Origin of the sequence: Sulfitobacter sp. SBS6 (genome assembly GCF_048285585.1) — a bacterium.
Classification (GTDB): Bacteria; Pseudomonadota; Alphaproteobacteria; order Rhodobacterales; family Rhodobacteraceae; genus Sulfitobacter; species Sulfitobacter pontiacus.
In genome coordinates this window covers 1-112,914 of the sequence record NZ_JBLWBA010000002.1, presented here as the reverse complement: position 1 = coordinate 112,914, position 112,914 = coordinate 1, and the positions used below count along the sequence as shown (strand labels likewise).

108 protein-coding genes and 4 pseudogenes (1 of these 112 only partly in view) are annotated in these 112,914 nt (G+C 58.8%); 66 read left to right on the top strand and 46 right to left on the bottom strand.

Translation table 11 applies throughout. From position 1 onward, the window contains the following. Positions 1–506, top strand: partial view of a LysR substrate-binding domain-containing protein gene (locus ACNQ62_RS00650; protein ID WP_418093939.1) — the 3' portion only. The gene continues 370 nt to the left of window position 1, outside the view; only the last 506 of its 876 coding nucleotides appear in the window; its start codon lies off the left edge, out of view; it ends in the stop codon at positions 504–506. Positions 507–515: 9 nt separating this feature from the next. On the opposite strand, the gene ACNQ62_RS00645 is transcribed toward ACNQ62_RS00650, so the two are convergent. After that, on the bottom strand, positions 516–1,784 hold the full coding sequence (locus tag ACNQ62_RS00645; RefSeq protein WP_340245275.1) for a histidine kinase dimerization/phospho-acceptor domain-containing protein: 1,269 nt from the start codon (positions 1,782–1,784) through the stop codon (positions 516–518). A gap of 197 nt (positions 1,785–1,981) precedes the next feature. Here ACNQ62_RS00645 and nthA point away from each other — a divergent pair, with 197 nt between their 5' ends. From nthA to ACNQ62_RS00630, 3 genes are read left to right on the top strand one after another with little or no spacing between them, the layout of a single operon-like run. Further along, positions 1,982–2,608: a nitrile hydratase subunit alpha gene (gene nthA, locus ACNQ62_RS00640; protein ID WP_132998046.1), complete on the top strand. Its 627-nt coding sequence runs from the start codon at positions 1,982–1,984 to the stop codon at positions 2,606–2,608. Continuing rightward, positions 2,605–3,267: a nitrile hydratase subunit beta gene (gene nthB / locus ACNQ62_RS00635; RefSeq protein ID WP_418093938.1), complete on the top strand. Its 663-nt coding sequence runs from the start codon at positions 2,605–2,607 to the stop codon at positions 3,265–3,267. The genes nthA and nthB overlap by 4 nt, the downstream gene beginning before the upstream one ends. Continuing rightward, complete coding sequence (locus tag ACNQ62_RS00630; RefSeq protein WP_114865443.1) at positions 3,264–3,590, top strand: nitrile hydratase accessory protein; 327 nt, start codon at positions 3,264–3,266, stop codon at positions 3,588–3,590. Before nthB ends, ACNQ62_RS00630 begins: the two co-directional genes overlap by 4 nt. Before the next feature lie 40 nt (positions 3,591–3,630). On the opposite strand, the gene ACNQ62_RS00625 is transcribed toward ACNQ62_RS00630, so the two are convergent. The 3 genes from ACNQ62_RS00625 to ACNQ62_RS00615 all read right to left on the bottom strand — a co-directional run bounded on the left by ACNQ62_RS00625 (position 3,631) and on the right by ACNQ62_RS00615 (position 6,720). After that, positions 3,631–4,941: a TRAP transporter large permease gene (locus ACNQ62_RS00625; protein ID WP_005848709.1), complete on the bottom strand. Its 1,311-nt coding sequence runs from the start codon at positions 4,939–4,941 to the stop codon at positions 3,631–3,633. After that, positions 4,938–5,486, bottom strand: coding sequence for a TRAP transporter small permease (locus ACNQ62_RS00620; RefSeq protein WP_009824216.1), 549 nt, complete (start codon positions 5,484–5,486; stop codon positions 4,938–4,940). The genes ACNQ62_RS00625 and ACNQ62_RS00620 overlap by 4 nt, the downstream gene beginning before the upstream one ends. An 82-nt stretch (positions 5,487–5,568) precedes the next feature. After that, positions 5,569–6,720: a C4-dicarboxylate TRAP transporter substrate-binding protein gene (locus ACNQ62_RS00615; RefSeq protein WP_005848706.1), complete on the bottom strand. Its 1,152-nt coding sequence runs from the start codon at positions 6,718–6,720 to the stop codon at positions 5,569–5,571. A gap of 334 nt (positions 6,721–7,054) precedes the next feature. On the opposite strand from ACNQ62_RS00615, the gene ACNQ62_RS00610 reads away from it, so the two are divergent. Next, positions 7,055–7,711 (top strand): TetR/AcrR family transcriptional regulator, encoded by a 657-nt coding sequence (locus ACNQ62_RS00610; RefSeq protein WP_418093937.1) that lies wholly within the window; start codon positions 7,055–7,057, stop codon positions 7,709–7,711. Between the two features lie 9 nt (positions 7,712–7,720). On the opposite strand, the gene ACNQ62_RS00605 is transcribed toward ACNQ62_RS00610, so the two are convergent. Together ACNQ62_RS00605 and ACNQ62_RS00600 are read right to left on the bottom strand one after the other, a co-directional pair. Further along, on the bottom strand, positions 7,721–10,780 hold the full coding sequence (locus tag ACNQ62_RS00605) for an efflux RND transporter permease subunit (protein ID WP_340248828.1): 3,060 nt from the start codon (positions 10,778–10,780) through the stop codon (positions 7,721–7,723). A gap of 3 nt (positions 10,781–10,783) precedes the next feature. Beyond that, positions 10,784–11,860: an efflux RND transporter periplasmic adaptor subunit gene (locus ACNQ62_RS00600; protein ID WP_168593273.1), complete on the bottom strand. Its 1,077-nt coding sequence runs from the start codon at positions 11,858–11,860 to the stop codon at positions 10,784–10,786. Positions 11,861–11,973: 113 nt separating this feature from the next. Between ACNQ62_RS00600 and ACNQ62_RS00595 the strand changes: the two genes are divergently transcribed. Beyond that, a complete protein-coding gene (locus tag ACNQ62_RS00595; RefSeq protein ID WP_064215700.1) occupies positions 11,974–12,591 on the top strand; it encodes a TetR/AcrR family transcriptional regulator in 618 nt (205 codons plus the stop codon). Here the strand turns inward: ACNQ62_RS00595 and ACNQ62_RS00590 are convergent. Then, the gene (locus ACNQ62_RS00590) at positions 12,558–13,286 is read right to left on the bottom strand and encodes an acyl-homoserine-lactone synthase (protein WP_180829759.1); all 729 of its coding nucleotides are present in this window, start codon (positions 13,284–13,286) and stop codon (positions 12,558–12,560) included. The genes ACNQ62_RS00595 and ACNQ62_RS00590 overlap by 34 nt on opposite strands. 175 nt (positions 13,287–13,461) lie before the next feature. On the opposite strand from ACNQ62_RS00590, the gene ACNQ62_RS00585 reads away from it, so the two are divergent. Next, entirely contained in the window at positions 13,462–14,853 is a 1,392-nt protein-coding gene (locus ACNQ62_RS00585; RefSeq protein ID WP_418093936.1) for a sensor histidine kinase, read from the top strand. Here the strand turns inward: ACNQ62_RS00585 and ACNQ62_RS00580 are convergent. From ACNQ62_RS00580 to ACNQ62_RS00540, 9 genes are all read right to left on the bottom strand, one after another. After that, positions 14,835–16,220: a cytochrome P450 gene (locus ACNQ62_RS00580; RefSeq protein WP_074637087.1), complete on the bottom strand. Its 1,386-nt coding sequence runs from the start codon at positions 16,218–16,220 to the stop codon at positions 14,835–14,837. The genes ACNQ62_RS00585 and ACNQ62_RS00580 overlap by 19 nt on opposite strands. A 102-nt stretch (positions 16,221–16,322) precedes the next feature. Continuing rightward, a complete protein-coding gene (locus tag ACNQ62_RS00575; RefSeq protein ID WP_037941421.1) occupies positions 16,323–16,721 on the bottom strand; it encodes a type II toxin-antitoxin system death-on-curing family toxin in 399 nt (132 codons plus the stop codon). Beyond that, positions 16,718–16,954 (bottom strand): type II toxin-antitoxin system Phd/YefM family antitoxin, encoded by a 237-nt coding sequence (locus ACNQ62_RS00570; protein ID WP_005848692.1) that lies wholly within the window; start codon positions 16,952–16,954, stop codon positions 16,718–16,720. Before ACNQ62_RS00570 ends, ACNQ62_RS00575 begins: the two co-directional genes overlap by 4 nt. An 86-nt stretch (positions 16,955–17,040) precedes the next feature. Next, positions 17,041–18,309 (bottom strand): tetratricopeptide repeat protein, encoded by a 1,269-nt coding sequence (locus tag ACNQ62_RS00565; RefSeq protein WP_289089987.1) that lies wholly within the window; start codon positions 18,307–18,309, stop codon positions 17,041–17,043. Positions 18,310–18,516: 207 nt separating this feature from the next. Further along, entirely contained in the window at positions 18,517–19,494 is a 978-nt protein-coding gene (locus ACNQ62_RS00560) for a bile acid:sodium symporter family protein (protein WP_418093935.1), read from the bottom strand. Positions 19,495–19,592: 98 nt separating this feature from the next. Continuing rightward, on the bottom strand, positions 19,593–21,182 hold the full coding sequence (locus ACNQ62_RS00555; protein ID WP_184584031.1) for a gamma-glutamyltransferase family protein: 1,590 nt from the start codon (positions 21,180–21,182) through the stop codon (positions 19,593–19,595). Next, positions 21,166–22,683, bottom strand: a complete 1,518-nt coding sequence (locus ACNQ62_RS00550; RefSeq protein WP_418093934.1) for a tripartite tricarboxylate transporter permease — start codon at positions 22,681–22,683, stop codon at positions 21,166–21,168. The genes ACNQ62_RS00555 and ACNQ62_RS00550 overlap by 17 nt, the downstream gene beginning before the upstream one ends. Further along, positions 22,684–23,154, bottom strand: a complete 471-nt coding sequence (locus ACNQ62_RS00545) for a tripartite tricarboxylate transporter TctB family protein (protein WP_240790874.1) — start codon at positions 23,152–23,154, stop codon at positions 22,684–22,686. It lies immediately after the preceding gene. A 35-nt stretch (positions 23,155–23,189) separates the two neighbouring features. Continuing rightward, the gene (locus ACNQ62_RS00540) at positions 23,190–24,140 is read right to left on the bottom strand and encodes a Bug family tripartite tricarboxylate transporter substrate binding protein (protein ID WP_418093933.1); all 951 of its coding nucleotides are present in this window, start codon (positions 24,138–24,140) and stop codon (positions 23,190–23,192) included. A 133-nt stretch (positions 24,141–24,273) separates the two neighbouring features. Between ACNQ62_RS00540 and ACNQ62_RS00535 the strand changes: the two genes are divergently transcribed. Beyond that, a complete protein-coding gene (locus ACNQ62_RS00535) occupies positions 24,274–25,158 on the top strand; it encodes a LysR family transcriptional regulator (RefSeq protein ID WP_132998061.1) in 885 nt (294 codons plus the stop codon). On the opposite strand, the gene ACNQ62_RS00530 is transcribed toward ACNQ62_RS00535, so the two are convergent. Then, on the bottom strand, positions 25,155–26,567 hold the full coding sequence (locus ACNQ62_RS00530) for an MATE family efflux transporter (RefSeq protein WP_418093932.1): 1,413 nt from the start codon (positions 26,565–26,567) through the stop codon (positions 25,155–25,157). The genes ACNQ62_RS00535 and ACNQ62_RS00530 overlap by 4 nt on opposite strands. A 159-nt stretch (positions 26,568–26,726) precedes the next feature. Between ACNQ62_RS00530 and ACNQ62_RS00525 the strand changes: the two genes are divergently transcribed. The 7 genes from ACNQ62_RS00525 (at position 26,727) to ACNQ62_RS00495 (ending at position 32,127) form a co-directional block, all read left to right on the top strand. Beyond that, entirely contained in the window at positions 26,727–27,185 is a 459-nt protein-coding gene (locus ACNQ62_RS00525) for a winged helix-turn-helix transcriptional regulator (protein WP_037941432.1), read from the top strand. A gap of 73 nt (positions 27,186–27,258) precedes the next feature. Then, the gene (locus tag ACNQ62_RS00520) at positions 27,259–27,684 is read left to right on the top strand and encodes a hypothetical protein (protein ID WP_418093931.1); all 426 of its coding nucleotides are present in this window, start codon (positions 27,259–27,261) and stop codon (positions 27,682–27,684) included. Positions 27,685–27,767: 83 nt separating this feature from the next. After that, complete coding sequence (locus ACNQ62_RS00515) at positions 27,768–28,010, top strand: hypothetical protein (protein WP_009824197.1); 243 nt, start codon at positions 27,768–27,770, stop codon at positions 28,008–28,010. Next, entirely contained in the window at positions 28,010–29,473 is a 1,464-nt protein-coding gene (locus ACNQ62_RS00510) for a TolC family protein (protein WP_005848667.1), read from the top strand. Before ACNQ62_RS00515 ends, ACNQ62_RS00510 begins: the two co-directional genes overlap by 1 nt. 11 nt (positions 29,474–29,484) lie before the next feature. Next, on the top strand, positions 29,485–30,843 hold the full coding sequence (locus tag ACNQ62_RS00505; RefSeq protein ID WP_107277643.1) for a multicopper oxidase family protein: 1,359 nt from the start codon (positions 29,485–29,487) through the stop codon (positions 30,841–30,843). A gap of 48 nt (positions 30,844–30,891) precedes the next feature. Beyond that, on the top strand, positions 30,892–31,632 hold the full coding sequence (locus ACNQ62_RS00500; RefSeq protein ID WP_260006033.1) for a copper-binding protein: 741 nt from the start codon (positions 30,892–30,894) through the stop codon (positions 31,630–31,632). A gap of 54 nt (positions 31,633–31,686) precedes the next feature. Beyond that, positions 31,687–32,127 carry a c-type cytochrome gene (locus ACNQ62_RS00495; RefSeq protein ID WP_037966964.1) on the top strand — a complete coding sequence of 147 codons (441 nt, stop codon included), beginning with the start codon at positions 31,687–31,689 and terminating at the stop codon, positions 32,125–32,127. Between the two features lie 51 nt (positions 32,128–32,178). On the opposite strand, the gene ACNQ62_RS00490 is transcribed toward ACNQ62_RS00495, so the two are convergent. Next, positions 32,179–34,206 carry a TonB-dependent receptor domain-containing protein gene (locus tag ACNQ62_RS00490; RefSeq protein WP_418093930.1) on the bottom strand — a complete coding sequence of 676 codons (2,028 nt, stop codon included), beginning with the start codon at positions 34,204–34,206 and terminating at the stop codon, positions 32,179–32,181. 216 nt (positions 34,207–34,422) lie between these two features. Here ACNQ62_RS00490 and ACNQ62_RS00485 point away from each other — a divergent pair, with 216 nt between their 5' ends. The 12 genes from ACNQ62_RS00485 (at position 34,423) to ACNQ62_RS00430 (ending at position 46,381) form a co-directional block, all read left to right on the top strand. Further along, positions 34,423–35,478 carry a hemin-degrading factor gene (locus tag ACNQ62_RS00485; RefSeq protein WP_418093929.1) on the top strand — a complete coding sequence of 352 codons (1,056 nt, stop codon included), beginning with the start codon at positions 34,423–34,425 and terminating at the stop codon, positions 35,476–35,478. Next, positions 35,475–36,335: a heme/hemin ABC transporter substrate-binding protein gene (locus tag ACNQ62_RS00480; protein WP_418093928.1), complete on the top strand. Its 861-nt coding sequence runs from the start codon at positions 35,475–35,477 to the stop codon at positions 36,333–36,335. Before ACNQ62_RS00485 ends, ACNQ62_RS00480 begins: the two co-directional genes overlap by 4 nt. Before the next feature lie 4 nt (positions 36,336–36,339). After that, on the top strand, positions 36,340–37,404 hold the full coding sequence (locus ACNQ62_RS00475) for a FecCD family ABC transporter permease (protein ID WP_418093927.1): 1,065 nt from the start codon (positions 36,340–36,342) through the stop codon (positions 37,402–37,404). Continuing rightward, entirely contained in the window at positions 37,404–38,192 is a 789-nt protein-coding gene (locus ACNQ62_RS00470; RefSeq protein WP_418093926.1) for a heme ABC transporter ATP-binding protein, read from the top strand. Before ACNQ62_RS00475 ends, ACNQ62_RS00470 begins: the two co-directional genes overlap by 1 nt. Positions 38,193–38,372: 180 nt before the next feature. Beyond that, on the top strand, positions 38,373–39,368 hold the full coding sequence (locus ACNQ62_RS00465) for a nitrate reductase (RefSeq protein WP_418093925.1): 996 nt from the start codon (positions 38,373–38,375) through the stop codon (positions 39,366–39,368). A gap of 77 nt (positions 39,369–39,445) precedes the next feature. Then, complete coding sequence (locus ACNQ62_RS00460) at positions 39,446–40,546, top strand: HWE histidine kinase domain-containing protein (protein ID WP_340245308.1); 1,101 nt, start codon at positions 39,446–39,448, stop codon at positions 40,544–40,546. Then, a complete protein-coding gene (locus ACNQ62_RS00455; RefSeq protein WP_005848648.1) occupies positions 40,543–40,917 on the top strand; it encodes a response regulator in 375 nt (124 codons plus the stop codon). Before ACNQ62_RS00460 ends, ACNQ62_RS00455 begins: the two co-directional genes overlap by 4 nt. 112 nt (positions 40,918–41,029) lie before the next feature. Next, complete coding sequence (locus ACNQ62_RS00450; RefSeq protein WP_418093924.1) at positions 41,030–42,265, top strand: putative DNA modification/repair radical SAM protein; 1,236 nt, start codon at positions 41,030–41,032, stop codon at positions 42,263–42,265. Further along, entirely contained in the window at positions 42,265–43,686 is a 1,422-nt protein-coding gene (locus ACNQ62_RS00445) for a UdgX family uracil-DNA binding protein (RefSeq protein WP_418093923.1), read from the top strand. Before ACNQ62_RS00450 ends, ACNQ62_RS00445 begins: the two co-directional genes overlap by 1 nt. Before the next feature lie 78 nt (positions 43,687–43,764). Then, positions 43,765–44,181 carry a CopG family transcriptional regulator gene (locus ACNQ62_RS00440; RefSeq protein ID WP_009824184.1) on the top strand — a complete coding sequence of 139 codons (417 nt, stop codon included), beginning with the start codon at positions 43,765–43,767 and terminating at the stop codon, positions 44,179–44,181. A 30-nt stretch (positions 44,182–44,211) separates the two neighbouring features. Then, the gene (locus tag ACNQ62_RS00435; protein WP_418093922.1) at positions 44,212–45,285 is read left to right on the top strand and encodes an alpha/beta hydrolase family esterase; all 1,074 of its coding nucleotides are present in this window, start codon (positions 44,212–44,214) and stop codon (positions 45,283–45,285) included. A gap of 1 nt (position 45,286) precedes the next feature. Continuing rightward, on the top strand, positions 45,287–46,381 hold the full coding sequence (locus ACNQ62_RS00430) for a C45 family autoproteolytic acyltransferase/hydolase (protein ID WP_418093921.1): 1,095 nt from the start codon (positions 45,287–45,289) through the stop codon (positions 46,379–46,381). Between the two features lie 85 nt (positions 46,382–46,466). On the opposite strand, the gene ACNQ62_RS00425 is transcribed toward ACNQ62_RS00430, so the two are convergent. Beyond that, positions 46,467–46,940, bottom strand: coding sequence for an Lrp/AsnC family transcriptional regulator (locus tag ACNQ62_RS00425; RefSeq protein WP_064215672.1), 474 nt, complete (start codon positions 46,938–46,940; stop codon positions 46,467–46,469). 101 nt (positions 46,941–47,041) lie between these two features. Here ACNQ62_RS00425 and ACNQ62_RS00420 point away from each other — a divergent pair, with 101 nt between their 5' ends. Continuing rightward, a complete protein-coding gene (locus ACNQ62_RS00420) occupies positions 47,042–48,493 on the top strand; it encodes an aminotransferase class V-fold PLP-dependent enzyme (RefSeq protein WP_418093920.1) in 1,452 nt (483 codons plus the stop codon). A 371-nt stretch (positions 48,494–48,864) separates the two neighbouring features. Here ACNQ62_RS00420 and ACNQ62_RS00415 read toward each other — a convergent pair whose 3' ends face one another. From ACNQ62_RS00415 to ACNQ62_RS00405, 3 genes are all read right to left on the bottom strand, one after another. Then, entirely contained in the window at positions 48,865–49,251 is a 387-nt protein-coding gene (locus ACNQ62_RS00415; RefSeq protein ID WP_418093919.1) for a YybH family protein, read from the bottom strand. A 46-nt stretch (positions 49,252–49,297) separates the two neighbouring features. Next, positions 49,298–49,711: a hypothetical protein gene (locus ACNQ62_RS00410; protein ID WP_418093918.1), complete on the bottom strand. Its 414-nt coding sequence runs from the start codon at positions 49,709–49,711 to the stop codon at positions 49,298–49,300. Between the two features lie 66 nt (positions 49,712–49,777). Beyond that, a complete protein-coding gene (locus tag ACNQ62_RS00405; RefSeq protein WP_184584285.1) occupies positions 49,778–50,164 on the bottom strand; it encodes a DUF4440 domain-containing protein in 387 nt (128 codons plus the stop codon). A gap of 145 nt (positions 50,165–50,309) precedes the next feature. On the opposite strand from ACNQ62_RS00405, the gene ACNQ62_RS00400 reads away from it, so the two are divergent. Further along, positions 50,310–51,197, top strand: coding sequence for a LysR family transcriptional regulator (locus ACNQ62_RS00400; RefSeq protein WP_418093917.1), 888 nt, complete (start codon positions 50,310–50,312; stop codon positions 51,195–51,197). A gap of 6 nt (positions 51,198–51,203) precedes the next feature. Here ACNQ62_RS00400 and ACNQ62_RS00395 read toward each other — a convergent pair whose 3' ends face one another. Then, the gene (locus tag ACNQ62_RS00395) at positions 51,204–52,109 is read right to left on the bottom strand and encodes a LysR family transcriptional regulator (RefSeq protein WP_418093916.1); all 906 of its coding nucleotides are present in this window, start codon (positions 52,107–52,109) and stop codon (positions 51,204–51,206) included. 108 nt (positions 52,110–52,217) lie between these two features. Between ACNQ62_RS00395 and ACNQ62_RS00390 the strand changes: the two genes are divergently transcribed. Both ACNQ62_RS00390 and ACNQ62_RS00385 read left to right on the top strand, forming a co-directional pair. Continuing rightward, the gene (locus ACNQ62_RS00390; protein ID WP_418093915.1) at positions 52,218–52,841 is read left to right on the top strand and encodes a glutathione S-transferase family protein; all 624 of its coding nucleotides are present in this window, start codon (positions 52,218–52,220) and stop codon (positions 52,839–52,841) included. 169 nt (positions 52,842–53,010) lie between these two features. Then, complete coding sequence (locus ACNQ62_RS00385) at positions 53,011–54,981, top strand: pyridoxamine 5'-phosphate oxidase family protein (RefSeq protein ID WP_418093914.1); 1,971 nt, start codon at positions 53,011–53,013, stop codon at positions 54,979–54,981. A 227-nt stretch (positions 54,982–55,208) separates the two neighbouring features. Here ACNQ62_RS00385 and ACNQ62_RS00380 read toward each other — a convergent pair whose 3' ends face one another. From ACNQ62_RS00380 to ACNQ62_RS00350, 7 genes are all read right to left on the bottom strand, one after another. Beyond that, positions 55,209–56,063: a hypothetical protein gene (locus tag ACNQ62_RS00380; protein WP_418093913.1), complete on the bottom strand. Its 855-nt coding sequence runs from the start codon at positions 56,061–56,063 to the stop codon at positions 55,209–55,211. Further along, positions 56,060–57,265, bottom strand: coding sequence for an amidase family protein (locus tag ACNQ62_RS00375; protein WP_418093912.1), 1,206 nt, complete (start codon positions 57,263–57,265; stop codon positions 56,060–56,062). The genes ACNQ62_RS00380 and ACNQ62_RS00375 overlap by 4 nt, the downstream gene beginning before the upstream one ends. A gap of 11 nt (positions 57,266–57,276) precedes the next feature. Beyond that, positions 57,277–58,575 (bottom strand): TRAP transporter large permease, encoded by a 1,299-nt coding sequence (locus ACNQ62_RS00370; protein ID WP_418093911.1) that lies wholly within the window; start codon positions 58,573–58,575, stop codon positions 57,277–57,279. Positions 58,576–58,577: 2 nt separating this feature from the next. Next, positions 58,578–59,048 (bottom strand): TRAP transporter small permease, encoded by a 471-nt coding sequence (locus tag ACNQ62_RS00365; RefSeq protein WP_005848390.1) that lies wholly within the window; start codon positions 59,046–59,048, stop codon positions 58,578–58,580. Between the two features lie 134 nt (positions 59,049–59,182). Continuing rightward, positions 59,183–60,142: a TRAP transporter substrate-binding protein gene (locus tag ACNQ62_RS00360; RefSeq protein ID WP_184584277.1), complete on the bottom strand. Its 960-nt coding sequence runs from the start codon at positions 60,140–60,142 to the stop codon at positions 59,183–59,185. 69 nt (positions 60,143–60,211) lie between these two features. Further along, a complete protein-coding gene (locus ACNQ62_RS00355; RefSeq protein WP_168593101.1) occupies positions 60,212–60,880 on the bottom strand; it encodes a DUF4286 family protein in 669 nt (222 codons plus the stop codon). A gap of 185 nt (positions 60,881–61,065) precedes the next feature. Continuing rightward, positions 61,066–61,944, bottom strand: coding sequence for a LysR family transcriptional regulator (locus ACNQ62_RS00350; RefSeq protein WP_064215976.1), 879 nt, complete (start codon positions 61,942–61,944; stop codon positions 61,066–61,068). A 270-nt stretch (positions 61,945–62,214) separates the two neighbouring features. Here ACNQ62_RS00350 and ACNQ62_RS00345 point away from each other — a divergent pair, with 270 nt between their 5' ends. Next, on the top strand, positions 62,215–62,790 hold the full coding sequence (locus ACNQ62_RS00345; protein WP_138058742.1) for a DUF6985 domain-containing protein: 576 nt from the start codon (positions 62,215–62,217) through the stop codon (positions 62,788–62,790). Positions 62,791–63,358: 568 nt separating this feature from the next. After that, on the top strand, positions 63,359–63,715 hold the full coding sequence (locus tag ACNQ62_RS00340; protein ID WP_418093910.1) for a hypothetical protein: 357 nt from the start codon (positions 63,359–63,361) through the stop codon (positions 63,713–63,715). On the opposite strand, the gene ACNQ62_RS00335 is transcribed toward ACNQ62_RS00340, so the two are convergent. After that, positions 63,653–64,993, bottom strand: coding sequence for a transposase (locus tag ACNQ62_RS00335; RefSeq protein WP_418093909.1), 1,341 nt, complete (start codon positions 64,991–64,993; stop codon positions 63,653–63,655). The two genes, ACNQ62_RS00340 and ACNQ62_RS00335, sit on opposite strands and share 63 nt — an antisense overlap. Positions 64,994–65,196: 203 nt before the next feature. Continuing rightward, a complete protein-coding gene (locus ACNQ62_RS00330; RefSeq protein WP_288959921.1) occupies positions 65,197–65,784 on the bottom strand; it encodes a TetR/AcrR family transcriptional regulator in 588 nt (195 codons plus the stop codon). A gap of 135 nt (positions 65,785–65,919) precedes the next feature. Between ACNQ62_RS00330 and ACNQ62_RS00325 the strand changes: the two genes are divergently transcribed. The 4 genes from ACNQ62_RS00325 to ACNQ62_RS00310 are packed head-to-tail and all read left to right on the top strand — an operon-like array spanning position 65,920 to position 69,227. Beyond that, positions 65,920–66,423, top strand: coding sequence for a YkgB family protein (locus ACNQ62_RS00325; protein WP_037953736.1), 504 nt, complete (start codon positions 65,920–65,922; stop codon positions 66,421–66,423). Positions 66,424–66,483: 60 nt separating this feature from the next. Further along, positions 66,484–66,756 (top strand): glutaredoxin 3, encoded by a 273-nt coding sequence (gene grxC, locus ACNQ62_RS00320; protein WP_288959922.1) that lies wholly within the window; start codon positions 66,484–66,486, stop codon positions 66,754–66,756. A 23-nt stretch (positions 66,757–66,779) separates the two neighbouring features. Further along, positions 66,780–68,237 (top strand): dihydrolipoyl dehydrogenase, encoded by a 1,458-nt coding sequence (locus ACNQ62_RS00315; RefSeq protein ID WP_418093908.1) that lies wholly within the window; start codon positions 66,780–66,782, stop codon positions 68,235–68,237. A 21-nt stretch (positions 68,238–68,258) separates the two neighbouring features. Beyond that, on the top strand, positions 68,259–69,227 hold the full coding sequence (locus ACNQ62_RS00310; RefSeq protein ID WP_418093907.1) for a YeeE/YedE thiosulfate transporter family protein: 969 nt from the start codon (positions 68,259–68,261) through the stop codon (positions 69,225–69,227). 180 nt (positions 69,228–69,407) lie between these two features. Here the strand turns inward: ACNQ62_RS00310 and ACNQ62_RS00305 are convergent, their stop codons facing one another. Together ACNQ62_RS00305 and ACNQ62_RS00300 are read right to left on the bottom strand one after the other, a co-directional pair. Continuing rightward, a complete protein-coding gene (locus tag ACNQ62_RS00305) occupies positions 69,408–69,716 on the bottom strand; it encodes a hypothetical protein (protein WP_418093906.1) in 309 nt (102 codons plus the stop codon). 332 nt (positions 69,717–70,048) lie between these two features. Then, entirely contained in the window at positions 70,049–70,942 is an 894-nt protein-coding gene (locus ACNQ62_RS00300; protein ID WP_418093905.1) for a LysR family transcriptional regulator, read from the bottom strand. A gap of 117 nt (positions 70,943–71,059) precedes the next feature. Here ACNQ62_RS00300 and ACNQ62_RS00295 point away from each other — a divergent pair, with 117 nt between their 5' ends. From ACNQ62_RS00295 to ACNQ62_RS00240, 12 genes and pseudogenes are all read left to right on the top strand, one after another. Next, complete coding sequence (locus ACNQ62_RS00295; RefSeq protein WP_418093904.1) at positions 71,060–71,854, top strand: ABC transporter ATP-binding protein; 795 nt, start codon at positions 71,060–71,062, stop codon at positions 71,852–71,854. A gap of 55 nt (positions 71,855–71,909) precedes the next feature. After that, on the top strand, positions 71,910–72,680 hold the full coding sequence (locus ACNQ62_RS00290; protein ID WP_037942129.1) for a transporter substrate-binding domain-containing protein: 771 nt from the start codon (positions 71,910–71,912) through the stop codon (positions 72,678–72,680). A 75-nt stretch (positions 72,681–72,755) separates the two neighbouring features. Further along, the gene (locus tag ACNQ62_RS00285; RefSeq protein ID WP_418093903.1) at positions 72,756–73,445 is read left to right on the top strand and encodes an ABC transporter permease; all 690 of its coding nucleotides are present in this window, start codon (positions 72,756–72,758) and stop codon (positions 73,443–73,445) included. A gap of 4 nt (positions 73,446–73,449) precedes the next feature. Further along, complete coding sequence (locus tag ACNQ62_RS00280; RefSeq protein ID WP_288959927.1) at positions 73,450–74,235, top strand: ABC transporter permease; 786 nt, start codon at positions 73,450–73,452, stop codon at positions 74,233–74,235. A 61-nt stretch (positions 74,236–74,296) separates the two neighbouring features. Further along, on the top strand, positions 74,297–74,932 hold the full coding sequence (locus tag ACNQ62_RS00275; RefSeq protein ID WP_037942125.1) for a cysteine hydrolase family protein: 636 nt from the start codon (positions 74,297–74,299) through the stop codon (positions 74,930–74,932). Next, on the top strand, positions 74,922–75,830 hold the full coding sequence (locus tag ACNQ62_RS00270) for a DMT family transporter (RefSeq protein WP_418093902.1): 909 nt from the start codon (positions 74,922–74,924) through the stop codon (positions 75,828–75,830). The genes ACNQ62_RS00275 and ACNQ62_RS00270 overlap by 11 nt, the downstream gene beginning before the upstream one ends. Next, on the top strand, positions 75,811–76,860 hold the full coding sequence (locus ACNQ62_RS00265; protein WP_418093901.1) for an ornithine cyclodeaminase: 1,050 nt from the start codon (positions 75,811–75,813) through the stop codon (positions 76,858–76,860). The genes ACNQ62_RS00270 and ACNQ62_RS00265 overlap by 20 nt, the downstream gene beginning before the upstream one ends. A gap of 24 nt (positions 76,861–76,884) precedes the next feature. Further along, positions 76,885–77,205 (top strand): quaternary ammonium compound efflux SMR transporter SugE, encoded by a 321-nt coding sequence (gene sugE / locus ACNQ62_RS00260; RefSeq protein ID WP_418093900.1) that lies wholly within the window; start codon positions 76,885–76,887, stop codon positions 77,203–77,205. 20 nt (positions 77,206–77,225) lie between these two features. Further along, the gene (locus tag ACNQ62_RS00255; RefSeq protein ID WP_418093899.1) at positions 77,226–77,579 is read left to right on the top strand and encodes a RidA family protein; all 354 of its coding nucleotides are present in this window, start codon (positions 77,226–77,228) and stop codon (positions 77,577–77,579) included. A 146-nt stretch (positions 77,580–77,725) separates the two neighbouring features. Beyond that, positions 77,726–78,514, top strand: a complete 789-nt coding sequence (locus tag ACNQ62_RS00250) for an ornithine cyclodeaminase family protein (RefSeq protein WP_418093898.1) — start codon at positions 77,726–77,728, stop codon at positions 78,512–78,514. A 165-nt stretch (positions 78,515–78,679) separates the two neighbouring features. After that, positions 78,680–79,567, top strand: a complete 888-nt coding sequence (locus ACNQ62_RS00245; RefSeq protein ID WP_418093897.1) for a DMT family transporter — start codon at positions 78,680–78,682, stop codon at positions 79,565–79,567. A gap of 177 nt (positions 79,568–79,744) precedes the next feature. Then, positions 79,745–80,368 (top strand): annotated as a pseudogene (locus ACNQ62_RS00240) (IS3 family transposase); the annotation flags it as partial. Positions 80,369–80,428: 60 nt separating this feature from the next. Here the strand turns inward: ACNQ62_RS00240 and ctlX are convergent. Next, positions 80,429–81,367: a citrulline utilization hydrolase CtlX gene (gene ctlX / locus ACNQ62_RS00235; RefSeq protein WP_418093896.1), complete on the bottom strand. Its 939-nt coding sequence runs from the start codon at positions 81,365–81,367 to the stop codon at positions 80,429–80,431. Between the two features lie 128 nt (positions 81,368–81,495). Between ctlX and ACNQ62_RS00230 the strand changes: the two genes are divergently transcribed. Beyond that, a complete protein-coding gene (locus ACNQ62_RS00230) occupies positions 81,496–81,921 on the top strand; it encodes an Lrp/AsnC family transcriptional regulator (protein ID WP_418093895.1) in 426 nt (141 codons plus the stop codon). Between the two features lie 108 nt (positions 81,922–82,029). On the opposite strand, the pseudogene ACNQ62_RS00225 reads toward ACNQ62_RS00230, so the two are convergent. The 4 genes and pseudogenes from ACNQ62_RS00225 to ACNQ62_RS00210 all read right to left on the bottom strand — a co-directional run bounded on the left by ACNQ62_RS00225 (position 82,030) and on the right by ACNQ62_RS00210 (position 84,941). Further along, positions 82,030–83,217 (bottom strand): annotated as a pseudogene (locus tag ACNQ62_RS00225) (IS3 family transposase). Positions 83,218–83,420: 203 nt separating this feature from the next. Beyond that, entirely contained in the window at positions 83,421–83,828 is a 408-nt protein-coding gene (locus ACNQ62_RS00220; protein WP_418093894.1) for a hypothetical protein, read from the bottom strand. Between the two features lie 52 nt (positions 83,829–83,880). Beyond that, on the bottom strand, positions 83,881–84,348 hold the full coding sequence (locus ACNQ62_RS00215) for a YybH family protein (RefSeq protein WP_064215955.1): 468 nt from the start codon (positions 84,346–84,348) through the stop codon (positions 83,881–83,883). A 56-nt stretch (positions 84,349–84,404) separates the two neighbouring features. Continuing rightward, positions 84,405–84,941, bottom strand: a complete 537-nt coding sequence (locus ACNQ62_RS00210) for a redoxin family protein (protein WP_418093893.1) — start codon at positions 84,939–84,941, stop codon at positions 84,405–84,407. A 69-nt stretch (positions 84,942–85,010) separates the two neighbouring features. Between ACNQ62_RS00210 and ACNQ62_RS00205 the strand changes: the two genes are divergently transcribed. Beyond that, entirely contained in the window at positions 85,011–85,628 is a 618-nt protein-coding gene (locus ACNQ62_RS00205) for a TetR/AcrR family transcriptional regulator (RefSeq protein ID WP_418093892.1), read from the top strand. A gap of 296 nt (positions 85,629–85,924) precedes the next feature. Here the strand turns inward: ACNQ62_RS00205 and ACNQ62_RS00200 are convergent. From ACNQ62_RS00200 to ACNQ62_RS00180, 5 genes and pseudogenes are all read right to left on the bottom strand, one after another. Then, positions 85,925–86,617: pseudogene (locus ACNQ62_RS00200) on the bottom strand (IS6 family transposase). A 106-nt stretch (positions 86,618–86,723) separates the two neighbouring features. Next, the gene (locus tag ACNQ62_RS00195; RefSeq protein ID WP_418093891.1) at positions 86,724–88,211 is read right to left on the bottom strand and encodes an aldehyde dehydrogenase; all 1,488 of its coding nucleotides are present in this window, start codon (positions 88,209–88,211) and stop codon (positions 86,724–86,726) included. Between the two features lie 6 nt (positions 88,212–88,217). Further along, a complete protein-coding gene (locus ACNQ62_RS00190; RefSeq protein ID WP_064215951.1) occupies positions 88,218–89,738 on the bottom strand; it encodes a tripartite tricarboxylate transporter permease in 1,521 nt (506 codons plus the stop codon). A 9-nt stretch (positions 89,739–89,747) separates the two neighbouring features. Then, entirely contained in the window at positions 89,748–90,287 is a 540-nt protein-coding gene (locus ACNQ62_RS00185) for a tripartite tricarboxylate transporter TctB family protein (protein WP_064215950.1), read from the bottom strand. Between the two features lie 81 nt (positions 90,288–90,368). Then, positions 90,369–91,304 carry a tripartite tricarboxylate transporter substrate binding protein gene (locus tag ACNQ62_RS00180; protein ID WP_289085149.1) on the bottom strand — a complete coding sequence of 312 codons (936 nt, stop codon included), beginning with the start codon at positions 91,302–91,304 and terminating at the stop codon, positions 90,369–90,371. Positions 91,305–91,629: 325 nt separating this feature from the next. Between ACNQ62_RS00180 and ACNQ62_RS00175 the strand changes: the two genes are divergently transcribed. The 5 genes from ACNQ62_RS00175 to ACNQ62_RS00155 are packed head-to-tail and all read left to right on the top strand — an operon-like array spanning position 91,630 to position 99,470. Beyond that, positions 91,630–92,316 carry an HAD-IA family hydrolase gene (locus ACNQ62_RS00175; RefSeq protein ID WP_418093890.1) on the top strand — a complete coding sequence of 229 codons (687 nt, stop codon included), beginning with the start codon at positions 91,630–91,632 and terminating at the stop codon, positions 92,314–92,316. Next, complete coding sequence (locus tag ACNQ62_RS00170) at positions 92,313–93,665, top strand: aminotransferase class III-fold pyridoxal phosphate-dependent enzyme (protein WP_418093889.1); 1,353 nt, start codon at positions 92,313–92,315, stop codon at positions 93,663–93,665. The genes ACNQ62_RS00175 and ACNQ62_RS00170 overlap by 4 nt, the downstream gene beginning before the upstream one ends. Positions 93,666–93,678: 13 nt before the next feature. Beyond that, a complete protein-coding gene (locus ACNQ62_RS00165; protein WP_418093888.1) occupies positions 93,679–96,144 on the top strand; it encodes an FAD-dependent oxidoreductase in 2,466 nt (821 codons plus the stop codon). 24 nt (positions 96,145–96,168) lie between these two features. After that, positions 96,169–97,410 carry a Tm-1-like ATP-binding domain-containing protein gene (locus ACNQ62_RS00160; protein ID WP_289085146.1) on the top strand — a complete coding sequence of 414 codons (1,242 nt, stop codon included), beginning with the start codon at positions 96,169–96,171 and terminating at the stop codon, positions 97,408–97,410. Positions 97,411–97,412: 2 nt separating this feature from the next. Continuing rightward, positions 97,413–99,470 (top strand): FAD-dependent oxidoreductase, encoded by a 2,058-nt coding sequence (locus ACNQ62_RS00155; protein WP_418093887.1) that lies wholly within the window; start codon positions 97,413–97,415, stop codon positions 99,468–99,470. A gap of 166 nt (positions 99,471–99,636) precedes the next feature. Here the strand turns inward: ACNQ62_RS00155 and ACNQ62_RS00150 are convergent, their stop codons facing one another. Next, on the bottom strand, positions 99,637–100,116 hold the full coding sequence (locus ACNQ62_RS00150; RefSeq protein WP_289085144.1) for a MarR family winged helix-turn-helix transcriptional regulator: 480 nt from the start codon (positions 100,114–100,116) through the stop codon (positions 99,637–99,639). Between the two features lie 362 nt (positions 100,117–100,478). On the opposite strand from ACNQ62_RS00150, the gene ACNQ62_RS00145 reads away from it, so the two are divergent. From ACNQ62_RS00145 to ACNQ62_RS00110, 8 genes and pseudogenes are all read left to right on the top strand, one after another. After that, the gene (locus tag ACNQ62_RS00145; protein WP_064215942.1) at positions 100,479–101,429 is read left to right on the top strand and encodes an MBL fold metallo-hydrolase; all 951 of its coding nucleotides are present in this window, start codon (positions 100,479–100,481) and stop codon (positions 101,427–101,429) included. 89 nt (positions 101,430–101,518) lie between these two features. Further along, a complete protein-coding gene (locus ACNQ62_RS00140) occupies positions 101,519–103,138 on the top strand; it encodes an FAD-dependent oxidoreductase (RefSeq protein ID WP_418093886.1) in 1,620 nt (539 codons plus the stop codon). Between the two features lie 13 nt (positions 103,139–103,151). Continuing rightward, positions 103,152–103,343: a DUF2783 domain-containing protein gene (locus tag ACNQ62_RS00135; protein WP_064215940.1), complete on the top strand. Its 192-nt coding sequence runs from the start codon at positions 103,152–103,154 to the stop codon at positions 103,341–103,343. 73 nt (positions 103,344–103,416) lie between these two features. Beyond that, positions 103,417–104,766, top strand: a complete 1,350-nt coding sequence (gene hmgA, locus ACNQ62_RS00130) for a homogentisate 1,2-dioxygenase (RefSeq protein ID WP_418093885.1) — start codon at positions 103,417–103,419, stop codon at positions 104,764–104,766. Continuing rightward, positions 104,763–105,392 (top strand): maleylacetoacetate isomerase, encoded by a 630-nt coding sequence (maiA, locus tag ACNQ62_RS00125; RefSeq protein ID WP_418093884.1) that lies wholly within the window; start codon positions 104,763–104,765, stop codon positions 105,390–105,392. Before hmgA ends, maiA begins: the two co-directional genes overlap by 4 nt. A 14-nt stretch (positions 105,393–105,406) precedes the next feature. Next, positions 105,407–106,660, top strand: a complete 1,254-nt coding sequence (gene fahA / locus ACNQ62_RS00120; RefSeq protein ID WP_418093883.1) for a fumarylacetoacetase — start codon at positions 105,407–105,409, stop codon at positions 106,658–106,660. A 158-nt stretch (positions 106,661–106,818) separates the two neighbouring features. Continuing rightward, positions 106,819–107,369, top strand: a pseudogene (locus tag ACNQ62_RS00115) (IS6 family transposase). Positions 107,370–107,514: 145 nt separating this feature from the next. Next, entirely contained in the window at positions 107,515–108,258 is a 744-nt protein-coding gene (locus ACNQ62_RS00110; RefSeq protein ID WP_064215936.1) for an IclR family transcriptional regulator, read from the top strand. Between the two features lie 7 nt (positions 108,259–108,265). Here ACNQ62_RS00110 and ACNQ62_RS00105 read toward each other — a convergent pair whose 3' ends face one another. Continuing rightward, positions 108,266–109,906, bottom strand: a complete 1,641-nt coding sequence (locus tag ACNQ62_RS00105) for a sulfatase-like hydrolase/transferase (RefSeq protein ID WP_418093882.1) — start codon at positions 109,904–109,906, stop codon at positions 108,266–108,268. A gap of 128 nt (positions 109,907–110,034) precedes the next feature. Between ACNQ62_RS00105 and ACNQ62_RS00100 the strand changes: the two genes are divergently transcribed. Then, a complete protein-coding gene (locus ACNQ62_RS00100; RefSeq protein ID WP_418093881.1) occupies positions 110,035–112,059 on the top strand; it encodes an FAD-dependent oxidoreductase in 2,025 nt (674 codons plus the stop codon). A gap of 251 nt (positions 112,060–112,310) precedes the next feature. Next, complete coding sequence (locus ACNQ62_RS00095; protein ID WP_418093880.1) at positions 112,311–112,913, top strand: IS30 family transposase; 603 nt, start codon at positions 112,311–112,313, stop codon at positions 112,911–112,913. The last annotated feature ends 1 nt before the right edge of the window (position 112,914 follow it).

Sequence of the window (112,914 nt, the reverse complement as noted above, 5' to 3'; positions counted from 1 at the left end):
TGCGGATCGGTAACAGCGACGACGCCGCTCGCGCGGTCGAAGCATTGCAAGCTGACATCGGCATTATCGAGGGGGACTGCCAGCTCACCACACTCCGCGCTAAGGCGGTGGCGGGGGATACGCTGCGGCTGGTGTTTCCAAGCGGTGCCGAGGGGGGCGATCTTTCGCCCGAACGCTTGCGGCACACTCCTTGGATCCTGCGTGAAGCAGGCTCAGGCACGCGCGACAGTTTTCTGCAGTGGCTCGGGCGGCAGGGTTTGGGGCTGGAGGAACTGGAAAGCACGCTAGAGCTTCCGTCAAACGAGGCGGTGTGCAGCGCGGTCGAAGCGGGCATCGGTGCCGCGCTGCTGTCCGATCTGGTGGTCCGCCGGTCGATCGAGGCGGGGCGGATGGTCGACGTGCCCATCGACACCCCGCAACGGCGGTTTCACATCCTGACCCATGCCGAACGCCAGCCAAGCGCGCTTGAGGCCCGGTTCATCCACCACGCCGAGACAAGCTTTTAGGCTCCGCTGCTAGATAAGCTTCTGTCGCGCATCAGGGACAGTGGCAGGTGCCATTTTGGCAGCCTGAATCATCGCGGTCTTGCACCGCCACGCGGGCAGGCGGATGACGGCGCGGCTGTGATCCGCTTCTGCGTGGACCTCAAAATCGCCGCCGTGCATCTCGACCAGCTTGCGGGTCAGGGGCAGCCCCAGACCCAGGCCGCCCTTGGTCGCACGGTGGTCCAGCGACCCGCCCACGACAAAGGGTTTGTAAAGTTCGGCCAGTTCGACATGTTCGTCGAAGCTGCCGTTGTCCCGCACCGAAATCTCGATATTCCCGTCCATGTCCTGAAACGTCTCTAGCGTGATGTCGGTCCCGCCGTGCATCACCGCATTCAATACCAAGGCTGTGACGGCAAGCTCGATCTGTTCGGCGTCCACATGCAGCGTATCCAGCATCACAGTATCACGAAGCGTGACCGTTTTGGCCGCCACATCCGTGGTGGGGAACTGCAACCCTGCAACCGCGCTCAGGATCGCGGCAAGGTCGCAGTTTTGTTCGTTCAACCGCAGCTCGCCGGTGCTGGCGTTACTATAGGACAGGATCGTTTCAATCAGTTTCGTCAGGTGATCCACCGACCGACGGGCCGAATGGATCAGCGTGGGGTTAGTACCGGTGCTTGCTGTCGCCTCTAACAGCTTGAGACTGCCGAAAAGCACGGTCAGCGGCGTGCGCAACTCGTGCCCGACCAAGGTCAGGAAGGTTGATTGCGCGGTTTTATCCTGCTGCACTTCGGGGGCTTCGGGTTGGCTCCGCTCTAGTGCGGCAACGACGATACGACCCAGATCGGTGAGCAGGGCAATCTGCTTTTCCGAAGGGTATTCATGGGGCTTCAGGTCCAGCGCACACAGGCTTCCAAAGCGGTGACCGGAGGACAGGATGAGCGGCACACCCGCGTAATAGCGCGCCTCCGGCCCGCCCTTGGCGACCATCGGGTGCCGTTCAAAGCGGGCGTCCTTGCTGAGGTCGGGCACGATCATCGGCGCGTCGGACATAATGGTGTGCGCACAAAAACCGGTGTCCTTGGGCATCGGGTCCAGATGCATGCCTACAACGGATTTATACCACTGGCTGTCCTCTTCGACCACGCTGATATGCGCAATCGGGCAGTCGAGCAGGGTGCGCGCCGCCTCGCATATCGTGTCAAACAGCGCTTCGTTTTGTGCGGTCAGTCCCGGAATGTCAAAAACGGCGCGCAGGCGGGCTTCTTCGTTAAAGGGGATCGGATAGGTTCTCATGCGGGGCTCCTTGGCTTTGGGTCAACTTGGTTAACAAATTGGGCATTCCTGCGGTCGCTTCGTGTCAGGACGGGGGGATAAGTAAGGTATGTTGACGTCACGGAAGTCGCGGCAGGCCGCCCACACATATGGTGGTTTTCAATCGCGACGTTCCCTCCTATCGTTGCATCAACACGCAGGGCGAAGGGGGCGGAACGATGACATCCCACGGGCATGATCACGACGGCGATCATTCACATCTGACAGAAACCGAGGCGCGGGTGAGGGCGCTGGAAAGCCTGTTGAGCGCCAAGGGCTATATCGACAGCGCGGCGGTGGACCGTATCATCCAGACCTACGAGACCAAGATCGGCCCGCGCAACGGCGCGCATGTGGTGGCGAAATCATGGGTAGAGCCGGAATTCGAGGCATGGCTGCGACGCGATTCCTCTGCGGCGATCCATTCGCTTGGGTATCATTCCCGTCAGGGCGAGCATATCGAAGCGGTGTTCAACTCGGACGAGGTGCACCATCTGGTCGTCTGCACGCTGTGCTCTTGCTACCCGTGGTCGGTGCTGGGACTGCCGCCGACGTGGTATAAATCGCCTCCCTTCCGGTCGCGGGCGGTGATTGATCCGCGTGGGGTACTGGCGGAGTTCGGCGTGACCCTTGACCCGGCAACGCGGGTCGAGGTGCATGATTCAACCGCCGAGATCCGCTATCTTGTGATCCCGCAGCGCCCTGCGGGAACCGAAGGCTATGCGATGGAACAGTTGGCCGATCTGGTGACCCGCAATGCGATGATCGGGACAGGGCTGGCGCGCGCGCCGCAGGTGGCATCATGAACGGCGGCGCGGACCTTGGCGGGATGATGGGCTTTGGCCCCGTGGTGCAAGAAGAGGACGAACCGCTGTTTCACGCCCCCTGGGAGGCCCGCGCACTTGGGATCGTGGTGGCGCTTGGGGCCTGCGGGCAGTGGAATATCGATGCTGCGCGATCCGCGCGCGAAGATATGCATCCGGGCGATTATACCCGCACGCCCTATTACGCGATCTGGCTGAAAGCGGCCAAGCGGTTGATGGTGGAAAAGGGGATGCTCACCGAGGCAGAGATCGCGCAATCGGTGCCGCTGACACCCGCCGCGCCGATCAAACGCAAGCTTGCTGCCGAAGATGTCGACGCCATGTTGGCGGCCGGTGGTCCGGCGGATCGGCCCGCGACAGGGACCCCGGCCTTTGCCGTCGGGGATCAGATCAGAACGATCAACAACCATCCCACCACCCACACCCGCATGGCACGCTATGCCCGCGACAAGATCGGGACGATCACCAAGGTGCATGGGTTTCACGTCTTTCCCGATAGCAATGCGCAAGGGCAGGGCGAGGATCCGCAATGGCTGTATCAGGTGGCCTTTTCGGCGCGCACGCTTTGGGGCGATCAGGGGCGCGCGGATGACAGCGTGACCCTTGATCTGTGGGAACCCTATCTGAGGGCCGTATCATGACCCTGCCCGATCTTTCGCTTTTGCCCGATATTACGCTGTCGGATGATGAACCGGTGTTTGACGCGCCGTGGCAGGCGCAGGCCTTTGCGATGGCGGTGTCCCTGCATCAATCGGGGGCCTTCACATGGGCCGAATGGGCACAAGCGCTGACCGCAGAGGTGCATTCAGGGACAGAGCGTGACTACTACCAGCACTGGCTGACCGCGCTGGAAAAGATCGTGGCGCAGAAGCAGCTGACAACGGCGGGCGAGCTGGCGGCGTGCAAAGACGCATGGCACGAAGCCGCGGCACGGACGCCTCACGGGCAGGCTATCACTCTGTGATGGGCTCCGGCGCGGAAATCTCCGCGCCGGAGGCGATGTCTTAGCGGCCGACCCAATCGGGCAGGAACATCACAATATCGGGCACGGCGATCAACGCCGCCACGATCAGCAGATCAACGATGACGAACCAGAACACACCCTTGAAGATCGTGGACAGCGACGCGGTATTGCCGACCACGCCTTTGATCACAAAGACGTTCATCCCCATGGGCGGCGTGATCATCCCGATCTCGAGCAGCTTGACCAGCACCACGCCGAACCACAGCAGGCTATAGCCCGTCTCTTCGACGATGGGCAGAACGATGGGTAGGGTCAGCAGCATCGCACCGACGGGCTCCAGCATCATGCCAAGCGCGAGATAGACGCAAACGATGCCGATCATGATCAACAGCGGCGCGGCACCAAAGCCCAGGATCGCATCGGACAGCGCGTCCCCGATCCCCGACAGCGCCAGAAAGCGTGTCAGCAGGCTGGCCCCCACGGCGATGATCAGCAAAGCGGCGGTGGTGGTCAGTGTTTCGGTGATCGCCATGCGCAATGCCTTGAACGTCAGCGTGCGGTACAGCAGGGCGACAATGGTCGACAGCATGGCCCCGATGGCACCCGCTTCGGTCGGGGTGAACGCCCCGCCAAACAGACCCGCAAACACACCGATCACGATCAGCAGCACCGGCCATGTCTGACCCAATGCCTTGATCTTTTCCGCGCGCGTCGCGCTGATCTGGACCGGAGGGGCAAGATCAGGGTTCATCTTCACCCGCACGAGGATCAGCACGATATAGGCGACCAGCGTGATCACCCCGACCACCAGACCACCCAGGAAGAGCGCGCTGACCGACTGCCGCGAGATGATGCCGTAGAGGATCATCAGGATCGATGGCGGGATCAGGGCACCAATGGTCCCCGCCGCGGCAACGGTGCCCGTCGCCAGTTCGGGGCTGTACCGGTGACGCACCATTTCAGGCACCGCGATTTTACCCATCGCCGCAGAGCAGGCGACCGACGATCCGGTCACAGCGGCAAAACCCGCGCAGCCAAAGACAGACGCAATCGCCAGGCCGCCCGGCAGGCTCGACAGCCAGATTTGCGCGGCATTGAACAGCCCCTGCGTCAGCCTTGTATGATAACAGATGAACCCCATGAACAGGAAGGCGGGGATAGAGCTCAGCACCCATGAATTGGCAAAGCTATAGGGCACGATCCCGAGGCTCCCCCAGGCGATGTTCCAGTTGAACATGGACCAAAGCCCGCCAAAGGACACGGCGATCAGCGAGATGCCAATCGGGATACGCATCAGGATCATCGCCAGCAGGATCGCGATAAAGATGCCTGCGATTTGTAACTCGGTCATTGTGCATCTCCGCCGGCTAGATAGGGGTCTTCAACCTGCAAGGCGTTCAACCCGTGGGGGCGGCCGGTAAGGTGACAGATGAATTTCCACGCGGCGACGATCGACATCAGGCCAAAGCCTAAGGGCAGCGCCAGATAGGTGGGCCATGTGGTCACCTTCCCGCCTGCCTCGATCGAATAGGAGCCGCCGATAAATTTCGCCAAAGCCTCGTCTCCGGTGCGGATCGCGACGGTGGCGGTCACGATGCAGGTCAGCAGCAAGGCCAGCCCCGCGAGAAAGCTTTGTACTTTGGTGGGAAACCTTTCGACCAGCAGTTCAACCGCGATGTGGCTGTCGTTTTGCTCCACCGCGGCGAGAGGCAGAAAGGCGATCGCGACCATATAAAAGGCCGAGACGTAAAGAATAGTAGAGTTCAGCGGCGTATCGAACGCAAAGCGCATGACCACGTCGATGGTGACATGGGCAACCAGCATCAGAACAATGATACCAGCCAGCGAAGCGGTCAACGTGATCACCGCAGAGATCACTGACGCGATAAGTTTCATCGGAGTATCCGTTTGCAAAAGGGGCCGTCGGGGGGCCACGCACATCGGCGCGGCACCCCGTTGTGATCAGCGGATGGGCGGCTTACTGCGCGTAAGTCGCTGGGTCCACTTTGGAAATCACCTGATCCCAGATCACTTGGTTCAACGCGTCAGCGCTGTCCACGTCGACCACCAGATCGTTCCACTTTGCCAACAGGGGCTCGAAATCGGCGGCGATTTCATCGGCCCGCGCAACGTCATAAGTGTCTTTGAATAGGGCCGAAACGGTCTTGAGGTCCTGACGGCTGAATTCCTTGACCGCTGCCAGCAGCTCTGCGTCGGGCTCGTGGATGTTGATCCCGGCCCCGCGCGCATGTTCGATCGCCGCGGCATCGTCAGTGTAGAAGTTCCATGTGGTATGCGCCGTCATCTGGCTGCCACCCCACAGCAGGGCTTCGCGCGATGCGTCGTCCATGCCCTTCCAGCGGTCCGCATTCACGTTCGCCGAGGAAACGCCCGCAAAGACACCGCCCGGTACGGCCAGCGTGATGTCGGTGACGACCTCGTGCAGGTTATAGTTTGTCAGTTCGGGCGCGGACAGCATGGCGCAATCGATGATGCCTTGATCCAGCGCTTCATAGGCTTCGGAAACGGGCAGACGTACGCCTTGGGCGCCGAAAGCTTCGGCGAAACGCACGAAACCGGCACCACCGGCACGCAGACGCAGACCGTTCAGATCTTCGACGGAGGTGACTTTGACGTCCTTGCACAGCAGGTTGTACAGCGGGGTCACGCCGCCGCCGGTATAGACCTGATTTTGTGCGCTATATTCTTCCAGACACTCGGGGCACTTGGTGAAGGTGTATTCGACCATCGCGCCGGTGAAGGCCAGCGGCTCTTTACCTGTGGGTTTTTCAACAAGGTTCACCAGCAGGTTCATCTCGTGCAGGAAGAGGTTGGTGGAATATTCCGCAGGATAGTAGGGCGGCAGCACAAAGCCGACATCCGCCAGACCGTCGCGCACACCGGGCGAGGTTTCAGGCAGGCTCAGCAGCGACATCGCGAAACCGGTTACGTCGACTTCACCATCAGAGCGTTCGGCCACGGCTTCGGCGTAGGCGTCAACGGCCAGACCGATGGCAGAGTTATTCGGATAGCCATAGGCAAAGTTCAGACGCTCTTTCGCGCTGGCCTGACCGGCGATGGCAACAGCAGCGACCAATGCGGTGACTGCGACGGATGATTTATAAGTCATGTATGTCCTCCCAAACATATATTTCGGGTCACGCAACCGTGCAAAACGCGTGGTTGCTCCCTTGATTTTCGGTACTCGGTACAGCGTCCATTCCCACGGTCTGATGTGTTGAGCCTGTGATTTCCCGGCCCAACATTCCGAGTAGTATGTTACTCTCGTAACAGGGCGCGCAGGTGTCAATAGCTGTCGGTGATGTAAGTGCGCTAACGGATAATTACGGGGGGTCCGGTGACGCAACGGCTTGTCACAACCGTTTTTTTCGGCTCAGTATTCACGCCACACGGGCAAAACCCCCCGTTCTTTACTGCGCACCCGCTGTCAAAGGCTGAACCGAATGGACGAACACATCGATGACGACACGCTGACGGACGCCACCGAGGGGGCCGCGCCCAAGCACGACAGCCGCCGCGAGATCATCGAAGCGGCGGCGCAGTGCTTTATGCTCAAGGGTCTCGACAAGGCGACGATGGACGATATCGCCGATGTTCTGGGCGCGACCAAAGGGCGGGTGTACCACCATTTCCGGTCCAAGAACGCGATCTATTTCGCGGTGTACCGACAGGCGATGCAATATTGTTTTGACGCAGTTACCCCGCTGATATCATTGGATACTTCCAACATCAGCAAGCTCGAATTGATGGCCCATGCCCATGCGCGGGTGATGATGGATACGCTGCCCTATCAGCGCAGTATCCGCTTGGGCGTAGAGGTCTATTTGCGCGGCTCCACCACCGAAGCTGAGCGCGCTGTGCTGCGCGAGCTGATTACCCTGCGCAACGACTATGAAAATCTCTACCGCGAGGTGCTGCGCGCGGGTGTGGCGCAGGGGGAGTTGGACGTGCCGAACATCGAAATCGCCAGCCGTGCGTTGATGGGGGCATTGAACGGGCTGGTTGACTGGTACCGTATCCGTCCCGATCAATCCGAGGCGGAGCGTGACGCGCTGGCCCGTGCTTTGGCGCATGCCGTGGTGCATGGCACCACGGCATAATCCGTTTTCCTAGGCCGGTTTGGCCGCCGCATCCGCGCGGCGCTCTTTCGCGAGATAGGTGTGATATAGCGCCGGCACGCCGATCAGCGTCAGAACAGAGGCAAAGCCCAAACCGCCCATAATCGTCACCGCCATCGCGGCAAAGAACGAATCGGCCAGCAGCGGCACCATCCCGAGGATCGTCGTGACCGCCGCCAGAACCACAGGGCGCAAACGGCTGACACTGGCGGTGACAATGGCGTCATGCTGGTTCAGGCCGTTTTCTTTCTGCACGTCGATCTCTTCGACCAGAACAATGGCGTTCTTGATCAACATCCCCGATAGCGACAGCAGCCCCAGCAGCGCGGTAAAGCTGAACGCCAACCCCGAGAACAACAGCCCCAGTGCCGCCCCGTTGATCGCCATGGGCACGATGGTCCAGATCACCGCGGTCTGGCGCAGTTTGCCGAACAGCAGAATGGTGATCAGCAACATGGTCCCGAAGCTCAGCGGCATCTGCTTGCCAAGCGAGGCCTGCGCGTCGCCCGCGTTCTCGAACTCTCCGCCCCATTCAAGGGTATAGCCGACCGGCAGCTCGATCTCTTCGATCAGCGGGCGGATCTGCGGGAAGACGGTGGGCGGGGTGACGCCTTCGATGACGTTGGCCTGTACCGTGATCGTCTGCACGCGGTTGCGCCGTTCGATCACCGCGTTTTCGGCGGTGACCTTGAACCCGTCGATCACCTGGCTCAGCGGCAGGTAGTCCCCAAGCGCGGCGGAATAGACGATCTGGTCGGGCAGCTGCCCGTTGCTCGCGGATTCCGCACGTGGCACCCGCACGATGATATCGATCAGCCGGTCCCGTTCGCGGTAGGTGCCCGCGGTGATCCCATTGGTCGACAGGGCAATCGCATCCGCCACATCGCTGCGCCCGATGCCCACGGCCTGCGCACGGTCCTCGGCATAGACAGGGCGGGTCACAAGCACTTTCTCGCGCCAATCGACATGTTCGGTATGCAGCAGCGGGGTTGCGTCACGCAGGATATCCTCTGCCTGATCGGCCAGATCGCGCAGCACTTCGGGGTCAGGCCCTGAAAAACGCGCCTCGATATCCGACCCGCCACCGGGGCCGAAAATGATCCGCTTGGTCTGCACCTCTGCCCAAGGCAGCGCGTTGATCGCGAACTGGTCAAGCTCGGCGCGTAGGGCGGGGATCGCGTCAGCCGAGGTGGCGCGCACCACCAGCTGCCCGATCGAAGGGTCGCTGTCTCCGGGCGTGTAGGTCAGAACATAGCGCGTCAGACCGGCACCGATGGTCGTCGTCACAGTGTCCACGTCGTCGCGCGCGAGCAGCCAATCCTCAATCACCGCAAGATCGCGGGAGGTCGACTGGATAGAGCTACCTTGCTCCGCCTTATATTCAAAGTAGAACAACGGCGTGTTGGACGCAGGGAAGAACTGCTGTTTGACCTGACCAAAGATCATCACACAGGCCACCGTGGTGCCGATCAGGCCGGCAAACACCAGCCAGCGGAACCGCAGCACCAGCCGGACAAGATTGCCATAGCTGCGGAAAATCGGGCCGTTATACCCGCTGTCGTCATCTGCCAGCCCGCCGATCTTCAGCATATAATGCCCCAGCAAAGGCGTCACAGTCACCGCAACGATCCACGACATCAAAAGCGAAATCCCGATCACCGCAAAAAGCGAGAACATGAATTCGCCCGTGGCGTCAGGCGACAGGCCGATCCCGGCAAAAGCCATGATCCCGATGACCGTGGCACCCAGCAGGGGGATCTGCGTATTCTGCGCCGCTGTATCCGCAGCGGCGACCGAGGGCCGCCCCTTGCGCATTTCCTGCTGCATACCCTCGGCGATGACGATGGCGTTATCCACCAGCATCCCCATCGCGATGATCAAGGCCCCAAGGCTGATCCGTTCAACTTTGACGCCGAACAGATACATGAAGAAGAACGTGGCCAGCACGGTCAGCAAAAGCGATACGCCCACAACAACCGAGGCGCGGACCCCCATGAACAGCGCGAGCACCCCGATCACCACGCCCACGGACATGGCAAGAGACAAAAGGAAGCTGTTGTTGGCTTCGTCCACGACGCGGTGTTGTTCGTAGATCGGCGTGATCTCGACCCCGACGGGAAGGAAAGTTTGCAAGGTCTCAAGCTGCGCTTCGACGCGTTTGCCGACCTCGACGATATTTTCCGATTCCAGTCCCGAAACGCCAAGGGTGAAGACCTCTTGCCCGTCTTGACGCAAAAGATGGTCGGGGGCGTCCACACGGCCCCGCGACACGGTTGCCACGTCCAGCAGGTTCAGCACCTCGCCCTGAAAGCCGAAGGTCAACGCGCTGATTTCATTGACACTATCATCGCCCGAAGGACCGTCGATCCGCAGGTTGGTATCGCCAGTTTCGACAAAGCCGGTGGGGTTGATCGCTGTGGATTCACTGATCGCGCCGATGATCACGCTGGGATCGATGCCAAGCTGTGACATCTTTTGCGACGCTGGTTCGACAAAAATCGCCTCTTCCGGCAGCCCGTCGATATCGACATTAGCAACACCGTCGACCGTCAGCAGGTCACGCCGGATAAAGGTCGCGATCTCCCAGATCTCGGAATCCGAAAAGCCGGGGGCGGAGACGGCATATAGGATACCGAAAACATCGCCGAAGTCGTCGTTCACCTGTGACGGATAGGCCCCCGAGGGCAGTGAGCTTGCCGCGTCAGACACACGATCCCGCAGATCATCCCAGACCTGTGGCAGCTCGGTCCCGTCGTATTCATCCTGCATCTCGACTTCGATGACCGACAGACCGTGGGTGTTGCGCGAGGTGACGGTCTTGACCTCGTCCATCTGCTGGATTTCAGCCTCTAGCACCTCAGAGATTTCGGTCGCCACCTCTGCCGCGCTGGCACCGGGGTAGGCGGTGGCGACGATGGCGGATTTCAAGGTAAAGCTCGGGTCTTCCAGCTTGCCGACCGACAGGTAGCCAAACACACCCCCAAACAGGGCAAAGAGGATGAAAATCCACGTATAAAGCGGATTTTCAATGGAGAAACGTGCGATTTTCATAGTTTACTCGATGCTCAACCCGTTGAAGGGGCGCACGGTGTCGCCCTCGCGCAGCAGCTGTGTGCCAGCGCCGACAACCAGGGTGCCCGGCTCAAGCCCCGTGGCGATGATATCTGTGCCGGTATTCGAGGACACGTCGACGTTGACCCAGCTGACCTGACCCTGTTCGCCGGTCTCGTCAGGGGTATAGACCATGACCCGCGCCTGATCGTCCGCCATGACCACGGCAGAAGGGGGCAGGGTCGTTGCAGTGTCGTCACCAGCCGCGATCCGCGCGGTGACGCTCATCGATGCGCCGGGGATCAGTTTGGGCGTGACCCGATCAGAGGGGAGCGCCAGCGTCACGCGGTAGCTTTGCCCGATGCTTTGCGTTTCGGCGTTGAATTCGCGCAATTCAAGCGGCACACCACCGGCAAATAGCGGGGACGTGCCGGTAAATTCGACGTCAGCCGCATTTGAATACATCTGGAACATCTGTTCGGGAACGTCGATCTCGACGCGTACTTCCGACATGTCATGCAGTCGCACAATGGCCTGACCCGGAGAGACATTGGCATAATTCGGTGTCAGACGCGAGGCGACCAAGGCGCGAAACGGGGCGATCAGCGTCGCGTGGTCCAGCGCCTCGCGGGCCTCGCTCAACGCGATCCGCGCCAGATCGCGGGCGGTTTCCGTATCCTGCGCCTGTGCCGTGGACACCGCGTTGCTTTTGGCCAGCGTTTGCGAACGTTCGAAATCCCGTTCGGCTTGGGTCAACTGCACCTCGGCACGTTGTACCGCGCGTTCAAACGGCACCGGGTCCAGCGCCGCGATCTGCACGCCTTCTTGCAGGAACTGCCCTTCTTGGGCGTCGAACATCACCATGCGGCCGCCGACCTCGAACGACAGGTCCACTGTTTCCAGCGCTGCGATCTTGCCGAAAAAGACCCGCTGCACCTGCGACGCGGCGCCGCCCGCCTCTATCAATTTGACCGACCTGATCGGCGCGGGCGTGCCCGAGGGGGTCAGGTCATCTGCGTCCTGTGCAACAAGAGGCGTCGCAAGGGTGGCGCATAAAAGAACGGAAATCAGCTGCTTCATATCAAAGGCCTTTCGAGTACTGGGCGGTACTTACGCGCAGTGACGTACAGTTCAACCCCCCTTGGTACCGTTCAGCACTTTTATTTCACCCATACACGTCCTAGTTCTGCAATATGAATGAAAACGCATCAAAATCGCGAATACTGTCGACAGCGCGCGCCCTGTTCTTCGTCAAAGGCTTTGAAAAAGTCACGACGGACCTTTTGGCGCGCGAGGCTTCTGTGTCCAAGGCGACGATCTATCGCCATTTCGACAATATGTCGGAGATCCTGCAAAATGTGCTCGAGGCCGAGGCAGAGGTTTTTCGCGCCGAGGTGCTGGGAGATATCTCGGACCATCCCGATTTGCGCACCGCGCTGATGTCGTTCGGGCGGAAATTCCTGAGCTTTCTAGGGGAGCAGGACTCGGTCGAATTTACCTGTCTGATCCACGAGGTCGCCCGCGATTACCCGCAGATCGGGCGCACCTTCTATACCGCCGCCTTCGAGGCGGTGTGCGCCGCCGTTTGCGGTCTGCTGGTGCAAGGACAGGAAAGCGGCGACCTGCGCGACGATTTCGACCCGCGTGATGTCGCCGAAGACCTTATTTCATTGCTCAAGGGCTTTGGCATGGTCCGTGCGCAACTGGGGCTCACGACGCGCCCCTACAAGGATATCGACCAGCATGTCGCCCGTGCGGTCGATACCATTCTGGTCGCTTACCGCGCGTCAGACGGGGTCGGGTCGGCGTAATTCGCCACATGCATGATCGCGGCCTGCGTATTGTCGCCGCTGATGTTCAGCTTGGGGCCCAAGGGCAGCGCGCTCATCCCCAGACGGTTCATCCAGCGTTGGAACACGGCGGGTACGATCCCGATCACATGGGTCGCCCCTTGTTCGGTCGCGGCACGCGCCATGCCCCGGATCAGCTTGGTCTGGATCGCCAGCCGCCGGTGCGCGGGCTCGTTTCTTGACAAAAACAGCCGCGTGGCTTCCCACACATGGGGCATCACTGGCGCGTCTTCGTAAAGTACATATTCAGGGATATCCGGCAACATCCCGCGCTGCGCGTCTTTCAGCATATAGGTATAACAGCCGCATTGCGCCGTGGTGGGCAGCAACCGCACGCCCGCCAGCACCCGGCCGTATTCGTGGATCACGACAGACCGGCTTTGGGGGGTGTCGTACTGGTCAAACTCCATCCCTTCGGTATGGGGCAGATCCCATTCCTTTTGGTCGATAAAAACTGATTTGCGTGCTTTCAGAAAATCTGAATAGAGTTGGCCATACCGATACTGGTTGCCGATATGCACCACTGTCTCTTCCAGTCGTGTCGCGTATGAAGGGACATCACTTTCAACGGGTCGTGTCTGAAGAGCGGCCTGAACCGAAGGCTCCAACTGGATCGTCTCTGCACGCTGGTGCGATTTTGCGTTCTGGATACCCATTGTTCTCTGCCTAAAGCTCCGCTCAAGTAACGAAAAAGTTAACAAAATGCATACAGCCACGGTTCTGCCATGATCGCAACAAATTTTCCACCAATAGTTGAGGTGTATCGTAGTGAAATATCAGCAGATTCGTTTGGCGCTCAATTCCGCGCCAGGCTGACGGAGGAAGCGCAACATGGAAGCAATTGACAATGTTAATTTGCCTCAGGCCCGCCCGGTTCTAAGCCGGCTGCGGGATTATGCGCTTGTGGGCAGCCGGGCGTTTGGCCAGCGGGCGATCATCTATACCGCAGCTATTGCTTTGGCAGGCTATTACTATGAACTGAGGGTCGCGCTGTTTTTCTTTTTCGCGATCGCCTTATGCGAAATCTATGACATCGTCGTGCTGCGCTACATCCTGCGCAACACCCGGTCCAAGACCCTCAAGATCCGCAAATCGCTGTTCCATATCTACATGACCACGGCGCTCAGTGCGACGACGATTGCGATGTTCTGCATCTCGATCGCGATCCAGCAGGGCGTTGGAAACAGCCACTTTCTGCCGCTTTTCCTGTTGATTTCCGCCTCTATCTTCGCGGCGATGAACAACCACCAGTTTCTGTATGTGCTGGGGTTTCGGCTGGCGATCTACATCGGGGCGATCCTCTATATCCCGATCCGTGATGTCGTCGTGGCGCGCCCCTCGCTGGACTCTGAAATCTGGCTGAACCTCTTCACCGCGCTGTTTGTGCTGGGCTTCGTGTTCGAACTCGCCCGGACCTTCATCAAAGGGTATTCCGCGCTGATGAAGAACCGCCTCGCGCTGCAGATTGAAAACAAGAACGCCCTCGCCGCAAGCGAGGCCAAGACCCGTTTCCTGTCCACCGTCAGCCACGAATTGCGCACACCGCTCACGTCGATCCGCGGTGCGCTTGACCTGATCAACGCAGGGTCAGCGGGAGAGGTGCCGGACAAAATGTCGCGGCTGCTCGATATCGCGACGCGCAACTCGAACCGTCTGGGGGATCTCGTCGGGGATTTGCTGCTTTTGCAATCAGCGGATGTGGGGAAGTTCTCGCTTGATCTGGGCAACGTGGATCTGGCCGAGGTCGTGAACACGGCCGCCCATTCGTTCCAGCCCTATGCCAGCCGCTTTGGCGTCGCGGTAGAGATCAACGTTGCCGCAGACCAGCCCATCGTGCGCGGCGACAAGAAACGGCTCGATCAGGTGATCGTGAACCTGCTTTCCAATGCCGCCAAATTCTCGGAGGCGGGGGGCACCATCCGTGTGGGCCTCAAACGCGAGGACGAGAACCTCGTGATTTCGGTCGCGGATCAGGGCATCGGGATTCCCGAAGGCAGCGAAAGCGTCATCTTCGAGGAATTTGGCCAGATCGATTCAAGCGATCAGCGCAAGTTCCAGGGCACGGGTCTTGGCTTGTCGATCTCGAAACGTATCGTCGATGCCCACGGCGGCAGCATCGCCTATGAAAGCAAGCTCGGCGTGGGCACCACCTTCTGTGTTGTGCTCAAGGCAGCGGATGCGGCCAAGGCGGTTAAGCCCGAAAGCTATTCCACCGCTGCCTGATCTACCGGCACGGCCCGCAACATCAGCGGGCCATCGGGCCGCATGGTAAAGGTCAGGTTCGGGGGCGCGACAGGGTGGTCCGTGAGTTCAAAAGACGCCCGCCGCAGCGCCGAGGCAAGCAGCACCATAATCTCTGTCTCGGCATATTGCGCCCCGATGCAGATGCGCGGCCCGTCCCCAAAAGGAATATACTGTCCGCGCGGGTACTTACGGTCCAGAAACCGGTCGTGCTGGTACAGCGCGGCGTTGTCCCACAGCAGCTCGTTTCGGTGCAGCGCATAGACCGGGAACATGATCACGTCGCCCTTCTTGAACGTCACATCCTTGATCGTCACCTCATCCGTCGCATCACGGGCGAACAAGGCACCTGCGGGGTACATCCGCAGGGTTTCGCGCACATGCGCGTGCAGCTTGGGCATCTTGGGCAGATCGTGAAAGCCGATGGGCCCGTCACCGCAGGCCTCCATCACCTCGGCGCGCAGATCGGTCTGTACCTCGGGGTGCATCGCAAGAAGATACAGCCCCCAAGCGATTGTATTGGCCGATGTCTCATAGCCCGCCGCGACAAAGGTCAGCAGGTTATCGACCGTCGTTTCGACATCTTCCTTATCCGTCTCAAGCGCCTCGATCAGCAGGTCAAGAAAATCGACCGCCTCTGCATGGCGCTGTGCGCGGCGGTTGGCGATCACGTCATGGGTCAACTGCCGCAGATCACGGATCGCTTTCTTGCTGCGCAGCCATTTCAGACGGGGCACCCACTTCGGCAGACCCATCAGATCGAACAGGGACATATAGCTGATATAGTCGGTGAAACGTCGCATCCCCTGACGGACATCCTGCTTGGACACGGCCTCGTTCCCCGAGAACATCACCCGCGAGATATTGGTGAGCGTCGCCTCTTGCGCTGCATCCGATACATCGACCTCGCCCGCCGTGCGCGCAAAGAAATCCGCCAGCTCGTCGCCGGTCTGGGCAAAGTGTCGGGTCAGCACGGGCAGGTTGCGCGCGGCAAAAAGCGGGGCATAGCGATGCCGTTGCGCGCGCCATTTCTCGCCTTCCGACAGGATCATGCCGTTGCCGACAACGGGGCCGATGACGTTATGTGTAAACTCCGCCTTGGGAAAGCGACGCCCGACACCGGCCAGCAGTTCGGTCACCATATCAGGGTCACAGACATAATGGATCTTGGCCGGCCCTTTCAGATAGCTTTGCGTGCGCGTCGCATCGGGGATCACCGAAAAAATGTTCTTCCCCGCTTTTTTGGCAAAGTCGATCAACCCGACATCGGCCTTGGCCAGATCCGCCTCGACAGGGATCGGGTGCGCCGGTGTCGCCCCATCGGGCGCAGGCATATTCTGTGTATTCATTGTCGTCTCCTTGCCGGCCCACGGGTGGCGTTTATCACACCGGTGTTTCTAGCAGGGAAACAATGATTAATTCTATCTAAAGTTACGCGCCAACGCGAAACGTCAGGTCGCAGAGGTCTTGATGCTGTGGTTGCGTAAATGTGCGGCAGCGTCGGCACGGGTCATTTTGCCTTGGGCCAGTTCCACCATCATATCGGCGTGTTCCTGATCCACAGCGGCTTGCAGCTCGTATCCGTTCTGGTCCAGAAAATCGCTGGCGACAAAGAAGGCCGTGCGCTTGTTTCCGTCGACAAAAGCGTGGTTGCGGGCGATGGCTTCGGCATAGCAGGCGGCCAGTTCAAAAAGCGACGTTTCGCCAAAGGCATATAGGTTCATCGGGCGGGCCAGCGCGGATTCCAGTAAGTCACCATCGCGCAACCCGCGCGCGCCGCCCGCCAGCTCCAGAACGCAATCATGCATGTATTCAACAAGTTCGCGGGTAACCCAGCGGGGCTCCGTCATCGTTTGGCGAGTTCCAGGATGGTGCTGCGATGCCGTTCAAGCCCGCGCGCCACGCGGTCTTTATCCTGCGCGGTCACCCCTTCGGTCAGGGCGGTCAGGCGACGGTATTCATCTGCTGACAACAGCACCAGACGGTCACGTTGATGGCTGGTGATGATGACAGGCTCGCTCATCGCCGCATCGCTGAATGCGCCGATGTTGTTCTTGAATTCGGTGGCGGTGACACGTGTCATGGGGCTCTCCTGTAGCGTCACCGCACAATATAGGCAAAATGGACATTTTGTCCATATGGGCCGTGGTCACAGCTTTGGCTGGACCGTTAAGGCAAGACCAGCTCTTCCCCGTTCTGCCAGCTTTGCGCCAGCGCCTTTGCCTCACCTTTTTGCTGGGGTGCCAACTGCTGGCCCATTTGCATCAGCCGTTCTTCGGGCGCGTCCAGCTCGCCGTCGCGGTCATAGGCCATCGCGGTATCCTGCAACGCCCATGCGGTCACGGGATCCGGTGTGACGCTGATCCCTTCGGCATAGAAATGCGCGAGCTTGGCAAGGGATCGGGGCTCTCCGCGTTCGGCGGCGGCACGGTACCAGCGCGCGGCCTCTGCCGGATCGGCGGGGCGGCCCTGACCGTTTTCATACAGCAATCCTACGTTCAGATAGGCAACGGGTTCGCCATATTCCGCAGCTTGCTGATACCAGACCATCGCCTCGTCAAAGTCCTGCTGCACACCGCGTCCTAGCGCATAGTGCTTACCCATGTTGACCTGCGCAGCGGGGACGCCATTGCGCGCTGCCTCATAGTACCAGCCGACGGCTTTCTCGTCATCTTGCGAGGTGCCAAGCCCCTCGGCATAGAGGTTGCCCAGATTGATCTGCGCGGGGGCATAGCCCTGTTCTGCCGCGAGCCGATACCATTCAAGGGCTTGGCCGTGGTCCTGCTTTACCCCGACGCCGTGGTTGGCCATCCACCCCAGCGAATATTGCGCATCAGCCAGACCCTGTTCCGCCGAGGCTCGCAAAAGCTGCTGTGCTTCTTCGGGGGCTGCCTCGCCGCCGCGACCTTCCAGCAACAGGATACCCAAGCGGTACTGGCCCATGGCATTGCCTTGCTCTGCCGCTTTGCGATACCAGGCGCGGGCCTCTGCATCGCTTTGCGCTGTGCCTTCGCCCAGTTCATGCATGTTGCCCAGACTGAACTGCGCCTTGTCAAACCCTTGGGCCGCAGCGCGGGTGAAATAGTCGAACGCGGTTTTCGCATCGGGGTCGACGCCTTGCCCAAAGCGGTAGGACACGCCCAGAGAGTTCAACCCGCAGGGGTTGTTCTGCTCGGCAGACTTCTTGGCCCATGCGACGGAATCATCAAAGCTTTGCGGCACACCATCACCGCCGCGGTAGTATAGGCGGCCAACCTGACATTGCGCCTCGGCGTCGCCCTGTTCGGCCAGCGGCAGCAGCAGCTCCAGCGCGTGGGTATAATCGCCTTGCTCGAACGCGGCCATGCCGTCCTGCACGGTCTGGGCCTGCGCGGCCACGGGCATCACCGCGGCCAGTACGGTACGGCCAAACCAGCTTCGTTTTGTTTTATCTGCCATCGATAGGGTCCTTCTTGTCGGGTGGGCAGCCTGCTGCCTTTTCGCGCTCTCGTAACGCGTTTCCCCTATCGATGCACGCCGCCACCCCGCCAAATCTCGGCGGAAAATTGCGTGTTTCTGCTGTGGCTTAGGCCGGGGTGCCCTGACCGGCAAAGACCCGCGCGCGGCCGCGGGGGTGATCGGCAAAAAGGATACCCATGGGTAACTTTAGGCAGGTGCCGCAGCGGCCCGACGCGACGCGCGCTGCGAGACGAAGGCGCAGACCAGAAGCTGCGAGATATGGTAGATCATCAGCGGCAAAACAATGGCCCCGACCAGATCGGGCGCAAAAAGCGCCGTGGCAATGGGCAACCCGCTGGCAAGGCTTTTGGTGGACCCGCAGTAGAACAGCACCGCGCGATCCGCGTCGGGCATCCCCGTCGCCTTGCCAAGGGCGATCATCGACCACATGCCCACGGCCAGAAACAGCCAGACCACGGCGAAAAGCAGCATCAGCGTGGTGACGGGAATAGCGGACCAAAGGCCCGAGACTGTCCCCGCGCTGAAGGCAGAGTAGATGATCAGCATGATCGACCCGCGGTCCACGATCATGGTCAGCAGCTTGTGGCGTTGCACAAACCCGCCCACCAGCGGACGCATCACCTGCCCGACGATGAAAGGCAGCAAGATCTGCACGCCGATTTTGCCGATGGCATCCAGACTGACGCCGCCGTCGCCCTGATGCAGCAGCAAGGTCACCAGCACCGGCGTCAGAATGACCCCGATGAGGTTAGAAACGGACGCCGCGCAGATCGCCGCAGGCACATTGCCGCCCGCAATCGAGGTGAAGGCGATAGAGGATTGCACGGTCGAGGGCAGTACCGACAAAAACAGCAGCCCCATGGTCACCGTCGCCCCGAGGATCGGGCTGCACAGCGTCGCCAGCAGCAGGCCAATCAGCGGAAACAGCACATAGGTCGCGCCAAAGGTCATCCCTTGCAGGCGCCAATTTGTGATGCCAGCCTTGACCGCACTTGGATCCAGCTTGGCCCCATAAAGAAAGAACAGCAACGAGACGGCCCAGAAGGTCACCCCGCGCAGGCCTTCGGCGGCGATACCTGTGGCAGGCAGCACAATGCCCGCGATCACGGTGGCCAGCAGCAAGATCATATAGGCGTCGATGCCGATGCGTTTGATATAGTTCATGGGAATGCCTGCGTTGTCGAAAGATCGATATAGGGGCGCTGCCGGCCCGTAAAGGGCGAGCGGGGGCGTGACCCTCCGTTCGCCCATGTGGCGCGGGATCAGAAGCCTGCGGCTTGCCCGTCTTTGCGCGGATCAGAGCCCGCGGCGTAACCGCCTGCCGCATTGCGTTGCACCAGTTGCGCGCCGCCGAAGCCAAAGGCGTTGTCCGGCGCCTCGATCTGGATCGCATGTCCAAGCGCCTTGAGCCCGTCGAGCAGATCGGCAGGCATCGACGGTTCGCAGGCGACGGCTAGCCCCTCGATCGCGCGCCAGCGGGGGGCATCGGCGGCGGTCTGGGGGTCTTGGTCCCACAGCTGCGTGCGCAGCAAGAGCTGCATGTGGCCCTGTGCCTGAATAGGACCGCCCATCATGCCAAAGGCCATCAGCGGCGCGCCGTTCTTCATGGCGAAGCCCGGAATGATCGTGTGAAAGGGGCGTTTGCCCGGTGCGACCTGGTTGGGGTGGCCGTCCTGCGTCGTGAAGCCAAAGCCGCGGTTCTGCATGGACACACCCGTGCCCGGCACCACCACGCCAGAGCCGAAGCCCGCGTAGTTCGACTGGATAAAGCTGACCATCATGCCCGAGGCATCACCGACGTTCAGCAGCACGGTGCCGCCCTGTTTCGGGGCCCCCGCGCCAAAGTCCTGCGCCTTGTTGGCATCAATCAAGGCGGCACGGGATTTAAGGTAATCGGGGTCAAGCAGGGCTGCTTCGTCCACGTCAGTCATGTGATCGCGATCGGCGACATAGGCGTGCAGATCGGCATAGGCGAGCTTGATCGCCTCGATCTGCAAATGTACGGCGGCCAGATCGTCTGGGCCGTGGTCGCGAATGTCGGTGTGCTGCAACATGCCAAGCGCCATCAGCGCGGCGATGCCCTGACCGTTTGGCGGGATCTCGTGCAATTCCACGTCGTCAAAGCTTTGGCTGATGGTGCCGCACCAGTCGTTGTGATGCGCAGCCAGATCGTCGGCTGTCATCGCGCCGCCATTGGCCTTGGCGAAGGCCGCGATCTCTTGCGCGATCTCGCCCTCGTAGAAAGCGCGGCCCTTGGTCTCGGCAATAGCGCGCAGGGTGCGCGCGGCACCGGGGTTGCGGAAGCGTTCGCCGGGTTTGGGCGCGCGCCCCTCGGGCATGAAAGTCTCGGCAAAGCCGGGCTGGTCCTTGAGCACCGCGGCCCCTTTGGCCCATGCCGTGCCCACGACCGGCGACACGATAAAGCCGTCTTCGGCATAGCGGATCGCGGGCGCCAGCACGGTCGACAGGCCGAGGCTGCCGAATTTTTCAGACAGTTCGACCCAGGCGCTGACGGCACCGGGGACGGTCACGGCGTCCCAGCCATGTTCGGGGATGCCGTCCTTGAAATATTCGGGCGTCCAGGCGGCGGGCGCACGGCCCGAGGCGTTCAGCCCGTGCAGCTGCTTGCCGTCCCACAGGATGCAGAAGGCGTCAGAGCCAAGGCCGCAGCCCGTGGGCTCGACGATTGTTAGCACAGCCGCCGTGGCAATGGCCGCATCCACAGCGTTGCCGCCTTGTTGCAGGATGGACAGACCGGCTTGGGTCGCCAGCGGTTGCGAGGTGGCGACGACATTCTCGGCCAGGATGGGCGAGCGGCGCGAAGGGTAGACGGGATCATGACGTAGGCGCATGGGATGGCCTTTCTGTAGATGTATGGTTTTTGAGGTGACTGCGGATGGCCCAGACAATGGACACGAAGGCCGCAATCAGGAAAATCAGGCTGATGGGGCGGGTGAAGAACAGCGTCGGGTCTTCGTCCGTCATCAGTGCGCGCCGCAGGTTGGTTTCGGCAATCGGGCCCAGAATGACCCCCAGCACCAAAGGTGCCAGCGCATAGCCAAGGGCGCGCAACGTGTACCCGGTGATGCCGATGAAGATCAGCAGGTAAAGGTCGGTCACGCGGTTGTTCAGCGCAAAGGTGCCCACGACGCAGCAGGTCATCACCACCGGCACGATCAGCCATTTGGGCACTTCGGTCACCCGCAGGAACAGCCGCATGGAGCAGATCGACACGATCAGCATCATGAAGGACGCGACCACCATTGCGATGAACATGCCATAGACAAGGTCACCGTGATCCATGATCAGCCGTGGCCCGACCGAGATGCCATGCACCATCAGCGACGCCATGAGGATCGCATCAACAGCTGATCCGGGGATGCCCAGACCGATAAGCGGGATCAGCCCGCCGCCCGCGGTGGCGGAGTTGCCCGCCTCGGAGGCGACGATGCCGTCGGGTTCACCGGTGCCGAATTTGTCACTGTTCTTGGACCCGCGTTTGGCCTGGTCATAGGCGACGAGGTTGGCGATGGACCCGCCCGCACCGGGCAGGGCGCCGATCAGCACCCCCACGATGGACGACCGCAGCAGGTTGACGGGTCGCATCAACACTTCTTTCATCACGGTCCATGTCTGGAAATCGATGGCCCCTGTGACCAGCGCATTGCCCGACCGCACGCTGTCGGCATTCTCTACCTCTGACACAAGCTGGGAAATGGCGAAGATCCCGATCAGCACGACCAGAAACGGCAAGCCGGCCTGCAGCATCTCGATGCCGAAATCAAAGCGCGGACGGCCCATGATCGGGTCCGTCCCCACGGTAGAGATTGCAAGCCCGATCAACCCGGCCAGAATACCGCGCATGGCGGAGGTGCCGACAAGGCTGGCGACGATTGTCAGGGCAAAGACAATGAGCGAGAAATACTCCCACGGGCCAAGGCGCACGGCGAAAAGCGCGAGCGGCGGTGCGGCGAAAATCAGCACGATGGTCGAGATCACGGTGCCAAAGAAGGACGCCCAGACCCCGATGGACAGCGCGCGCCCCGGTTCGCCGTTGCGCGCCATGGGGAAGGCGTCAAAGGTCGTGGCGACCGACGATGGCGTGCCGGGAATGCCCAGCAACGCCGCCGAGATCAGCCCGCCAGTATAGCCGCCCACATAGACCGAGAGCATCACGGCGATACCCTGCAAAGGCTCCATCGTGAAGGTCAGCGGCAGGGTCAGCACGATCGCCATCGTGACGGTGAAACCGGGGATCGCCGCCGCAACGATGCCCGCGACGGACCCGGCCAACATATAGGCGAGCGTCGCCAGCGTAAAAATCTGCGCGGCCCCTGTCATGAAATCAGTCATTCAAAGCACTCCGCGCGGTAGGAAAACGGTGAACACTTCGGCAAAAAGCCAGTTCAGCCCGAAGGAGAAAACCACCGCCACCACAGCGGCGAGGGCAATAGACTTGGGCGTGCGTGGCATCAGGATCACCTGAAGCACGAACAGGAAGATCAGGCTGGCGATGGAAAACCCCAGCACCGGAATGACCAGCAGATAGGCTGTGAGCGCGCCAAGGCAGACAAACACCAGATAGCAGCGTTTGGCCCATGCTACGGCCTGTGCGGCGAAATCACCGTAAGCATGGCGGGGGATCTGGCGCAGCGCGTCGATGATCGCGATGGCTGATACGATCGCCATCGCGCCAAAGATGATTTTGGGGAACGCCCCGGCACCAAGCTTTTCAAAACGCGAGGTCGCAATGCCGCTGGCCGAGATGAACAATGCGATCGAGGCCAGCAGGAGGAAGACATAGCTCAGGAGGCGGGCAACCAAGCCCGCCTCCTGTGCCTTCATGGGGTCATGCCCGTTCATGGGGCCAGAACCGACGACAGCGATTTCACTGTCTCGTCCAGTTTGCTCAGATAGGCGCGGTAGTCTTCCTGACCGCGGAACCCGACATCGGCACCCGCGTTGTTGGTCTGCTCGATATAGGTGGGGTCTTGGGCCATCTCTTGCAGCGCCGCTTCAAGCGTGTCGCGGACCTCTTGCGGGGCTCCTTTGGGCATCACGATGCCGCGGGTCACGTTCAGCTCAAGATCCTGACCCAGCTCTTTGAAGGTCGGCACATCGGGGGCGGCGTCCACCCGGTCAGTCGCGCCGACGGCAAGGAAGGTCAGATCACCGTTGTCGACGAATTGTTTGGAGGAGCTGATGTCGCCAATCGCCACATCAAGGTTGCCGCCGACCAGCGCGCGCACGCGTTCGCCCGTGCCCTCATAGCCGACGTATTTGAATTCAAGCCCGAAGGCCTGTTCGATCATCGCGGCGTGCAGATGCGGGACGCCGGCCAAGGTGACGCCCATCGAGATCTCGCCGGGATGTGCCTTGGCGTAGGTCACGAATTCTTCGAAATTGCTGTAATTGTCGGATTTGCCCGCCACCAGATACTGGGGCGATGCTGTCATCAGTGCGATCGGGTCAAAGTCATCCCATGCCAGATCGGTGATGCCGGTTTCGGTGGCGACCAGCAGACCTTCGTGAACCTGGCTGATGGTATAGCCATCCGCGGCGCGGGGGGGGGCCCCCCCCCCCAGGCCCACGGTGCCGCCGACGCCGGGCATGTTGATCACGGGCATTTCAGCGCCAAGGAAGGGCTGCACATTGTTGGCCACAAGACGCATCAGCGTGTCAGAGCCGCCACCGGGCGACCAGGGCACGATGAACTCTACCGCGCGCTCGGGGTAGGTGTCGGCTGTGGCGGGGGCTGCAATCAGGCTGGCAGCGGTGAAAAGGGCGGCAAGGCCCGAACGAAACGTCATAGGAGGACTCCCTGTGAGAGAAGCAGCGGTTTATCCGCCACGGGTTTGGTGTCAGTTTCGTGAATAACACAAGAATAACCATAGCAAAGCGCGTAATTCTTGCCATTATATTTAGCATATCTTATCTTGAGGTATGGATACACGTCAGCTTGAGACTTTATTGGCCATTAGCCAGCACGGCGGATTTGCAGCGGCGGCGCAGGCCGTGAACCTGACCGCCTCTGCCGTCAGCCAGCAGATCGCGGCGCTAGAGGCAGAGATCGGCACGCAGTTGTTCGACCGCACCCGCCGCCCGCCCGCCTTGACCACCAAGGGCGCAGAGATGGTCCGCTCGGCCCAGTCGATCCTGCAGATCGTGTCGGACACAAAAGCCTCCGTCGCCGGGGAGCAGATGCGCGGCACCGTGGCGCTCGGGTCGTTGCGGACCGGGGCAAATTCACTGATGCCGCAGGCGCTTGCGACGTTACGCGCCAGCTTTCCCTACCTGAACTTTCGGCTGCGCGTCGGTGTGTCCGAGGAGCTGATGAGCGAGGTCGTCTCGGGCCAGCTGGATGCGGCGGTTGTGGCGGATCACGTGGCGGTGCCCAGCAGTCTGCGCTGGACCCCTGTGCTGACCGAACCGCTGATCGTTCTCACCCCGCCCGGCACGGGGACGATCACGCTGGATGATCTTATCCGCGACGTGCCCTATATCCGCTATCGCACGCAGGTGCCGCTGGCGCGCCAGATCGATACCGAAATCGCCCGCCTTGGCGCCGCGCCGCGCCAGATCGTGTCGGTGAATACCATGCCTGCCGTGGTGGGCTGTGTGCGCGCGGGTCTGGGCTTTGCCATTATCCCGCAGATCGCGCTGCACGATGCCGAGACCGCCTCGCTTGACTGGTTCCCTTTCGGGGCGCCGCCGATCCATCGCCGTCTGGGGCTGGTGCAGCGGGTCACCTCGCGCCGCGCCGAGGTGCTGGCGGCTTTGGTCACCGCGCTGATCCAGCAGGGGCTCTCGGCAGAGGTCTATGACTAGGCCCGCGCGCGCCAGCCCTTACGCCAGATCGCAAGGCCGATCACCGAGCCATAGACCACCATCGCGCCGCCGATGGCGATGAAGATGCCGCGCAGGCCCAGGCCGCCGGTTTGCATCAGGATCAACGCGCCGATCAGAGCCACCGCCATCCGGCTGAGGCTGCTGATCACCGGCCAGACCATATGCCCGGCCCCCTGCGACGCGAAATATAGCGCGAGCCCGAGTGCGAAGAAGGCGTAGAACGGTGCCACGAGGCGGAAATAGCTGCGCCCTGCGTCCAGCGCGCCGGTGTTGGACGGGTCAAGGAACATGCCAAGCCAAAGGTCGGGAAACACGGCGAGCAGCAGCCCGATACCGCCGACGATCACCGCCGCCGCGCAAGATCCGGTCCAGGCCACGCGCAGGGCGCGGTCCACCTGACCGGCGCCCATATTCGCCCCGACCATCGCCGTCATCGCGGCGCCAATGCCAAAGATCACGGGGATCATCAGAAATTCGAGCCGCGCGCCAAGCCCGTAACCGGCCAGCGCCTCTTCGCCGAACCGGCCCACGAGCCCTGTCATCATGATGATGGTGATCGTGGTCAGCAGGGTATTCACCGCCGCCAGCGCCCCAACGCTGAGGATATCGCGGAACATGCTGATATCGATCCGGCCCAAGGCACCGCCAAAGCTAAGCCCCGTGCGCCCCGACAGGATATGCGCCATCGCCAGCACAGCCCCGATAGCAAAGGCGAGCACGACGCCGATGGGCAGGCCCGCCATGCCAAGCGCGGGCAGGGGGCCCCACCCCAGGGCGAAGCCGCCCGACAAGGGGATCGAGATGACGGACACCAGCAGCAAGAGCACGGCAGGGGTCTGCATATCGCCCGTGCCACGAATAATGCTGAGCGAGGCATTGCACAGCCAGATCGCCATGCAGCCGGGAAAGAAGACCAGCGCATAGGTCGCGGCGGCAGAGACGGCATCGGCACCGCCCCCCAGCAGGGTAAAAAACGCCACGCCAAACAGCCCGACCAGAACGGCCATGATCACGGCAAAGGCACCCGCGATCATCCACGCGACTACTGCTAATGTGGCCGCCCGCGCGCTGTCTTGCGCGCCAAGTGCGCGCGCCACCGCGGCGGAGATCGCCCCACCGATGGCCCCCGCCGACAGCATTTGCGTCAGCATGACCAGCGGGAACACCAGCGCCAGACCGGCCAGCGCTGTCACCCCAAGAAGGCTCGCGAAATACGCCTCGGATATGCTTTGCACGGTTTGCACGAACATCGCCAAGACATTGGGCGCGGCAAGCTTGGCCAGCGTCGGCGCGATTGGGGCCTCAAGCAGGGCACGGGTCCGGGTGGCGCGGGCCTGCGTCGCGGCGGCGGAAAGGGCAGGGGCGGCGTTCGGGATGGCGCGGGCCATCAGTCGGCCTTGCCGAGCTGCGATGTGGCGACCTGATGTGGCATGGTTTCCCCCGTTCGAATGCTTGGAGTGGCGAGTTTTCGCCTCTCGGTTCCTTTTTGGAATGCACTACGGGTAAGTTCTCTTTCAGAACCTGTCAATGCCTGCTAGGATCAAGGGATGAAATGGAACGAGCTACAGAATGAATCCTGCCCTGTGGCGCGGGGGCTGTCCGTGGTGGGCGACCGCTGGACCATGCTGGTGCTGCGCGATTGCTTTCTGGGCATTCGCCGGTTCGAGCAGATGCAGGACCGGCTGGGGATCACGCGGCATGTGCTGGCGGACCGGTTGCGCAAGCTGGAGGGGGCCGGCGTGCTGCGCCGCGAGGCCTATCAGGAGCGCCCCCTGCGCCACGAATACCGGCTGACCGAACGGGGCAAGGCGCTGTATCCGATGCTGGTGTCGCTGATCGACTGGGCCAACGCCCATGTCCCCATTGAAGGCAGCCCGTCGGTCACGCTGGTCTCGCGCAGTGCGGGCACGCCAATCGCGCCCATGCTGGTCGATCGCGTCACCGGAGAGGAGATTACCCACCGCAGTGTCAGCGCCATTTCAAACGCCGGTGCCAAAAAAGCATAGCGGCTTTCCGCCGCTCACTGCGTAAAAAACTTCGAAACCTTCCAGCGCAGGACCGATTGACAGGAAGGGGCAGGTGCATCAACTGTCTCCCATGGCTTTTGAACGCACCATATCTTTCTGGCTGAACGCAGTGGCATGTCTTGCCTTTGCTGCGGCGCTGGTGCTGTTTCCGCCGTCCGCGTCCCACGCGGCGTCGGGGATGCATGACGGGCATTATGCTGCGGTCATGGACGATGTGGTCAATATAACCGCGCAAGACGCCCTGCATGATCATAGCACTATGGATCGTGCCGCTGTCGACAATCACAGTGAAAAAGCCCCTTCGAACACGCCTGACGACAGTGCAGGCAATTGCTGCAACGGGATGTGCCTGTCCATCGTGTTGATGGACCACGCGCATCCGCAAGACGATGCTGTCACTGCGGGCACCTACAAGATCGGCCATGCGCAGGCGCGCTCGCTTGAGGCGCAAGGCTTTCTGCGTCCTCCACAATCCTGATCTGATTTAGACCCGCTTTGGGGTCTTTGCGTCGCGCCAGCGTTCCTGCGCGCGATCCCTAGAAGATCAATCAGGTACATCACATGAAAATCCATTTCGTTTTGGGGGCTTGCACCCTGACCCTTGGCGCCTGCACGCAGGATGTCAGACCCTTGCCCTATACGCCGACACCGCTGCCTGCCGTGGCCACGCAAGAAGCCACGCTCAGCACGACCGTCGTCTCTCCCATCAGCCACCCGAACCCGCTGGCCGGTTATACGTATCGTGGGCCCACCGGTCCGCGTGACTGGCGCACCGTGAACCAAGAACAATCGGAGGGGAACTGATGCACGTCCGTAAACTGCCGCTGATCATCGGCTTTCCCCTTGTGCTCGGGGCCTGCGCCACGGCGATCCCGAGCGCTTATACCGACCCCAAAGCCGGCTTTGCCAATGTCGCCAGCCAGATCACGCCCGCGCTTGGTAAACGCACCGTCTTTGCCGAGACCCAAGCCGAAAACGAAGCGGTGAAACGCGAAGTGCGCGCGATGGTGCAGGGCAAGACAATCTCGGCCGATACGGCGGTTCAGGTTGCCTTGCTTAACAACAAGGGACTTCAGGCGTCCTATGCGAATGTCGGATTGTCCGCCGCCGAAGCATGGCAGCAATCGACGCCGGAAAACCCGATCGTGTCCATTGGCGTGCTGGGGATCGGGGCGCCCGAACTGGGGGCCTACCGCGCGATCGAAGGGTTGATCCGCGCCAATCTTCTGGATGCCACCACGCGTAAACAACGCCGTGCAATCGCTGACGCGAGCTTTCGTCAAGCGCAGCTGACGGCGGTGAACGATACGCTGACATTGGCCAACCAGACCCGTCAGGCCTGGGTCAATGCCGTGTCCGCCTTTGAGGTGGTGGGGTATTTGAAACGCGCCAAGGCGACCTCGGACGCCGGATCGGAGCTGGCCCGCAAGCTGGGGGAAACCGGCGCGCTCAATAAAGCCGCCCAAGCCCGCGAGCAGGCGTTCAACGCGGAGCTGGCCGGACAGCTTGCCAAGGCACGGCTGGACGCGACCACCGCGAAGGAAGAGCTGACGCGCCTCATGGGGCTTTGGGGGGCTGACGTGAACTATTACGTGCCTGACGCCTTGCCGGGGCTGCCGCGGTCCGTGGGCGGCGTTGCCAATGTCGAAGCCAAGGCGCTGCGCAACCGTGTCGATCTGCGCGTCGCAAAGCTGGGTCTTGAAGCGCAGGCAAAAGCCTTTGGCCTGACGGATCAGACCCGCATCGTCAGCGATCTTGAGATCGTCGCAGGGGCCGAGCTTGAGCGTGAAGCCGAAGGCGGCGATATCGAGAAAGAGATCACGCCTCAGGTAGAGCTGGAGTTCGCGATCCCGATCTATGACAGCGGCAAGGCGCGGATGCGCAAGGCAGAGCTGTCGTATCTGCAGGCGGCGAATGTACTGGCGGAACGGGCGGTCAATGTACGCTCCGAAGCGCGGGGGGCCGAACGGGCCTACCATGCCTCTTACAAGATCGCGCGCCACTACCGCGATGTTCTGGTTCCGCTGCGCAAGACCGTCGAGAACGAAGCCCTGCTGTCTTACAACGGCATGATCACCAACACCTTCGAACTGCTGACTGATGTGCGTGAAAAGCTCGGTGCCGAGCTGGAAGCCGCGGATGCGAAGCGGGCGTTCTTTATGGCGCAGGCGGATCTAACCGCGGCCATCTACGGCGGCGGTGCAGGCAGCGGCGGCGGGGGCTCCGAAGGCGCCACGTTGGCCGCTGGTGGCGGCGCAGGACACTGAAAGGAAACGATATGATGAACAGACGTCAACTACTCGGTGCCGGTGCGGCGGGGGCGACACTTGTGTCCTCTCAGGCGTGGGGCAAAACTCTGAACATGGGGCTGCCGGAAGCGGCGCATATGGACAGCGCTGCGACTGCGGTCACGGCGCGCCCCTCGACGGGGGTGGATTACACGCCCGTGGTCACGCTGAACGGCTGGACGCTGCCCTACCGCATGAACAACGGCGTCAAGGAATTCCACCTTGTCGCGGAACCCGTAGAACGCGAATTGGCCGATGGCATGATCGCGCATCTGTGGGGGTATAACGGCCAGTCCACCGGCCCCACGATCGAAGCGGTCGAAGGCGACCGTGTGCGGATTTATGTCACCAACAAACTGCCAGAAAACACATCCGTCCACTGGCACGGGCTGATCCTGCCCTCGGGTATGGATGGCGTGGTCGGGCTGAGCCATCCGGGGATCAAACCGGGCAAGACCTTTGTCTACGAGTTCGACCTGACCAAATCCGGCACCTTCATGTACCACCCCCATGCGGATGAGATGGTCCAGATGGCGATGGGGATGATGGGCATGTTTGTCGTCCACCCCAAAGACCCGACGTTCATGCCGGTGGACCGTGACTTCCTGATCATGCTCAACGCGTTCGACATTGACCCCGGTACCTATGTGCCGCGCGTCATGACGATGAACGACTTTAACCTATGGACATGGAACAGCCGGATTTTCCCCGATATTGACCCGCTGGTCGTGAACAAGGGCGACAGGGTACGGGTACGCGTCGGCAACCTGACGATGACAAACCACCCGATCCACATGCACGGCTATGATTTCAAGGTCACCTGCACCGATGGCGGCTGGGTGCCGGAAAGCGCGCAATGGCCCGAGGTCAGCATCGACATTCCTGTCGGCGCGATGCGCGCCTATGAGTTCACGGCGGACCATCTGGGCGATTGGGCGATCCACTGTCACAAGTCCCACCACACGATGAATGCCATGGGCCACGACGTGCCGACGTTTATCGGTGTCGATAAATCCCAGCTTACCCCCAAGATGCGCAGCTTCAAGCCGGGCTACATGCCGATGGGCACGGCGGGCATGGGGGACATGGGCAAGATGTCGATGGAACTGCCCGAGAACACGATCCCCATGATGAACGGCTGGGGTAAACACGGGCCGATCGAAATGGGCGGCATGTTCTCTGTTGTGAAGGTACGCGACGGCATCGCGCCGGACGATTATTCCGACCCCGGATGGTACGACAACCCCCCCGGCGAGGAAGCCTATGAGTGGACCGGAGAACTACCGGAATTCGCCACGAACAACAGCCCCAAAACCATCCTGACCCCGAAACCAACGCAAAAGGGATAACCCCTTTTGCATCCACATAAAACATTGAAAACAATACAGGAAAACACAATGAAAAACCTTCTGATGACCACCGCCTTCGCCATTGCTTTGACCGGCCCTGCCTTTGCGGCGGGTTCCCACTCTGGCGGGCATGATGACGACCACGCCGACAAGCATGCCGAAATGATGGCAGTGGGCAAACCCGGTACGGCGGCTGACGTCACCCGCACCATCGCTGTCACCATGCGCGAGACCGAAGACGGGGATATGATCTTTGAACCCGACAACTTTGCGTTCGAGCAGGGGGAAACCATCCGCTTTGAGGTCACCAACAAGGGCGAGCTTGAGCATGAGTTTGTGATCGATAACGCCGAAGGCAACGCCAAGCACAAGGAAATGATGGCGAAGATGGATATGGAACATGACGACCCCAATTCGGTCCGTCTTGAGGGCGGCCAGTCGGGCGAGGTTATCTGGACCTTTGCCAATGCTGGCTCGTTTGAATTCGCCTGCCTGATCCCCGGTCACTATGAATCCGGCATGTACGGCCCCATCGAAGTCAGCGCCAAAGCCGAGGCAGAAACCGAAGCGGCAGAGGTCGTCTATACCAAGGGCACCGTCAAGAAAGTTGACACCAAAGGCGGGAAGGTCACCATCGATCACGGACCTTTGGTCAACCTTGATATGCCCGCGATGACCATGGTGTTTCGCGCCGATGAAACCATGATCGGCAAGCTCTCTGCAGGTCAGAGCATCGAATTCGTCGCGGAGCCCGTCAAAGGCAAGCTGACCGTCGTCGAGTTGAAGTAACCCACACGCGGGCTCCGGTCATGCATCGGTGCCCGCCCCATAAGAGGCGAAGACATGAAAACATCGCGTGTATTGCTGTGGGTTGTCCCCTTTGCGTTGCTGACCGCAGCGGCGGGCGGGTGGTATTTCTCGCATCATGATCAACCCGAGACCAGCCCGACCGAGCTTGCGGAGGGGGCCTTGGCTCCCGTGAAGGTGCCGGACAGTTTCACCGATCAGGAGCAGCTGGGAAAGCGCGCCTATGATGCGGTTTGCGCGGCCTGCCACGGGGCCAATGGTCAAGGGCAGGACGGCGTCGCACCGCCTTTGGTGCATGTGATCTACGAACCCAGCCACCACGGCGACCGGGCGTTCCTGCTGGCCGCGCAAAACGGGGTGCGGGGGCATCACTGGCCGTTCGGAAACATGCCTCCCGTCGAAGGGATCACGCAGGCCGATGTGATGGACATTGTGGCCTACATCCGTCGCCTTCAGCGCGAGAACGGGATCGACTAAGCCAAAGGGCCAGGCCCCGAGGTACGTTGCACCCCGGGGACCCGTGCCGTTTCAGAACATCCGCGAGATCGAGAATTTCACGTTCCGACCCGGTGCCGTGCGGGTCGACAGATGCGGCGTATAGGTTTTGTCGAAAGCGTTCTCTAGCCCGACGCGGAACTGCGTATCCTTGAGGATACCGTTTTGCGGGACATAGGTGGCGCGCAGATTATGGACCCCAAATCCTGCCGAGGTCTCGCCGTCGTCTGTTACGGATGTGTTGCCCACGACCTCCCAGCTCAGGTCAAGCTCTTTGCCGAATTTCTTGCCCACGGTGACCCGCAGACTGTCCGCAGGCAGCAACCGCCAGTCGCCGGAAACACCGCCCGGTTCATACTCCGTCCCGCGCACCACATTGGCATTCACGTCAAAGTAAAGACCCGTGTCCAACGCGTAAGAGGCTTCAAGCTCCAGCCCCGAGGTTTCGACCCGGTCCAGCGCCGGTGCAGGCGGGCGTACCCCCGAGACCGAATAGCTGCTGACATCGGTCAAGGTGGTCTCGTAGTAGACACCCTTGATCGCGAATTGGTCCCCATTGCGGAACAGATCATGACGGTCAAACGAGGCGCCGATCTCGTATGTCTCGGCCTTCTCGGATGAGGTGATCGCGGCATCGGTGCCCAGATGGTCGATCATTGGCAGCCCTTCGGTATAGGCGGCACTGGTGAACAGGGCCAAACCATTCCCGAAGGCGTAGCGCACCGACAGCCCGCCCATCAGCGCGTTGTTATCATAGGTGCCATCATTCGGGGCCGCTGATCCGGTGATCTTCGATGTCTCGTAGCGCAGCGCCGGTGTCACGGTCCATGCATCAGTGATGCGCATGTCATCCACAGCATAGACAGCGACGCGACGGTCCTTGCCGCCGGGGGCGTTGCTGGCATCAAGGCGTTCTTTGTGGATCAGTTCAAGCCCGGTCCGCAGATCATGGGAGACAGCGCCTGTGGTGAACAGGCTTTGGTTTTTGAACGCCAGTTTCGTTGTTTGATATCGATGATCCGCATTCGCCAAGGCAAGAACACCGGCCCCTTGCGGGGTGCCTTCAAGGGGTGAGCTGCCCGAGACATAGCTTTGGTCGATCTGTTGGTCGGCGTAGGATAGCACGACATCAAGGTTCACCAGATCATTGTCAGCCGGGTTAAAGCTGTACTTGAGCACCGCGGTCGTGGACTCCGTATCGCGGTCAACGGTGCCAAAGGAATCCGCAGTGGTGGTAAAACTGTCAAAAGGCACGTCGCGGTCGCTTGCGGTGGTGTGCGACAGGCTGAAGGTCAGCGATTGATCGCGGTTCTGGCCGAAGCTGTATTTTGCCTTGATAAGACCCGACGGCAGGGTGAAAGCGCTGTTACCGATAGTCGCCCCGTCACCATCCACCTGATCGTTCTGGTCGCGCCACGTGTAGTTCAGCAGAAACTCCATATCTTCGGTCGGTTGCCATGCCAGCACGCTGGAAGACGTGATGCCGTCGCCGTTCGTGCTGAACTCCAGCGTTTGACCCAACACATAGCCAAGCTCACCATTCGTCAGGTCCGACGCGTCTTTCGTCTCAAGCCGGACGACGCCGCCCACGATGCCGGATCCGTATTCAAAGCTGCCGACGGACCCGCGGATCACATCGACCGACTTGTAAAGGAACGGGTCGGTGAACAGTTGGGTGCCGATCCGGTAAAGCCGCTCTGCCCCGGTGGTGGCCCCGTCGATCTGCACGGCGACTTTGGAATCCGCACCGTAGATATCGTTCGCGCCGAAGCCGCGGATGTTGATGCCGGACCCTTGCGGGGTGGACCCGTTCACAAGGCTTACGCCGGGAACTGAATCGATCAACTCTGCCACGGTGCCTGCCTGACGGTCTTCGATCTCCTCTTGGTCGACTGTGGTGATGGATACTGCCGTATCGGTCTGCACCTCGCGTTTGCTTTCGCCCAGAACGAGCGTGCCTAGAAAGCCCTCCTGCGCAGCGAGGGGGAGCGGGGTGAGGGAAAGAAGTATCAGGCTTGTCGTACCCCTTAATAGGGCACGGGTTCCAGCGGCTTTGGTCATCGAAGACATCCTTGCAAGCAATAGGTTTGACGGAATGCTTGCGAGGGGCTGGCGGTGAAAAAAGGGGCGTAGAGGGGTTGCGCTCTTGCGGGTTCTAAAAAGACCGACTAAAAGTGTCAACAATAAAGGGCAGCTTCTGATCTGCGCCTTTGCCAGCGGATGCCCGACGCGCGTCGCCAGCCCCCTCTCATTCAATCTATATGGCGAAGGTGCTGCATGACCCATTCCGTTCCCCCGACCCCCGAGGATATTCGCGCCTTTCGCGCCGACCACGCGCAGTTGCGCGAACGTGATGTGGCCGACAAGCTCAAGATCAGCGAGGCGCAGTTGCTGGCGGCTTATACCGGCGATGGCGTGCGGCGTATCAATGCGCACCCCGACGAGATCATGCGCGCCGCCCAGACCCTGGGCGAGGTTATGGCGCTGACCCGCAACCCGTCCTGCGTGAACGAAAAGGTCGGCACCTATGATAACTATCACCCCGGTCCCCATGCATCGATGATCCTCACAGATGACATCGACCTGCGGCTCTTTCCCAGCCGGTGGCATCATGCCTTTGCCGTAGAGAAGGAGACGGACGCCGGTACGCGCCGCAGCCTGCAGGTATTCGATGCGGCGGGGGATGCGGTACATAAGATCTTTCTGCGCGACGGGTCCGATGTGGCGGCCTTTGATCGCGCCAAAGCGGGGCTGACGCAGGAAGATCAATCCCCCAGCCTTGACGTGGTGCCGCGCGAACCTGACGAGGTGCCGAAATCTGATCTGTCGAAGCTGGACATCCTGCAAAAGGAATGGGCGCGGCTGACCGACACGCATCAGTTCTTGCGCCTGACCTCCAAGCTCAAGATGAACCGGTTAGGGGCCTACCGCATCGCGGGCGAGCCCTTTGCACGCGCTTTGCAGCCTTCTGCTGTCGATACCATGCTGCATCAGGTGGTCGCGCAAGAGCTTGAGATCATGGTCTTTACCGGCAATCGCGGGTGTATCCAGATCCATTCGGGCCCGATCACCACGCTGAAATCCATGGGCCCGTGGCAAAACGTGCTGGACCCCCGCTTTAACCTGCACCTGCGGCTTGATCACATCGCCGAGGTCTGGGCCGTCGACAAGCCCACGCAACGCGGTCCCGCTGTTTCGGTCGAGGCCTTCAACAAGGACGGGGGGCTTATCCTTCAGGTCTTTGGCGTCGGCAAGGAAGGGCGCGATTGTCGTCCCGCATGGGGCAAGCTTGTCGCGGGGCTGGAGAGCCTGAACGTCGAGGTGCCCGCATGATCCGCGCTTTCACGACCGCTATCAGCGTCGCGGCGCTTGGCCTGATCACAGCACTGCCCGCCACGGCACAGGAACCCACAGGGGGCGTCGTCTCCATCGGCGGCGCAGTGACAGAGATCGTCTTTGCCCTCGGCGCGCAGGACCAGCTGGTTGCGCGGGATACGACCTCTAGCTATCCGCCTGAAGCCGCTGCCTTGCCGGACGTGGGCTATATGCGCGCGCTCTCGCCCGAAGGGGTGCTGGCCACAGGCCCCAAGCTGATCATCGCCGAGGAAGGTGCCGGACCGCCCGAAACAATCGAGGTGCTAGCGCAGGCGGATATCCCCTTTGTCACCGTCCCTGATGACTATACCGCCGAAGGGGTCAGCGCCAAGATACGCGCCGTCGGGCAGGCGCTTGGGAAAGGGCCGCAGGCCGAAGCGCTGGCTGCTGAAGTGCATCAAAAGCTGGCAGCCGTGTCCCGCGCGACGCAAGACCGGCCCGAGGCAGAGCGCAAACGCGTGATGTTCATCCTCAGCACCCAAGGCGGGCGGATCATGGCGTCGGGCACGGATACCGCGGCCGCGTCGATGATAGAACTGGCTGGTGCGGTGAATGCGGTCACGGGGTTTGCGGGCTACAAACCCATCACGGACGAAGCCGTGCTGGCTGCAGCGCCCGATGTGCTGGTGATGATGGCGCGTGAAGGCGATCACAACAGCACCGAGGCAGAGCTTTTCGCGATGCCTGCCATATCCGTCACCCCTGCGGCGAACAGCCGATCGGTGGTGCGGATGGACGGGCTTTATCTGCTGGGGTTCGGGCCGCGCACGGCAGATGCGGTCGGCGATCTGCACGCCGCGCTTTACGCCGACTGATCCGATGACAGCGCTTGCAGATTTCGCCCCGCCCCGCGACCGCCGTCGTGCCGCGCGCAAGGCGCATGTGTGGATGGCGGCTGTTCTGGCAGTCGCCGCCATCGGCAGCCTTGCGATCGGGGCGTCGGGCACATCGCTGTGGCATGCCCTGGCCAAGATCGTGACCGGTGCGCCGCTGACGCAGCTTGAACGCGTGGTGCTTTGGGATATCCGTTTGCCGCGGCTGATCATGGGCATCTGTGTCGGGGCCGCGTTGGCTGTGTCAGGCGCGGTGATGCAGGGGCTGTTTCGCAACCCGCTCGCGGATCCGGGTCTGCTTGGGGTAAGTGCGGGTGCCGGATTGGGCGCGATCGTGGCAATCGTTCTGGGCGGGCTGTTGCCGGTGGCTGTGCTCACCTTGGCGGGCTTTTGGCTGATCCCGCTGGCGGCCTTTCTGGGCGGATGGGCGGCAACCTTGCTGCTGTATCGCGTGTCGACGCGGCGTGGGCGCACCTCTGTCGCGACGATGCTGCTGGCGGGCATTGCATTGGGCGCGCTGACAGGGGCCTTGGGCGGGCTGTTGATCTATTTCGCCGATGACACGCAGTTGCGCGATCTGACGTTCTGGGGGCTCGGCTCGCTTGCCGGTGCCACATGGACCAAAGTCGCCATCGCGGGGCCGCTGATCCTTCTGGCGACGGGTGTGGCAATGCGCTTGGGCGGCGGGCTGAATGCGCTCGCTTTCGGGGAGGCAACAGCCGCGCATATGGGGGTGCCGGTGCAGCGGGTGAAGCATACCGCCATCCTCACGGTCGCCGCCGCCACCGGTGCCGCGGTCGCTATGTCCGGCGGGATCGGTTTCATCGGGATCGTCGTGCCCCACCTGTTGCGTCTTGCCACGGGGCCGGATCACGAACCCCTGCTGGTGAACGCTGCCATGCTGGGGGCCACGCTGTTGCTGACCGCCGACATCATCAGCCGCGTGATTATTGCGCCCGCGGAACTGCCCATCGGGTTGATCACCGCCATTCTGGGCGCACCGGTGTTTTTCTGGATCCTGCTGCGGCGCCGTGGGCTGGTGGACCTGTGATGCTGCGCGCCTGCGATATTGTTGCCCGTATCGGCAAAAAAGACATCCTGCATGGGGTCGATTTCACCGCCAATGCCGGCGCGCTTACAGCCATTGTCGGGCCCAACGGGTCGGGCAAATCGACGCTGCTCAAGGCGATCACGGCCGAGGTCGACTTCACCGGCCGCATTCTGCTGAACGGCGAAAACGTCGCCGATCTGCACCCGTGGGAACTTGCCGCCATGCGCGCGGTGCTGCCGCAGTCAGCCACCCTTGCGTTCCCTTTTACCGTGGCCGAGGTCGTGCGCATGGGGCTACGCCGCGGCATATCGGGACACCGCGACGATATCCCCGCCCGCGCCCTGCATGCCGTGGGGCTAGAGGGCTACGCAGACAAGCTTTATCAAGAGCTTTCGGGCGGAGAGCAGCAACGCACGCAGCTGGCCCGCGTGCTCTGTCAGGTTTGGCATCCGGTGCATAACGGCTTGCCCCGTTGGTTGCTGCTGGACGAACCTGTTGCCAGTCTGGATATCGGCCATCAGCTTATGGTGATGCGGCTTCTCAAAGATTTCGCCAATCGCGGCGGCGGCGTGGTCGCGGTCATGCATGATCTGAACCTGTCGGCCATGTTCGCCGATCACATGGCGATGATCAAAGACGGCCAGATCCTGAAACACGGCGCGCCCGCCGACGTGATGCAAAACGCCATCCTGTCCCAAGCCTATGGCTGCACCCTGACAGTCAATACGCCCGCTGCAGCGGGTCAAAACTATATCCTGCCACACGTCGCAGAGGAGCGTATGGGGTAGGGCTGTTTTCGGGTGCTATTGGCACCTAAAAAACCTCTCAGGAGTAAGTCGGTGATCGGAATACGATTTGGTTAGCTTGCGTTCAAACTTTAACGAGAATATTGCTGCGCAACCCCTAAACGCTTTCAAGCACATGATTGTAAGGGGCTATGTAATGTAATGTGAGGGTTTCTCTGTTAGATGGACGCTGTAATCGCTTGGGTCGATGGAAACGACCCTACACACAAAAACAACCGCCTTGCGGCGATGGAAGCGGCGGGACTTTCACAGGCCGAGCCTTCGAATGCGACTTATGACACTAGGTTTGATGACAAGGGAGAAATTTACTTTTGCATCGCATCTATCTTGAAATACGCGCCTTTCATTGATCGCATCTATATCGTAACTGCCGATCAGACACCTGCCCATTTGCAAGACTTTATTGATGAGGGCCTTTGCCCACCGGAAAAAATCCGCGTGGTCAGCCATTCGGAAATTTTCGAGGGGTATGAAGAGTACCTTCCAACGTTCAATTCGCTGTCAATTGAAACAATGCTGTGGCGCATTAAGGATTTGTCTGCGAATTTTCTGTACTTCAATGATGATTTTTTCTTTAATGGTCCGGTAACGAAAGACGATTTCTTTGACGCTGATGGTAAATTGAAGGTTTGCGGGCGCGAAAGGTCGGTTAACCCACTTCTCATAAAATTGAGCTTGCGGCGCTTGCGCTATAAAATGTTTCGTAAGGGGAATTTACCTGCGCATTATAAAACCGCCCAAGCTACATCAGCTATGTTGGCGGGCAGAGATAGGTATGTTCAACTTGAACACCATCCGCATGTTCTAAATACCGAAACCATGAAGCATTATTTCTCGCAGAATGATGCTGTCTTACGGCGGCAAATTCGCCCGAAGTTTCGCGACGTCTCACAATTTCTTCCCGTAGGTCTCTGCAACCACCTGGAGCTTAAGGCGAACAGGGCTGTGTTGCGCGACACGCGGGACGTGCTTTATATAAAACCTACCAATTACAGCGAAACCCACCTCGTCGAGCTTGCGCAGGCTGAGAAAAAGTTCGCTTGCATCCAGAGTCTGGATGAATTTCCGCATACAGCAATATCTCAAATCAGAAGCACTTTATCGGCAAAGTTTAAAGGATACATTCCAAGCGTTATCGCGCATAATAGCGATGCCTGACGGTCGGCTAACCCTAGACACCAGCGTCTGACGGTCTATGTCAACCGACACACCGCACCAATCACCCAGGACAAACCATGCCGACACAGCCCACCGACAAGATGGCGACAGAGCTTTTGCATGTGCAAGAAGAGCTGGCGGCAAAGAATGTTGACGCGGATGCGCCGAAGAAACAGGCGCAGCGGGCGTCGCATCGGTTGAACTTCCTCGAAGCGATGATGGAGACGGTGCCCGTCGGGGTCGTCATGGCCGATGCCGAAGGCAAGATTATCTACGGCAACAGCCACGTCGAAAAGATGGTGCGCCACCCTGTGTTGCATTCGGACGACGTGGACGCCTATGGCGAATGGGTATCGTACCATGCTGATGGGTCCCGTGTACAAAGCCACGAATACCCTCTGGCGCGGGTGATCCAGAACCGCGAGGACCATGTCGAGATCGACGTGGATTATCAGCGCGGCGACGGCACCCGCTTTTGGATGCGGATCATTGGCGAGCCGGTGCTCGACGGCGAGGGGGAGCGGATCGGTGCGACCGTCGCCCTGATCGACATCGACGAAGAACGCCGCTTGCGCGAGGCGCAGAACATCCTGATTGCCGAATTGAACCACCGTGTGAAGAACGCATTTAGTGTGGTGAAATCCATCGTCAGCCAGTCGCTGCGCAAGATGAGCATTCAACGCGGTATCCGCGAAACGATTGACCAACGGCTTAACGCCTATGCGACGGCCCACTCCAAACTGGTGGGCACCACATGGGACCGTGCTGCGATTGGTGCCGTGGCTGCCGATGTGCTCGACCCTATTGGCGGCGGTCGGATCACGTTGACGGGGCCGGAGGTAGAGGTGCCATCGCGCCAGGCGCTGTCCTTGTCGATGGCATTTTATGAACTGGCGACAAACGCGATGAAATACGGTGCCCTGTCGGTTCCTGACGGTGTTGTGAATTTATCTTGGGAACAAGGAAGTGCCGCCGAGGGTTCCCTCCTTGAACTCCACTGGGTGGAACAAGGCGGCCCTGCCGCCGAGAAACCCAGCGAGACAGGTTTTGGTAGCTTCATCACAGGGCGTGCCCTCGAGGCGGAAACAGGCGGGAAAATCGATACGGTTTTCGGGCCAGATGGATATGAATGGCATTTGAAGATGCCGCAACAGACGGAAGAGCAGGCAGTAGAATGACAAATCAACCTCAGAATATTTTCATCGTCGAAGATGAGGTCGTGGTCGCATTCGAGATGTCCGACCTGCTGGAAGACATCGGCTTTAACGTCGTCGGCCCCAGTATCCATCTGGAAGACGCCAAGGAAAAAGCGCGCGACGGGGATATTGATATCGCCTTTCTTGACGTAAACCTTGGGCGCAACAAGACATCGAAACCCGTCGCGGATATTCTGCGCGAACGGGGTATCCCTTTTGTGTTCATCACCGCATATGACGCCGACCAGATCAGCTTTCTCGGGCCAGATGACCGTGTGGTGAAAAAGCCCGTGAGTAGTCAGAAGCTGATCGAGACGCTGCGCCGCGTCTACCCAAGCCTAGAGACCGAGTAAGGCCTCCCAAAAAGGACCCGCAGGCAAAATCCCGCGCGCCGCGACACTGCGGCGCAGGGCAGGGCTGCTTTGCCCCAGTGACATCGGCCATGTGTGAACATATAGTGAACATATGGCTAAGCAATCTGTAGAGCAAAAACTGGCAATCCTGAGCGACGCCGCGAAGTATGACGCGTCTTGCGCCTCTTCGGGGTCGACGAAACGCGACTCGCGCGATGGCAGGGGGCTGGGATCTAACGAGGGGTCGGGCATCTGTCATGCCTATGCGCCGGACGGGCGCTGTATCTCGCTTCTGAAAATCCTGATGACGAATTTCTGCATCTATGATTGCAGCTATTGCATCAACCGTGCCTCGTCTAACGTCACTAGGGCGCGGTTTAGTGTCGATGAAGTGGTGAAGCTGACCATCGAATTCTACCGCCGCAATTATATCGAAGGGCTGTTCCTGTCCTCGGGCGTGATCAAATCGCCCGATGCGACGATGTCGGACATGGTGCAGATCGCGCGCAAGCTGCGCCACGAAGAGAATTTTCGCGGCTATATTCACCTGAAAACCATCCCCGACGCCGCGCCAGAGTTGATCGCCGAAGCAGGGCTGCTGGCAGACCGTCTATCGATCAACGTCGAGCTGCCCACCGATGCGGCCGTTCAGCAATACGCCCCCGAAAAGAAGCCCGATCAGATCCGCAAAGCGATGGCCGATTTCCGGCTGCGTAAAGAGGTGTCGAAAGACAAATCCCACACCGGCAAGCGCCCACCACGCTTTGCGCCTGCGGGGCAGTCGACGCAGATGATCATCGGGGCGGATGGGTCGAATGATGCGGCCATTCTGGGCCAGTCCACGCGGCTCTATTCCAGCTACAAACTCAAGCGCGTGTATTATTCAGCCTTCTCGCCGATCCCTGACAGCTCGGCCAAGCTGCCGCTGATCCGGCCCCCGTTGCAACGCGAACACAGGCTTTATCAGGCGGATTGGCTGCTGCGCTTCTATGACTTCCAGCTCGACGAGATTACATCCGTCACCGCGGACGGGAACCTTGATCTTGAGGTCGACCCGAAACTCGCATGGGCGCTGGTGCACCGCGAGGTGTTCCCGCTGGATGTGAACCGCGCCACCCGCGAGTTGCTGCTGCGGGTGCCGGGGTTCGGAGTGAAGACGGTGAACCGCATCCTGTCCACCCGCCGCCACCGTACCCTGCGCTACGAGGATCTGATCCGCATGGGTGCATCTATGAAAAAGGCCCGCAGCTTTGTCACTGCTGGGGGCTGGTCCCCCGGCGGGTTGACCGACAGCATCGACCTGCGCGCGCGGTTTGCGCCGCCGCCTGAACAGTTGACCCTGTTCTGATGCATCGCGCGGTCATGCCCAAGATCGGCACGGTACAGGCGTGGCGTGATGCGGCGCGGCAGTTTCTGGCCGCCGGCATCCCGCCCGAGGCGATCCTGTGGGGCGATACCAGCACGGTGCCCGATCTTTTTGGCGACACCGCCCCCGTGCAGACGGGCGGGCAAGTGACCGTGCCGCGTAGCTTCATCAGCATGGCGAGCAGTGTCGTCTGGCACAGTGACCCCGAACGGTTTGCGCGGCTTTATGCATTTCTTTGGCGGTTGAAAGACGCGCCGCAGTTGATGACGGATCGCGGCGATGCTGATCTGTCGCGTCTGCGGCGGATGGAGAAGAACGTGCATCGCTGCCAGCACAAGATGAAAGCTTTCGTCCGTTTCCGCGAGATTGGCGCGCCCGATGCCCCCCGCCGGTCCTTTGCCGCGTGGTTCGAGCCGACGTATCACACTGTAGAACCCACTGCCGATTTCTTTCTGCGTCGGTTCAGCGATATGGATTGGCGCATTCTTACGCCGGATGTCTGCGCGATTTTCGAGGGGGGCAAACTGACCTTCTGCGAGGGGCAGGAAAAGCCCGCCCTACCTGAAGACGCGAGCGAACAGCTGTGGATCACTTATTTCCAGAACATCTTTAACCCCGCGCGGCTGATGGTCAAAGCCATGCAATCCGAGATGCCCAAGAAATACTGGAAGAACATGCCCGAGGCGGCGCATATCCCCCAGATGATCGCCGACGCCCCCGCCCGTGCCCGCGCGATGGCCGAGGCAGCACCGTCCTTTCCGCCGCAGCGATTGGCGCAGGTACAGGCGCAGCTCGCCGCGCATCAATCCGCGTGGGAGGGTCCGAAAGACGCGTTGGCCAAGGATATCGCCGCCTGCACCCGCTGCCCCCTGCATTGCAATGCGACACAGGCCGTACCGGGCGAGGGCCCCATGGATGCCGAGCTGATGATTGTTGGCGAACAGCCCGGCGATCAGGAGGATTTAAGCGGACGACCCTTTGTCGGGCCCGCGGGGCAGCTCTTTGATCAGATCGCAGGGCGGGCGGGGTTGGCGCGGGACAAGGCGTTTGTGACCAATGCAGTGAAACACTTCAAATTCACCCCGCGCGGTAAACGGCGACTGCACCAACGGCCCAATGCGTCCGAGATCCAGCATTGCCGCTGGTGGCTGGATGCCGAGATCGCACAGGTCAAACCCAAGCTGATTTTGGGCATGGGGGCGACGGCCGCCGAGGGGCTGACCGGACGGCGCGATGCCATCACCGCCCGCCGTGGCACGATCGAACAAACGCCTTCAGGCACGCCGGTCCTGCTGACGCTACACCCCTCGTATCTTTTGCGCCTCCCCGATCCTCAGGCCAAAGCGGACGCAACTGCCCAATTTCAAGACGACTTGGCCGCCGCCGTACGAATGTTGGCCTGAAAAGGCGAAATCTCTTATGGGGCAGTTGCAATATGGCTATTGGATGCCATATACCATCCACATGGATGGAGAGTCGAGATGAGCAACGTCAGGCAGCTACGGGAAAAGCAACCCGAGAACGAAAAGATCACGATCAACCTCGGCTTTGTCGATCTAGGGCGGATCGACCTGCTGGTGCAGGAGGGGTTTTATTCCAACCGCAGCGATTTCATCCGCACGGCGATCCGCAAGCAGTTGGATCACCAGTCGGAGACGGTGACACGGTCTATCGACCGTCACACAATGGAAATGGGTCTGCGCGATTACTCCGTCGCGGACCTCGAGGCGGTGCAGGCGGCAAACGAAGTGCTGCACATCAAGGTGGTGGGTCTGGCCCGCATCGCGCGGGATGTGACGCCAGAGCTGGCCCTTGCGACTATCGGCTCCATCAACGTGCTGGGGGCGCTTCAAGCCAGCACCGAAGTCAAGAAAGCACTCGGCGACCGGATCAGTTAGCTCCGGCATCATCCTTAAAAGGAATGCGACATGACAGATGAATTTAACGCGGCCCTGCACCGTGCCGGAAAACTTGTGCGCGCGGGTAACCCCAAAGCGGCGACCGAAGCCATCCAGAACGCGCTTGGCACCGGAGGGTTGGGAAGCATGGCGAAAGGTGGCAAAAGCCCCTTTGGAAAATCCAAGATCGGCCGCGGCCTGCGCGAGACGCTTTCGGGGCTGGCGCAATCAACCCTGAAAGGCGGTGACAGCACCGAGCCGGACCTGCCCGAGGGGGCCACATTCGACAGCGGCAGCTTTTCCTGCAGCGCAGGCAGCCGCGACTATCGGCTTTATGTTCCCAACCTCAAAGGCTCTGTGCCGACAGGTTTGGTGATGATGCTGCACGGGTGCAAACAATCCCCTGTGGATTTTGCCAAGGGCACGGGCATGAACCAACTGGCAGAGGCGCATGGGGTGATCGTGGTCTATCCGGCGCAATCGCGCATGGCGAATATGCAGAACTGCTGGAAATGGTTTGATCCCGCCGATCAGATGCGCGGCGCTGGTGAACCGGCGATCCTTGCGGGGCTGATGCAACAGCTGCAGCGCGACCATGCCATTCCCAAAGGGCGCAGCTTTGTTGCGGGGCTGTCGGCCGGCGCGGCGATGGCTGTGGTGCTGGGACAAACCTATCGGGATGTCTTTGACGCGGTGGGTGCCCATTCCGGTTTGCCCTACCGTGCGGCCCATGACGTGCCATCGGCTTTTGCGGCCATGGGGCAGGGGGCAACAGGCTCTGACACAGGGAATTTCATCCCGACGATCATTTTTCAGGGCGATGCGGATACCACTGTAAGTGCCGCGAATGCGGATGCGATCGCCAAGCAGGCCCCAAACGGACCCGAGGTTCTGGACGATGGCGATGCGGGCGGGCGCCGTTTTTCCCGCCGCAGCGTGATGGCACCGAAAGGCCATGTCGTGATGGAACAATGGACCGTCTCGGGCCTCGGTCACGCGTGGTCGGGCGGCAACAGCGCGGGGTCGTACACGGACCCCACAGGACCGGATGCGAGCCGCGAAATGCTGCGGTTCTTCCTCGATTTGCCTAAGAAAGGCGCATGATATGACACACTCCCTCACCTTTGACGCCATCAGCGAAGCCACGCCGGGCCCGAAATGGGCCGCCCGATGGACCCGTTCATGGCCCGCCTACGAGGCATGGTTCACTGCACGCGGCGGCGATAATGGCCCTGACCGCGCAGCCTGCGAGGCGGCCCTAAAGCAACATATGCCCGAGTTAGTGCCAGTGCACGCCAAGCTTACAGCGCTCGCGGGCGGGTCGGACCGTGCAGCACGCTTCCTGTCCACGTGGTGCCCGCCAAGCTATCTTGGCGGCTGCTCCCTTGCCGTGGCCACGTCGGACGACGACATCCGGCTGGTGCGCAACTACGATCTGTCGCCTGACTTGAACGAAGGCCTACTGCTGCACAGCGCTTGGACCGGGCGGCGCGTGATGGGTATGGTCGAATTCCTTTGGGGCCTGTCCGATGGCATCAATGATGCGGGGCTCAGCATCGCGCTGGCTTATGGCGGACGGCAGGAAACAGGGCGCGGGTTCGGTATCACCACAATCCTGCGCTACGTTCTGGAAACCTGCGAAACCGTGCCCCAAGCGCTGCGCGTGCTGCAACGCGTGCCGTCGCATATGCCCTATAATGTGGTGGTCGCCGATGCCTCGGGTGCGGGTGCGAGCGTCGAGATGTACGCCGGTGGCGGGGCAAAGGTGCAGCCGCGGCTGGTCGCCACAAACCACCAGACCGACGGCAGCACGCCCGACAGAGGCAGTTTTACCCGCACGTTTGAACGGTCAAAACACCTTGTGAGTGTCTTATCCGAAGGGGTTACGCCGTCAGCGCTGGCAAACCAGTTCACCCAAGCGCCGCTCAAGCAAGACCGCTACGCCGAAGGGTTTGGCACGCTTTTCACCGCCGAATACGAACCCAAACGCCGGAAGATGACGCTGCATTGGGACGATGAGGTCTGGCCTCAATCCATCAACGCGTTCGAGGAAGGCACGCGGCAGGTCACCTATGGCAGCGCCCCGTCATCGGTGGCCGCAGGAGGTGACATCGATTGGGTGCAAATCGGTCTGGACTACGCAGCGGGCCGCGGGGTTGATTGGCGTAGGTTTGTTCCCGCCGGGGTTGATGTGGCGTAGACTGCGCGGGGATAGGCGGCGCTACTGGCTATCCCTTGTCCACCCGGCGGCCTTTGCGGTTTAGGATCTATATCGCGAGCCCGCGTCAAACGGGTAGATCGCGTCGGTCTGCAATCGCCTCCATTGCGATGTAGGAGGTCACCGTCTCTAGCGCGGCACCTGCAATGAGACGTTGATAGATGCGGTCGAAATCATTCATGTTCTCAGCGACGATTTTCAGCATGTAATCGTAATCACCTGCGATACGGAACACATCGATGATGTTTTCGATACCAAGAACCGTCTTGCGAAATGTCTCGAGCCACTCTGGCGAATGATCCCGCGTGCGCAGCATTACAAAGACCGTCAACCCCAGCCCGATCCGGTCATGGTCCAGGCGCAGCGTTTGCCCGGTGATCACCCCCGTCTCCTTTAGCCGCAATATCCGCCGCCAGCACGCATTTTGCGAAAGGCCGACACGCTCTGCCACATCGCGTTGCGAAAGGGAGGCGTCTTTTTGCAATACACGTAAGATCGCAGCGTCGATCCGGTCGAGGGTAGGGGGTGAACTTTGGGTCATTTGATCGAAAAACCTCAGTAATTAATCAATATTAGATAAATTCTATCGCATGAACGTATGTCATTGTCACCTCAACTTGCGCACAGTGAAGGATATGACCCATGACGAAAGTACCCGAATTTTTTGAAAGCTTTTACGCGGACCTATGCGCTGGCACTACTATTCAAACTCTACCGTCCGGTCTGATTGGCGAGGGTATCATGGTGCCCGGCCCCCACGGCCCGAACCCTTTGATCTATGCCGACTACGTAGCTTCGGGGCGGGCGCTTCAGCAGGTCGAAGACCGGATCGCCAACGATGTGCTTCCGTATTATTCCAATGCACACACCGAAGCGTCGTTCTGCGGCCGCCAGATAAACCGTTTGCGCGCGGGGGCGCGGCGTGTCGTGGCGACAGCTTGCGGAGCTGATGAAGATCATGCCGTGATCTTTGCCGGTGGGGGGGCAACGGCGGGCCTGACCAAGCTGCCCGGTCTGTTGGGGGTCGATACGATGGTAGCCAGCAGGCGGAACCCGCTGGTGCTCACCGGCCCGTACGAGCATCATTCAAACATTCTGCCATGGCGCGAGTCCGGAGCCGAGGTTATCGAAATAGCAGAAGCCCCTGATGGTGGCCCCGATATGGGCGATCTGGCTGATCACCTTGCCGCCAACAGAGAGCGGCCGATAATCGGCAGCTTTTCCGCCGCATCCAACGTCACGGGAATTATTAGCGATGTCGCCGCAATCACGCGCCTTTTGAAAGAACACGGCGCAATAAGCGTTTGGGATTATGCAGGGGCGGGACCTTATCTTCCTATCGATATGGCATTGGGCATGGATGCTGTTGTCGTTTCCCCGCACAAGTTCATCGGGGGGCCGGGTGCCTCCGGCGTTCTGATCCTGCGCCGCGACGCGATAAAGCGGGCTCGGCCCACCAGTCCGGGGGGCGGCACCGTGCGCTTTGTATCGCCTTGGGGACAGGACTATTCCTGCGATGTGGTGGCGCGCGAGGAGGCAGGGACGCCCAACGTCATCGGCGATATCCGCGCCGCAATGTGCTTTATCGTCAAAGACGCGATTGGGCTCGACCGCATGGCCGCCCGCCTTGAAGCGCACCGGCGCAAGGCCGTAACGGCATGGTTAAACGCTCCGGGTCTGACACTGCTGACCAACCCCAATGCCGCAGCTTTGCCGATATTTTCTTTCATGGTGCATAACGAACTTGGGCAGGTCGTGCATCCCCAGCTTGTCTGCCGGATCCTGTCTGATCACTTTGGCATTCAGGCCCGCGGCGGTTGCGCCTGCGCCGGTCCTTATGCGCACCGGTTACTGAATATTGACCAAGCGATGTCAAACCGGCTTCGACAGGACATTCTATCGGGGAATGAGATCGCGAAACCCGGCTGGACCCGTCTCGCATTTTCTGCCCTGATGGACGGCGCGAAGGCCGATTATATCATCGACGCAGTGGCCCGTATCGCGCGCGATCCCGATGCTTTCACCAAAGACTACACTGTCGATCCAGCCACCGCCCGTTTTACGCCAGCCCAGAGGAAAGCTTTGATCTTGTAGCCATACCCATGGCTTTTTCGTGTGAATCAAGGGTGCATATTCGAGGCATTTTAATAGCCGCAAGACGGTATTCAACTGGGCTAGATATGGGTGTATGCGGGTATATAATTACATAATCTAGTTTTTAGTTCATGTATCATGCAAATCGCGGGCCGAATGAAATGGGCGACATTGGTATGCCAGATGGCTAGTACGATGAGATTCTCAGAAGTCCCAACATATCCGTACATCTGCCGTTCGCTGCATCGTGTACGAACTGGTAACGTGCGGGCCTCACTTTGACCTTTGCCCGTATCCCCATCTGTTTTGCAGTCGCACCCAACGATCACGAGAGCGTCCAGTAGCCTTGGACGCTCTAAATGCTCATACAATCACGTGAGGCTTGGAGGGCCGTTAGGGCAGTCGATCAGATAGCCCCAACCGCCGTTTGCCAGCTTTTTGGCGACTTCGGTGGATTGACCTTCGGCCATCACCGTGCCGTCCGGCGCAATCACGCTCCAATTTGCGCGCAGCATGGCGATATCGCCATTAATGACCTCGCTGAACACCTCGCTTTTGACCTGAGGCCGGATGTCCAAGAACCCCTCAAAGGCTTTGCGCGCACCGTCCAATCCCGTCAAGGGCGGCTGGTCGGGTGGAAAGAAGATCTGGCAATCGGGATGGAACATCGAGGTGATGCCGTCCAGATCACCCTCTTGCAGATAGGCGCTGACGCAATCCGCGATTTCGCGGGGCTGGTGGGCGATATGTTGTGTCATGTCATTGCTTTCGGATTAGGGTTGATTAGAAGTCGAAGGAGCCAGCTTAACGTAGATCATCACGAAGCCATGTTTCTTGAATGTGCAGCCAAGTTACCGGATCGGTGATTTTCATCAGTACGCTGGACAGACGCGCGTTGTTCTTTTCGGCTGAATTCGCGGCACCTGTCTGCCACTCGGTATATGTTGCCATCACCAGCTCACCGAATTCATGCCGGATGGTGACGTCACGGATTTGGGTGCGGAAGCCCTTGTTTGCGCCATATCCGCGGTCGAATCCGCCTTTGAGCATGTCGCCCGTCATGATGTGTCCTTCGGGCGGGATGAAGACGACATTCTCATCCAAACGCGACAGGAACCGTGGCTCCAGTTGGTCGCGCTCTACGGTTCCATTGAACCACTCGGTAAAGAAGTCGTGCAAATCGACGATTTCCTTTGTGACAATCTGCAGTGTGGTCATCTCGAACTCCTTGGTCTTTCCTGAAATGTAGGAAGGCCGCGCCAGAACAGGCGCGGCAGTAACGGCCTAGGCCGGGCCGTTATTGTCCATGTCGAGGAACATCTTCCATGCGCCGGTTTTGTCGCGCTTAAAGCCAAGCACCAAGCGGCCCTCGGGCGTCTTGACCTCGCCTGTGTCGCGCATCTTCATCGTGCCGTAGAAACGGCCCGATACGATGACAGTGTCGCCGTATTCCTGTAGGTCTTCGATATCATAACCAGAGGTGATTTCTGCGGCGGCGATACGCGGGTTGTACTTGTCGCGGATCGCTTGCGTGCCTGTTGTGACAGGCTGGCGTTCGTTCACCGTCATCACATCGGGATGGCACGAGGCCACCATCCGTTCGATGTCTCCACTGTCGAGGCCATTGTTCCACTCAGCGATGGCGGCTTGGATTTCTTCAAGTACTGTCATTGTCTTGCTCCTTGGTCTGTTGATTGAAGGCCCGGTCATCGACCTGATCTTCGCGTTTTCATTTCCATCTTGCTGAGAATGTAGACGGCTGTTATCGTCAGGATAACCCTGTTTTAACCTAACAATTTGATCGGAACAGCGAACAGTGGCCCGTAGCAGCTTTGGTGACATTCGTGTATTTGTCGAAGTCGCGCGCCGCGGCGGCTTCCGTGCAGCGGCCGAGCACCTTCAGCAAGCCCCCGCCTCGGTGAGCGAGGCCATCCAACGGTTCGAGGACCGTCTGGGTGTGCGTCTTTTTGAACGGTCATCACGCTCCGTCGTGCTGACACGCGCAGGCGAACAGCTCTATGATAAAAGCCTGCCCGCCATTGTGGATCTGGAAGGTGCGCTGGATGACATCCATGCGCAGAAGGACGAGGTCGCAGGCACCTTGAGGCTTTCGGCTCCCTACAGCGCTGGCCCCTTCTTTCTGGATGATCTGGTCGCACGTTTCGCGACTGCATTTCCAACGGTCGATGTTGAAGTCATCTATGATGACAAAAAGGTCGATCTTCTGACGTCAGGCATCGACGCCGCGATCCGTTCAAACACGTTGCTTGGACCAGATACACATGCTGTCGCTGTTGGACCAGAACTGGAAATGACCATCGTCGGTTCGGCCGAGTACCTTGCGGGGAAGGGGACACCTGCGCATCCGCGCGATATCCTGAAGCACGATGCAATCTGCTATGCCTTTGGCTCGGGCGCTCATCTGGCCCCGTGGGGGTTCGACGGGCCGGAGGGCATGTACACGATGCAGCCGAAACCGCGCATGGTGGCGAACGATATGCGGTCGCTTCTGACCTATGCACAGCAAGGGCTTGGTCTTGCGTATCTGTACAGGGAAATAGCCCTGCCTCATCTGGAAAAAGGCGGCCTGACCGAAGTTCTCAGCGGCCATGTGGGGCAGCTTCCGCGCTATTCCTTGAATTACCGCAGTAAGCGGAACATGACGCGCCGGCTCAGAGCTTTCGTCGATATGGCAAAGGCGTAGCGCAAGTCAGGTCTTGGCGCTATCGGAACAAAGCTCCGGATCATCCGCGAGATGGTCAATAAGCGCCCGCACCCGCGTTGTAAGGCGCCTATTCTGGGGGAAGAGCGCAGCAACGGCATAGGGCGAAACCCGATGCTCGGCGAAAAGCTCCACCAGATCACCGGACCTGAAGGCATCCGCCACCGTGTACGCGGGGCAACGGGCAATTGCAGCGCCTGTTGCGGCAAGCCGGGCTGCAGCTGCGGGCGCGTTCATGCGAAAACGCCCGCGGACCGGAACAGCCTGTTCCTGGCCATTGATATCAAACCTCCAGATGGTCGGCTCGGTCATGTTCCCGTCAAGAATACACTCATGCGTGGCCAGCGCCCGCGGATGGTCCGGCGTTCCGGTGCGCTTCAGATAGGCGGGCGACGCACATACGACCAACGGCATCGGGCCCAGTTGCCGTACCTTGAGCGAGCTGTCGCGCATCGGGCCAATCCTGATGGCGAGGTCAAAGCCTTCCTCAATGATCGACACGCGCCGGTCAGAGAATTGCAAATTAAGGTCCACATTGGGGTGTTTCGCCCCGAACTTTGCCAGCGACGGCGTCAGCCGCAAAGCTCCGAATCCGGTGGGGGCCGAAATGTGTATTACACCACGTAGCGACGTCTGATCGTGTCTGACCCTCTCCTCCAACTCGTCAAAGCCATCAAGAAGCGGCTCACATAGCGCAAGATATGTCGCACCAGCGTCCGTCAAAGAGACACTCCGCGTCGTGCGATTAAGCAACTGCACCCCAAGCGCGTTTTCCAGATCAGCAACATATTTGCTGACCAATCGGGCAGATCGCCCCATACGCTGCGCGGCAATCGTGAAAGAGGCGTTCTTGGCGACAAGCGCAAAGGCCCGCATCCGGTCGATTTTATCCATCTCATTGCGCCTTATCAGGGCTTAAATATACGCCAATTTAGACAATTATCACCGGAATGCGCAACTGGTAGGGCTTGCACATATCTTGAAAAATGACTGGAGACATCGATGTCAAACGCCGTTCGCATTCACCACTTCGCAAAATCAGGTCACGCTCACCGCGCCTTGGTGTTTGCGAAGCTCGCAGGGATCGCACATGAGGAAGTTCCCGTAGATCTGGCAGGTGGTGAACATAAATCGCCTGAATTTCTGGCCATGAACCCGAACGGGCAGGTCCCCGTCTTGCAAGATGGCGATGTAATCGTATCGGATTCCAACGCAATCCTCGTCTACCTCGCACGGACATATGCGCCGGACTGGATGCCAAGCACGCCGATCGATGAGGCCAATGTTCAACGCTGGCTGACACTTGCGGCAGGCGAAGTTGCCTTCGGGTCCTGTGCCGCACGACTGATCACCGTTTTCGGCGCGCCCTTGGACATAGATTTCGCCGATGCAACAGCGACCAAGGCAATGCAAAAACTGGAACATGGGCTAGAAGGTCGCGATTGGTTGGTTGGCGATCGCCCGACAATCGCCGATGTTGCGAATTATTCCTATACCGCCCATGCGCCCGAGGGGAACGTCTCGCTTGATCCCTACCCGAATGTCCGCGCTTGGCTCGCCCGTTTCGAAGCCCTGCCAGGGTTTCAGGCCATGCCAGCAACCGCTGTTGGCCTTGCGGCTGAATAGGGGGCGGCCATGACATCCGAAGCCCCGCGCCATCCGGGTTTAAGCGCTCTGAGACTATAACCCTGACGCCGTAACACCAATAACCGCTGACGCCTTTCAGTCCTAAAGAAAGGCGTCAGCGCAAACACCGCAACAGGACCGCTTTTCAGACGAACGATTGGAATACGAAATGGCCCAGTTTCATAAATCCCATAAAGGCGAGCTGCGGCTTCAAGAGCGGCGCAATACGCCCAAGGAAATGATCTCCTCCATTCCCCAGTACATCGCCCCTGACATGCCACAGCAGCACGCGGATTTCTTTGCTGAACTACCTTATTTGCCGCTCGCAACACTGGATCACGACGGGCGGCCTTGGGTCAGCCTTCTGGTCACACGATCGGAGAGTGACCCGTCGGTAAACATCAAAATTTCCGATCAAAACACAATGGAGGTTGTTGCCGAAAGCAACCCATACGATCCCTTCGCGCGGGCATTGATACAGAATCCAATCTCTGGCCATGCACAGAAACTCTTTGCCGGCGTAGGGGTCGATTTCAGCAATCGCCGGCGCAACAAAATCGCCGGGCAAATTAGTGCGGCATCTGTTGAAGAGAGCGGAAAAATTCGCCTGCACTTGGCGTCCGATCAACATCTGGGAAACTGTCCCAAATATATTACCGTGCGTGAGTTGGCGTATGAAAAACGCAGTGCAGGCCTTGTGTATGAGAGGTTTGAAACCCACACCGCCGCTTTGCCGGATGCCGCCAAAGCCGTTGTGGACCAAGCCAGCACGGTGTTTTTGGCGACAAAGCACAGTGCAGATGAGGCCAGTTCTGGCATCAAGACCGACATGGGCGTCAATCACCGCGGCGGCGCACCGGGTTTTACCCGCATCTACGAAGACGCCAATGGTGACGACATCACGACGTATCTGGTTTTGCCCGACCATTCTGGCAATCGCTTCTACCAGTCTTTGGGAAACATCGAGACGGATGCACAAGTCGGACTCGTTTTCCCAGATTTCACGACAGGCAGTGTCCTTTACATTACGGGGAATGCCGAAAACTTGCTTGATGACGATGCAGAAGCACTTATTCCACGCGTGAGCCTGCTCACGCGTATCAAAGTGACAGGTGCCGTCTTTGTCAAAGACGGTCTGAACCTCAAGTTAACATCTCAAGAGCAGTTCTCGCCGTATAACCCGCCGGTCAAGCTCCTGCGTCGGGAAATGCAAGAAATGGGGCATGTACTGGTTGCTCACGAAACCGAAGCCCCCATTACAGCCACACTCGCATCGACAGAAACGCTTTCTGAGAGCATCAAGACTTTCAATTTCGAGCTGTCACAGCCTGTCAGTGTGCCATTGCCCGGCGGGTTCGGTGTCTTCGACTTCTCAAACCTTTTGGACTCGGGATACAGGCATATGGACGAAGCCAATCCGCAGCTGGTCAACGAAGACTACGTGCGAACTTGGACGATTTCGAATACGCCCGTTTTCGACCCTGACAACAACGAGTTTGCTGCCACCAATCAAGTGAGCGTCACCGTCAAAAGGAAACCGGGCGGCTTGATGTCCAATGTTCTTCACGCCAACGCTTACAAACTTATCGAACAAAGGCTGCCGGTTGAGTTCAAAGGTTCTGGTGCAGGCTTCACATGCTTTTCGCCGGGTACTCAGAATGCTCCTCCAAGTGTTTCATCCAAGATGCTCTGGATCGCGGGCGGTGTCGGCATTACACCGTTCATGGCGATGTGGGACGGTATCCTCCAACTGGCGAACGCTCACCCGCAAACAACGACCGACATCGTCCTCCTGTTTTCTGGTCGTGGTGATGACATCAAAGTTCTGAAGCACTTTGTCCGGCAAATTGGTCCTGTCCCAGCCAATGTGAAACTGCGCATTGTGGCGTTTCAAAGCATCGGCGATGATTCATGGGTCGCAAAATCTGCACGGGAGGATCTGTGTCTGGCATTTTCTGAGGATGCGCTGCAGATCAAAGAACGTCGCGCGCAGGTTGAAGATATCCAATCCATCTCCGCACTCGACAAGCGAGAGGTCTATATGTGCGGACCCGATGCGTTCATGAAGTGGAGCGAAGCAACCCTCATCAAACTAAACGTCGAAGAAGGGCGACGTCATCGCGAGTCCTTCATCTTCTGAGTACAAAATTCATAAAGCCAACGACGATTTTGCCCGCAGTCACTAATTTTGAACCAAATTTTTGCGGCGCTATCTACGCATGGCTGGTCTATCCACCGCGCGGCAGCACTAGATTTTACACCGACGCAGCATTTCCCATGCTGCATGCGCGCCGAGCGACACCGTGCGCAGCTCACCGCGAAATCTTAGATAATTTAGTCAACTGTCGTTTGCATTCCAGTGGCACGTCAGAATGTATCCACTTCGGGCACCGGGATCAGCAAGGTGACACGGTCCGGGTTCATTTCTGCGATGATGATGGCCCCATCGCGCTGAACAGCCAATCCATGACCAAAGGTTGAAAAGGTGCGACAGCGACCGACCAACTCACCACTCGGAGTATAAGCGGATAGACGCGGGGTCTGGTCACTGACCAGCAATAGGCCATCTGGCGTTAGAGCTAGCGCCATCGGCTTGTACAATCCCTCAATCTGACCCAGCCAAGTGCCATCCCCATCAAAATGCTGAACGCGGTTGTTCTCACGGTCCGCGACACAGAGCCTGCCTTGGCCGTCGAACAACAGGCTGTGCGGGGTCGAGAACGCGCCCGGTTCAGTTCCGGGGTGTCCAAAGGTCTTGAGGTGGCGCAGTTCCGGGTCAAAGATGTGAACCGCGCTGTTCCCGTATCCGTCAGCCACATAATAGCGGCCGTCGGGACCTTGGGTGCAATCGCAGGGATGGTTGAAGGGGCGCCCCAAGCCCGGCCGCTCCGCGCAGTCCATCCGGGTGATCTCGTGCATCGTTTCATCGAGTAGCACGATCTTGTGGCCATCCATGTCCGTGGCGGCCAATTGGTTTGCAGAGGTGGCGCGCAGCCCATGGCCGCATACGAACTGCGGCAGATCGGTGCCTTCGCCACTCATTGCACCGTTGGGCCCGAGTATGACCAGCTCAGGCGCCTGCCGCCTGAGAACAACGATCCTGTCGCCCAAGACTGCGACATCGGAAAGGCCCGACAGCATTGGATCGCTGACATGGCCCACCCGGTAGCGTTGCGTGCCCAAAGCCACATAGGCACCAGGGCGTTTCGTCGTCTCGCTCACAATGCGCCCTGCAATGTTTCGGCCATGGTGATGAGCATCGCATCCCGGCCTGCCGGAGCGGTCAGCATCAGCCCCGTGCCGGGGTGGTCGGTGATGGGTATGCTGACCGAACAGCCGTCGATTACATTCGCAAGGCTGGTGTTGCGCAGCGCCAGCAGGTTGATCCGGTCATAGGTCGCGTCGTCGTTCAGATCATCCAGCTTCGGCGGCATGATGGCCACGCTTGGCAAGGCCACGGGCGTGTCGCCAAAGAGCCGGTCTGCCCGTGCGATCAGTGCTTCCCGCGCGGCTATCGTGCGGGCGAATTCGATGCCGGTGACGCCGTCCGCCCGGGCCATACGCGAGGCGACGCGCGGATCAAGCTCGGTACGTGTCTGGTCAAAATAGGCCCCGTGGTGGGCGCGGGACTCGACTGCCGAGAATTGCCAAACGGGTAGGGCGCGGTAGTCCTCGAAAAAATCGAGGGTCTGTCGTCGTACGCTGACGCCAGATGCCCGAAGCACCTCGAGCGCGGCTTCAAAGGCGTCGACGACTTCGGTATCCAACCCGTCCATGCCGAAGTTCTCCGGCACGATGACTGCACGCGGTGCAGAGGACGCGGGAAGCGGTCGGTCTCGTAGCACGTTCAACACCGGCCGCAGCAGGCCAACGTCTCGGGTTAGCACCCCGACACTATCCAGCGAATGCGACAGCGGCACCGCCCCCTCGCGAGAGATCGTTTGCGCTGTCGCTTTGAACCCGAATAACCCGCAAAAGGCCGCCGGAATACGTGCGGAGCCGCCGGTGTCTGTCCCAAGCGCGATGTCAGCCACACCTCGCGCCACAGCAGAGGCACCGCCCGAGGTCGATCCACCCGCGATACAGCCTTCTTTCAACGGGGTGAGGGGGGTGCCGAAATGTGGGTTCAGGCCAAGACCGGAATAGGCGAATTCCGTCATATTTGCGTGACCAACGAGGCCCGCACCTGCACCGCGCAGCCGCGCGACCGTCACAGCGTCCGTGATGGCGGGTGCCGCGTCTTTACGGACCAGCGATCCCGCACGGGTGACTTGGCCCCGCACGTCGAACAGGTCTTTGACTGCTACGTTCAGCCCTGATAGCGGCCCTTCGCCTTCGACCGGATCATCGAAGGTGCGGGTGAAATCGGGCGAGGTTGCGCGCACGCGGGCCGCGTCGAGGAGAGATTGAGGGGTCTGTGTCATCAAATCAGCCTTTAAATCGTTTGCTCTACAAGCCATGTCGCGATGCCGGGGAAAGCCGTCAGCAGGATCACGGCCAGCACAAGGATCAAGAAATAGGGGACGATCATACGAGTGATCTCGAAGATCGACTTGCCTGTCAGGTTCTGGATCACGAACAGGTTGAACCCCAGCGGCGGCGTGATCTGCGCCATTTCGACGACGATGATCAGATAGATCCCGAACCATACCGGATCGATCCCAACGGCAGCCACGGCGGGCATCACAACCGAGGTCGTGAGCACCACGATGGAGATTCCGTCTAGGAAACAGCCAAGCAACACGAAGAACACCGTCAGCACAGCAATCAAACCCGGTGCGCCCAACCCACTGTCAGAGATGATTTCGGCCAGTTGCCCGGGCAAGCCGGAGAAGCTCATGGCCGAAGTGAGAAAGGCCGCGCCAAGCAGGATCAGGCCGATCATGGCAGAGGTGCGGGTGGCACCCAAAAGCGAGGCGATGAAACTGTCGCGGTTCAGCGACCGGCCAAAGGCCGCGATGATGAGCGCCCCGGCCACACCGATGGCGGCGGCTTCGGTCGCGGTGGCGACCCCGGCATAGATCGACCCGATGACCCCGATGATCAAACCGACCACCGGGAGCAACATGCGCAGGCGGTGCAGGCGCTCAGCGATCGGTAGGCGAGGTTCGGGGGCGGGCACGCCATCGGGGTTCATTTTTGCCCAGATGGCGATATAGCCCGAGAACAACGCCATGAGCATCAGCCCCGGCACCACGCCCGCAATGAACAGACGGTTCACGGACACTTGGGCCGCGACGCCGTAGACGATCATCACGATCGACGGCGGAATCAACAGGCCAAGCGTGCCCGATCCAGCCAAAGAGCCGATGGCAAGACGGTCGGCATAGCCGCGCGATTTCAGCTCGGGCAGGGAAATGCGGCCAACGGTGGCGGTGGTGGCTGCCGATGATCCCGACACAGCGGCAAAGATCCCGCAGCCCGCAACGTTGACATGCGCCAACCCACCGGGCAGCCGCCCGACCCAAGGGGCGAGACCGGAAAACAGGTCTTCGGCCAGACGGGTGCGGTAGAGAATTTCGCCCATCCAGATGAACAGCGGCAGCGCCGTTAGTGTCCAGCTGGCGGAATGCGCCCACATGGTGGTGCCGAGGATCGCATCGACCGGCGTCGAGGTGAACATCATGAAGATCACGACGCCCGACGCCATCAGTGCCACGCCAACCCAGATGCCCAAGCCCAAAAGGACGAGCAGGGACACGACCAGAACGGCGGATTGCAGAAAAATATCCATGGTTATTCGCCCCGACCTTGTTCGTTTGTATCGTCGCTCTCGACCGGTAGGCCGAGGATGAGGCGCAGCGTGCGCTCGGCAAAGGCTAGCGCAAAGAGCACCGACCCCAAAACCATCGCAGATTGAGGCCACCAAAGCGGAACGGCCACCACACCTTGGCTGACTTCGTTGTAGGTCCAGCTTTCGTGGACATAGCCAAAGATCGCCCAAGCGACCCAGCCCATCATCGCGGTGGCAAAGGCAGCGGCCAGAATGTCAGCGATATGTCCCAGACGATCCGGCATCAGCTGGCGTAGCGAGGTGACGCGGATATGATCGCCCCGTATCAGGGTCGCCGGCAGCGCAAGGAAAATCGACGCGCTTAACCCCCATGCCGCGAAATCATCCGCCGACGGGATTTGACTTCCCATCAGGCGAAGGCCGATTTGCGACAGGATCAGGGCCGCGATCCCCAGAAGGGACAGCGCGGCCAAGACTCCGCAAAAGTTGAATAAATGGCGGGTTAGCAACATGGCGGGGGCTCCGGATTGGTGGGGCGGGCGGGGTAGGGACACCCCTAGCTGTTTGCATAAAGGCCCGGGCGTTTGACAGCCCGAGCCTTCTTGGATCAGTTCAACGCATCGACGATCTTTTGACCGTCTTCACCTGCCTGTTCCAGCCATTCTGCACGCATGGTCGCGGCAATCGTCTCGAAGTCGGCGGCCAGTCCTTCGGGGGTCGGCAGCACGTTCATGCCATTGTCAGCCATTGTATTTGTCGCTTCGGTAGTGGCCACTTCGGCCATTTCAAAGCCACGGGTTTCCGCCAGTTCAGCCGCTTCTTGCAGCGCGGTTTTCACCTCGTCAGACAGACCGTCGTAGGCCCCTTTGTTCACGATCACCATGTTCTTGGGCAGGAAGGCCTGAACGTCATAGTAATGCGACACGAAATCCCAGGCTTGGCTGTCCACACCCGTTGACGGCGAGGTGATCATACCGTTGATGACCCCGGTCGAGAAGGCTTGGCTGATTTCGGAGGTGGCGATGGTAGCGGGAACGGCACCCAAAAGCTCGGCCAGGCGCGCGGTCGATGGGTTATAGGCGCGGAATTTCACCCCGTCGAAGGAGGAGGCGTTGGTCACCTCTTGGTTCATGTAGACGCCTTGCGGTGGCCAAGGGGCAGCGAACAGCAGAACCAATCCATCTTCGGCCAGTTTTTCTTCGTAGATGGGGCGGGAGGCTTCCCAAAGCGCGCGGGCCTCGTCGAATGTGGTCGCCAAAAGCGGCACGGCATCGGCAGAGTAAACGGCGTCTTCGTTGCCAAGGGCCGAGATCAGGACTTCGCCGATGGGAACGATGCCGCGCTGCACGCCGCGCTTCAGTTCGGGGCGCTTGAGCAGGACAGAGTTCGACACAACGTCGATTTCCAGCGCGCCATCCGACAGGCGGGCCACGTCATCGGCGAAGGCGCGGATGTTCTGCGTCAGATAGTTGCCGTCTGGTGCGTCCGCTGACATTTTCCACGTTTCGGCATGGGCCAGACCGGCTGTCAGGGCTGCGATCGCAGTTCCGATGAGAAGGTGTTTCATGTGAGGTATCTCCTGTTGGGGTGGTTTGTTGTTCTTGCCCTGCCGTTGTGGCAGGGCAGGGTGGTTCACTCAGTCTTCTAATGCGGGCAGGTCCTGCGCATCCAATGACCACATCAGGCGGAAGGTTTCGGCCTCGCGTACCGCGCCGCCCAATTGCTCGGTCAGTTGGCGCAGGGTCGCTTCGGCGATAGGCTCTGACGTCACATCTATCGCGATGCAAGGGGCCAGAACGCGCCCTTCGATGGTTTCGGACGGCAGCGGGGTCGAAAGGGTTTCGTCGGGGATCATGTGATGTACGCGCAACACGCCTTCCTCGGCCATCAACTTACCAAGCACGTTGCTGACGGCGTCGGTATCCATTGCATTCGGCACCAGCTCGATCAGCACCAGTGCACCGCCCCAGCCAAAGCCGCCCTCTTGCGCGACATGCATCACCCGACGGCGGGTGTTGGACATCCGACCAAAGTTGGTGATCGACCACTGGGTCTGTTTGGTAAAGGCTTTGCGGTAGGCGTCGGAGGTGAAATCGGCAAGGCTGCTGGCGCGGTAAAGCGCAAGGTAGCGCCGGGCCGAGCCGGATACCGCACGATAGCGCCGCGCACCGGTGAAGCCCGGAATACGAACGCGCTCCTCCATATGCTCTCTGTCATACCACTGGTTGAAATCTGCTTCATGGTCTGGGTCGATATCGCTCCAGACGAAAAGCTGTGCCTGATCGGTTGTACGGATATTGCTCATTCTGCATCCTGATCTTGGACATAGCTTTCCCGTCACGTGGCGGGGCACGGCCCGCCTCCGTCGAGGTGCGGTCAAGCTCTGTCGATTGTTGTTGGGGCACCCTTGCCGAGATGGGGCCCAACGACAAACGGGATTATTCAGGGGGGGGTGATAGGGTTTTCCGATCAGGCCCGTTTCAGACCGCGTCAGGTTTGGCGCTGATGACGCTCTGCACAGACCCGCGCTAGATCGGCGATTGCCTTGTAAGTGGCCACATCGGAACTGCGCCGCCAGATGCAATACAGCGGGAGGGGCGGCAGTTCCGCATCGACATCAAGCTCATAAATACCTGGCCCAGCCAAATCACAGGCCAGTGGCATGGTCGCAATCCCAAGTCCGCGCTGTGTCAAACGGGCAATCGCGGCCATTGATGTGATGCAATGCACGATCGAAGGCCGCAGGCCGCGATCGCTGAAAAGCGCGAGTACATTGGCATGGGGGCGCGAATTGCGGGTGAAGGTGATCAGCGGGCTGGTGACAACATCAGCGAGGGAGAGTTTTTCGTCGCGCATCCCCTCTGGCCCGAACCAGCCCATAGCCAATGGCGGCAAGTCGGCGCAGACACAGGTTTGATCGTGGCGGTCATCTGTCGTCAGCAACATATCCAAAGCACCGCGTTCAAAGGCGGCCGCGATGTTCGGCGTTGGCTCAACCGTCAGTTCAAGCTCTAGCCGGGGATAGCAGCGCGCCACCTCTTCGATCAGATCGCAAAGCCAAGTATGAACGACCGAAGATACCAGCCCCAGACGCACCCGCCCCACGGCGGTGGTCGGATCGGACAAGGTGGCGCGCAGATTGCGCTCCGTCGCGAGCATCTCTTGCGCTGTTTCAAGAATCATGGCCCCGGCCACCGTGATCCGGGTGGCGTGAAACTCACGGTCAAACAGGTCGACCTGGAGGTCCGTCTCCAGCGACGAAATCCGGCTGGAGACCGTCGCTTGGCTCACATTCAATTGCTCGGCCGCCGCTCGAAAACTGCCCAAATTGGCAACTGTGACGAATGTCTCTAAAAAGCGCGTGTTCACGAAGAGCCTCTATTTCTTGTTTCGGTCGCGAAGGAAGAGGGTAATTCAGCCCGACGGTGAAGTCACCTGTCGTCAAAGAACGCTGGACCAATCAGGTGGTGAGCAGCAATTGGGCGGTGAGCGGCCCTTCGCTACACCATTTGTAGATGTCCGGTGTGCGGACTTTTCAGACCTTCGCTGCACGTGCACCAATGTCCGGTCTGTTGAACCGTTCATTAAACGGTGGTTTTTGGAAGACTGCGAAGGTCGGCTGTGAGCCCAGAGTCGTGGATGCTGCGTATTGCGCAAATGTCCGCTTTGATTTACCGAAATGTCTTGTCGAAGTCATCAGGAGGGCCTTTTTTGGAGTTCACGTTTAACCAGTTTTATTGGCAGACGGATATCCGTCTCATGGCATGGGCTGAATTTACTCAAGACGAAACGACCAAGCTGACATTTGCACCTGAGGACAGAAATGACGCGCCAATGGACGCGGAAGAAATTGCACTCGCAACATGGGTTCAAGACAATCATGAAACGCAGAAATCAAACCTTTTGAACGCGATTTTTGAAGCTTATCCTGACTTTCAACGTCAGTTTCTTGAAGATTACGATATTGAAACGAACGAAGATGATTTGCCTACGATCACTTCGGCTGATGATCTCGCGAAGGTCATGACCCTCCAAGAAATTTTTGTTCATCAAATTTCAAAAGGTGGTGTTCCCTATGTCGGATACCAATTCTCAACCCGTTGGGACGAAGAGCACGGTCTCGGTGTTTTGATGCACGACAAACGGGTTATCAAGTGTGGTGGGGCTGAAACGGCGTTCTTGCTTTGGATCGCGGAGGATGATCACGACAGTTGACGCTGACGTCTTTAAAGCCGAATGGCCTGCACCATCGTGCGGCAACCAGTGGACTAAATAGCGGACGTCGGCACTGTCCACTCACTGGTTTAATTGGGCATTTTACGATGGCCCGAGATGGATAGAGAAAGCTAAATAATGGTCAGTGATGAGCTCCGGAAATGGTTAAACCTAGTCCATTCGTCGCCTACATTTGTCATCAGAATTGACGACAAAACGCTACAGGGAACTGTGCGATCACCAAAAATCGTACCGGCGAATGACGGGGAATATTGGGTTGCAGGGGAGACATCTCTGAAATCTGGGCGCAAACTTGCTTCGGTGTTTCGCGTGCAAACAAACTCTGGAGGGACACTCCTTGGTGGATACTGGCGGGTTGGTGACGATTGGCTCGACCTACAGGACGATCTATCATACGCGGCGCTGGCGTCTACACGCGATGAAGAAACTCCCTTTGATTGGAGTTACGCTGTTCCACTCTCTGAGGACCTTTATCATAGCTAAATAGGGCGTATGGAAACCTACATTCTGATCAGCTCGGTGTTCTGGGGATCTATCGTGAACGGCTTTGCTGAACCTTCTCGGCCTACAGCTTTTGTCGATCAATGGAGAAAATGACCGCAGAGTTAGGATTCGCCTGACGAAAGCAGCCCTTGGCGCAACCGCAGCGAAAGCTCTCTTTGTCCGCAGTGCTGACTTCTGTGGATCGCGCGGCGAAGGTCTGGAAAGAGCCCATTCCGTTGAAAAACTCACTGATTTTGGAGCTTTGTCTCAAGCTATCGCTTTGATTTCTTTTGGATGCGCGAGACTTGATGGCTCCTCATCCTTTGGCTGGTATCATGGGCTTGAGTTTGGCCATTTTTCAGAGGTTTTGGGCGGTGGCGGCGAGAGTGAATTCATCCTGAACGCCACCGGGCCCTCGTAATCGGAGCCGTCCCAGACCGAGAATGCGTTTGAGGTGGACGAAGAGCATCTCGACTTTCTTGCGGCGCGCCTGAGCCTTTGGATTGAACTCCGAGGCCGTGCATTGGCGGGCAAACTCCCGGACCTCCTCGAACCGCTCGCGGGTGACGGAACGTGTATCGACCTTCGGACAGCACCTCTCCTTTGCAGGGCAGATGCTGCAAACCATCTTGCTGGCGCGGTATTTGCGGCGGCCTGTTCGCGGCTGCTTGTTGCGTGGGTCCTTGTGGTATTGCCGAGTGCGCTTCAATTCTTTGCCTTCGGGACAAAGGTACCTGTCATTGTCGGGATCCCAGGTGAAGTCGGACCGCGACCACGTTCCATCCTGGCGTTTCGATTTTTCAAAGACAGGGATGAACGGCAGGATTTGTCGATCCAACGCGAGCCAGGCGAGGTTCTCTTCAGAGCCGTAGGCGGTGTCAGCCGCAACCCAGTCCGGCTTCAGCCCGAAGCATTCGCTGGTCCGGTCGATCATGCGGCGTGATGCGCCCACTTCAGCTGTTTTGACGGACCTGCTCGCTTCAACATCGACAATGATCCCGTGATCTGTGTCGATCAGGTAATTGTCCGAATAGGCAAAGAACGCAGGGCCTTTCCGGGCTGCCGTCCATTGGCTCGCAGGGTCGACGTGGGCTGTGAACTTCGGCTTCACCTCGCTGGCGGCCCCAAAGGCTTCGTCATCCAATACATCCAGATACTCGCGCACCGCGCGTGGCGCATCAGTAGGGTCAACATCGCGCGCCGCCCAGTTCTCGGGATTGCTGGAGTTCTGCTTCTGGACATCCGCGACAATCAGACTGGCATCGACCGCAAAGCCCTGTCCTCCAACCAACCCTTCCGACATGCAACGCGCGACAGTCGTCTCAAAAACATGGCGCAACAAGTCGCTCTCGCGGCAGCGTCCGTGCCTGTTCTTGGAGAAAGTAGAATGGTCCGGGATGCGATCTGTCATGTCGAGACGACAGAACCACCGGTAAGCCAGGTTCAAATGCACCTCTTCACAGAGCCGCGGTTCTGACCGGATGCCGAAGCAATACCCAACCAACAGCATCCGGATCAGCAGTTCAGGATCGACCGACGGCCGACCCGTGTGGTTGTAGAAAACCGCCAGATGTGCGCGGATGGTGCTGAGATCAACGAAACGATCAATCGACCGCAGCAGGTGATCTTGAGGAACGTGATCTTCCAGCGAGAACTCGTAGAATAGCGAAGCTTGCGCTTCCTGCCTCGGTCCCATCATCGCAAATCCTCCCGCTCGCTGAGAGAATTGAATCAGGCGCTCGCAACCCGATCAACCACGAGTTTTTCAACGGAATCAGCCCATAGTGCCGGATGCTGCGCTTTGCACGAACGTCCAGTTTTCGCGACGCAGCCAAAAACGTGTCAAAATTAAGCGGAGATTTGCCAAGGGTTTGTGGCACGTGGCATTTTGCAGCAGTCCGTCTAACCAGTCAGATTCTCCAGAACGGCGATCTTGGCCATTTCAAGGTCTTCGTTCTTCATGCCCGACCGGGCCATGACGCGTAGGCCAGAGTATACCGTGAGAACAAGCTGCGCGTGCTGCGCGGTTGCGTCGTCGTCTTGGTCCGGCCTGTCGGCGTTCAACGCCTCAGTGATTGCTGACCGCATCTTGGCGTAGCCGCGCAGAACAAGCGCACCGGTCTTTGGGTCCAAGGACGCGCGGTCTGCTGCGGCATTGCACAGAAAACAGCCACGCCTGTCGGCATTGTCACGCACGGCTGTGATCGGGGCGGACAGGAACGCGTTGATGCGTTCCAACGGGGGGCGATCACCAGCGCGCAGGATTGCAACGGCTGAATCGACCATAAGCGCCTCGTACCGCGCCAGCGCCTTGAGATACATCTCTTGTTTGTTGCCAAATGCGGAATAGAGGCTCGCCTTGCCCATGCCTGTGGCCGCGATGATATCGCTCAGACCTGTGCCCTCGTACCCATTCTCCCAGAAAAGCTGCATGATCTTCGAGAGTACTTCGTCGGGGTCAAATTCCCTGGGGCGACCGGGTTGCTGCATGTGAAATGTTCCTCGCGAAGCTGTGACATTCTAATTATTGACCGATCGGTCTTTATCTCTTAGGTCTGGGTCATCGGCACTGACGCCGCACAGCTATACCAAATTTAAGACCGATTGGTCAAGAAGGAGACACACATGACATACGCAACCGACAAAGCAACCCCGGCCACGGATCTTTCAACCTTTGCCGATAATGTAACATTCGCTGGCGTGCACACGCTGCGCTTTTCCACCGCCATCGTATTGGGCTGGATCGGTGCGATGAAATTCACCGCCTACGAAGCGGGTGCCATTGAGGGGCTGGTCGCCTCCAGCCCATTGACGAACTGGCTTTACAGCGTGTTCAGCCTGCAAGGCGCGTCCAACCTGATCGGCACCGCGGAAATCGCAACCGCCGCGCTGATCGTCATCGGTGCGAAATTCCCCAAGGCAGCCCTGCTTGGCGCGCTCGGTGCGCTTGCGACCTTCCTTGTCACCGCCAGCTTTTTGTTCACGGCACCCGTGACCGAGCCGAGCCTTGGTGGCTTTCCGGCCCTGTCCGTCGTCCCGGGTCAGTTCCTGCTCAAGGACATCGTTTTGTTGGCAGGTGCGCTTTTCCTGACGGGTGACGCCCTCAAGCGGATCGCCAGAAACAACTGAGCTGCACACTTGCCCGCGCCGTCGAGGCGCGGGCATTCCGTACGCTAAAGGAGAAAGACCATGACCGCCAAAGTTACCCTCTACACCAAAGACTATTGCCCACACTGCAAGGCCGCCAAAGCCTTACTGAAATCCAAGGGGATCATCTTTGAAAATTATGAAGTTTCGACCGACCCTTTGCTGCGCGCTGAAATGATCGCCCGCAGCGGCGGGCGCAGAACGGTCCCGCAAATCTTCATCGGGGAGTTCCATGTGGGCGGAAACAGTGATCTTGTGGCACTCAATGCGGCTGGCAACCTTGACCCGCTGTTGGACCTTGGGGAACCTGCCTGACCTAAAAGAAGAAGGACAAAGCAATGACCCAGTATGATGTTGATGTCGCCATCCTGGGCGCAGGGACTTCCGGGATGGCCGCCTACCGCGAGGTTGTGAAACACACCGACCGCGTGGCCTTGATTGACGGTGGTCCGCTCGGGACGACCTGCGCACGTGTTGGCTGCATGCCTTCCAAGTTGCTGATCGCTGCCGCAGATGCAGCACATGAAGCCCGCCATACGGACAAATTTGGCGTGTCCACCGGTGAGGTCACGATCGACGGTGTGGCCGTGATGGACCGCGTGCGCCGCGAACGCGACCGGTTTGTCGGCTTCGTCAATGATGCCGTGGACAGTTTTGAGGATCGCCATTTGATCCGGCAACACGCGCGCTTCATCGACGACACCACGTTGGAGCTTGCCGATGGCAGCCGTCTGACGGCGCGCACTGTCATCATCGCCACAGGGTCTCGCCCCATCGTGCCGCCCCCGTTCAAAACGGCAGGCGACCGGTTGATCGTCAATGACGATGTTTTTGACTGGCAGGATCTGCCGCGTTCGGCAGCCGTCTTTGGCGCGGGTGTCATCGGGTTAGAACTGGGTCAGGCGCTGTCACGGCTTGGCGTGCGCGTGCACCTGTTTGGCCTTGGCAACTCCGTCGGCCCCCTGAGTGATCCCGACCTCGTGGCCTATGCAAGGGACACGTTCAAGTCCGAGTTTGCCGCGCATTTTGATGCGGACACGCAGATTTCCCGTGATGGCGACAAGGTCGTTGTACGCTGGACCGACAAGGGCAATGCTGCTGACACGGGAGAGGAACGCTTCGATGTCCTGCTGGCGGCCACTGGTCGCCGTCCCAACCTGGACACCATCGGCGTCGAAAACACCTCACTGATCCTGGATGAACGGGGCGCACCGCGTCACGATCACATGTCGATGCGCGCCGACACGGCGGGGGACGGGTTGTCCTCGATCTTCGTGACCGGCGACGCTGCCATCGAGTTGCCGTTGCTGCACGAGGCAGCAGATGAAGGCCGCATCGCAGGCGAAAACGCCGCGCGCTATCCAGAGGTCTATCGCCGCGCCCGGCGCACTGGTTTGGGTGTCGTCTTTTCCGATCCACAGATTGCCATCGCCGGGCGTGGACAAGGTGATCTCACGAAGGCTGGGATCGACTTTGCCTATGGCGAGGTTTCGTTCGAAGACCAGGGGCGCGCGCGCGTGATCGGAAAGGACAAGGGATTGCTGCGCGTCTATGCAGAGCGCGAAACGGGGATCCTGCTGGGTGCCGAAATGATCGGTCCTGCAGCCGAACACATCGTGCATTTGCTTGCCTGGACCATCGAAAGCCGACTGACCGTGATCGAGACCCTGCAACGTCCGTTCTACCACCCGGTTCTGGAAGAGGGCCTGCGCACCGCGCTGCGCAATCTGGCCGCCGAGCTGGAATTCGGTCCGAACCCGCCACTGCGCTGCATCGACTGCGGACCGGGCGGGTAAGCGGCAGCCAGGAACGGCACCTTGATCCTGATCCCCTTACTCTTGGGACTGTCGTTCCTCGTCGGCTATGCCATCCGGCGTGGCAGCATCTGCGCCGTTCTGGCGACGCGGGCGTTGATTGTCGACCGGCGCAGCGCACGTTTCCGCGCCTTCGGCGTCGCCGCCGCCGGAGCGGGTGCCGTGGTTGTTCCACTGCATTGGCTGGCTCCGGCGGATGTGACGCTTTCAGCGGGATATCCCGTTACGGTGTCCGTCGCCGTCGCGGGGGCCATCTTCGGCCTTGGCGCGCGCCTGAACAATGCTTGCGTTCTTGGGACCTTGGCGCATCTGACAGGCGGCAATCTGGTCTTTGGCTTCAGCGTGCTGGGCATGGTTATCGGTGCCACTGCAATGACGTCATCTGGTCTTTGGCAAGCCAGCGTCACAGCGCCGGTCCCTTCGCCCCTTGAAGAGCCCTCAAACTTTGGGGGCGCGTTCGTGGCTGTGTTGGCCATCTCGCTGTTGCTGGCGCTCTATCGTCGTGTTCCCCGATGGATCAGGGGCCTTCGTGACCCAGCCTCCACCCGCATGGGGCCGTATCGCTCCATGCTGATCGTAGGGATCAGCGGTGGGCTTCTCTATGCCCTGGCCGGGAACTGGACCTATATGAGCGTCCTGTCCAACCGCGCCGCACGACTGGTCGATCCGACGCTTACAGCGAACGGTTGGCCCGTTTTTATCTGTGCCATGACCGTCACCGCGGGAGGAGTTGTTGCGGCCATCAGGTACCACGACTTCCAGCTACGGCGACCCAGTCCGGTATCTGCGGCAAGATGTTTTGCCGGAGGCGCCGTGATGGGTGCGGCTGCAGCAGTCATTCCTGGTGGCAATGGAACACTGCTCGTGCACGGCCTTCCGTCGCTCGCACCCCACGCCGTAGCAGCGTACCTCGCTATGACAGTAGCGCTTTGTTTGTTGTTCCTCGCTGAGCGTCGAAGGCTTTCTACATAAAACGCAAGTGTTTCTGTCACCGGCGATAACGACCGTTTGTGACCTTGCGCCTTCATCCAAAGCCGCCATTGGCGCAGCTGCGGCGAAAGTCTGGAAAGTCCCGCCCAGCAGACCTTAGGGTCGTTCCAAAAACCCTCGTTTTTGGATAAACCTTGCGGATGCAGGAGAAGATTATGCTGGCTAAAGAATGATTGGCTTGTAGGCGAGAATTTTCTCTGCCGCAGCGGGAATATCGATGCTACCGTCTGGGCGCACAAACTCGTTGGAATGAAAGATCAAATCAGACCATTCTGGGCATATCGTATTGTTGGATATGTCATTAAAGACTGCGTCTTGCTCAACTTCGGTATCGGCGACCAGTAAGGCTGAAATAGCGGTTTCAAGTTCAGCGTGTGAATACATTGTGTCTCCTTGGCTTGCTTGTTCATAACCTTTTGCGCGGAACAGCGCGATCCATAAGTGCTTCAAAAACGCTCGTTTTTGGAACATGCGGAAATCACCTCATTGGACGCTCCCAAAACCGCGTTCTAAAACTAAGACGTTGTTGAAGGTTTTTGACCGCCTCCCAAAAGCCGACATTCGCTGCGAAGCAGAAATCTTGCAACACGGGCTCGAAGCCGCCATTAGCTTCTACAACCAAATCCCCGAAAAACGGGGGGATTGCTGTATCTTGATACTAATTGAGCGCGTTTTTAAGCTTTCGACGACGCCACTATTCATCAGCTTTTATAAATTAGGCTGGCTTGATGCGATGTCTTGGCTGTTGCTGGCGTTCAGGACTGAACCTATCGTTTTTCCGATCGGCGCAGACCCGCAACAATTCAGGTCCGCAAATGTTTAGCCTGTTCCAACAACCAATTCTTGAAAAACGCCGGGGCGGACGATCCTGAGGTATTCTTGTCCAGACCAATTTCGTACCAGATACACCTTATCGCCCGTTGATCCACAGCGACAAGCTGGCCCGAAGATAACTCGCGCTCGCACAAGATATTATCTGCGAGGATAACGCCTTCACCATCTATTGCGGCATCAATGGCGAGTGAGAGGTCCGAATAAACCTTGCCAGTTTTCCAGCCAAGGCTTTGCGGTTCATGCGCCGCGTACCATTTGTGCCATGTCTCTTTGCCATTGTCGTGAATGAGGGTTGCGCTGCTCCAGTTCACAGAGGCATTTTGAGACGTGAGTTGGGCATTGAGGTGTGGGGACGCGGCGGGAAAGCCATCTATGGGAAACAGACGGTCTTTGGTAATCCCGCTCCCGGGCATTCTGGTTTCGAAGTGAATAGCGATATCCGCATGCCCTTCGCCGATTTGCGCGGGGCTCCACGCTGGCCTTAAATCCACTTCGATCCGCGGAAACAGATTACAAAACTCAGTGATACGTTTGCGCAGCCACAGGGACGCAATGGCAGGTTCTGCGCTGACCATGACGGCCCCAGAACGGGTTTTGCGCAACAGGGTTTCACTGGCGTCAGTAAGCGTTTGAAGGCCGCTCGCGACTTGGGGCAACAAGTCCCGCCCGTTTTCACTGAGCTCGACCCGGTTGCGATGCCTGATGAAAAGATCGGTTCCGAACCATGCCTCAAGATTTTTGATGTGCTGGCTGACAACGCTGTGGCTGACATTCAATTCACTGGCCGCTTTAGCGAAATTACAATGCCGTGCGGCGGCCTCAAAAACCCTAAGCGCATTCAGATGACGGAGCGTGTTCTTCATTCATCCAGCGTAGTTAAAACCTTCGCTGAGAGCAAGTTAAACGCGCTTTTGATTTGAGGCTGATGATGGGTAGCCTTCATTCAACGAATTGCTCCCTAACGCAGAACGGAAACCCGCATGGTCGCTGCCTTGTCCGCCGATAAATCCAATGTCTCGCTCAGCGTAACCGATCTGCACAAATCCTTCGGATCGCATGAGGTGCTCAAAGGTGTTTCCCTCCAGGCCTGTGAAGGCGATGTGATTTCTCTTCTTGGATCGTCCGGTTCTGGCAAGAGTACCTTCCTACGCTGCATCAATCTATTGGAAACGCCGACATCCGGTTTGATCACGGTCCATGGTGAAGACATCAAAATGTCAAAGGATCGCCACGGCGTGTCTCACCCAACTGATCCGCGACAGGTTGAACGCATCCGCGCCCGGCTGGCGATGGTCTTCCAATCCTTCAACCTGTGGTCGCACATGACTGTCTTGGAGAATGTTATTGCAGGACCGATCCATGTTCTAAAACAGTCGCGGGCCGAAGCGATTGAACACGCCAAAGAGGTGTTGGAACGCGTTGGCATGTATGAGCGCCGAAACTACTACCCCGCCCACATTTCAGGCGGTCAGCAACAACGTGCAGCCATCGCCCGCGCGCTGGCTATGAAACCCGAAGTGATGTTGTTCGATGAGCCGACCTCCGCACTTGATCCGGAGCTTGTGGGGGAGGTGCTGAGAGTGATCCGGTCGCTGGCCGAAGAAGGCCGCACGATGGTTGTTGTCACTCACGAAATGGCCTTTGCGCGAGATGTCTCGTCACAGGTCGTTTTTCTGCACCAAGGTCTGATCGAGGAGCAGGGTGCCCCCGCTCAGATGTTCAGTGACCCTGAAACCGTACGTTTCAAAGAATTCCTGTCGACCACGCGGCAGTAACCACAGGGCGCGCAAGGTGCCTTCACAAACATAATGAAAACAAGGGAGTACGAATATGACACTCAAGAACACATTACTTGCCACCGCAGTTGGGGCAGTTGCACTGGTGGCTGGCATGGCTACCGCGGACACTTTGCGCATCGGCGTTGAGGGCGCTTACCCTCCGTTCTCGCAAAAAGGGGCTGATGGCACTCTGTCAGGCTTTGACATCGATATGGCAATGGCCCTCTGCGCAGAGCTGGAGCGCGAATGTGAGCTGGTTGAGCAGGAGTGGGACGGCATGATCCCGGCACTGATCGCTGGGAAATACGACGCCATTGTTGCTTCTCTGTCGATCACCGAGGACCGCAAGAAGCGGGTAGATTTTTCGGAGAAATACTATTTCACCCCGTCGCGGTTTATCGCCAAAGAGGGCGCCACCTTTGAGATGACTGAAGACGGCACAGAAGGCGTCAAGATTGGCGTTCTGCGAGGAACGACCCTGCAATGCCACGTCGAAAAGGCTTTCCCGAAGGCCGACCTGCGCCTCTACAACACACAAGAGGATGTGTTTGCTGACCTCGCAACAGGGCGGCTGGACCTTCAACTGAACAACACGCTGGGTGCATTGGACGGCTTTCTGAACACACCTCAGGGGGATGGGTTTGCCTTTTATGGCGAGGATGTGGATGACCCTGAGTGTCTTGGCGAAGGCACAGGCATTGCGGTGCGCAAAGGCGACCCGCTTGCCGGCGAGTTGAGCGAGGCGATCGCCGCGATCCGGGCCGACGGCACCTACGCGACTATCAACGATAAATATTTCGACGTTGATATTTACGGCAAGTGATCAGCCAAGCCTAAAAGTCAGGGGGACCATCTGGTTTCCCTGACCTCCCTTCCATTTTTCTAACGGGTTCAGCGCATGGACGTGATCTTTGAATACAGACAGATCCTGATCGAAGGAACGTTGGTCACAGTCGCGCTTGCGGTCCTGTCGCTGCTTTTGTCCGTTATCATGGGCCTGATCGGTGCCTTTGCCAAACTGTCTGCGAAACCAAGCATCCGCCGTGCGGGAAGTGTCTATACTCTTTTCGTACGCAGCGTGCCCGACCTTGTGTTGATGATGCTCATTTTTTTTGGCGGTCAAACACTGGTGAACCAGATTGGCAGTTCAACAGGGCTTTGGGGATACGTTGAAATCAACCAGTTCCTTGCTGGGGTGCTGACCCTCGGGTTCATTTTCGGGGCCTATATGTCGGAAACCTTTCGGGGAGCAATTCTTGCCATTCCGCGCGGCCAAATCGAGGCGGCAATGGCTGTGGGCATGAAACCGGGCCAGATCTTCCGCATCGTCACTTGGCCTCAAATGGTTCGCTTCGCCCTGCCCAGTTTTACGAATAACTGGTTAGTCTTGGTCAAGTCCACAGCACTTGTTTCGGTGATCGGCCTGCATGATCTGGTTTGGAATGCCTTTTCGGCAGGTCGCTCCACCCACCAGCTTTTCAGCTTCATGATCGCGGTCATGGTTGTCTATCTGATCATCACCGGCATCTCGGACCTTGCTCTGCGAGCGGTTGACCGCAAATACGCCGCCGGCGTGAGAAAGGCGTAAGACGATGGAATCTGAACGCAGCTTTTACGAGTACCTTCAAAGCTTTAGCGAAACGCGATCTCCGATTGATTTCGTGTTGATCTACGACAACCTGCCGCGGTTCTTTGATGGTGCATTGGTCACGCTTCAACTGACATTCCTCGCTCTTCTTGTGGGCGGGATGATCGCTGTACCACTGGCCATCGCGCGCGCCTATCGCAAGCCGTTCCTAAGCCCGGCAATCCGCGTCTATACCTATGTTTTCTGCGGCACGCCGCTCTTGGTGCAGGTCTATCTGTTCTATTTCGGTCTCGGGCAATTTACCGTCGTGCAGGAAAGCTTCCTATGGGAGCCGATCCTCAGCAAACCGTGGTGGTGCGTGATCATCGCCTTCACGCTGAACACCGCCGCCTATACCACCGAGTTTCTGCGCGGCGCGATTGAGGCGACACCCCACGGTGAAGTCGAAGCAGCCAAGGCTTGTGGCATGTCGCCCTTCACTCGGATGCGGTTGGTGGTTTTGCCCAATGCGTTCCGCCGCGCCCTGCCGGCCTATTCCAACGAAGTCATCTTCACGCTGCACGGGTCTGTCATCGCCAGCACTGTCACCTTGCAGGATCTGTTGGGCGTGGGGCGCTGGCTGAATGGCCGTTACTATCTGGCCTATGAGGGGTTTTTGACGGCGATGGTGTTCTACATGGCAATCGTCTTCCTGATCACCTTTGTTTTCCGAATGGCCGAAAAACGCTTCCTTGGGCACTTGCGGCCCCGTGAAACGCCCGCGCCCGGCAGCGCCAGAGTGGCGGCATGACCGGCGGGTCGCACTCCTCGATCCACAAAATCTCATATCACTTCCTGTAAGAGGCAAAACAATGACAACTTCAAAAAAACGAGACTTGATCGAAGGGCGCGCGGCGCTGATCGTCATCGACATCCAGAAATCCACCTTTGCGCCAATTCCCGACGACAAACGTGCCATCGCTCATATGCCGGACTACGCAGAGCGCATGGCGCGTTCCAAAGTAGCGATCGACAAGGCGCGCGAGGTCGGCATTCCGGTGGTCTTCATTCAGGAAATTCACCGCGCCAACCTGATCGACATGGGCCGCGAAACCGATGGCGACGAGGACGTGCATTGCCTTGACAGCAACCCGCTGACTGCCTTTGCCGAAGAAGAGTTGGGTATGCGCCCGGATGATTATCGCATTTCCAAGCGCCGCTATTCCGCATTCTACGGCACCGATCTGGAAATCCTGTTGAAGGGTCTCAAGGCGGAGACTCTGATCCTTGTGGGCGGCTTGACCGATGTATGCGTACACTACACCTTCGTGGACGCGCATCAGGGTGACTACTTCTGCCGCGTAATCGAGGATTGCGTCGCTGGCTCAAGCCGCGAGGCGCATGATGCCTCACTCAAAGCAGTCGAGTACCTGCAACACGGCGCAGTGCGTTCGCTCGAAGAGGTGCTGGAGGCCATGCAATCCAATGTGGCAACCGATGCTGCCTGATAAAACGCTTATGGCGGTTGGCCTCGCGCTGGCCGCCTCAGCGGTCCTTAGCTTCATAGACAACTTCGTTGCCCCCGTCAGCCAAGAGGCCGGCCTGTGGCAGTTTCAGGCGTTTCGCACTATGTTCGCCGTGCCGTTATTGCTGGTGGCAGCGCGGATGTCGGGGCGTGTGATACGACCCGTCAACCTGCCTCGACTTGCGGGGCGCAGCCTTGCGGTCTCGGTCGGTTTATTGATCTACTTTGCCGCACTCGGGACCTTGCCCGTGTCACAAGCGGGGGCTGGTCTGTTCAGCGCGCCGCTTTGGGTGGTATTGTTGTCCGCCCTTTTGTTCCGTCACAGGATCGGTCCAATCGGGGCGTTTGCCGTGGTCATTGGTTTCGCTGGCGCTTTGATGCTGCTGCAACCCGACTTTGCGAACCTGACCCTACTGTCCTTAATGCCTCTGGCCGCCGGGTTATTCTATGGTCTGGGCATGATGTTGACCCGTCACTGGTGCAGCGATGAAAGCGCAATTGCCTTGGCAATCGGGATATTTGTCACCATCGGCGCGGCTGGCCTGATCATGTTGGCAGTCGTAACGATCTGGCCCGGCGATGCCTTCATCACCGCGCCTTGGACTGCGCCGAGCGCTCGCTTCTTGTGGCTCACCTTGTTTCAAGCCGTGGGCGCTGTAGTCGCGGTAACACTGATTGCCCAAGCCTACCGGATCGGGAACCCTGCCGTGGTCGCCGTATTCGAGTATTCGTTCCTAATTTTTGCCAGCCTCTGGGCGTTTCTGCTTTGGGGCACGGCCACCAATCCACTCGCCTGGGCGGGGATCGCTGTGATCTTGCTCTCTGGCATCGTGATGGCCCTCAGCCAGAAAGAAAAAGCAAATGCCCCCATCGCCGTCTGAACTCGCCTATGTCCCCTTTGTGTCTGTCGAAAACATGATGGGCCTTGTCCACCAGATCGGAATCGAAAAAGTCCTGTGCGACCTTGCCGATGCTATTGAGGCCGACTTCAAACGCTGGGAGCTCTTCGACAAGACACCGCGTGTCGCCAGCCATTCTGCAGTGGGCGTAATCGAATTGATGCCGACATCTGACGGAGAGATGTACGGTTTCAAATACGTGAACGGCCACCCAAAGAACACCAGAGAGGGGTTGCAGACCGTCACCGCATTTGGCCTTCTGGCGGATGTGGACACAGGCTATCCGAAACTCCTGTCGGAAATGACCTTGCTGACCGCATTACGCACGGCCGCTTCTTCGGCAATGGCAGCACGGCACCTTGCACCTAAAGGCGCACGTATCATGGCGATGATCGGAAACGGTGCGCAGTCGGAGTTCCAGTGCCTCGCATTCAAGGCAATCTGCGGCATCGACACCGTGCGCCTTTATGATATCGACCCGTCGGCCACGGCGCGTTGTGCGTCCAACCTGAAACGGCACGGGTTGAAAGTAGTGTCCTGCACATCGGGCCAAGAGGCCATGGAGGGGGCAGAGATCATCACGACCTGTACTGCGGACAAGCAGAATGCCACGATCCTAACTGACAACATGGTCGGAAGCGGTGTCCATATCAACGCGATTGGTGGCGATTGTCCGGGAAAAACCGAATTGCACCGCGACATCCTGCTGCGCTCCGAAATATTCGTGGAATACCCGCCGCAAACCCGCATCGAAGGCGAAATCCAGCAGCTCGAGGACGACCACCCCGTGACCGAATTGTGGGAGGTGATTTCTGGAAAGGCCAAGGGCCGCACTGACGCAAAACAGATCACGCTGTTCGACAGCGTCGGCTTTGCGATCGAGGATTTCAGCGCATTGCGCTATGTGCTGACGGCGATCAAGGGAACGCTGTGGTTTTCCAACCTTGATATGGTCGCGGACCCCGACGACCCCCGCGACCTATTCGGCATGTTCGAACGCGCAAACCAATAAGCTTTGGCAGCAAAGGATCGGTAAATGGCTTGGTTTCTCCTTGTTCTCGCGGGCCTGTTCGAAGTGGGCTGGGCCGTCGGGCTAAAATACACCGACGGTTTTACGCGGCTCTGGCCTAGCGTGCTGACGGCGGCCTCAATGATTGTCAGCCTTGTCCTTTTGGGGCTTGCGTTGCGCAGCATCCCTCTTGGGACAGGCTATGCGATTTGGACTGGCATCGGCACCATCGGCACGGTGATTTTCGGAATCGTCTATTTTGCTGAACCAGCGACCGCTGCGCGGATATTTTGCGTGTTGCTCATCCTTTCGGGGATTGTCGGACTGAAACTCGTCTCAACCACCTGACCAATGAAGAGGACTATGCAATGACAACTTCGATTTCCCGAAAACACACCGGCACGCGCATGTCTCAGATCGTCACGCACGGCGATACGATCTATCTGGCTGGTCAGGTCGGAAACCCCGGCGACAGCGTAGAACAACAAACACGCGATTGCCTTGCGTCGGTCGAAAAATTGCTGGCAGAGGCCGGATCCGATAAAGGACACATGCTTCAGGCAACAATCTGGCTGGCGGACATGGCCGATTTCGCCGAGATGAACGCGGTCTGGGATGCGTGGGTTCCCGAGGGTCATGCCCCGACCCGTGCTTGCGGCGAGGCCCGGCTTGCCACGCCGGAATACAAGGTCGAGGTCATTTTGATTGCTGCGCGCAAGTGATGCCCGCCGGTATCCCCTACATTGACGCGGCATCCCTGCCGCCCGGCTTTGGCTGGACAGATGCCGTTGACGCGATTGCAAAGGGGCACACCCGTGCCCCCGCGCAAATAACGGATCAGTTCCTGAACCGTAAAGAAGACAGCTTTGTGAACCGCGCCGCATGGATTGAGGGGTTCGGCGTTGGGGTGAAATCCTTCACCGTTTTTCCCGACAATGTGCAGTACCAAAGGCCATCCGTGCAGGGCGCGATGCTGATCTTTGACGATCGAACAGGAGCGCCGCTGGCCGTCGTCGATAGTGGCTTGGTGACCTATTGGAAAACGGCCGCGGATTCCGTTTATGGCGCGTCTCTTTTGGCGCGCCCTAATAGTAAGACACTTTTGATAGTGGGGTCGGGCATCGTGGCGGACAGTCTGGTAGGCGCATATTCTGCGCTTTTTCCGGGTTTGGAGCGCATTTTGTTATGGGGCCGAAATCCGGGAAAAAGCCGCGTGCTGGCAGGGCTACACGCGCATCAGAAAGCCGCCGTTGAGGCAATTGAGGATCTTGAAGCGGGCGTAAAACAGGCTGATATCATTTCAACAGCAACAATGAGCAAACAGCCTGTTCTTGACGGAAAGCGGATCGCGCCCGGTACCCATGTTGACCTGATTGGAGCCTTCAAAGCTGACATGCGTGAAGCCAACGACGCATTGTTGACGCGTGCAGAGATCTTTGTTGATAGTTTCGATACCACGCTTGGTCATATTGGCGAATTGCTGATCCCATTGAACGAAGGCACTATTCGCAGGTCCGATGTGCGGGGCGATCTTTATGATCTGACACAGCGCGCGACCGGTCGGAGCGCCCCTGACACCATCACCGTTTTCAAAAACGGCGGCGGTGCGCATCTTGATCTGATGATTGCCAAAGCACTGTCGAACTGGGGCTCGTAAACCCGCAACCCTTAGCCCTCATTTCTGGCCATCGCGGCGGGTGCTTGTACATGAGGGTTTTCTGTCAAAATAGCTGCTTGATGAGACTACGACATTGTTTCCTTAATTCGCTGCGGTGTACGTAGCGAAGAACCATATTTTCTTCCTTGCCGCATCGGACCTCTCATGATTTCAACCATTCTAACAGGTCATAAAGCGAACATGCTGGGTAGCATCTGGATGATCGCATCAATGGCTATTTTTGCCATAGAGGACGCTTTTGTGAAAGCCGCGTCTAACGCGTTACCCGTTGGTCAAATCCTGATTATCTTTGGCTTGGGTGGTGCGGTGATGTTTGCCAGTATGGCCCGCTTAAATAATGAACCTTTGTTTATCAAAGACGTCGTTTCGCGGCCAATGCGCATTCGCGTGGTATTTGAGATCATTGGACGCCTGTTTTACGTTCTTGCTATTGCGGTGACGCCATTGTCCTCAGCAACTGTAATTTTACAAGCGACACCCTTGGTTGTCGTGGCAGGTGCAGCCATGGTGTTTGGCGAAAGAGTTGGATGGCGCAGATGGTCTGCAATCTTTATTGGTCTGGTTGGTGTCATCGTTATTATTCAGCCCGGAACAGATAGCTTTTCAATGCTGTCGGTTTTGGCAATCGTCGGCATGATCGGTTTTGCAGGCCGGGATCTGGCCAGCAGAGCAGCTCCAGCAACGCTCAGCACATCCATTCTTGGACTTTACGGGTTCTTGTCGATTGTGGTTGCTGGGTCGATATTCTCAATCTGGCAAGGTGCTTCATTTGTCCTTCCTGATGTATACACGTCCTTTAACTTAGCCGGTGCCATTCTGTCGGGCGTCGCTGCGTATTCGTGCCTTATGAAAGCGATGCGCACAGGCGAAGTATCTGCCGTGACCCCCTTTCGTTACACAAGGTTACTTTTTGGGATCACACTCGGTGTTGTGCTATTTGGGGAAAGCCTAAGTTCTACGATGCTGCTTGGATCTGGGTTGATCGTCTCTTCAGGCTTGTTCATTATCTGGCGGCGCAACACAGTCGAATAACCATTGGTATTGAACCGCCGCGGGTTTGCCGGAGGCTCCAACTTATGAGTAGGATGGAGTATTATTTTCAAGACAACGAACAAGTATTCACCAGAAGTGCGCGAGCATGCTGTGCGGATGGTATGAAATGGCACAGGGCAGGGGGGCGGCACCACGACCGAACAAGCCGAGAAGGGGAAGGCCATTGGGATCGAAAGTGTTGTGCGCGGCAAGAAGCCAAAGGCAACGCTCCCAGATAAGGCGCTGCCGTGCCCCTTGGACAAGGTGAACCGCCAATTTCATGCGCTAGCGCCAAACGTGCTCTAGGTCAGCGACTTCACCTATGTCGCGACATGGCAAGGCTTTGTGTATGTGGCCTTCGTCATCAATGTTTATGCACGGCGGATTGTTGGTTGGCGCGCCAGCCGCACCGCGAATGCACGCTTCGTGTTGGATGCGTTGGAACAGGCCATTTATCAACACACGCCAGCTCAAGCCCAACTGGTGCATCACCCGGATCGCAATATCTGTCGATCAAATACACTAAACGGCTGGCAGAAGCCAAAATTGCTCCGCCCGTCGGTAGCGTCGGGGGGCTCATATGACAACGCCCTGGCTGAAACGATCAACGGCCTGTTCAAAGCCGAGCTCATTCATCGGCGTGGCCCATGGGGCAGCTTTGAAGCGGTCGAATATGCCACCCTCGAATGGGTAGATTGGTTCAACAACCGCCGCCTAATGGAGTCTATCGGAGACATCGCACCAACTGAGGTCGAGGCAAATTATCACGCGGCTCTGGAAAGGTCAGACATGGCCGCGTAACTAAGACAAATTAGCCTCTGGAAAACCCGGTGCGGTTCAATAGGAGACATGGGAACCTTGTCAGGCGTTTTGCGGGGAACGGGCGCTCAGATGTAGCCCGGCAATCATGCAGCGGACAGAGCCACCGGCGTGTTCGATGGTAGGAATATCTATCGGCAGCAGCGAGACATGGCGTTCCAGCGTTTTGATCTGTGCAGGCTCCAACGATTGCAAAGCCCGGGACGACAAGGCCAAAATCTGCCCATCCCGTCCCTGCAATTCGATGGCATTGCCCGCGAAGTTGGAGATTTGCGCGTGCGTCAGATCCACAATGTCCCGCTCGCCCCGGCGTAACCGCTCGGCCACATCCCGGCGACGGGCGGCATCGGGAAGCGCGCTTAGACCGACCATTGCAAAATCGGTTCCGATGCACATTAAAACGTTGGTGTGATAAATTGGCTGACTGTGGGCATCAACAGCATCAAAGACCACTGGCTCGTAGTTAAAATGGGTGCAAAAGCGTTCAAGCAATATCTCACTGGTGCGTTTGGAGCGTGCTGCGTAGGCGACCCGTTCCAAATGGTCGATCACCATGGCACCGGTCCCTTCGAGGTACAGGTCGTCCTGTTCCAGACCGGAATAATCGATGATATCCTGGACACGGTAGGTGTGTTTCAACATCTCCAGCACATCCTGTCGCCGTTCAGCGCGGCGGTTTGGCGCATACATTGGATAAATGGCGACATGCCCGCCGGAATGGGTCGAAAACCAGTTGTTCGGAAAAACAGAATCCGGTGTCGACGTGCCTTCGTCCTCGAAAAGATGCACCCGCACACCCGCATTCCTGAGTGACTCGGCGGCGCGGGTCACTTCGTCAAGCGCGGTTCGGGCGACACGTGCAGTGTCTGCGCCACCGCTGGTCTGAAAATGGTTGTCCCGCGCCGTCAATGTGTTGGGCGTGAAATGATGTGGGCGGATCATGACGACCGACGACGGTGCCTGAATGGAAGAACGGGACATGGAAACGAGCCTTGTGCTGCGGGGTGTACGGAGAGAATAGGCTGCCGTGATGGCAGTTTGCACGACCATGCAAACAAGAATTTGAAGTCATATTGCGCAGTTTGCTATGTTAGAGTATAAATATTGCCATGCACATCTACGATGACCTCGACCGAAAGCTGATCGCGATCCTGCGCGATGATGGCCGGGCACCGATCTCGAAACTCGCAACATTGCTGCAGGTATCCCGTGCGACCGTGCAGACACGTTTGGACAGATTGTTGGACAGTGGCGCGGTGTTGGGATTTACCATTCGCGCTCGCGAAGACAGCGGGCCGAATGGGGTTCAGGCGATCATGATGATCGAGGTATCAGGCCAATCCACAACCCAAGTCATCCGTAGTTTGCGCGGGATAGCTGCGCTTCATCAATTGCATTCAACCAATGGAAATTGGGATCTTGTTGCGCAGCTCAGCGCAGAAAACCTTAGTGATTTCGACCGTGTGTTGCGCGAAGTGCGGGGCATTCCAGGGATCACAAACAGTGAAACTTCGATACTTCTTAGCTCAGTATGACCATTACTGGGGGCATTGCCAACTTGTTTGCGCCGGCATGAAAGCTGCCTGGGGGGGCGTCTGTCAGGCGGTCATCTCGAGAGCGTAACTTGAATAGCCCCTGGTTTCCTAGACACCTTCTTGGTTCACATTGAACTGTCTGTTTTCGTAGTCGACAGGCGACAGCATACCGTTTCTGACATGTTTGCGTTTCGGGTTATAGAACATTTCGATGTAGTCGAAGATGTCCTGTCTGGCCTGCTCGCGGGTTTTATATGTTCGACGCCGGACGCGTTCCCGTTTGAGCAGGTTGAAGAAGCTCTCAGGCAAGTGTTTGTCCGCCATTGGTCCGAGGACAATGGACGCGCGCATTGTCATGGCAATTCCCGCGCCTACTCATCGAGCGTTCGATATTGTGGGCTCGCAGAAACGCCGCCCAGTCCTTGCTGGTGTATTGTGCGCCTTGATCCGTGTGGATCAGGACGCGTCGCTTAGGTTTGCGTCGCCAGACAGCCATCAGAAGGGCTTGCAGCACGAGGTCTGTTGGTTGCCGCGATTGTGTCGCCCAGCCGATCACGCGTCGTGAGTAGAGGTCGATGATAACCGCCAGATAGAGAAACCCCTCATAGGTTTTGATATAAGTAATATCAGACACCCAGGCGGTGTCTGGCGCTGTCACATCAAACTGCCGGTCTAACGTGTTGTCGACGACGACTGACGGCCTTCCACCATACTTGCCCGGCTTACGTTTGTACCCGATCTCTGCGCGGATCCCGGCCAAACGGGTCAACCTGGCAACACGGTTTGGGCAACTGGTCTCATCCAACTCCACCAGATCGTCATGTAGCTTACGGTATCCGTAGACCTTGCCACTGTCGTTCCAAGCTTCTTCGAGCAGCTTGGTCTGACGCGCATCCTCACGCGCACGGTGGCTTAATGGATTTTTAATCCATGCATAGAATCCGCTGGGATGGACATTGAGGCAACGACACATCCTGCGTACCGAATACTGAGGGCGGTGCTCGGCAATGAACGCGTACTTCACCTTGCATCCTTTGCGAAGTACGCGGCCGCTTTTTTTAGGATGTCACGCTCCTCCGTCATCCGCGCCAACTCACGCTTGAGCCTGCGGTTCTCAGCTTCATGGTCAACAGATGATGTCTGTGACGCAGCTTTTGCGTAGAGCTTCATCCATTTGTAGAGCGAATATGTACTGACGCCCAACCGTTCCGAAACCTCGCGAACGGCATACCCCCGCACTGTTATCTGATGGACGGCATCGCGCTTGAAATCTTCACTGAAATTTGGCTTCCCCATAACGGCCTCCTTGCCTCAAAGTTAGGGAAGAAAGCGTCTACAAATCTAGGGGCTATTCAGGATAAGCTCCAGGCTACCGTAAGCGAGGTAGAACCCAAAGCCCGCCATGCCAAGAAACAGAGTCGCAAAGACCTAATGATTGAGGCGGGAGACAGAATTTTGGGTTTTCATGAAGTGTTCCTCTGAGCGTTGCGGCGATGCTTTTACGCGTGTGTCGCGTCGTTTCGCGTCATGATGACTTCACGCGTGATCTGCCAGCGGCCATCCTCAAGAACGAAGTCGATGCTGAGCGAGATGAGCTGATAGCGACCGGTCGCGTTGTTCTTGCGGCTGACAACGATGTGCCCATGCGTGTCATCGGCCTCGACCAGATGGTATTGCACCCAAGGGTTGTCATCCTTCAGCGCGCCCATGTTATGCTTGATCATCTCCATGAATTCGGGTTTGTCGTTGCGCATCAACGTACCATCGTTCAGCAGCAGATAAGTCTGCATGTCGCGGTGATAGAGGTTGTCCAGCACCTCGAACGAATGCCCTGAGACGCCGTGGATCAGCCCGTCCAGTGATGATTTGACGGCGGCTGCGTTTGCGTGGTTTTCGGTCATAGCCATTGTATTGGTCCTTTTGGGAAAAGTTGTGTTCGTGAGGTTTGGCGCGAGCGATCTACTCGGTCGCGTAGTTGCTGAACATATCCAGCACGATCTGCCATTCATCGTCTTCGTTTTCGCGCTCAAGGACGTAAACGTATGACCCTTCAAGCTGGAAACCCTGGCTTTCTACGAGGGCGCGTGTGATGCCTTTCATTACCGCCTGCGTCCCATCATCAGAAATGAACAGGTCCTCAATCGTGTGCGACAGCTCGCCCTTGTTCTCGCTCATGAAGTTGATGGTCTGACGCGGAACACCGTCGCGGCCTTGCGCTGGCGGGGTCGCAGGCGCGATCCAGAATGCATCCTCATCATAAAGAGCGATAAGCCCGGCCGCGTCATGGGTTGCAGCCAGTTCATTGAACCTATCATTGAAGGCGATCAGGCTTTCACGGGCCTGCGATTGGGCCTGTGTTTCAGCAATGACTGGCAGCGCCAGAGAGGCAACGAGGGCACTCGTGGAGAGAGCGGATGTCAAGCGCATGAGCTTGTCCTTTCAGTTTAGTGTATTGATTTTAGGTGGTAAGATGAGGGTGCGCCTTAAGCGGCGCGCGTCCCCCGGATTGGGTAGTTGTTTTCGGGGTTGCGGATAAAGCGCAGACCGCCAAGCAGGGTTTTCAGGTCGGGCCGGGCGAATGGCGCGTTGGAGATATCCGTGACCTGCACCTGACCATCTGCGTTGACGACGAAGATACCTGGCTCTGCGAAGGGTTGATCCGTTTCTTCTGCCGATCTTGGATCGGACACATAAAGCCCAAGGTCGTGCATTTGATCCAGGCTGAGACCATACCCAACAGGATAGCTTGGCTGCACAAGTGCGATCTGGTCGCTCGCCTTGGTTTCGGGGTCGGCGGAGACCGCGACCACATCTACTCCCAAAGCGTGAAACTCCGGCAGCAGGACTTCCAAATCCTTCAAGTAGCTGGTGCACATCGGGCAGTGCTTGCCGCGATAGACGACGATCATTTGCCAATCATGGCCGTCTTGCGGCGCACCGAGCGTAAGATCACCCCCGCCCAGTTTTGATACAGTGATTGCCGGAAATCGTGATCCAGCGGGAATTTTTTGCGATGACATTTTGCTATCCTTGTATTTTATGATGATTGTTATAAAAGGCGTCAAAACGACAGGTCAAGGAGTTTTGTAATGAGCGACACAAAAAAAGTTGGACGGCCCAAAACCTTCGACCGTGATGAAGCCCTCACGAAGGCCATCGGCGTGTTCTGGAAGCAGGGTTACGAAGGCGCGTCAATGAAGCTGCTGACGGATGAGATGGGGATTAACAGTCCCAGTCTTTATGCAGAGTTTGGCGACAAGCACGGCCTCTACCTTGAAGCGATCAACAGCTATGCGACCAATGACGCTTGCACTCCTTTGGTCGCACTGGAGACCGTGCCCGATATTCAAAAGGCTGTTCGCGCCTTCTTCGAGGCCGTGGTTGACTACTCAACACATCATGACAGTGGAGCAAAGGGGTGCTTTCTTGTCTCGTGTGTCGCGACAAGCGCGGGGCATGTAAATGGCACTGCCGAATTGCTGCAAGATGCGATCACATCGACAGACAAACGCATCACGGCCCGCTTTGAACAAGAAGTGATGCTTGGCAATTTACCGCAAAACTTCCCGAGCGCGGATCGGGCCAAGCTGATGTTTGACTTGCGGCAGGGTATGGTGTTCCGCGCACGCGCCGGGTTCACCGATGACGATCTGGCTAGCGACATTGACAAGTACGTAAGCTCAGTGCTGGCAAGTTGTGAAAGCTGACCTTTGTGTTCAGTGGGCGATTTACACAAATCGTTTCCAATGCGTACCTGTTCCTTTGATTTGACTGCGGGATGCTGGGATGCCTTTCAAATCCAACGCGTCGCGGCGGGATAAGTTCGCGAAGGCAAAATATCGTGTGAAGAACCGGGCCGAGTACAATGAAGCGCTCGGTCTGACCTTCTATCCTAGGTGTCCGGTCCGGTGCGCCGTTTCAGCGGTTATGGTCAGCGATCGCGCACCACAAACGGCATTGCCAACTTGTTTGCGCCGGCATGGAAGCTTCCTGGGGGCGTCTGTCAGGCGGTCATTCCGAGAGCGTAACTGTCCCAGAGGCGGAAAGCATCAGTTCTGGCGTGACGGTATGAAATGCTAGAGAGTTGATAGCGGCGGGGTCGAAAGACGGTGCTGATCTGATCGTGAGCGGCGAGGAACCTTTGGGCCTGATGCGGGGACTTGAACCGACCCATCGGTTTCTCGCGCTTTCGAGTTGGCCTGTGAGATCCTTAGATCCGGTTGTTCAGCCCTTTGTGTGCCCGGTGATCCGCATCCGGTGCAAGATCACGGATCGGCTTGAAGTAGCTTCGCAGTTTGTCCGTGATCACAATGCGAGGTTCGCCGAATTTCGAAATCAATCGCTTCAGGAAGCGCCGGGCGGCCTTAGCATTCCGCCATGATTGGACGAGGATATCAAGCGTATCACCGTTCGCATCAACCGCCCGCCAGAGCCAGCATTTCCGACCGTTGATCGGTACGATCACTTCATCCACATGCCATTTGTCGGCCGCCCCAGGCCGGTCTCGCCTGATGCAACTCGCGAAATGGCCGCCAAAGCGGTTGACCGATTGCGGGATCGTCTCCCGGCTGACCGTCACACCGCGTTCCGCGAGTAGATCTTCGACATCGGCTGTGCTGTGCGCAAAGCGATGGTAGGTCCAGGCGGCATAAGCGATGACCTCGCGCGGAAAACGAAAACCCTTCAGGCGAGGCATTGTGGCTGTTACCTTCGTGCGCGAGCGATAACCAGTTCAGAACTCGTAAACATGTTGGCAATGCCCCTTCATAAGCCTCCCTTGCGCATGCTAGGGCCGACGCGCGCTAGAGCTTTACCCAGGCGGTCTTGAGATCCAGAAATTTGTCGAGAGCGTGCAACGACTTGTCATGTCCGTTCCCGGATTGCTTCACACCGCCCATCGGCACTGTGACGTCAGGTCCGCCATAGGTATTTACATGCACTACACCGGTGTGCATTTCGCGCACCATACGATGCGCTCGCGAGAGATCAGACGTCCAGACGCCGCCCGCTAGGCCATAATCGGTGCTGTTGGCGAGCCGAATGGCGTCGTCTTCGTCCTCAAATGCGGTGACGGCCAGAACCGGACCGAACACCTCTTTTTGTGCGACGCTGTGATGCGCGGCCACGTCCGTGATGATTGTTGGCTCCATGAAATAGCCTCCGGTGTCCTCGAGGACGCGCTGGCCGCCCTGGTAGAGTGTTCCGCCTTCGGCCTGCGCGGTTTCGACGAAAGACAGGTTCTGCGCCAGTTGCGTGGCATTGTTGATTGCGCCGGCCTGTGTTGTCAGATCAAGCGGGTCGCCCACGCGCATGGACTTGGCGGCCTTCGCCAGTTCGGCGACGAAGTCATCATGAACCGAGCGCTCCACCAGAAGTCGAGATCCAGCCACGCAAACCTGGCCGGAGTTGCGGAAGATCCCGGCGGCACTGACGGCCGCGGCCTCGGTCAGGTTCTTGGCATCGGCGAACACAACGTTGGCGGACTTGCCGCCCAGTTCTAGGTAGCAGCGCTTCATATTCGACGCGGCGGAGGCCTGAAGAAGCCGACGACCTGTCGCGCCCGACCCCGTGAAAACGACCACATCAACATCCATGGAATGCGACAGCGCCTCCCCAACGACCCTGCCTTCGCCGGTCACGACGTTAAGCACACCGGCTGGCAACCCGGCCTCAAGGGCCAATTCTGCAACCCGAAGAAGCGACAGCGAGGCAGTCTCGGAGGGTTTGAGTACGACTGAATTTCCTGCCGCGAGGGCCGGGCCCAACTTCCATGCGCCGATCATCAGCGGGAAGTTCCAGGGGATGATCGCAGCCACCACGCCAATCGGTTCGCGGTGGATTAAACCGAGGATGTCACCCGGGGTTGGCGCGATCTCGCCGTACACCTTGTCGATGGCCTCTGCGTAGAAACGAAGGGTGGCAATGGCCGATCCCGGCTCTGCTTTCAGGGCCATGCCGATTTCGGTGCCGTTGTTGCGCACGCCCAGCACAGCCAGGTCGAGCATCTCGGCCTCGATCAGCTCGGCCCACCTGAGCATGATTTTCTTGCGCGCCGCGGGCGGCATCCCGCGCCAGCGCTTGTCGTCGAAAGCCTGACGCGCCGCGGCAATCGCGCGCTCGGTATCGCCTTTGCTGCCAGCGGCGGTGGTGGTGAGCACGGAGCCGTCGAGGGGCGAGATCACATTGTCGGTCTGGCCGGTCTCGCTGTCGCAGAGCTGCCCGTCGATCAGCAGTTTCCGGGGCGCAATAGCCTTGGTGCGCAGCGTGTCGATTTGGGCTTGTTCTGTCATGTCAAGTTACCTTGTCTGGGAGTCATGGATGTCGTGATCAATCTCGGCCTCTGAGAGTCGCGCCTTGTGCTCTTTGCGCAGTGTGCGGATGTGCATCAGGATCACCAACACGATCAAGACGGCGAGGATCGCGGCGATGGGCCGGTCGACGAAATCCAGTGGGTGTTTTACCCGGATCATTGCGGAACGGAGTTTGACCTCCATGATCCCGCCCAACACCATGCCAAGAACGATCGGCACGATGGGAAGGTTCAGTCGTTTCAATACGAGGCCGAGGACTCCGAAACCCGAGGCAATTGCGCAGTCGACAACCGAGTTGCGTAGCGAATAGACGCCGACGAAACTGAGGATGAGTATGACCATCCCGAGAAAGCGGGTCGGCACCTGAATGATTTTCGTCAGCATGTTGGTCGAAAAGATCAGAAAGATGATTACGATCACGTTCAGCAGGATCATCGCAATATAGAGCGCGTAGACAAAATCGAGCTGGGTTTGGAAGAGTTGTGGGCCCGGTATCACGTTATGGACGTAGAAGACCGAGAGCATCATTGCAGTCAACGCCTCACCGGGGATGCCCAACGCAAGCAACGGGATCATTGCGGCGGCGGGGACGGCGTTGTTGGCGGCCTCTGAAGCGATGAGGCCCTCGGGAGCGCCTTCGCCGAAGGCTTCCGGCGTCTTCGAGGTGCGGCGCGCATAGGTGTATGACATGAACTGCGCGGTGAACTCGCCGACGCCGGGGATCATTCCCATCAAGACCCCGAAGCCGCTGGCCATAGTTGCCACGCGCTTATAGAGCCACATCTCCTTCATCGCGGTAAATAGCGAGCCCTCGACCGGCTGCGGGTGCGGCGAGCTGTCCTTCTCGGTGAGCAACAGGAAGGCCTGGGACAACGCGAAGAGACCCAGTACAACAACAATGAGATCAAAACCGCCGGTCAACCAGGTTTGTTCAAACGTCATGCGCTGGTTGTACTTGGTGTCCAGACCGACCGTGTGCAGAAGGATGCCGAAACCCGCCAGCCCGCCAGCCGCGAAGACCTGACCGCGATGCGCTAACACGACGAGGATGATGCCGAGGAGTGCGGCGAGGAAGATTTCTCGGCTGCCGAAATGGGGCGCAATGAGCGCCAGCACGGGTGATAGGAAGATCAGGCAGAGAATTCCAAATATGCCACCCCAAAACGATGCCGAATAGGCCAGCGCCAGCGCCCGGCGGGCTTCGCCGCGCTTGGTCATCGGATAGCCATCATAGGTTGTCAGGGCATTGACCGCGGTTCCTGGAGTATTGATCAGGATGGCGGGCAGTGCGCCGCCGTACATCGAAGAGCCGTAGATCCCCAGCAGCATCGTCAGGCCGACGATGGGATCGAGTGAAAAGGTGGCTGGTAGCAGGATTGCGATTGCAACAGCGGCCCCAACACCCGGAATGGCGCCGATAATCACGCCACCGATCGATCCGATGAAAAGTGCCAGAGCGACATCCCACCGCATGAGAAGTTCAACACCCGAGAATAAGGCTTCCATTTCGAGCTCCTAAAAGTATGTCAGAAAGAACGAGCGAAGCGCCGTCGGAAGAAGCTCATAGATGGCCCCGCCCGGCACTTTAACCTGCAGCAGCGTTTTGAAGATGACGACCACCGCGACCGCGAATACAGCGGCGGAGCCGAGAAACTTCGCGCCGCGGTAGCCGAGCCTGAGGCAGAGTGCGACCGCGAAAAGCACCGTAGTTAGAAGATAACCGAGTTGCGGGACAATGATCACGTAAATCATGAACCAGCCAGCGTATTCGACCGAGCGAAGCCAGAACCCGACCTCCTGCCACCGTCCCTCGAGCTTTGGTGAAACGAGACTCGACACAAGGTGGAGCGTCGAAAACAGTACCATTGTGCCAACTGCAGCATAGGGCCAGAATGCCGGTTGCGCGAACAGCTTGGTATTGGGCACCCAAGTCGTCTCGGACCTCAGATTGAAGGCCAGAAAGAGGCTGAAAACGATACTTATGATACTGTAGAACAGGTCCCCTGGTCGGCGATACCGTTTGAACAGGTCCTGTAGTGTTTGCGCCTTGATCATATGCCCCTCCCGCAACTCTGATCGAATTGGATATGAGGCGGGTTTTGAAAGCCCGCCTCATAGTGTCAATTCACTACAGGATCACTCAAGCATTGCGTTGATCTTTGCGAGCGCTTCTGCGTCCGCTTCGATCTGGGCCGTAGTATCTTCGGCATTCTGCCAGTAAACCAGTGCACCGGTCTTCGCCATGAAGTCCTGGGCGCGTTCAGAGGCCATGGTTTCCTTGGCAACCGCGACGATTTTTTCGCGGACATCGGCCGGTGTATCCTTGTGCACGAACAGACCATTCCACAGTGCCAGAGACAAACTGGGGTCAAGTTCGCCAACGGTTGGTGTATCCGGCGTCAGGCCGATCCGCTTGCCGCCGATGGAAGCCAGAACGTTGATGTCGTCGAGGCAGGGCAGCACGAGTTGCAGGGTGGTGTTCATCACATCTACATCACCAGAGGCCAGCGAGTTGCAATCGAGGATGTCAAAGGCGGCATCGGCCGCGAAAGAAAACCCTTTCTGCTTTGCGAGAGCAAAGGTGACCTTCGTTGGGATCAGCGGCGCACCGAAATGCCCGAGAACCACGTCGTTGTCCTGAGCATGTGCCGCCAACTCGTCAATGCTGGCGTAGGGCGCGTTCTTGCTTGAGACGATCACGAACGGATAGGTCATGAATGCGCCGAGCGGCTCAAACGGGTTCGGGTTCAGCTCGGGAATACCGATGTTCGGGCCGATCACCGGCACCGCCAATATGAACGATCCGACAGTATAGCCATCGGCCGGTGATTTAGCGACCTCGACGGCACCCGGGAAGGGACCGCCGCCGCCGCCAGGTTTGTTCACGACTGCTGCGGGGACACCATAGGTGTTCTGGAAATCCTCCGCGATCATGCGCGTCAAGACATCCTCCGCGTCACCCGGAGGCCACGGTACAACAAATTCGACCGGCTTCTCCGGATACTCTGCAGCGGCGACGCCCGGCATCAGTGCAGCAAGTGCGGCAGCTCCCGCAAGCAACGTCTTCTTCATATCTCTCTCCCTTATATCGGTTCATTATTGGCACCGATGGTGCTAAATAGATTGATCTAGAAATTATCTTCTGTCAATAAGGAGAGGTGGCAAACGGACTTGGGCTATCTGTTCTGGAAGCTTGCCACACTTCGGGGGAGTGTCGGAAAATTATGCAAGTTGTTGTGAATGAACATTTTTATTCTGATCGCATCGGAGCGCTGTCGGGGGAAGCCGTGGTTGCGACTCCTGCTGATACTGCTCCCAGAAATTTGGCTCGAGGCGGCGTTTCCCGAATCAAGTGCGGCAATAGTTTCGTTTCAACAACGCCTTCGGGAGCAAAGAAATGGTGACCGTGAACAACAAGAAAGCGATCAAAGCGCTGGTTCTAGACTTCGGAGGGGTTATTTCGAAGACCCTGTTCGAAACCCATGCCAACACGGAGCGGGCGCTTGGCCTCGCAGCTGGTCAATTGACCTGGCAGGGCCCGTTCGCGCCGGAAACTGATCCTCTTTGGGTGTCGATGCAGGCCGACGAGATTTCAGAACGCGACTATTGGCTGACACGGTCAAAGGAAACCGGCGAATTGGTCGGTCAAACCTGGACAAAAATGTCAGACCTCTTGATCGCGGCCCGAGGCGACGTCCCGGATGAGGTGATCCGGCCCGAATTTCTGCACATGCTCAGCCGCGTCAAATCGGCCGGATACACCACAGCGATCCTGTCCAACGAGCTGGACCTATTCTACGGAGCCGCTTTCCGCGAAAAGCTGACGTTTCTGCCAGAAATCGATGTCATTCATGACGCGACCTACACCAAGACACTGAAACCGGTTGCTGAGGCCTACCAAAACTTGATCGCGGACCTCGGCTTGCGCGCCGAGGACTGCGTGTTTGTGGATGATCAACTCCGCAATATCGACGGCGCAAGAGCTGTGGGCATGGCCACTGTCCATTTTGACGTAATGAACCCGGCGACGAGTTTTGCCGAAGCGGAACGCCTTCTCGGGTTGCATAAAGGGATTGAGCGATGAAGGACGAAAACTTCCTTAAAGAGAACAACGCCCGGCACATGTGGCATCCGATGTCGCATCCGGCTGACAGCCTAGCAAATCCACCCAAGATCATCACGGGCGGTAAGGGCGTGCGCATCGTCGATGTCGATGGCAACGAGACGATTGATGCGGTTGGCGGCCTCTGGAACGTGAACCTCGGCTATTCTTGCGAGCCGGTGAAAGATGCGATTTCGGCGCAGCTTGGGCAATTGCCCTATTATTCCACATTCCGAGGCACCTCGAATGATGCAGTGATCGAACTCAGCTACATGCTGCGCGAGTTCTTCGCCCCCGACGGGCTCAGCCGAGCGTTCTTCACATCCGGCGGATCGGATGGCATCGAGGTCGCGCTGCGACTGGCGCGTCAGTATCACAAGGTCCGAGGCGAGGCGGGTCGCACCAAGTTTCTCAGCATCAAGAAGGGCTACCACGGCACGCATATGGGCGGCGCCTCGGTGAACGGAAACTCCAATTTCCGCACACAATACGAGCCGCTGATGCCGGGCTGTTTTCACATTCCCGCGCCTTACACCTATCGCAACCCATTCAACGAGACCGACCCCGAGCGGCTGGCGCGATTGTGCCTGTCGGCTCTAGAAGACGAGATTGCGTTCCAAGGCGCAGGCACCATCGCGGCTTTCGTGATGGAGCCGGTGTTGGGCGCGGGCGGGGTCATTCCGCCGCATGCCAGCTTTATGCCGGGCGTACGCGAGATCTGCGACCGCAACGGCATCCTTCTGATCGCCGACGAGGTCATCACTGCCTATGGGCGCACAGGGTCATGGTCTGGTTGCCGTCATTGGGGGGTCAAGCCAGATTTTTCCGTTACGGCCAAGGCGATTACCAACGGGTATTTTCCCTTTGGGGCAGTCATGATCGCCGATCACATCGCAGAAACATTTGAAAGTGATGAGACCGGTAAAGCGAATATCGCCAGCGGCTACACCTACTCCGGTCATCCGGTGGGTGCCGCTGCAGCGATTGCTTGCCTCAAGGAAACCCAACGTCTGAATGTCATAGACAATGCCGCCGCGCGCGGTGAGCAGATGATGGCCGGACTGGAGAGGTTGAAGGAAAAGCACGAGATCGTCGGTGATGTGCGGGGCGGCGAAGGCCTGATGAATGCGCTCGAGCTTGTCTCCGACCGAGACAGCAAGAAACCACTTGAGCCGGCTCGCATCAAACAGGTCTTCGACACCACACATGCCAACGGCGTCATGGTTCGGGTCTCTGGCCCCAACGTGATCCTGTCCCCGCCCTTGGTTCTGACGACCGAAGATGTTGACCAGATCCTAGCGGCGCTCGACGCCGGTTTGGCCGCGGCGTGAGAAAGGTGACCTGATGAGCAAAGCAATCCCAGAGACGGCACCCGCCGTCATCATCGGCGGCGGCATCATCGGGATGTCGACTCTCTATCACCTTGCCCATCGCGGTGTGCCAGCCGTCTTGATCGAGCGTCGCAAGATCGCAAGTGGGACGACGTGGCATGCAGCTGGCATCGTGGGTCAGTTGCGCGACAGCACGGCGCAAACAGAGCTTGGCAAATACACCGCCCGCCTGTTTCGAGATCTAGAAGAGGAGACCGGGCAGAGCACGGGCTACAAGCAGAACGGCACAATCAACATCTCGCTCAGCGATGTACGTCACGAACAGCTTTTGCGCACCCACGATCATGCGGCGCGCATGGGTATACCCAGTCACATTCTCTCGCCCCAAGAAGTAAAAGAACACTGGCCCGCGCTGGTCATCGACGATGTGCAATCGGGGCTGTTTGTGCCCTCCAACGGCCAGGTCAATCCGCTCGACGTGACCATCGCGCTGTCCAAAGGCGCGCGCCAGAAGGGCGCGCAGGTCTTTGAGGGGACCAAGGTCGAACGGTTGGAGATACGCGACGGCAAGGTGGTGGGCGTCGTGACGGACAAGGGCATCATCGCCACCGATCAGGTGCTGATCGCTGGTGGAATGTGGTCGCACTTGTTCGGAAAATCGCATGGCATCACCGTGCCGCTTCATGCCGCCGAGCATTTCTACGTGGTGACTGAACCTGTTGCGGGCCTGCCTTCGACTCAACCGATCCTGAACATCGTCGAGGAACGGAACTACTGGAAGGAAGACGCCGGCAAGATCTTGATCGGCGGGTTCGAAGCGCAGGGCAAGGCATGGGCAAAGGACGGTATCCCCGAGGATTTCGAATTTGATGAACTGCCCTTTGATATGGAGCATGTCGAGGAAGACCTGATGCGCATGTTCGCGCGGATGCCGTCGCTGGAGGGCTTGGGAATTAAGACCTTCTTCAACGGGCCGGAAAGTTTTACGCCAGATGGCCGCCCTTACATGGGCCCGGTGCCCGATGTGAAGGGGGCTTTTCTTGCGACGGGCATGAATTCCAATGGCATCCTGAATTCAGGGGGCACCGGACTGACGTTGGCGGAATGGATGATCGATGGCAGGCCGTCACGGTCCATGGCGCCCCTGCTGGCCGCGCGCGCACATCCGTTTCAAGCCAATACGCGTTACAATCAGGACCGTGCGGCCGAAAGCGTCGGGTTCCACTACGGCATCAATTGGGCCGGACGACAGGTGCATTCCGCGCGCGGCGTGCGGCGCGTACCGCTGCATCAGCAGCTTAAAACCGCAGGGGCGGTCATGGCAGAGCGCATCGGATGGGAAGTGCCGATGTATTATGATGCGGAAAACCCTGAATGGTCGGATGTGCCCTCGCTCAGGTGGAAACCTTGGTCAGAGCAAGTCAAACAGGAGTGCCTGGCCGCGCGCGACGCGGCGGTGCTGCTGGATCAGTCGATGTATGCGAAGATTCTTGTGCAGGGTCCGGATGCGGCTCGTGCGCTCAACCATGTCTGCGGGGCGGAGATGGACGTTGACGTCGGCACGTCTGTCTACACGCAGTTCCTTAATCAGGACGGCGGGATCGAAGCGGATGTAACGGTGACCCGGATCGCGCCCACGTCATTCATGGTGGTGTCCGGACACCCCAGCCAGATGCGCGACCAGCACTGGATCAGATCCAACGCCGATCCGTCGTGGAATTTCGAAGTGTTTGACGCGACCTCGGGCTATTGCCTGCTGACTTTGCACGGTCCGAAGTCGCGCAAGATTTTGCAATCGCTCAGCAGCGATGATGTCTCTAACGATGCGTTCCCATTTGGTGCAGCGCGCGAGTTGGACGTGGCGTATGCGCGCGGTTGGGTCATCCGCCGGTCGTTCCTAGGCGAGTTGGGATTTGAGATGATGTTTCCGACCGAATTCAGCCAAGGCGTTTATGAAGCGCTGCTCAAGGCGGGCGCGCCGCACGGGTTGCGGCACATGGGCATGTTCGCGATGAACGCCTGTCGGATCGAAAAGGGCTTTCGCCATTTCGGCCATGACATCGGCGAAGACGACACGCCCTACGAGACAGGCCTAGGCTTTGCAGTGAAGCTGGACAAGGCGGGAGGATTCCTTGGCAAACAGCGGCTTGCGCAACAAAAAACCGAAGAGGGGCCCGCTTACAGGCACCGCACGGTTTCGGTCAAGGTGCCCGGCCTCACGGCAGAAAATGGGCCATACCTGATCCACAACGAGCCGATCTGGAAAAGCGGCGAGATCGTAGGCCATGTCACCTCGGGCGACTGGGGCTGGCGACTGGAGGCGATGGTTGGTCTTGCGACCATTCAACGGGGAGGCGGGGCGTCAAAAGCCTGGATCGACGAAGGGGGTTTCGAAGTCCAGATCGCGGGGAAAATGTACCCAATCGAAGCACAGCTTGGGCCGTTCTACGACACCAAGGGCGAAATCATGCGCGGCTGATGCCGCACTACAGGGAGGAAACACATGTCTGACAAAACAATACTGGTGGTGGGAACCTACGATACCAAGAACGATGAACTGGAATACATGGTGGAGCGGGTCCGGGCCTTGGGAGGAGGCACTCTCAGCATGGACATTTCCGTCCTTGGCGATCCAGAGAAGCCCACAGATTTTTCCAAGCACGATGTGGCCGAAGCGGGTGGAAGCTCGATCAAGGCAGCCATCGACAGCGGGGACGAGAACACCGCCATGCAGATCATGGCGAAGGGGGCCAGCACCTTGGCGCGCCAATTGTTCGCCGAAGGCAAGTTTGACGGCGTTGTAGTGCTTGGGGGGACAATGGGCACGGATGCCGCGCTGGACATTTGCCAAGCGCTGCCCCTCGGCGTGCCGAAATACGTGGTCTCGACCGTGTCCTTTTCGCCGTTGATAGAGCCGCAGCGGTTGTCGGCGGATATCCAGATGATCCTCTGGGCGGGCGGGCTCTACGGGCTGAACTCGGTCTGCAAGTCGTCGCTCAGCCAAGCGGCAGGCGCGGTCTTGGGCGCGGCTCGGGCGGTTGAGCCGCCTACAAATGATCGCCCGATGGTGGGGATGACGTCGCTTGGCTCTTCCTGCCTGAAGTACATGAAAAAGCTCAAGCCTGAGCTTGAGAAACGCGGTTTCGAGGTCGCGATCTTCCACGCAACCGGTATGGGCGGGATGGCATATGAGAGCATTGCGCGCGACGGCGGCTTTGCCTGCGTCATGGATTTCGCCTTGCCGGAACTAGGCAACCTGCTGGCCGGTTCGGTTATCAATGGGGGTGACGACCGGATGCTGAACGCCGGTAAGGCGGGCATTCCGCAGATCGTGGCACCCGGCTGTCTCGACCTGATCGACTTTGCCGGATGGCAAGAAATCCCGGAGCAGTACCGGGACCGTCCGTTCCATGCCCACAACCGCCTGATCAAATGTTCAGCCCTCAATGCCGAAGAACGCCGGGAAACCGCGCGCGAGATCGCAAAGCGTCTCAAGGCGTCTGAAACGCCCTCCCATGTCATCCTGACCAATGGCGGGATCGAGGAATGGGACCGTGAAGGTCAGGAGGCAAATGACCCCGAGGCCTTTGGTGAATTCTGCGACGAGATGCGCAAGCAGATGACGGCACCGATCCATTTCACTGAACTCGACTGTCACATTAACGATCAGGCCTTTGTCGATGCGGTCCTGCAAATCTTCGACGGCTGGATCGAGGACGGGACCATCAAAACCGGGGCGCGCTGACTATGTCCCATCGCGATCCCCGCTACGACATCCTGTTCGAAGAGGTTCAGATCGGGCCGATCACGGCACCCAACCGCTTCTTTTCAGTTCCGCACGCGACGGGCCACAACCCGCTTATGCCCAACGGCTCCATCGGGATGCGTGAAATGAAGGCCGAGGGCGGGTGGGGCGTCGTCTGCATGCAGTTGGCGGAAATTGATCCAACCTCCGATATCTCGAACCTGCCAATGGAGAAGTTCTGGGATGACACGGATATCAAATCCCACGCTCTTCTGGTTGAGCGGATCAAGCGGCATGGCGCGCTGACGGCCATCGAGCTTGCCCATACCGGCATTCGCGCTCGGAATATGGACACCGGGACACCGGTTCTGGGGCCATCCTCCATGCGGATTCTCAAACCTCAAAACCCCATCCAGTCCAAGGCAATGGACAAGCAAGATATCAAAGCGTTCCGCGAAAGCCACAAACGCGCTGTGCACCGGGCCAAGCAGGCAGGCTATGACATGGTCTACGTCTATGCTGCGCATGACGCCGCGTTGGTCTGGCACTTTCTCAATCCCATGTACAATCACCGTACGGATGAATACGGCGGATCGTTCGAAAATCGCCTGCGTTTACTGCGTGAGGTTTTGGAAGACACAATGGAGGCCGCTGCTGGCGACGTCGCCGTGGCGGTCCGCATTCCGGCTCACGATTTCAAGTCCGGCAGTCCGCTGACCTATGACAATGAGGCCCGTGCTGTTATCGAAAGCCTCGCGGAGTTGCCCGATCTGTGGGACGTGAATGTGGCCGGCTGGCCGCGTGACAGTGGCACGTCTCGGTTTGATGATGAGGGGCATCAGGAGAAATATACCTCTTACGTCAAGCAGGTCACGACGAAACCAGTGGTCGGGGTCGGGCGCTATGCCTCCGCCGACGCTATGGCGCGCCTTGTAAAGAAGGGTGTTTTTGACCTGATCGGGGCGTCCCGGCCGTCGATCGCCGACCCGTTCCTGCCCAAGAAGATCAAGGAAGGCCGGATTGACGACATCCGCGAATGTATCGGCTGCAATGTCTGTGTGGCGTCGGATGCCTATTCCGTGCCGCTCATGTGTACCCAGAATCCGACAATCAGCCAGGAGTGGAGACGGGGCTGGCATCCCGAGAACATTCCAGCTGCACCGAAAAAGGAAAGCACCCTGATCATCGGGTCTGGTCCCGCGGGGCTGGAGTGTGCGCTGACTTTGGCGAAGGCCGGGCATCAAGTGACCGTGGCGGAACGCGAATCCGAATTTGGCGGGCGCGTTCTGGAGGAAAGCGCGCTGAGGGGGTTGGCGGCCTGGGGTAGGGTCAAGGACTATCGGTTGTACCAGTTGCGACAGATGGGAAATGTCTCGCTTTATGCGGAAAGCGAGATCGCAGCTGCGGACGTTGCAGGTTTCGGGGCGGACAATGTCGTCGTTGCGACCGGATCCATTTGGCGCGATGACGGAGCGGGTGCGACAACGTTCAAGGCAATCGAAGGGTTCGCCGGAAATGCTTTGACGCCGGATGACGTCATGGCGGGCGCAGAAATTTCAGGGCCGGTCGTGATCTATGACGACGACCACTACTATATGGGCAACGTGCTGGCTGGACATCTGGCAGCCAAGGGCCACGAGGTTCATCTGGTGTGCCCGCTTCCCTCTATCGCCGAATGGATGGGCTATACGTTGGAAAGCCCCCGGGTGCTCGATGACATGGTCGAGTTGGGCGTGCACATGCATCCCAATACAACAGTTAGCCGTTGGAACGGATCCGCGCTTGAAGTGGCAAGAGCAGACACCGGCCAGGAATTACCGCAGATCGCCGGTGCACATCTGATTGCAGTCGGTGCAAGGCTGCCGACAGACGATCTGCTCAGCAAGCTACGAGAAGATCCTGCCCTTGCAGATTGCGTCTCCGGTATCGGCGATTGCCTCGCCCCCGGCATCATTCAGGCGGCAGTATTCTCCGGCCACGCCGAGGCTCGTCGGCTGATCGGAGATGTCCCGGAAAGCGGCATATACAAGCGCGAGACTCCGGTACTCTTTGATCGATGACGCGTCATCTTGGCGACGGGGGAACCTCGCCTTCACGTCACCAACAACTTCCATTGTGAGGTGGCGATGCCGGCTAACCCGCTGAAGCGGGGGCTGGACGCTCTGCACGCAGCGATGGCTAGTGTCGTTGAGAGCGGTGGACAGCCCGAGACATGACGCCGACCGATCAGTCGGCAGGCTTATCCAGACTTGAACGTTTTGGGGCCAACGGGTCATTGTCCAACACGCTGTGCAACTTCTCGGCAATTCCGAGCAGTGTTGCCAGCTCCTCGTTGGAGAGCACTTGCACGAGCCGCGATTCAAATTCAGTTGCGACCGTGACGATCTCACCTAAGACGGTGCGGCCTTGTTCCGTCAGTGAGATCTCGACAAGTCGACTGTCTCGCCTGTTTGCGATTTTTCGTACAAGTCCTGCCTTTTGCAGCTTTGCGACGGTGCGACTTACCCTCGGTTTCTCAAGGTTCGCGTAGTCGTGAATCTCGCGGACAGAGGCTTGCTTGCAGCGCGCCAAATGCACCAAGACGCGCCATTCCGGCAGGGAAATTCCGTGCGACCTTCCGTATTCCTGCGCCAAACGGCGACTGATTCTCTCGGATAGAACAGCCAAGCGATAAGGAAGGAACGCCGAAAGATCGAAGGAATTCATAGTCGTAGCCCACCCTTATGTTCGTCCCTTATAAGGCGAGACTGGCATTCATTTCGAGAGCAACGATAAGGGCGATTGCTTCAAGTGCAACAGGTCACGGACAATGAGGTGCAGGCCTTTGCACAGGTTACGCGGATACGGCGCTTTGAGGCAGCACGACATCGGCCCTGCGCCGAAGCTCTGGCTGCTAAGCTAGATACGCCCAAACTGGGCAAGGTGCCGGTCCAGGAGTCAGATCGTTGCAAGCGAAACGATATTGACATTAGTTGCAATTGCAACGATAACAAAGTTGTTTCGACTGCAACGATTCTCCGGGCCATACCCCGGGCCCATTCACAGACCAGATGACCAAGGAGACTGACATGGCCAAGGCGTTCGCATCCCAAGGGGACATGACCGAAAAGGAAATATCCTTTACCGAGATTGGCGAAGGGCTCTACGCCTTCACCGCCGAAGGCGATCCGAATTCCGGCGTCATCATCGGTGATGACAGCGTGATGATTGTCGAGGCCCAGGCCACGCCGCGGCTGGCGAATAAGGTGATCGACTGTGTGCGCTCCGTCACCGACAAGCCGATTACCCACGTCGTCCTGACCCATTACCACGCCGTCCGCGTGCTCGGTGCCTCCGCCTTCGGCGCGCAGCAGGTCATCATGTCCGACAAGGCCCGCTCCATGGTGGTCGAGCGCGGGCAGGAGGACTGGGACAGCGAATTCCAGCGCTTCCCACGCCTTTTCGAGGGACACGAGAGCATCCCCGGACTGACTTGGCCCACTACCACCTTCAGTGATCAGTTGACTGTCTACCTCGGCAATCGCAAGGTCGAGATCAAGCAGATCGGCCGCGCGCACACTGCGGGTGACAGCGTGATCTGGGTGCCCGACGCGCAGACCATGTTCACCGGTGATATCGTCGAGGATCACTCGGCCTGCTATTGCGGCGACGGCCATTTCGAGGATTGGGGCAGCACGCTCGACGCGGTGAAGGCCTATGATCCGCAAAGCATCGCCCCGGGACGCGGCGGTGCCTTGATCGGGCGTGATGCTGTGGATTCCGCCATCGCATCGACTCGCGATTTCGTCAATTCCACCTACCTGCCTGCCAAGCAGGTCGCCGCCAAAGGCGGCAGCCTCAAGGATGCTTGGGACGCGGTGCGCGAAGCCTGTGATCCGAAGTTCAAGGACTACGCGATCTACGAGCATTGCCTGCCGTTCAACGTCGCCCGCGCCTATGACGAGGCCCGCGGCATCGACACACCACGCATCTGGACTGCCGAGCGCGACGTGGCGATGTGGGAAGCCCTGCAGGGCTGATGCCGAACACCGCAAGATGACCCGCCGGGCGGCATGATCCGACCGGCGGGCAGCGCTGCAAGACACCTCTCACGGAGGAGACGAGAGATATGTTCGACGACAGATATTCACTTGCCCACAAGATCTATCCCTATCAGAAGGCTCCCGATCAGGAGAAGGCGGCGGCCGTGCGCCATCCCGTCGTGATTGTCGGCGGCGGCCCGGTCGGCATTGCCACGGCGCTCGATCTTGGCCAGCAGGGCGTGCCGGTGCTGGTGCTCGACGACCACGAAGGCATCGGGCAGGGGAGCCGCGCCATCTGTTTCGCCAAGCGCAGCCTTGAGATCGCCAACCGTTATGGCTGCGCCGCGCCTATGGTCGACAAGGGCGTCGTCTGGAACCTCGGCAAGGTGTTTCACCGCGACGACAAGGTGTTCGAGTTCAACCTGTTGCCCGAAGCAGGCCACAAATTCCCGGCCTTCATCAACCTCCAGCAGCCCTATTTCGAGCGTTTCATGGTCGACCGCCTGCGCAAAATGCAGGCCGAGGGCGCGCCGATCCAGCTGCGCGGCAAGAACCGGGTGGACGGGATCGAAGTGCACGACGACCATGTGGTGCTCGAGGTGATGACACCGGACGGGCCCTACAAGATCGAGGCTGACTGGCTGGTGGCATGCGACGGCGCGAGCTCGCCGCTGCGTAACCGGCTGGGACATGACTTTACCGGCAAGGTGTTTCAGGACAGCTTCCTGATTGCCGACATCCGCATGACCGGCGACACCCAGTTTCCGACCGAACGCTGGTTCTGGTTCGAGCCGAGTCATGGGCAGGGTGCCTCCACGCTGTTGCACAAGCAGCCTGATGATGTCTGGCGTGTCGACTTTCAGATTGGCTGGGACATCGACCGCAAGGAAGAGATGAAGGAGGAGAACATCCGGCGTCGTCTCGACGCATTCCTCGGTCCGGTAGATTACGAGATCGTCTGGTCCTCGATCTACACTTTCCAGTGCAAGCGCATGGAGCATTTCCGGCATAACCGCGTGTTCTTTGCCGGCGACGCTGCGCATCAGGTGTCGCCTTTCGGTGCACGCGGCGCGAATTCAGGCATGCAGGACGCCGACAATATTGGCTGGAAACTGGGACTGGTAGTGCAGGGAAGGGCACCCGAGACGCTGCTCGACAGCTATTCGGAGGAACGTGTCTTTGGTGCGGACGAGAACATACTGAATTCCACGCGCGCCACCGATTTCATCACGCCCAAGTCCGAGATCAGCAATATCTTTCGCAACGCGGTGCTGGATCTGGCAAGCAAGGCACCCTTCGCCAGACCGCTGGTGAACTCTGGCAGACTGTCGGTTCCCTGCATCTATGACGGGCTGTCGCTGAACGGCCCCGATGCCCTGACAGGCGGCCCTGATCGCACCCGTGTCGGCGCGCCCATGGTTGATGCGCCGGTGCGCGACGGGTGGCTAACTGACATGCTCGGCGGCAGATTCCAGCTTCTGTGCATCGACACAGACGCGCCGGAATCGCTGGACGTGGATGGCATCGAAGTGACCCGCGTGGCGCTCACCGCCAGTGGCAACCCGGAACTGGCGGATCGCTACTTGGGTGGAGGTCGTTCCGCTGTCTACTTGATGCGTCCCGACCAGCACGTTGTCGCTCGCTGGGACAGCTTCAACGAAGCGGAGGTCAAGGCCGCTGTGAACATCGCAACCGGACGGGTTTGAGGAGGAAACACCGATGAGCACGCTGAACAAAGAGCCGAATATCGCGCGGCCGGACGATTTCTATGCCCGGCTTCTGGCCGCACACGACGGTAAGTCCAAAGACGAAAGCGACGCGCTTAACGCCCGCCTCGTCCTGATCCTCGCCAACCATGTCGGCGATGCTCAGGTTCTGGAACAGGCACTCGATCTGGCCGCCGAGGTCTGAGGCGCAGGAACCCAACACCTTAACCACTTGATGGCCGCCACAAATACGGCGGCAATGCTTGAGGAGACGCACGATGAATGCCCCCGAAAAATCCGGCCTGATCCAGGCCGATGGTTCAACGACGATCCCCGGCTACATGCCCGGGTTTGGTAATGATTTCGAGACCGAGGCGCTTCCCGGCGCGTTGCCGCAAGGCATGAACTCGCCGCAGAAGTGCAACTACGGCCTTTATGGCGAGCAGCTGTCCGGCACGGCCTTCACCGACGTCCGCCCCGAACGCACCTGGTGCTACCGGATCCGGCCCTCGGTCAAGCACAGCCACCGCTACGAAAAGATCGACCTGCCCTACTTCCGCTCGGCGCCTGATATCCACCCGGAGGTGACCAGTCTGGGCCAGTACCGATGGGATCCGGTGCCGCATACGGATGAGCCGCTGAACTGGCTGACCGGCATGCGCACCATGACAACGGCGGGCGACGTGCACACCCAGGTCGGTATGGCGAGCCACATCTACCTGGTGACCGAGTCGATGGTCGACGACTACTTCTTTTCGGCGGACAGCGAAATGCTGGTGGTGCCGCAGGAGGGACGGCTGCGCTTTGCCACCGAACTGGGGATCATCGACCTCGAGCCAAAGGAAATCGCCATCATCCCGCGCGGCCTTGTCTATCGCGTCGAATTGCTGGACGGTCCGGCGCGCGGTTTCGTCTGCGAGAACTACGGCCAGAAATTCGAGCTGCCGGGCCGCGGGCCGATCGGTGCCAATTGCATGGCCAACCCGCGCGACTTCAAGGCCCCGGTGGCCGCCTTCGAGGATCGCGAGGTACCCTCGACCGTCACCGTGAAATGGTGCGGTCAGTTCCACACCACCAAGATCGACCAAAGCCCGCTGGATATCGTCGCCTGGCACGGCAATTACGCGCCCTACAAGTATGACCTGCGCAATTACTGCCCGGTCGGCGCGATCCTATTCGACCATCCCGACCCGTCGATCTTTACGGTGTTGACCGCGCCGTCAGGGCAAGAGGGCACAGCAAACATTGACTTCGTGCTGTTCCGTGAGCGCTGGATGGTTGCTGAAAACACCTTCCGCCCGCCGTGGTATCACAAGAACATCATGTCCGAGATGATGGGAAATATCTATGGCCAGTACGATGCCAAACCCCAAGGGTTTGTTCCGGGCGGCATCAGCCTTCATAATATGATGCTGCCACATGGGCCCGACCGCAATGCCTTCGAGGGTGCCTCGAACGCCGAACTTGGCCCCGAAAAGCTCGACAACACGATGTCCTTCATGTTCGAGACCCGCTTCCCGCAGCAACTGACGCAGTTCGCGGGCAAGGAGGCACCGCTCCAGGACGATTACATCGACTGCTGGAAGGACATCGAGAAGAATTTCGACGGCACGCCGGGCAAGAAATGAGGCTCTATTCCTACTGGCGGTCGACCACCTCCTACCGCGTGCGGATCGCATTGAACCTCAAGGGTCTGGCTTACGAGCCGGTCCCTGTCAATCTGGTCGCAGGCGATCAGATTGACAGGGACTATGCCAAACTCAATCCGGGTCAGGGAGTCCCGACCCTTGTACTGGGCGATGGTACGGTGCTGACCCAGTCGATGGCCATCCTTGATTGGCTGGAAGAGACGCAACCCGACCCGGCGCTCCTGCCCTCGGATGCGGTAAGCCGGGCCAAGGCCCGCGCCGCCGCCATGACCATCGCCTCCGACATCCATCCGGTGAACAACCTGCGGGTGGTCGCACGACTGAAGGCGATGGGGCACAGCCAGGAAGAGACCGTCGTGTGGATGAATGACTGGATGCTGCACGGCCTGACCGCCTTCGAGAAATTGATTGCGCCCGACACGGACTATTGTTTCGGCGACACGCCCGGACTGGCCGATCTTTGCCTCGTGCCCCAACTTTACAACGCGCATCGCTGGGGTTGCGATCTGTCCGCCCTGTCACGACTGACCGAGATCGAGGCGCGCTGCCTGGACCAGGCGGCCTTCGATGCGGCCCGACCCGAAAACCAACCTGACGCAAATTGACGAAGGATATTCCAATGACCGAGCTTGTCCGTTCCTGGGTCGAGACCGCGAATGACCCCGAAAGCCCCTTTCCGCTGAACAACCTGCCGTTTGGCGTCTTCTCGAACGGTGCCGCGCCCTGCTGCGCCGTGGCCATCGGCGACAAGGTGCTAGACCTGGCCGCGCTGCAATTGGCGGGTCTCTTGCCCGATTACGGCTTCGAAGAACCCGCGCTCAATACCTTCATGGGCAAAGGAAAGCCGGCTTGGCAGGAGGTTCGCGAAACGCTGACCGATCTGCTGCTTGAGGGGGCCGAAACCGACACAATGCGGAACGCGCTGCATGATATGTCGGACGTCACCATGCACCTGCCGTTTACGGTGACAGAGTACACTGACTTCTACGCTGGTCGCCAGCACGCCTTCAACGTAGGTTCGCTGTTTCGCGACCCGGCCAATGCCCTACCGCCCAACTGGTTGCACATCCCGATCGGCTACAACGGACGCGCCTCGACGGTGGTCGTCTCGGGCACCGATTTCCATCGACCCATGGGCCAGTTAAAAGGTCCGCAGGACGACATGCCAAGCTTCGGCCCCAGCAAACGGCTCGACATCGAACTTGAGATGGGCGCCGTCGTGGGCACGCCCTCCGAGATGGGCCAGCGGGTCAGCGTAGACGAGGCCGACGACATGATCTTTGGTTACGTACTGCTCAACGACTGGTCGGCGCGTGACATTCAGGCCTGGGAATACCAACCGCTCGGGCCGTTTCAGGCCAAGGCCTTTGCCACAACGATAGGCCCCTGGGTGGTGACCAAGGCAGCGCTCGAGCCGTTCCGCTGTGACACACCTCCGCGCGAACACGAGCTCCTGCCGCATATCCGAGACACCGGCCCGATGCTCTATGACGTCGATCTGTCGGTCACGATGGCAGCGAAAGGGGGCCAGCCCACAGTCATTTGCGAAACGAATTACAACACGCTCTACTACTCCGCCGCGCAGCAGCTTGCGCATCATGCGTCCTCGGGTTGCGCCATGCGCACCGGCGACCTGCTGGGCTCGGGCACGATCTCGGGGCCCGACAAGGGCATGTTCGGTTCGCTGCTGGAGATGACATGGGGCGGCAAAGACCCCCTGACGCTGGATGGCGGCGAAACCCGCACCTTCATCGAGGACGGCGATACCCTAGCCCTGCACGGTCATGCACAAGGCGACGGCTACCGCATCGGCTTTGGTTCTTGCGTCGGGAGTGTATTGTCCGCAACGAACACCGGCGAAGGCCAGACGTGACTGTCGAGATAGCGTGAACCCCGTCTAAAGACAGTTCTGTCGCACAGTTTTCGCGGTTGGTTGAACTGGCTCGCGTTTGGTAGCAGCGGACTTATGAATTTGGACGCGAGCACCCAACCGTGACGATTGATTTCAAAGGCAACCATTTCCCATAGAACGTGATCCTTCATGCTGTGTTTGTCTATGTCCGCTACGGTTTTTCGTGTCGGGATCTTGAGGAGATCATGGCCGATTGGGGCCTTGAAATCGATCATACCACGTTGAATCGCTGGGTCGTGAAATTCTTGCCTCTGATCGCTGCAAGTGCGCAGGCCAGAAAGCGTCGGTCGGCGGATGGACGAGACATACATCAAGGTTCGCGGCAAGTGGGCCTATCTGTATCTGCTTTAGACCCGGGCGGGCAAACCCTTGAGTTTATGCTGTCAGAGCGCCGCAATACAGCTGCCGCGCGACGGTTCTTCAAGCGAGGTGCTGGCATCAACGATGTCCCAGACCGAATTGCAATCGACAAGAGCGGTGCCAGCTTAACTGGTCTGTAAAGTCTGAACGTCATCCTCAAATTCACGGGGGTTGGTCGGATCCCAGCAAGCGTTCGCTTTCTGCGATAGCAACGCTTGCTGGGATCGAAACCGCGCACATGATCCGTAAGGGCCGCCTAGCACAAACAGGCATCTCGGCATTCAAGCAGTTTGCGGCTCTCGCAGCATAATTATGTTCATGGAAGACTACTCTTCGGCAGGGTATAAACTTTGCGACGGAACCGCCAGGATGGGAATCTATTGGAATGGTGCGCTATAGACTACAGCGGTGATCATGTTAATCTACGCTGAGCTCAGGAGTGCAGGACGAATGACATGAAAACAGTCGACAAGGCTCTCTCCGTTCTGGACCAATTCTCAATGGAAAACACGGAAATCGGCTTGAGCGAATTATCCAGAATGGCGGGGCTGGACAAGGCCGCAACGCGACGCTTGCTCGTGGCATTGGCGAAACACGGCTTTATCGAACAAGCCGCTGAAACGCGTAAGTATCGCCTGGGGCACGGGTTTCTCAGACTTGCCCGCATTCGTGAAGCGACAGTCCCGATCGCCCGTGCCGCGCAAGAAGTAGCAGATTGGCTGGTCGATGTGGCCAATGAAACAGCGCATGTCAGCATCCCCGGCGCACGAGGTATGACTACAGTTGCACACAAACTCCCTAACCGCGGCCACGTGGTCAACATCATTCCGTCGCAGGTTTTGTACTATCATGCCACGGCCTCAGGGTTGGCTTACCTCGCCTTTGCGAGTGAGGAGACCGCCAATGCCATCTTGTCGTTGACCCGCGAGAAGATCACCGAAGCGACGGTGACATCAAATGTCGAACTGCGAAAGTTGATCACAGCATTCAGGGAACAGGGGTTTTCCCAGACCCGGAACACATTCGAAACCGATGTCTCAAGCATTGCCATGCCGTTCTTCCAGGATTCGTCGGACCCTGCTGGATCGATCTCACTCGCGCTCCCGAAGAGCGACCTGACAGATGAGCGGCGTGAAGAGTTGCTGCCGCTGCTGAAGGATGCGGTATCACGCATGGAGACGGCATTGACGGGACTCTAGGGCCGGCTTAGCTTTTCGGGCGCGCTGGCGCCGTTCCTCGGTAGTGTGCCGTCATCGCCGCAGGGGCATCAGTCTCTTCAACTAACCCCAAAACGACTCCGGTCTGACCGCCGTCCTGGCGCTTCTTGGCGATTTCCGCATCTGACATTGTCACCCGCTGTGACATCCGCAGCGACCAGTCGTGAAGATACGCGTACATCTCCGCCCTAATCCCGGAAAAAGTGTCATTCCTCCCCAGATCTATCAGTTCATTAGGATCATTTTTTAGGTCGAAGAGCATCGGGGGCAAACCGCCCTCGCAATGAACAAGCTTCCAGTCCTCAGTGGCAACCATGAACATCCGCGCATCTTTGGGCAATACGTCCAGTCCGCGACAGACAGGATGGCTGGAATAGTCATATTCGCTGATGACATATGATCTTGGACTTGGATGTTCGCGGTCCTCCAGATACGGCATGAGCGAACGCCCCTCTACGATGTGGGAGGGGACATCGCATCCGGCGGCGTCGATGATCGTCGCCGTCACGTCAATTGCTTCGACCAGATTGGAGCAGGTTGTACCGCGTGTCTTGTCCGCCGTCGGGCGCGGGTCGTAAATAATCAGTGGGACCTTGACGGACGGGGCGTGAAACAGGTCCTTTTCGCCCAGCCAATGGTCTCCAAGATAGTCGCCATGATCTGACGTGATGATAATCATCGTGTCCTTGTCGCGACCGCTATCCTCCAGGTATTGAAGCAGGCGTCCCATCTGATCGTCACATTGCTTGATCAGTCCCATGTAGACAGGGATCACCTTTTCGCGCACATCGTCCCGTGAGAAACTCTTGCCGATGCGACCAGTCGCGAAAGCTTCGTAGACCGGGTGGGGATCCTGTAATTCTGCGCGGTCTTTCACGGCCGGCAAGATGTCTTTGGCGGAATACATGTTGTGATAGGGTGCGGGCACGATATAGGGCCAGTGCGGCTTGATATAGCTGATATGAGCGCACCATGGGCCGGAGGCCGTCTCCATGAACTTGATCGCTTCGGACGTCAGCCACGGCGTCTCGCTATCGCCTTCCTCGATATTCGCCGGGCGATCCGCGTTCTTCATGAACCACCCACTGGCGATTTCATCGCCAGAAAGTCCAGCGTTCGAAAAATCCGCCCAAGGGTTTTCGCCACCATAACCCTTTGATTTCAGATATTCGTTGTAAGGGCTGCGCTTGGCATCATAGGGCCCGTCGGGCCCGACGGCCCAGAGACCGTCATCGCGGCACCACACATCAAATCCGCATTCAGCCTGCCGCGCGCCAATGACGCTGTCGGGCGACAGGCCGAGGCGTGCCATTCCAGACTCGTCCGCCTTCATGTGCGTCTTTCCAACAAGCCAGCAGCCGACGCCGCCTGACCTAAGATGATCCCCGAGTGTCAATTCCCCTACACGCAGGGGATAGCCGTTCCACTGGGCTCCATGGCTGCTTGGATAGCGGCCAGTGTAGGCGCTCATACGGGCGGCACCACAGACAGGCGACTGGGTGTAAGCCTCTGAAAACCTGACGCCTTTCGCTGCAATTCTGTCCATGTTGGGTGTGTGCAGTGCCGGGTGCCCTGCGCAGCTCAGGTAGTCGAAACGCAATTGGTCGAACATGATGTAAAGAATATTCAAGTGAAGCCTCCCTCTAAGGCAGTGCACAGAAAAATGCTCTGGTGCAGATTGACAAAACTCGGACCGATTTGCAATATAATATCCATCGGTGATAATAATGACCTTCTAATTCGGGAAATGCGAAAACCATGAGCTACGATCTTTTGTTCGAACCTGTCCGGATTGGCCCAGTCACAGCCCCAAACCGTTTTTTCGCCGCGCCGCACGCGACGGGCCACGGTTTCTCGTTGCCCGCGGGGTCGACCGCGCTTCGGGCCATGAAGGCAGAAGGCGGGTGGGGAACTGTGGCGGTCCAGATCACCGAGGTCAGCCAGGATTCCGATATGGCAAATCATCCAATCGAGCGCATCTGGGATGATGTCTACCTGGATCAGCATGCAAAACAGGTCGATGCCATCAAGGCGCACGGCGCTCTCGCGGCGATCGAACTGGCGCACGGCGGCATGCGGGCGCGGAACTTTGCGACGGGGGTGCCCGTTATCGGTCCGTCAGACCTGCCGATCTTACGCCCCGAGATGCCGGTGCAGGCCCGTGCGATGGATAAGTCCGATATCCGCGAGTTTCGCCGTGCCCACAAGAAGGCCGCGCAGAATGCCAAGGACGTAGGTTACGATATCCTCTATGTTTATGCCGCTCACGACATTTCCCTACTGTCGCATTTCCTGTCGCGCCGCACGAATTTTCGCAGCGACGAATATGGCGGGTCTTTGGAAAACCGCGCGCGGCTTCTGCGCGAGGTTCTTGAAGATACTCTTGAAGTTGCGGCTGGGGAACGTGCGGTTGCCTTACGTTTCGGCGTCCATGAACCCGGTGCGAAACATGCAATGACATATGACGGCGAGGGCAGGGAGGTTGTCGAGATGCTTGCGGATCTCCCGGACCTTTGGGACGTGAACATCTCTGGCTGGTCAGCGGATTCGGCGACATCGCGGTTCACTGAACAAGGCTACCAGCTTGAATTCACCTCGTTCGTCAAAACCATTACAGACAAGCCGGTCGTCGGCGTAGGTAGATTTACGTCACCGGACACGATGGTGTCGGTGATCAAATCCGGAAAACTTGATCTGATCGGCGGGGCGCGGCCCTCGATTGCGGATCCGTTCCTGCCGAACAAGATCAAAGAGAACCGGATCGAGGAAATCCGCGAATGTGTCGGGTGCAACGTTTGCGTCAGCATGGATTCCTACGGTGTTCCGCTGCGCTGTACGCAAAACCCCACGATCGGCGAAGAATGGCGCCGCAACTGGCACCCCGAGATTGTCGGTAAGGCCGAGAAACAGGAAAACAGCCTGATCATCGGAGCCGGTCCAGCTGGGTTGGAATGCGCATTGACTCTTGCGAAGGCCGGTCACCAGGTGACGCTTGCCGATGCCGCGGAGGAAGTTGGTGGACGCGCCCGGCTCGAAGGTGGGCTACCAGGAATGCATGCTTATCGGAGAGTGATTGATTATCGTTTGTGGAATCTCCAACAAATGGGCAACGTTGACATTTTCACCTCCAGTCCGCTCGAAACAGATGACTTGGAAGACTTCGGCGCAGATAATATCATATTTGCCACCGGCGCGTCTTGGCGTCGCGATGGCGTCGGGGGGTCGAATTTCGATCCGGTCGACTGGGCCGAGGGTACGACCGTGCTGACGCCTGATGACATCATCGCGGGCGTGATTCCGGATGGCCCTGTCGTCATTTACGACGACGACCATAACTACATGGCCAGCATCCTCGCAGAGCTACTGCGCGCCAAGGGGTGTGAAACAACCTACGTCACGCCGCTCGCCAGCGTAGCAACCTGGACCGCTCATACATTGGAACAGCGCAGCATCATCGGGCGGTTCAAGTCGCAGGGCATTCCCATACATGTCAACAGCACGCTAAGCGGCTACAGCAACGGCGTTGTGACTGTCCAAGACGCGTATGCCGTGAACAGCGAGCGGCAATTCGAAGCCGCCGCACTACTCTTCGTGGGGGCTCGGCTTCCGAACAAGAGGCTATTCGACGGTTTCGTGCAAACCCAGTCAGCGACCCAAGGGGTTCTGGCGGGCGACTGTCTCGTTCCCGGGATGATCCAAGCGGCGGTCCATTCGGGCCACCGCATTGCAAAGGAGTTGATTTACGGCGGCGCTGGTCCGTTCAAGCTCGAAAAACCTACGTAACTGGTAGATCCTTCAGAGATGTGTGATGGCCTACTAAGTACTGTATAGTCAGCCATCCAGGGAAACACCTTGGGGACACTTAACATAGGGTGTCCTACATAAGGTACGTTTTTGAGCTTACGAATACATCCGTACATATTTACCATAATCTATCTTATCGGCTGCGATAATGTAGGGGGCGGGGGGGGCGCGCTACCCTTAAGTGCGACTCTTTTTAGAAAACAGTAGTTTATCTAATGAGAGGAATCGGTATGGTAGCCGTTTACGACCAACTGAGTATCACAGAACGACGCAAGATTGAACGCTGGAGACACGCAAAGGTCCCAGTTGACGAGATGGCGCGCGTTCTGAAGCGCTGCAGATCAACGATATTTCGCGAGCTAAAGCGTAACCATTTCTCGGACGAGAGCATGCCGGGATGCGATGGCTATTACGGTGCCGCCGCGCACCTGATGCAAGCGGATCGTCGTGCTCGAGAGCGCAAGCTGATCAAACATCCTGAGCTGTGCAAACGCGTGATTGAGCGCATCAAGAACGGTTGGACACCAGAGCAGATCAGTAACCGTATGATCCACGAGCGCGCTCCCCTCAGGGTCTGCCAGGAAACCATTTATCGCTACATCTATTCCAAGGAAGGTCAGCGCGAAGACCTGTGGTGGTATCTGCCGACGCACCGTATCGCTCGACGTCCCCGCCGCACCCGACGACGCAGAGAACCCAAGCTCCACCGCGATGTCAGCATCTTATTTCGCCCGGATGATGTGGCTCACCGCCGTCAACTTGGCCACTCAATGCCCGACAGGCGATTTGTGAAACAAATCTGCCGAGAGGGGAATGGACCTGTCACGGTTTGAT

What these genes read in the sequence shown, in the direction of transcription:
- ACNQ62_RS00645 (WP_340245275.1), bottom strand. Translation starts at nt 1,784, where the DNA reads ATGAGAACCTATCCGATCCCCTTTAACGAAGAAGCCCGCCTGCGCGCC.
- nthA (WP_132998046.1), top strand. Translation starts at nt 1,982, where the DNA reads ATGACATCCCACGGGCATGATCACGACGGCGATCATTCACATCTGACA.
- nthB (WP_418093938.1), top strand. Translation starts at nt 2,605, where the DNA reads ATGAACGGCGGCGCGGACCTTGGCGGGATGATGGGCTTTGGCCCCGTG.
- ACNQ62_RS00630 (WP_114865443.1), top strand. Translation starts at nt 3,264, where the DNA reads ATGACCCTGCCCGATCTTTCGCTTTTGCCCGATATTACGCTGTCGGAT.
- ACNQ62_RS00625 (WP_005848709.1), bottom strand. Translation starts at nt 4,941, where the DNA reads ATGACCGAGTTACAAATCGCAGGCATCTTTATCGCGATCCTGCTGGCG.
- ACNQ62_RS00620 (WP_009824216.1), bottom strand. Translation starts at nt 5,486, where the DNA reads ATGAAACTTATCGCGTCAGTGATCTCTGCGGTGATCACGTTGACCGCT.
- ACNQ62_RS00615 (WP_005848706.1), bottom strand. Translation starts at nt 6,720, where the DNA reads ATGACTTATAAATCATCCGTCGCAGTCACCGCATTGGTCGCTGCTGTT.
- ACNQ62_RS00610 (WP_418093937.1), top strand. Translation starts at nt 7,055, where the DNA reads ATGGACGAACACATCGATGACGACACGCTGACGGACGCCACCGAGGGG.
- ACNQ62_RS00605 (WP_340248828.1), bottom strand. Translation starts at nt 10,780, where the DNA reads ATGAAAATCGCACGTTTCTCCATTGAAAATCCGCTTTATACGTGGATT.
- ACNQ62_RS00600 (WP_168593273.1), bottom strand. Translation starts at nt 11,860, where the DNA reads ATGAAGCAGCTGATTTCCGTTCTTTTATGCGCCACCCTTGCGACGCCT.
- ACNQ62_RS00595 (WP_064215700.1), top strand. Translation starts at nt 11,974, where the DNA reads ATGAATGAAAACGCATCAAAATCGCGAATACTGTCGACAGCGCGCGCC.
- ACNQ62_RS00590 (WP_180829759.1), bottom strand. Translation starts at nt 13,286, where the DNA reads ATGGGTATCCAGAACGCAAAATCGCACCAGCGTGCAGAGACGATCCAG.
- ACNQ62_RS00585 (WP_418093936.1), top strand. Translation starts at nt 13,462, where the DNA reads ATGGAAGCAATTGACAATGTTAATTTGCCTCAGGCCCGCCCGGTTCTA.
- ACNQ62_RS00580 (WP_074637087.1), bottom strand. Translation starts at nt 16,220, where the DNA reads ATGAATACACAGAATATGCCTGCGCCCGATGGGGCGACACCGGCGCAC.
- ACNQ62_RS00575 (WP_037941421.1), bottom strand. Translation starts at nt 16,721, where the DNA reads ATGACGGAGCCCCGCTGGGTTACCCGCGAACTTGTTGAATACATGCAT.
- ACNQ62_RS00570 (WP_005848692.1), bottom strand. Translation starts at nt 16,954, where the DNA reads ATGACACGTGTCACCGCCACCGAATTCAAGAACAACATCGGCGCATTC.
- ACNQ62_RS00565 (WP_289089987.1), bottom strand. Translation starts at nt 18,309, where the DNA reads ATGGCAGATAAAACAAAACGAAGCTGGTTTGGCCGTACCGTACTGGCC.
- ACNQ62_RS00560 (WP_418093935.1), bottom strand. Translation starts at nt 19,494, where the DNA reads ATGAACTATATCAAACGCATCGGCATCGACGCCTATATGATCTTGCTG.
- ACNQ62_RS00555 (WP_184584031.1), bottom strand. Translation starts at nt 21,182, where the DNA reads ATGCGCCTACGTCATGATCCCGTCTACCCTTCGCGCCGCTCGCCCATC.
- ACNQ62_RS00550 (WP_418093934.1), bottom strand. Translation starts at nt 22,683, where the DNA reads ATGACTGATTTCATGACAGGGGCCGCGCAGATTTTTACGCTGGCGACG.
- ACNQ62_RS00540 (WP_418093933.1), bottom strand. Translation starts at nt 24,140, where the DNA reads ATGACGTTTCGTTCGGGCCTTGCCGCCCTTTTCACCGCTGCCAGCCTG.
- ACNQ62_RS00535 (WP_132998061.1), top strand. Translation starts at nt 24,274, where the DNA reads ATGGATACACGTCAGCTTGAGACTTTATTGGCCATTAGCCAGCACGGC.
- ACNQ62_RS00530 (WP_418093932.1), bottom strand. Translation starts at nt 26,567, where the DNA reads ATGGCCCGCGCCATCCCGAACGCCGCCCCTGCCCTTTCCGCCGCCGCG.
- ACNQ62_RS00525 (WP_037941432.1), top strand. Translation starts at nt 26,727, where the DNA reads ATGAAATGGAACGAGCTACAGAATGAATCCTGCCCTGTGGCGCGGGGG.
- ACNQ62_RS00515 (WP_009824197.1), top strand. Translation starts at nt 27,768, where the DNA reads ATGAAAATCCATTTCGTTTTGGGGGCTTGCACCCTGACCCTTGGCGCC.
- ACNQ62_RS00510 (WP_005848667.1), top strand. Translation starts at nt 28,010, where the DNA reads ATGCACGTCCGTAAACTGCCGCTGATCATCGGCTTTCCCCTTGTGCTC.
- ACNQ62_RS00505 (WP_107277643.1), top strand. Translation starts at nt 29,485, where the DNA reads ATGATGAACAGACGTCAACTACTCGGTGCCGGTGCGGCGGGGGCGACA.
- ACNQ62_RS00500 (WP_260006033.1), top strand. Translation starts at nt 30,892, where the DNA reads ATGAAAAACCTTCTGATGACCACCGCCTTCGCCATTGCTTTGACCGGC.
- ACNQ62_RS00495 (WP_037966964.1), top strand. Translation starts at nt 31,687, where the DNA reads ATGAAAACATCGCGTGTATTGCTGTGGGTTGTCCCCTTTGCGTTGCTG.
- ACNQ62_RS00490 (WP_418093930.1), bottom strand. Translation starts at nt 34,206, where the DNA reads ATGACCAAAGCCGCTGGAACCCGTGCCCTATTAAGGGGTACGACAAGC.
- ACNQ62_RS00485 (WP_418093929.1), top strand. Translation starts at nt 34,423, where the DNA reads ATGACCCATTCCGTTCCCCCGACCCCCGAGGATATTCGCGCCTTTCGC.
- ACNQ62_RS00480 (WP_418093928.1), top strand. Translation starts at nt 35,475, where the DNA reads ATGATCCGCGCTTTCACGACCGCTATCAGCGTCGCGGCGCTTGGCCTG.
- ACNQ62_RS00475 (WP_418093927.1), top strand. Translation starts at nt 36,340, where the DNA reads ATGACAGCGCTTGCAGATTTCGCCCCGCCCCGCGACCGCCGTCGTGCC.
- ACNQ62_RS00470 (WP_418093926.1), top strand. Translation starts at nt 37,404, where the DNA reads ATGCTGCGCGCCTGCGATATTGTTGCCCGTATCGGCAAAAAAGACATC.
- ACNQ62_RS00465 (WP_418093925.1), top strand. Translation starts at nt 38,373, where the DNA reads ATGGACGCTGTAATCGCTTGGGTCGATGGAAACGACCCTACACACAAA.
- ACNQ62_RS00460 (WP_340245308.1), top strand. Translation starts at nt 39,446, where the DNA reads ATGCCGACACAGCCCACCGACAAGATGGCGACAGAGCTTTTGCATGTG.
- ACNQ62_RS00455 (WP_005848648.1), top strand. Translation starts at nt 40,543, where the DNA reads ATGACAAATCAACCTCAGAATATTTTCATCGTCGAAGATGAGGTCGTG.
- ACNQ62_RS00450 (WP_418093924.1), top strand. Translation starts at nt 41,030, where the DNA reads ATGGCTAAGCAATCTGTAGAGCAAAAACTGGCAATCCTGAGCGACGCC.
- ACNQ62_RS00445 (WP_418093923.1), top strand. Translation starts at nt 42,265, where the DNA reads ATGCATCGCGCGGTCATGCCCAAGATCGGCACGGTACAGGCGTGGCGT.
- ACNQ62_RS00440 (WP_009824184.1), top strand. Translation starts at nt 43,765, where the DNA reads ATGAGCAACGTCAGGCAGCTACGGGAAAAGCAACCCGAGAACGAAAAG.
- ACNQ62_RS00435 (WP_418093922.1), top strand. Translation starts at nt 44,212, where the DNA reads ATGACAGATGAATTTAACGCGGCCCTGCACCGTGCCGGAAAACTTGTG.
- ACNQ62_RS00430 (WP_418093921.1), top strand. Translation starts at nt 45,287, where the DNA reads ATGACACACTCCCTCACCTTTGACGCCATCAGCGAAGCCACGCCGGGC.
- ACNQ62_RS00425 (WP_064215672.1), bottom strand. Translation starts at nt 46,940, where the DNA reads ATGACCCAAAGTTCACCCCCTACCCTCGACCGGATCGACGCTGCGATC.
- ACNQ62_RS00420 (WP_418093920.1), top strand. Translation starts at nt 47,042, where the DNA reads ATGACGAAAGTACCCGAATTTTTTGAAAGCTTTTACGCGGACCTATGC.
- ACNQ62_RS00415 (WP_418093919.1), bottom strand. Translation starts at nt 49,251, where the DNA reads ATGACACAACATATCGCCCACCAGCCCCGCGAAATCGCGGATTGCGTC.
- ACNQ62_RS00410 (WP_418093918.1), bottom strand. Translation starts at nt 49,711, where the DNA reads ATGACCACACTGCAGATTGTCACAAAGGAAATCGTCGATTTGCACGAC.
- ACNQ62_RS00405 (WP_184584285.1), bottom strand. Translation starts at nt 50,164, where the DNA reads ATGACAGTACTTGAAGAAATCCAAGCCGCCATCGCTGAGTGGAACAAT.
- ACNQ62_RS00395 (WP_418093916.1), bottom strand. Translation starts at nt 52,109, where the DNA reads ATGGATAAAATCGACCGGATGCGGGCCTTTGCGCTTGTCGCCAAGAAC.
- ACNQ62_RS00390 (WP_418093915.1), top strand. Translation starts at nt 52,218, where the DNA reads ATGTCAAACGCCGTTCGCATTCACCACTTCGCAAAATCAGGTCACGCT.
- ACNQ62_RS00385 (WP_418093914.1), top strand. Translation starts at nt 53,011, where the DNA reads ATGGCCCAGTTTCATAAATCCCATAAAGGCGAGCTGCGGCTTCAAGAG.
- ACNQ62_RS00375 (WP_418093912.1), bottom strand. Translation starts at nt 57,265, where the DNA reads ATGACACAGACCCCTCAATCTCTCCTCGACGCGGCCCGCGTGCGCGCA.
- ACNQ62_RS00370 (WP_418093911.1), bottom strand. Translation starts at nt 58,575, where the DNA reads ATGGATATTTTTCTGCAATCCGCCGTTCTGGTCGTGTCCCTGCTCGTC.
- ACNQ62_RS00360 (WP_184584277.1), bottom strand. Translation starts at nt 60,142, where the DNA reads ATGAAACACCTTCTCATCGGAACTGCGATCGCAGCCCTGACAGCCGGT.
- ACNQ62_RS00355 (WP_168593101.1), bottom strand. Translation starts at nt 60,880, where the DNA reads ATGAGCAATATCCGTACAACCGATCAGGCACAGCTTTTCGTCTGGAGC.
- ACNQ62_RS00345 (WP_138058742.1), top strand. Translation starts at nt 62,215, where the DNA reads ATGCTGCGTATTGCGCAAATGTCCGCTTTGATTTACCGAAATGTCTTG.
- ACNQ62_RS00335 (WP_418093909.1), bottom strand. Translation starts at nt 64,993, where the DNA reads ATGATGGGACCGAGGCAGGAAGCGCAAGCTTCGCTATTCTACGAGTTC.
- ACNQ62_RS00330 (WP_288959921.1), bottom strand. Translation starts at nt 65,784, where the DNA reads ATGCAGCAACCCGGTCGCCCCAGGGAATTTGACCCCGACGAAGTACTC.
- ACNQ62_RS00325 (WP_037953736.1), top strand. Translation starts at nt 65,920, where the DNA reads ATGACATACGCAACCGACAAAGCAACCCCGGCCACGGATCTTTCAACC.
- grxC (WP_288959922.1), top strand. Translation starts at nt 66,484, where the DNA reads ATGACCGCCAAAGTTACCCTCTACACCAAAGACTATTGCCCACACTGC.
- ACNQ62_RS00315 (WP_418093908.1), top strand. Translation starts at nt 66,780, where the DNA reads ATGACCCAGTATGATGTTGATGTCGCCATCCTGGGCGCAGGGACTTCC.
- ACNQ62_RS00305 (WP_418093906.1), bottom strand. Translation starts at nt 69,716, where the DNA reads ATGTTCCAAAAACGAGCGTTTTTGAAGCACTTATGGATCGCGCTGTTC.
- ACNQ62_RS00300 (WP_418093905.1), bottom strand. Translation starts at nt 70,942, where the DNA reads ATGAAGAACACGCTCCGTCATCTGAATGCGCTTAGGGTTTTTGAGGCC.
- ACNQ62_RS00295 (WP_418093904.1), top strand. Translation starts at nt 71,060, where the DNA reads ATGGTCGCTGCCTTGTCCGCCGATAAATCCAATGTCTCGCTCAGCGTA.
- ACNQ62_RS00290 (WP_037942129.1), top strand. Translation starts at nt 71,910, where the DNA reads ATGACACTCAAGAACACATTACTTGCCACCGCAGTTGGGGCAGTTGCA.
- ACNQ62_RS00285 (WP_418093903.1), top strand. Translation starts at nt 72,756, where the DNA reads ATGGACGTGATCTTTGAATACAGACAGATCCTGATCGAAGGAACGTTG.
- ACNQ62_RS00280 (WP_288959927.1), top strand. Translation starts at nt 73,450, where the DNA reads ATGGAATCTGAACGCAGCTTTTACGAGTACCTTCAAAGCTTTAGCGAA.
- ACNQ62_RS00275 (WP_037942125.1), top strand. Translation starts at nt 74,297, where the DNA reads ATGACAACTTCAAAAAAACGAGACTTGATCGAAGGGCGCGCGGCGCTG.
- ACNQ62_RS00270 (WP_418093902.1), top strand. Translation starts at nt 74,922, where the DNA reads ATGCTGCCTGATAAAACGCTTATGGCGGTTGGCCTCGCGCTGGCCGCC.
- ACNQ62_RS00265 (WP_418093901.1), top strand. Translation starts at nt 75,811, where the DNA reads ATGCCCCCATCGCCGTCTGAACTCGCCTATGTCCCCTTTGTGTCTGTC.
- sugE (WP_418093900.1), top strand. Translation starts at nt 76,885, where the DNA reads ATGGCTTGGTTTCTCCTTGTTCTCGCGGGCCTGTTCGAAGTGGGCTGG.
- ACNQ62_RS00255 (WP_418093899.1), top strand. Translation starts at nt 77,226, where the DNA reads ATGACAACTTCGATTTCCCGAAAACACACCGGCACGCGCATGTCTCAG.
- ACNQ62_RS00245 (WP_418093897.1), top strand. Translation starts at nt 78,680, where the DNA reads ATGATTTCAACCATTCTAACAGGTCATAAAGCGAACATGCTGGGTAGC.
- ctlX (WP_418093896.1), bottom strand. Translation starts at nt 81,367, where the DNA reads ATGTCCCGTTCTTCCATTCAGGCACCGTCGTCGGTCGTCATGATCCGC.
- ACNQ62_RS00230 (WP_418093895.1), top strand. Translation starts at nt 81,496, where the DNA reads ATGCACATCTACGATGACCTCGACCGAAAGCTGATCGCGATCCTGCGC.
- ACNQ62_RS00220 (WP_418093894.1), bottom strand. Translation starts at nt 83,828, where the DNA reads ATGGCTATGACCGAAAACCACGCAAACGCAGCCGCCGTCAAATCATCA.
- ACNQ62_RS00215 (WP_064215955.1), bottom strand. Translation starts at nt 84,348, where the DNA reads ATGCGCTTGACATCCGCTCTCTCCACGAGTGCCCTCGTTGCCTCTCTG.
- ACNQ62_RS00210 (WP_418093893.1), bottom strand. Translation starts at nt 84,941, where the DNA reads ATGTCATCGCAAAAAATTCCCGCTGGATCACGATTTCCGGCAATCACT.
- ACNQ62_RS00205 (WP_418093892.1), top strand. Translation starts at nt 85,011, where the DNA reads ATGAGCGACACAAAAAAAGTTGGACGGCCCAAAACCTTCGACCGTGAT.
- ACNQ62_RS00195 (WP_418093891.1), bottom strand. Translation starts at nt 88,211, where the DNA reads ATGACAGAACAAGCCCAAATCGACACGCTGCGCACCAAGGCTATTGCG.
- ACNQ62_RS00190 (WP_064215951.1), bottom strand. Translation starts at nt 89,738, where the DNA reads ATGGAAGCCTTATTCTCGGGTGTTGAACTTCTCATGCGGTGGGATGTC.
- ACNQ62_RS00185 (WP_064215950.1), bottom strand. Translation starts at nt 90,287, where the DNA reads ATGATCAAGGCGCAAACACTACAGGACCTGTTCAAACGGTATCGCCGA.
- ACNQ62_RS00180 (WP_289085149.1), bottom strand. Translation starts at nt 91,304, where the DNA reads ATGAAGAAGACGTTGCTTGCGGGAGCTGCCGCACTTGCTGCACTGATG.
- ACNQ62_RS00175 (WP_418093890.1), top strand. Translation starts at nt 91,630, where the DNA reads ATGGTGACCGTGAACAACAAGAAAGCGATCAAAGCGCTGGTTCTAGAC.
- ACNQ62_RS00170 (WP_418093889.1), top strand. Translation starts at nt 92,313, where the DNA reads ATGAAGGACGAAAACTTCCTTAAAGAGAACAACGCCCGGCACATGTGG.
- ACNQ62_RS00165 (WP_418093888.1), top strand. Translation starts at nt 93,679, where the DNA reads ATGAGCAAAGCAATCCCAGAGACGGCACCCGCCGTCATCATCGGCGGC.
- ACNQ62_RS00160 (WP_289085146.1), top strand. Translation starts at nt 96,169, where the DNA reads ATGTCTGACAAAACAATACTGGTGGTGGGAACCTACGATACCAAGAAC.
- ACNQ62_RS00155 (WP_418093887.1), top strand. Translation starts at nt 97,413, where the DNA reads ATGTCCCATCGCGATCCCCGCTACGACATCCTGTTCGAAGAGGTTCAG.
- ACNQ62_RS00150 (WP_289085144.1), bottom strand. Translation starts at nt 100,116, where the DNA reads ATGAATTCCTTCGATCTTTCGGCGTTCCTTCCTTATCGCTTGGCTGTT.
- ACNQ62_RS00145 (WP_064215942.1), top strand. Translation starts at nt 100,479, where the DNA reads ATGGCCAAGGCGTTCGCATCCCAAGGGGACATGACCGAAAAGGAAATA.
- ACNQ62_RS00140 (WP_418093886.1), top strand. Translation starts at nt 101,519, where the DNA reads ATGTTCGACGACAGATATTCACTTGCCCACAAGATCTATCCCTATCAG.
- ACNQ62_RS00135 (WP_064215940.1), top strand. Translation starts at nt 103,152, where the DNA reads ATGAGCACGCTGAACAAAGAGCCGAATATCGCGCGGCCGGACGATTTC.
- hmgA (WP_418093885.1), top strand. Translation starts at nt 103,417, where the DNA reads ATGAATGCCCCCGAAAAATCCGGCCTGATCCAGGCCGATGGTTCAACG.
- maiA (WP_418093884.1), top strand. Translation starts at nt 104,763, where the DNA reads ATGAGGCTCTATTCCTACTGGCGGTCGACCACCTCCTACCGCGTGCGG.
- fahA (WP_418093883.1), top strand. Translation starts at nt 105,407, where the DNA reads ATGACCGAGCTTGTCCGTTCCTGGGTCGAGACCGCGAATGACCCCGAA.
- ACNQ62_RS00110 (WP_064215936.1), top strand. Translation starts at nt 107,515, where the DNA reads ATGAAAACAGTCGACAAGGCTCTCTCCGTTCTGGACCAATTCTCAATG.
- ACNQ62_RS00100 (WP_418093881.1), top strand. Translation starts at nt 110,035, where the DNA reads ATGAGCTACGATCTTTTGTTCGAACCTGTCCGGATTGGCCCAGTCACA.
- ACNQ62_RS00095 (WP_418093880.1), top strand. Translation starts at nt 112,311, where the DNA reads ATGGTAGCCGTTTACGACCAACTGAGTATCACAGAACGACGCAAGATT.